This window comes from Nonomuraea sp. B12E4 (assembly GCF_039871825.1).
Taxonomy (GTDB): domain Bacteria; phylum Actinomycetota; class Actinomycetes; order Streptosporangiales; family Streptosporangiaceae; genus Nonomuraea.
Map to the genome: position 1 here is coordinate 1 of NZ_JBDPME010000031.1, position 94,496 is coordinate 94,496.

At 68.1% G+C, this 94,496-nt stretch carries 99 protein-coding genes, 2 tRNA genes and 1 pseudogene; 48 read left to right on the forward strand and 54 right to left on the reverse strand.

All coding sequences use genetic code 11. From position 1 onward, the window contains the following. Positions 1 to 272: 272 nt before the first annotated feature. Together ABGB18_RS41165 and ABGB18_RS41170 are read left to right on the forward strand one after the other, a co-directional pair. On the forward strand, positions 273 to 833 hold the full coding sequence (locus tag ABGB18_RS41165) for an NlpC/P60 family protein (protein ID WP_347701110.1): 561 nt from the start codon (positions 273 to 275) through the stop codon (positions 831 to 833). A 371-nt stretch (positions 834 to 1,204) separates the two neighbouring features. Continuing rightward, positions 1,205 to 2,107 carry a 4-(cytidine 5'-diphospho)-2-C-methyl-D-erythritol kinase gene (locus ABGB18_RS41170; protein ID WP_347701111.1) on the forward strand — a complete coding sequence of 301 codons (903 nt, stop codon included), beginning with the start codon at positions 1,205 to 1,207 and terminating at the stop codon, positions 2,105 to 2,107. Positions 2,108 to 2,235: 128 nt separating this feature from the next. On the opposite strand, the gene rsmA is transcribed toward ABGB18_RS41170, so the two are convergent. Continuing rightward, on the reverse strand, positions 2,236 to 3,096 hold the full coding sequence (rsmA, locus tag ABGB18_RS41175) for a 16S rRNA (adenine(1518)-N(6)/adenine(1519)-N(6))-dimethyltransferase RsmA (RefSeq protein ID WP_347701112.1): 861 nt from the start codon (positions 3,094 to 3,096) through the stop codon (positions 2,236 to 2,238). A 46-nt stretch (positions 3,097 to 3,142) separates the two neighbouring features. Between rsmA and ABGB18_RS41180 the strand changes: the two genes are divergently transcribed. Together ABGB18_RS41180 and ABGB18_RS41185 are read left to right on the forward strand one after the other, a co-directional pair. Beyond that, on the forward strand, positions 3,143 to 5,176 hold the full coding sequence (locus ABGB18_RS41180; protein ID WP_347701113.1) for a protein kinase: 2,034 nt from the start codon (positions 3,143 to 3,145) through the stop codon (positions 5,174 to 5,176). Further along, positions 5,173 to 6,369 carry a hypothetical protein gene (locus tag ABGB18_RS41185; protein WP_347701114.1) on the forward strand — a complete coding sequence of 399 codons (1,197 nt, stop codon included), beginning with the start codon at positions 5,173 to 5,175 and terminating at the stop codon, positions 6,367 to 6,369. The genes ABGB18_RS41180 and ABGB18_RS41185 overlap by 4 nt, the downstream gene beginning before the upstream one ends. A 135-nt stretch (positions 6,370 to 6,504) precedes the next feature. Here ABGB18_RS41185 and ABGB18_RS41190 read toward each other — a convergent pair whose 3' ends face one another. From ABGB18_RS41190 to ABGB18_RS41205, 4 genes are all read right to left on the reverse strand, one after another. After that, positions 6,505 to 7,434, reverse strand: coding sequence for a ubiquitin-like domain-containing protein (locus tag ABGB18_RS41190; protein WP_347701115.1), 930 nt, complete (start codon positions 7,432 to 7,434; stop codon positions 6,505 to 6,507). An 84-nt stretch (positions 7,435 to 7,518) separates the two neighbouring features. After that, positions 7,519 to 8,394, reverse strand: coding sequence for a TatD family hydrolase (locus ABGB18_RS41195; protein WP_347701116.1), 876 nt, complete (start codon positions 8,392 to 8,394; stop codon positions 7,519 to 7,521). A gap of 4 nt (positions 8,395 to 8,398) precedes the next feature. After that, on the reverse strand, positions 8,399 to 10,183 hold the full coding sequence (gene metG / locus ABGB18_RS41200; RefSeq protein ID WP_347701117.1) for a methionine--tRNA ligase: 1,785 nt from the start codon (positions 10,181 to 10,183) through the stop codon (positions 8,399 to 8,401). Positions 10,184 to 10,636: 453 nt separating this feature from the next. Continuing rightward, a complete protein-coding gene (locus ABGB18_RS41205) occupies positions 10,637 to 11,857 on the reverse strand; it encodes a glycosyltransferase family 2 protein (protein WP_347701118.1) in 1,221 nt (406 codons plus the stop codon). 99 nt (positions 11,858 to 11,956) lie between these two features. On the opposite strand from ABGB18_RS41205, the gene ABGB18_RS41210 reads away from it, so the two are divergent. Next, the gene (locus tag ABGB18_RS41210; RefSeq protein WP_347701119.1) at positions 11,957 to 13,510 is read left to right on the forward strand and encodes a hypothetical protein; all 1,554 of its coding nucleotides are present in this window, start codon (positions 11,957 to 11,959) and stop codon (positions 13,508 to 13,510) included. Here the strand turns inward: ABGB18_RS41210 and ABGB18_RS41215 are convergent. Both ABGB18_RS41215 and rsmI read right to left on the reverse strand, forming a co-directional pair. Further along, positions 13,440 to 14,990: a phospholipid carrier-dependent glycosyltransferase gene (locus tag ABGB18_RS41215; RefSeq protein ID WP_347701120.1), complete on the reverse strand. Its 1,551-nt coding sequence runs from the start codon at positions 14,988 to 14,990 to the stop codon at positions 13,440 to 13,442. The genes ABGB18_RS41210 and ABGB18_RS41215 overlap by 71 nt on opposite strands. Positions 14,991 to 15,042: 52 nt before the next feature. After that, on the reverse strand, positions 15,043 to 15,891 hold the full coding sequence (gene rsmI, locus ABGB18_RS41220) for a 16S rRNA (cytidine(1402)-2'-O)-methyltransferase (RefSeq protein ID WP_347701121.1): 849 nt from the start codon (positions 15,889 to 15,891) through the stop codon (positions 15,043 to 15,045). A 77-nt stretch (positions 15,892 to 15,968) separates the two neighbouring features. Here rsmI and ABGB18_RS41225 point away from each other — a divergent pair, with 77 nt between their 5' ends. The 3 genes from ABGB18_RS41225 to ABGB18_RS41235 all read left to right on the forward strand — a co-directional run bounded on the left by ABGB18_RS41225 (position 15,969) and on the right by ABGB18_RS41235 (position 19,938). Further along, positions 15,969 to 17,618 carry a phospholipid carrier-dependent glycosyltransferase gene (locus tag ABGB18_RS41225; RefSeq protein ID WP_347701122.1) on the forward strand — a complete coding sequence of 550 codons (1,650 nt, stop codon included), beginning with the start codon at positions 15,969 to 15,971 and terminating at the stop codon, positions 17,616 to 17,618. 113 nt (positions 17,619 to 17,731) lie between these two features. Continuing rightward, complete coding sequence (locus ABGB18_RS41230; protein ID WP_347701123.1) at positions 17,732 to 18,928, forward strand: hypothetical protein; 1,197 nt, start codon at positions 17,732 to 17,734, stop codon at positions 18,926 to 18,928. 77 nt (positions 18,929 to 19,005) lie between these two features. Beyond that, the gene (locus ABGB18_RS41235; protein ID WP_347701124.1) at positions 19,006 to 19,938 is read left to right on the forward strand and encodes a DUF5996 family protein; all 933 of its coding nucleotides are present in this window, start codon (positions 19,006 to 19,008) and stop codon (positions 19,936 to 19,938) included. Positions 19,939 to 19,962: 24 nt separating this feature from the next. On the opposite strand, the gene ABGB18_RS41240 is transcribed toward ABGB18_RS41235, so the two are convergent. Further along, on the reverse strand, positions 19,963 to 20,490 hold the full coding sequence (locus tag ABGB18_RS41240; protein ID WP_347701125.1) for a TetR family transcriptional regulator: 528 nt from the start codon (positions 20,488 to 20,490) through the stop codon (positions 19,963 to 19,965). A gap of 255 nt (positions 20,491 to 20,745) precedes the next feature. On the opposite strand from ABGB18_RS41240, the gene ABGB18_RS41245 reads away from it, so the two are divergent. The 3 genes from ABGB18_RS41245 to ABGB18_RS41255 all read left to right on the forward strand — a co-directional run bounded on the left by ABGB18_RS41245 (position 20,746) and on the right by ABGB18_RS41255 (position 24,150). Then, positions 20,746 to 21,531 (forward strand): alpha/beta fold hydrolase, encoded by a 786-nt coding sequence (locus tag ABGB18_RS41245; RefSeq protein ID WP_347701126.1) that lies wholly within the window; start codon positions 20,746 to 20,748, stop codon positions 21,529 to 21,531. Between the two features lie 321 nt (positions 21,532 to 21,852). Next, a complete protein-coding gene (locus ABGB18_RS41250) occupies positions 21,853 to 23,061 on the forward strand; it encodes a Cmx/CmrA family chloramphenicol efflux MFS transporter (RefSeq protein ID WP_347701127.1) in 1,209 nt (402 codons plus the stop codon). Between the two features lie 384 nt (positions 23,062 to 23,445). Beyond that, positions 23,446 to 24,150: a LysE family transporter gene (locus tag ABGB18_RS41255; protein ID WP_347701128.1), complete on the forward strand. Its 705-nt coding sequence runs from the start codon at positions 23,446 to 23,448 to the stop codon at positions 24,148 to 24,150. A 270-nt stretch (positions 24,151 to 24,420) separates the two neighbouring features. Here the strand turns inward: ABGB18_RS41255 and pip are convergent, their stop codons facing one another. Both pip and ABGB18_RS41265 read right to left on the reverse strand, forming a co-directional pair. Then, a complete protein-coding gene (gene pip, locus ABGB18_RS41260) occupies positions 24,421 to 25,380 on the reverse strand; it encodes a prolyl aminopeptidase (protein ID WP_347701129.1) in 960 nt (319 codons plus the stop codon). A gap of 120 nt (positions 25,381 to 25,500) precedes the next feature. Continuing rightward, complete coding sequence (locus tag ABGB18_RS41265; protein ID WP_347701130.1) at positions 25,501 to 25,914, reverse strand: hypothetical protein; 414 nt, start codon at positions 25,912 to 25,914, stop codon at positions 25,501 to 25,503. 3 nt (positions 25,915 to 25,917) lie between these two features. Between ABGB18_RS41265 and ABGB18_RS41270 the strand changes: the two genes are divergently transcribed. Next, positions 25,918 to 26,160 carry a LysR substrate-binding domain-containing protein gene (locus tag ABGB18_RS41270; RefSeq protein WP_347701131.1) on the forward strand — a complete coding sequence of 81 codons (243 nt, stop codon included), beginning with the start codon at positions 25,918 to 25,920 and terminating at the stop codon, positions 26,158 to 26,160. Here ABGB18_RS41270 and ABGB18_RS41275 read toward each other — a convergent pair. Beyond that, the gene (locus ABGB18_RS41275) at positions 26,123 to 27,331 is read right to left on the reverse strand and encodes a cytochrome P450 (protein WP_347701132.1); all 1,209 of its coding nucleotides are present in this window, start codon (positions 27,329 to 27,331) and stop codon (positions 26,123 to 26,125) included. The two genes, ABGB18_RS41270 and ABGB18_RS41275, sit on opposite strands and share 38 nt — an antisense overlap. 166 nt (positions 27,332 to 27,497) lie before the next feature. Then, a complete protein-coding gene (gene rplK, locus ABGB18_RS41280) occupies positions 27,498 to 27,926 on the reverse strand; it encodes a 50S ribosomal protein L11 (RefSeq protein ID WP_347701133.1) in 429 nt (142 codons plus the stop codon). 38 nt (positions 27,927 to 27,964) lie between these two features. On the opposite strand from rplK, the gene ABGB18_RS41285 reads away from it, so the two are divergent. The 3 genes from ABGB18_RS41285 (at position 27,965) to ABGB18_RS41295 (ending at position 30,144) form a co-directional block, all read left to right on the forward strand. Continuing rightward, positions 27,965 to 28,858, forward strand: a complete 894-nt coding sequence (locus ABGB18_RS41285; protein WP_347701134.1) for a MerR family transcriptional regulator — start codon at positions 27,965 to 27,967, stop codon at positions 28,856 to 28,858. Positions 28,859 to 29,131: 273 nt separating this feature from the next. After that, on the forward strand, positions 29,132 to 29,449 hold the full coding sequence (locus ABGB18_RS41290) for a hypothetical protein (protein WP_347701135.1): 318 nt from the start codon (positions 29,132 to 29,134) through the stop codon (positions 29,447 to 29,449). A gap of 11 nt (positions 29,450 to 29,460) precedes the next feature. Then, the gene (locus ABGB18_RS41295) at positions 29,461 to 30,144 is read left to right on the forward strand and encodes an SDR family oxidoreductase (protein WP_347701136.1); all 684 of its coding nucleotides are present in this window, start codon (positions 29,461 to 29,463) and stop codon (positions 30,142 to 30,144) included. On the opposite strand, the gene ABGB18_RS41300 is transcribed toward ABGB18_RS41295, so the two are convergent. Next, complete coding sequence (locus ABGB18_RS41300) at positions 30,110 to 31,291, reverse strand: serine hydrolase domain-containing protein (RefSeq protein ID WP_347701137.1); 1,182 nt, start codon at positions 31,289 to 31,291, stop codon at positions 30,110 to 30,112. The two genes, ABGB18_RS41295 and ABGB18_RS41300, sit on opposite strands and share 35 nt — an antisense overlap. 89 nt (positions 31,292 to 31,380) lie before the next feature. On the opposite strand from ABGB18_RS41300, the gene ABGB18_RS41305 reads away from it, so the two are divergent. Beyond that, positions 31,381 to 31,680: a suppressor of fused domain protein gene (locus tag ABGB18_RS41305; protein WP_347701202.1), complete on the forward strand. Its 300-nt coding sequence runs from the start codon at positions 31,381 to 31,383 to the stop codon at positions 31,678 to 31,680. Between the two features lie 84 nt (positions 31,681 to 31,764). Here ABGB18_RS41305 and ABGB18_RS41310 read toward each other — a convergent pair whose 3' ends face one another. Continuing rightward, the gene (locus ABGB18_RS41310; RefSeq protein ID WP_347701138.1) at positions 31,765 to 32,688 is read right to left on the reverse strand and encodes a zinc-binding dehydrogenase; all 924 of its coding nucleotides are present in this window, start codon (positions 32,686 to 32,688) and stop codon (positions 31,765 to 31,767) included. A gap of 78 nt (positions 32,689 to 32,766) precedes the next feature. Here ABGB18_RS41310 and ABGB18_RS41315 point away from each other — a divergent pair, with 78 nt between their 5' ends. Then, a complete protein-coding gene (locus ABGB18_RS41315; RefSeq protein ID WP_347701139.1) occupies positions 32,767 to 33,342 on the forward strand; it encodes a TetR/AcrR family transcriptional regulator in 576 nt (191 codons plus the stop codon). A 117-nt stretch (positions 33,343 to 33,459) separates the two neighbouring features. Here ABGB18_RS41315 and ABGB18_RS41320 read toward each other — a convergent pair whose 3' ends face one another. From ABGB18_RS41320 to ABGB18_RS41330, 3 genes are all read right to left on the reverse strand, one after another. Beyond that, a complete protein-coding gene (locus tag ABGB18_RS41320; RefSeq protein ID WP_347701140.1) occupies positions 33,460 to 34,419 on the reverse strand; it encodes an aminoglycoside phosphotransferase family protein in 960 nt (319 codons plus the stop codon). Between the two features lie 274 nt (positions 34,420 to 34,693). Next, a complete protein-coding gene (locus ABGB18_RS41325; protein ID WP_347701141.1) occupies positions 34,694 to 35,335 on the reverse strand; it encodes a 2'-5' RNA ligase family protein in 642 nt (213 codons plus the stop codon). A 282-nt stretch (positions 35,336 to 35,617) separates the two neighbouring features. Beyond that, complete coding sequence (locus ABGB18_RS41330; RefSeq protein WP_347701142.1) at positions 35,618 to 36,013, reverse strand: amidohydrolase family protein; 396 nt, start codon at positions 36,011 to 36,013, stop codon at positions 35,618 to 35,620. Positions 36,014 to 36,467: 454 nt separating this feature from the next. On the opposite strand from ABGB18_RS41330, the gene ABGB18_RS41335 reads away from it, so the two are divergent. Then, positions 36,468 to 36,893, forward strand: a complete 426-nt coding sequence (locus ABGB18_RS41335; RefSeq protein ID WP_347701143.1) for a MerR family transcriptional regulator — start codon at positions 36,468 to 36,470, stop codon at positions 36,891 to 36,893. A 5-nt stretch (positions 36,894 to 36,898) separates the two neighbouring features. Here ABGB18_RS41335 and ABGB18_RS41340 read toward each other — a convergent pair whose 3' ends face one another. Beyond that, positions 36,899 to 37,078 (reverse strand): hypothetical protein, encoded by a 180-nt coding sequence (locus ABGB18_RS41340; protein WP_347701144.1) that lies wholly within the window; start codon positions 37,076 to 37,078, stop codon positions 36,899 to 36,901. An 89-nt stretch (positions 37,079 to 37,167) separates the two neighbouring features. Between ABGB18_RS41340 and ABGB18_RS41345 the strand changes: the two genes are divergently transcribed. From ABGB18_RS41345 to ABGB18_RS41355, 3 genes are all read left to right on the forward strand, one after another. Beyond that, on the forward strand, positions 37,168 to 37,533 hold the full coding sequence (locus ABGB18_RS41345) for a DUF4267 domain-containing protein (protein ID WP_347701145.1): 366 nt from the start codon (positions 37,168 to 37,170) through the stop codon (positions 37,531 to 37,533). A 98-nt stretch (positions 37,534 to 37,631) separates the two neighbouring features. Continuing rightward, the gene (locus tag ABGB18_RS41350) at positions 37,632 to 38,066 is read left to right on the forward strand and encodes a GNAT family N-acetyltransferase (protein WP_347701146.1); all 435 of its coding nucleotides are present in this window, start codon (positions 37,632 to 37,634) and stop codon (positions 38,064 to 38,066) included. Between the two features lie 158 nt (positions 38,067 to 38,224). Next, positions 38,225 to 38,494, forward strand: coding sequence for a hypothetical protein (locus ABGB18_RS41355; RefSeq protein WP_347701147.1), 270 nt, complete (start codon positions 38,225 to 38,227; stop codon positions 38,492 to 38,494). A 144-nt stretch (positions 38,495 to 38,638) separates the two neighbouring features. Here the strand turns inward: ABGB18_RS41355 and ABGB18_RS41360 are convergent, their stop codons facing one another. Together ABGB18_RS41360 and ABGB18_RS41365 are read right to left on the reverse strand one after the other, a co-directional pair. After that, positions 38,639 to 39,211, reverse strand: a complete 573-nt coding sequence (locus tag ABGB18_RS41360) for an L-lactate permease (protein WP_347701148.1) — start codon at positions 39,209 to 39,211, stop codon at positions 38,639 to 38,641. A gap of 154 nt (positions 39,212 to 39,365) precedes the next feature. Continuing rightward, entirely contained in the window at positions 39,366 to 39,488 is a 123-nt protein-coding gene (locus ABGB18_RS41365) for a hypothetical protein (protein ID WP_347701149.1), read from the reverse strand. Between the two features lie 352 nt (positions 39,489 to 39,840). Between ABGB18_RS41365 and ABGB18_RS41370 the strand changes: the two genes are divergently transcribed. Continuing rightward, positions 39,841 to 40,449, forward strand: a complete 609-nt coding sequence (locus ABGB18_RS41370) for a transglutaminase domain-containing protein (protein WP_347701150.1) — start codon at positions 39,841 to 39,843, stop codon at positions 40,447 to 40,449. Positions 40,450 to 40,670: 221 nt separating this feature from the next. On the opposite strand, the gene ABGB18_RS41375 is transcribed toward ABGB18_RS41370, so the two are convergent. Together ABGB18_RS41375 and ABGB18_RS41380 are read right to left on the reverse strand one after the other, a co-directional pair. After that, the gene (locus ABGB18_RS41375) at positions 40,671 to 41,408 is read right to left on the reverse strand and encodes a VOC family protein (RefSeq protein ID WP_347701203.1); all 738 of its coding nucleotides are present in this window, start codon (positions 41,406 to 41,408) and stop codon (positions 40,671 to 40,673) included. Positions 41,409 to 41,449: 41 nt separating this feature from the next. After that, complete coding sequence (locus ABGB18_RS41380; protein WP_347701204.1) at positions 41,450 to 41,992, reverse strand: DinB family protein; 543 nt, start codon at positions 41,990 to 41,992, stop codon at positions 41,450 to 41,452. 936 nt (positions 41,993 to 42,928) lie between these two features. On the opposite strand from ABGB18_RS41380, the gene ABGB18_RS41385 reads away from it, so the two are divergent. Continuing rightward, the gene (locus ABGB18_RS41385) at positions 42,929 to 44,203 is read left to right on the forward strand and encodes an extracellular solute-binding protein (protein ID WP_347701151.1); all 1,275 of its coding nucleotides are present in this window, start codon (positions 42,929 to 42,931) and stop codon (positions 44,201 to 44,203) included. A gap of 315 nt (positions 44,204 to 44,518) precedes the next feature. Here ABGB18_RS41385 and ABGB18_RS41390 read toward each other — a convergent pair whose 3' ends face one another. The 5 genes from ABGB18_RS41390 to ABGB18_RS41410 form a co-directional block, all read right to left on the reverse strand. Further along, on the reverse strand, positions 44,519 to 44,689 hold the full coding sequence (locus ABGB18_RS41390) for a hypothetical protein (protein WP_347701152.1): 171 nt from the start codon (positions 44,687 to 44,689) through the stop codon (positions 44,519 to 44,521). A gap of 207 nt (positions 44,690 to 44,896) precedes the next feature. Next, positions 44,897 to 45,022 carry a hypothetical protein gene (locus ABGB18_RS41395; protein WP_347701153.1) on the reverse strand — a complete coding sequence of 42 codons (126 nt, stop codon included), beginning with the start codon at positions 45,020 to 45,022 and terminating at the stop codon, positions 44,897 to 44,899. After that, positions 44,992 to 45,195 (reverse strand): hypothetical protein, encoded by a 204-nt coding sequence (locus ABGB18_RS41400; protein ID WP_347701154.1) that lies wholly within the window; start codon positions 45,193 to 45,195, stop codon positions 44,992 to 44,994. Before ABGB18_RS41400 ends, ABGB18_RS41395 begins: the two co-directional genes overlap by 31 nt. A 52-nt stretch (positions 45,196 to 45,247) precedes the next feature. Beyond that, positions 45,248 to 45,709: a hypothetical protein gene (locus ABGB18_RS41405; protein ID WP_347701155.1), complete on the reverse strand. Its 462-nt coding sequence runs from the start codon at positions 45,707 to 45,709 to the stop codon at positions 45,248 to 45,250. Positions 45,710 to 46,204: 495 nt separating this feature from the next. Next, positions 46,205 to 47,287, reverse strand: a complete 1,083-nt coding sequence (locus ABGB18_RS41410) for an FAD-dependent oxidoreductase (protein WP_347701156.1) — start codon at positions 47,285 to 47,287, stop codon at positions 46,205 to 46,207. 295 nt (positions 47,288 to 47,582) lie between these two features. On the opposite strand from ABGB18_RS41410, the gene ABGB18_RS41415 reads away from it, so the two are divergent. Next, positions 47,583 to 48,866: an erythromycin esterase family protein gene (locus ABGB18_RS41415; RefSeq protein ID WP_347701157.1), complete on the forward strand. Its 1,284-nt coding sequence runs from the start codon at positions 47,583 to 47,585 to the stop codon at positions 48,864 to 48,866. A gap of 58 nt (positions 48,867 to 48,924) precedes the next feature. Here ABGB18_RS41415 and ABGB18_RS41420 read toward each other — a convergent pair whose 3' ends face one another. After that, entirely contained in the window at positions 48,925 to 49,395 is a 471-nt protein-coding gene (locus ABGB18_RS41420) for a MarR family transcriptional regulator (RefSeq protein ID WP_347701158.1), read from the reverse strand. Between the two features lie 350 nt (positions 49,396 to 49,745). Here ABGB18_RS41420 and ABGB18_RS41425 point away from each other — a divergent pair, with 350 nt between their 5' ends. Further along, positions 49,746 to 49,919, forward strand: coding sequence for a hypothetical protein (locus ABGB18_RS41425; protein WP_347701159.1), 174 nt, complete (start codon positions 49,746 to 49,748; stop codon positions 49,917 to 49,919). A 413-nt stretch (positions 49,920 to 50,332) separates the two neighbouring features. Here the strand turns inward: ABGB18_RS41425 and ABGB18_RS41430 are convergent, their stop codons facing one another. From ABGB18_RS41430 to ABGB18_RS41440, 3 genes are all read right to left on the reverse strand, one after another. Continuing rightward, a complete protein-coding gene (locus tag ABGB18_RS41430) occupies positions 50,333 to 51,631 on the reverse strand; it encodes an MFS transporter (RefSeq protein WP_347701160.1) in 1,299 nt (432 codons plus the stop codon). 899 nt (positions 51,632 to 52,530) lie between these two features. After that, positions 52,531 to 53,094: a DinB family protein gene (locus ABGB18_RS41435; RefSeq protein ID WP_347701161.1), complete on the reverse strand. Its 564-nt coding sequence runs from the start codon at positions 53,092 to 53,094 to the stop codon at positions 52,531 to 52,533. Positions 53,095 to 53,578: 484 nt separating this feature from the next. Then, positions 53,579 to 54,784 carry an MFS transporter gene (locus tag ABGB18_RS41440; RefSeq protein ID WP_347701162.1) on the reverse strand — a complete coding sequence of 402 codons (1,206 nt, stop codon included), beginning with the start codon at positions 54,782 to 54,784 and terminating at the stop codon, positions 53,579 to 53,581. 77 nt (positions 54,785 to 54,861) lie between these two features. On the opposite strand from ABGB18_RS41440, the gene ABGB18_RS41445 reads away from it, so the two are divergent. Together ABGB18_RS41445 and ABGB18_RS41450 are read left to right on the forward strand one after the other, a co-directional pair. Continuing rightward, the gene (locus tag ABGB18_RS41445) at positions 54,862 to 55,851 is read left to right on the forward strand and encodes a metalloregulator ArsR/SmtB family transcription factor (protein ID WP_347701163.1); all 990 of its coding nucleotides are present in this window, start codon (positions 54,862 to 54,864) and stop codon (positions 55,849 to 55,851) included. Between the two features lie 360 nt (positions 55,852 to 56,211). After that, positions 56,212 to 56,703 (forward strand): hypothetical protein, encoded by a 492-nt coding sequence (locus ABGB18_RS41450; protein ID WP_347701164.1) that lies wholly within the window; start codon positions 56,212 to 56,214, stop codon positions 56,701 to 56,703. Positions 56,704 to 56,984: 281 nt separating this feature from the next. Here ABGB18_RS41450 and ABGB18_RS41455 read toward each other — a convergent pair whose 3' ends face one another. After that, a complete protein-coding gene (locus tag ABGB18_RS41455; RefSeq protein ID WP_347701165.1) occupies positions 56,985 to 57,299 on the reverse strand; it encodes a helix-turn-helix transcriptional regulator in 315 nt (104 codons plus the stop codon). A 72-nt stretch (positions 57,300 to 57,371) separates the two neighbouring features. On the opposite strand from ABGB18_RS41455, the gene ABGB18_RS41460 reads away from it, so the two are divergent. Both ABGB18_RS41460 and ABGB18_RS41465 read left to right on the forward strand, forming a co-directional pair. Beyond that, positions 57,372 to 58,295, forward strand: a complete 924-nt coding sequence (locus tag ABGB18_RS41460; protein WP_347701166.1) for a hypothetical protein — start codon at positions 57,372 to 57,374, stop codon at positions 58,293 to 58,295. Then, on the forward strand, positions 58,292 to 60,079 hold the full coding sequence (locus ABGB18_RS41465; RefSeq protein ID WP_347701167.1) for a hypothetical protein: 1,788 nt from the start codon (positions 58,292 to 58,294) through the stop codon (positions 60,077 to 60,079). Before ABGB18_RS41460 ends, ABGB18_RS41465 begins: the two co-directional genes overlap by 4 nt. A gap of 247 nt (positions 60,080 to 60,326) precedes the next feature. Here ABGB18_RS41465 and ABGB18_RS41470 read toward each other — a convergent pair. From ABGB18_RS41470 to galU, 7 genes are all read right to left on the reverse strand, one after another. After that, a tRNA-Ala gene (locus ABGB18_RS41470) sits at positions 60,327 to 60,400 on the reverse strand. 49 nt (positions 60,401 to 60,449) lie between these two features. Next, positions 60,450 to 61,028 (reverse strand): hypothetical protein, encoded by a 579-nt coding sequence (locus ABGB18_RS41475; protein WP_347701168.1) that lies wholly within the window; start codon positions 61,026 to 61,028, stop codon positions 60,450 to 60,452. A gap of 124 nt (positions 61,029 to 61,152) precedes the next feature. Beyond that, positions 61,153 to 61,806, reverse strand: a complete 654-nt coding sequence (locus ABGB18_RS41480) for a GNAT family protein (RefSeq protein ID WP_347701205.1) — start codon at positions 61,804 to 61,806, stop codon at positions 61,153 to 61,155. A 47-nt stretch (positions 61,807 to 61,853) separates the two neighbouring features. After that, on the reverse strand, positions 61,854 to 62,336 hold the full coding sequence (locus tag ABGB18_RS41485; RefSeq protein WP_347701169.1) for a MogA/MoaB family molybdenum cofactor biosynthesis protein: 483 nt from the start codon (positions 62,334 to 62,336) through the stop codon (positions 61,854 to 61,856). Beyond that, entirely contained in the window at positions 62,333 to 62,809 is a 477-nt protein-coding gene (gene moaC, locus ABGB18_RS41490) for a cyclic pyranopterin monophosphate synthase MoaC (RefSeq protein WP_347701170.1), read from the reverse strand. Before moaC ends, ABGB18_RS41485 begins: the two co-directional genes overlap by 4 nt. Then, the gene (gene glp / locus ABGB18_RS41495) at positions 62,806 to 63,993 is read right to left on the reverse strand and encodes a gephyrin-like molybdotransferase Glp (protein WP_347701171.1); all 1,188 of its coding nucleotides are present in this window, start codon (positions 63,991 to 63,993) and stop codon (positions 62,806 to 62,808) included. Before glp ends, moaC begins: the two co-directional genes overlap by 4 nt. After that, the gene (gene galU, locus ABGB18_RS41500) at positions 63,980 to 64,882 is read right to left on the reverse strand and encodes a UTP--glucose-1-phosphate uridylyltransferase GalU (protein WP_347701172.1); all 903 of its coding nucleotides are present in this window, start codon (positions 64,880 to 64,882) and stop codon (positions 63,980 to 63,982) included. The genes glp and galU overlap by 14 nt, the downstream gene beginning before the upstream one ends. A gap of 23 nt (positions 64,883 to 64,905) precedes the next feature. On the opposite strand from galU, the gene ABGB18_RS41505 reads away from it, so the two are divergent. From ABGB18_RS41505 to ABGB18_RS41515, 3 genes and pseudogenes are all read left to right on the forward strand, one after another. Beyond that, a complete protein-coding gene (locus tag ABGB18_RS41505) occupies positions 64,906 to 65,475 on the forward strand; it encodes a 5-formyltetrahydrofolate cyclo-ligase (protein WP_347701173.1) in 570 nt (189 codons plus the stop codon). A 23-nt stretch (positions 65,476 to 65,498) separates the two neighbouring features. Next, positions 65,499 to 67,004, forward strand: a complete 1,506-nt coding sequence (locus ABGB18_RS41510) for a potassium/proton antiporter (RefSeq protein ID WP_347701174.1) — start codon at positions 65,499 to 65,501, stop codon at positions 67,002 to 67,004. 67 nt (positions 67,005 to 67,071) lie between these two features. After that, positions 67,072 to 67,212, forward strand: a pseudogene (locus ABGB18_RS41515) (FmdB family zinc ribbon protein); the annotation flags it as partial. A 14-nt stretch (positions 67,213 to 67,226) separates the two neighbouring features. Here ABGB18_RS41515 and ABGB18_RS41520 read toward each other — a convergent pair. Next, a complete protein-coding gene (locus tag ABGB18_RS41520) occupies positions 67,227 to 67,352 on the reverse strand; it encodes a hypothetical protein (protein ID WP_347701207.1) in 126 nt (41 codons plus the stop codon). A 326-nt stretch (positions 67,353 to 67,678) separates the two neighbouring features. On the opposite strand from ABGB18_RS41520, the gene ABGB18_RS41525 reads away from it, so the two are divergent. From ABGB18_RS41525 to ABGB18_RS41540, 4 genes are all read left to right on the forward strand, one after another. Continuing rightward, positions 67,679 to 68,485 (forward strand): S-methyl-5'-thioadenosine phosphorylase, encoded by an 807-nt coding sequence (locus ABGB18_RS41525; protein ID WP_347701175.1) that lies wholly within the window; start codon positions 67,679 to 67,681, stop codon positions 68,483 to 68,485. Then, on the forward strand, positions 68,482 to 69,066 hold the full coding sequence (locus tag ABGB18_RS41530) for a flagellar biosynthesis protein FlgA (RefSeq protein ID WP_347701176.1): 585 nt from the start codon (positions 68,482 to 68,484) through the stop codon (positions 69,064 to 69,066). Before ABGB18_RS41525 ends, ABGB18_RS41530 begins: the two co-directional genes overlap by 4 nt. 23 nt (positions 69,067 to 69,089) lie before the next feature. Beyond that, positions 69,090 to 69,488, forward strand: a complete 399-nt coding sequence (gene mscL / locus ABGB18_RS41535; protein WP_347701177.1) for a large conductance mechanosensitive channel protein MscL — start codon at positions 69,090 to 69,092, stop codon at positions 69,486 to 69,488. Between the two features lie 301 nt (positions 69,489 to 69,789). Continuing rightward, positions 69,790 to 70,188 (forward strand): hypothetical protein, encoded by a 399-nt coding sequence (locus tag ABGB18_RS41540; protein ID WP_347701178.1) that lies wholly within the window; start codon positions 69,790 to 69,792, stop codon positions 70,186 to 70,188. Positions 70,189 to 70,295: 107 nt separating this feature from the next. Here ABGB18_RS41540 and ABGB18_RS41545 read toward each other — a convergent pair whose 3' ends face one another. Continuing rightward, positions 70,296 to 71,318 (reverse strand): D-alanyl-D-alanine carboxypeptidase family protein, encoded by a 1,023-nt coding sequence (locus ABGB18_RS41545; RefSeq protein ID WP_347701179.1) that lies wholly within the window; start codon positions 71,316 to 71,318, stop codon positions 70,296 to 70,298. 1,017 nt (positions 71,319 to 72,335) lie between these two features. Between ABGB18_RS41545 and ABGB18_RS41550 the strand changes: the two genes are divergently transcribed. From ABGB18_RS41550 to ABGB18_RS41570, 5 genes are all read left to right on the forward strand, one after another. After that, a tRNA-Arg gene (locus tag ABGB18_RS41550) sits at positions 72,336 to 72,408 on the forward strand. Positions 72,409 to 72,764: 356 nt separating this feature from the next. Continuing rightward, positions 72,765 to 73,529 carry a transposase gene (locus ABGB18_RS41555; protein ID WP_347701180.1) on the forward strand — a complete coding sequence of 255 codons (765 nt, stop codon included), beginning with the start codon at positions 72,765 to 72,767 and terminating at the stop codon, positions 73,527 to 73,529. Beyond that, a complete protein-coding gene (locus tag ABGB18_RS41560; protein ID WP_347701208.1) occupies positions 73,526 to 74,020 on the forward strand; it encodes a hypothetical protein in 495 nt (164 codons plus the stop codon). The genes ABGB18_RS41555 and ABGB18_RS41560 overlap by 4 nt, the downstream gene beginning before the upstream one ends. Continuing rightward, positions 73,908 to 74,198 (forward strand): transposase, encoded by a 291-nt coding sequence (locus ABGB18_RS41565; RefSeq protein WP_347701206.1) that lies wholly within the window; start codon positions 73,908 to 73,910, stop codon positions 74,196 to 74,198. The genes ABGB18_RS41560 and ABGB18_RS41565 overlap by 113 nt, the downstream gene beginning before the upstream one ends. Before the next feature lie 290 nt (positions 74,199 to 74,488). Then, positions 74,489 to 74,977 carry a hypothetical protein gene (locus tag ABGB18_RS41570; RefSeq protein ID WP_347701181.1) on the forward strand — a complete coding sequence of 163 codons (489 nt, stop codon included), beginning with the start codon at positions 74,489 to 74,491 and terminating at the stop codon, positions 74,975 to 74,977. A 3-nt stretch (positions 74,978 to 74,980) separates the two neighbouring features. Here ABGB18_RS41570 and ABGB18_RS41575 read toward each other — a convergent pair whose 3' ends face one another. Together ABGB18_RS41575 and ABGB18_RS41580 are read right to left on the reverse strand one after the other, a co-directional pair. Continuing rightward, the gene (locus ABGB18_RS41575) at positions 74,981 to 75,274 is read right to left on the reverse strand and encodes a WXG100 family type VII secretion target (RefSeq protein ID WP_347701182.1); all 294 of its coding nucleotides are present in this window, start codon (positions 75,272 to 75,274) and stop codon (positions 74,981 to 74,983) included. Between the two features lie 2 nt (positions 75,275 to 75,276). Continuing rightward, positions 75,277 to 77,037: a hypothetical protein gene (locus tag ABGB18_RS41580; RefSeq protein ID WP_347701183.1), complete on the reverse strand. Its 1,761-nt coding sequence runs from the start codon at positions 77,035 to 77,037 to the stop codon at positions 75,277 to 75,279. 364 nt (positions 77,038 to 77,401) lie between these two features. On the opposite strand from ABGB18_RS41580, the gene ABGB18_RS41585 reads away from it, so the two are divergent. Further along, complete coding sequence (locus tag ABGB18_RS41585; RefSeq protein ID WP_347701184.1) at positions 77,402 to 80,836, forward strand: ADP-ribosylglycohydrolase family protein; 3,435 nt, start codon at positions 77,402 to 77,404, stop codon at positions 80,834 to 80,836. Continuing rightward, entirely contained in the window at positions 80,829 to 81,626 is a 798-nt protein-coding gene (locus tag ABGB18_RS41590; RefSeq protein ID WP_347701185.1) for a carbohydrate kinase family protein, read from the forward strand. The genes ABGB18_RS41585 and ABGB18_RS41590 overlap by 8 nt, the downstream gene beginning before the upstream one ends. 24 nt (positions 81,627 to 81,650) lie before the next feature. Here the strand turns inward: ABGB18_RS41590 and ABGB18_RS41595 are convergent, their stop codons facing one another. From ABGB18_RS41595 to ABGB18_RS41635, 9 genes are all read right to left on the reverse strand, one after another. Continuing rightward, complete coding sequence (locus ABGB18_RS41595; RefSeq protein WP_347701186.1) at positions 81,651 to 82,967, reverse strand: DUF2716 domain-containing protein; 1,317 nt, start codon at positions 82,965 to 82,967, stop codon at positions 81,651 to 81,653. 176 nt (positions 82,968 to 83,143) lie between these two features. Beyond that, a complete protein-coding gene (locus ABGB18_RS41600; RefSeq protein WP_347701187.1) occupies positions 83,144 to 84,508 on the reverse strand; it encodes a tyrosine-type recombinase/integrase in 1,365 nt (454 codons plus the stop codon). After that, positions 84,505 to 84,696, reverse strand: coding sequence for a helix-turn-helix domain-containing protein (locus ABGB18_RS41605; RefSeq protein WP_347701188.1), 192 nt, complete (start codon positions 84,694 to 84,696; stop codon positions 84,505 to 84,507). The genes ABGB18_RS41600 and ABGB18_RS41605 overlap by 4 nt, the downstream gene beginning before the upstream one ends. After that, positions 84,693 to 86,024, reverse strand: a complete 1,332-nt coding sequence (locus ABGB18_RS41610) for a replication initiator (RefSeq protein ID WP_347701189.1) — start codon at positions 86,022 to 86,024, stop codon at positions 84,693 to 84,695. Before ABGB18_RS41610 ends, ABGB18_RS41605 begins: the two co-directional genes overlap by 4 nt. 241 nt (positions 86,025 to 86,265) lie before the next feature. After that, positions 86,266 to 86,424, reverse strand: a complete 159-nt coding sequence (locus tag ABGB18_RS41615) for a hypothetical protein (protein WP_347701190.1) — start codon at positions 86,422 to 86,424, stop codon at positions 86,266 to 86,268. A 2-nt stretch (positions 86,425 to 86,426) separates the two neighbouring features. Next, positions 86,427 to 86,768: a hypothetical protein gene (locus tag ABGB18_RS41620; RefSeq protein ID WP_347701191.1), complete on the reverse strand. Its 342-nt coding sequence runs from the start codon at positions 86,766 to 86,768 to the stop codon at positions 86,427 to 86,429. Between the two features lie 13 nt (positions 86,769 to 86,781). Beyond that, the gene (locus ABGB18_RS41625; protein WP_347701192.1) at positions 86,782 to 87,462 is read right to left on the reverse strand and encodes a DUF2637 domain-containing protein; all 681 of its coding nucleotides are present in this window, start codon (positions 87,460 to 87,462) and stop codon (positions 86,782 to 86,784) included. A 4-nt stretch (positions 87,463 to 87,466) separates the two neighbouring features. After that, positions 87,467 to 88,840, reverse strand: a complete 1,374-nt coding sequence (locus tag ABGB18_RS41630) for an FtsK/SpoIIIE domain-containing protein (protein ID WP_347701193.1) — start codon at positions 88,838 to 88,840, stop codon at positions 87,467 to 87,469. Then, positions 88,833 to 89,165: a hypothetical protein gene (locus ABGB18_RS41635; protein ID WP_347701194.1), complete on the reverse strand. Its 333-nt coding sequence runs from the start codon at positions 89,163 to 89,165 to the stop codon at positions 88,833 to 88,835. Before ABGB18_RS41635 ends, ABGB18_RS41630 begins: the two co-directional genes overlap by 8 nt. 145 nt (positions 89,166 to 89,310) lie before the next feature. On the opposite strand from ABGB18_RS41635, the gene ABGB18_RS41640 reads away from it, so the two are divergent. Continuing rightward, on the forward strand, positions 89,311 to 89,691 hold the full coding sequence (locus ABGB18_RS41640) for a winged helix-turn-helix domain-containing protein (protein ID WP_347701195.1): 381 nt from the start codon (positions 89,311 to 89,313) through the stop codon (positions 89,689 to 89,691). 190 nt (positions 89,692 to 89,881) lie between these two features. Here the strand turns inward: ABGB18_RS41640 and ABGB18_RS41645 are convergent, their stop codons facing one another. Together ABGB18_RS41645 and ABGB18_RS41650 are read right to left on the reverse strand one after the other, a co-directional pair. After that, positions 89,882 to 91,096, reverse strand: a complete 1,215-nt coding sequence (locus tag ABGB18_RS41645) for a helix-turn-helix transcriptional regulator (RefSeq protein ID WP_347701196.1) — start codon at positions 91,094 to 91,096, stop codon at positions 89,882 to 89,884. A gap of 190 nt (positions 91,097 to 91,286) precedes the next feature. Further along, positions 91,287 to 91,535 carry a hypothetical protein gene (locus ABGB18_RS41650; protein WP_347701197.1) on the reverse strand — a complete coding sequence of 83 codons (249 nt, stop codon included), beginning with the start codon at positions 91,533 to 91,535 and terminating at the stop codon, positions 91,287 to 91,289. 344 nt (positions 91,536 to 91,879) lie between these two features. Between ABGB18_RS41650 and ABGB18_RS41655 the strand changes: the two genes are divergently transcribed. The 4 genes from ABGB18_RS41655 to ABGB18_RS41670 all read left to right on the forward strand — a co-directional run bounded on the left by ABGB18_RS41655 (position 91,880) and on the right by ABGB18_RS41670 (position 94,215). Then, complete coding sequence (locus ABGB18_RS41655; protein ID WP_347701198.1) at positions 91,880 to 92,146, forward strand: winged helix-turn-helix domain-containing protein; 267 nt, start codon at positions 91,880 to 91,882, stop codon at positions 92,144 to 92,146. Between the two features lie 56 nt (positions 92,147 to 92,202). Next, positions 92,203 to 92,676: an NUDIX domain-containing protein gene (locus ABGB18_RS41660; RefSeq protein ID WP_347701199.1), complete on the forward strand. Its 474-nt coding sequence runs from the start codon at positions 92,203 to 92,205 to the stop codon at positions 92,674 to 92,676. Between the two features lie 80 nt (positions 92,677 to 92,756). Continuing rightward, positions 92,757 to 93,515 (forward strand): AAA family ATPase, encoded by a 759-nt coding sequence (locus tag ABGB18_RS41665; RefSeq protein WP_347701200.1) that lies wholly within the window; start codon positions 92,757 to 92,759, stop codon positions 93,513 to 93,515. A 52-nt stretch (positions 93,516 to 93,567) separates the two neighbouring features. Further along, positions 93,568 to 94,215 (forward strand): class I SAM-dependent methyltransferase, encoded by a 648-nt coding sequence (locus ABGB18_RS41670; RefSeq protein ID WP_347701201.1) that lies wholly within the window; start codon positions 93,568 to 93,570, stop codon positions 94,213 to 94,215. Positions 94,216 to 94,496 lie beyond the last annotated feature (281 nt).

Sequence of the window (94,496 nt, forward strand, 5' to 3'; positions counted from 1 at the left end):
ACTTCGTCCCCTTCGTGTCTGAATGTGCAAATCGAAGGATTACGAAGTGGCCGTCACTTGTCACATGGATCTCTCCCGTCACACCAGAGGGAAGATCACCCGTACACCACTCCCGTGGACGCTAACCCCGGCGATCTCCGGTATCCACAACCTCACCTCTGACCGGCTCCACTCATCCACAGAACTGCGCTCGGCCCGATGCCGCCTCCCCCCACCGAACGATCCTGGCTTCCCCGACCCCTACGGCAACCCTCAGGGCGCAGGAGGCAACCATGATTCGCTTCACCCTACTTTGGCGCATCTTCAACGGAAGACTATTCGCAGGGCTCTTCACCGCCCTGGCAGCGGCGTTCCCCATGCCCGCCCAAGCCGTCCCGCTACCGGCCGAAACCCTGAAGCGCATCGTCAAAGGCGAGCGCCTCACGAAGGGCCACATCGCCGCCTCCGCCGCCCTCGACCAGCTAGGCGTCTCCTTCTCCTGGGGCGGCGGCTCCACGAAGGGCCCGACCATCGGCATCGGCAGGGGAGCACGCACCAGAGGCTTCGACTGCAGCGGCCTGACCCTCTATGCCTGGTCCAAAGCAGGCATCCGGCTGAGTCATTACACAGGTGCCCAATTCCGCCAGGGCCGCAGAGTCCCGCTGACCGCCCGCCGCATAGGCGACCTGCTCTTCTTCGGCGGCGGCACGGGCGACCCCACCCACGTGGCCTTGTACCTGGGCGGCAAACTCATGATCCACGCCCCCAAGACCGGTGACGTGGTGAAAAAGACCAACTTCCTCAACTCGACCTACTTCCGCGCCAACTTCCGCGGCGCCGTACGCCCTGGCTGATCACGCACACGCCGTCACTCACATCCATCCCACCAGACGTAGAACCCCCCAACTCGCCGTACGGACACGAGCACTGGCACAGGGGAGGCCGGCACGTACGGCGGGGCCAGGCGTGAGGCGGGGCCAAGCTGAGGCGGGGCCAGGCTGAGGCGGGGCCAGGCGTGAGACGACATGCCGGCCGCGAGATACCTACTCTTGATCACTCTTTGTTATCAATCAGGACGCGGACAAATGACTATTTACCTGACTCTGTGTGTTGCCGGGCAAGCGATCCCTGGGCTCATATTCCAAGAACCGCATGTCAGGGCCGCGCGCCCGGATAACATCGAGTGTCCTTGACCCCGGCAAGTGATGAGAGTGGCAGAAGATCGATGAGTTCGGTGACCGTACGTGTGCCTGCGAAGGTCAACGTGCAGCTTTCTGTCGGCCCGCTCCGGGAAGATGGCTACCACGACCTGGTCAACGTCTTCCACGCAGTGTCGATCTTCGATGAGGTGGTGGCGAAGGAGTCCGAGTCGATCACCGTGTCGGTGAACGGGAAGTGGTCCGACCAGGTGCCGGTCGACGACACCAACCTGGCCATCCGGGCCGCCCGCGCGCTCGCCAAGCATGCGGGGCGCACCTACGGCGCCGACCTGGTCATCCAGAAGGACATCCCCGTGGCGGGTGGGATGGCGGGTGGCAGTGCGGACGCTGCCGGTGCGCTGGTGGCGTGCAACGAGTTGTGGGGCTTGGGGCTGCCGTTCGAAGATCTCATGGAGATCGCGGGCGATCTCGGCAGCGATGTGCCGTTCTCACTGCTGGGCGGCACAGCGGTCGGCACCGGCCGAGGTGAGCAGTTGAGCGAGCTGCCCACCGGCGGCACCTTCCACTGGGTGTTCGCGTTGGCGAACGGCGGCCTGTCCACGGCCAGCGTGTACGCCGAGTGCGACCGGCTCAGAGAGGCCTCGGGCGCCGAGATCCCCTGGCCGCAACTGGACGACACGCTGATGGAGGCCCTGGGCACCGGCGACGCCTACTCCCTGGGCGCACACCTCAGCAACGACCTCCAGGCCGCGGCCCTCAACCTCCGCCCCGAACTCGCGCCTACCCTGGACGCGGGCCGGCAGCACGGGGCCCTGGGCGCGATCGTCTCCGGCTCCGGACCCACCTGCGCCTTCCTCGCCATCGACGCCACCCACGCCCGCGATCTGGCCCTCAGTCTGACCACCACGGGCGCCGCCCACACCGCCGTCGCCGCCCACGGCCCCGTCCAAGGCGCCACCGTCCTCTAACCCCAGCCCAACCCCCACCTCACCGGAGGGCCGTGGCCGGAGGAGGTGACGGTTGGCTTCTTGGCCTGATGAGGGAGGAGGGCTGTCGCCGGCCTGAGGGATGCGTCCGCCAGGCGTGGACGAGGTGGTCAGGGCTTGTGTTCGGCGATGCGGGCGAAGGACATGATGTCGAGCTCTTCGCCCCGGGCCGAAGGGTTCACGCCTGCCTCGCGTAGTGCGGTCTCCGCCAGGGTGGCGGTGCCCGCCCAGGATGCGAGCGCCGCCCGGAGGGTTTTGCGGCGTTGCGCGAAGGCGGCGTCCACCACGGCGAAGACCTCCGTGCGGGAGGCCGTGGTGGCGGGGGGATCGCGGCGGACCAGGGAGACCAGACCGGAGTCCACGTTGGGGACGGGCCAGAAGACGGTACGGCCCACCGGACCCGCTCGGCGTACGTCCGCGTACCAGGCGGCCTTGACCGACGGGATTCCGTAGATCTTGGAGCCGGGGGTGGCGGCGAGACGGTCGGCCACCTCGGACTGGACCATGACCAGGCCCTTGCGCAATGACGGGAGGGCCTCCAGGAGGTGGAGGAGCACCGGGACGGCCACGTTGTAGGGGAGGTTGGCGACCAGGGCCGTGGGGGTGAAACCGGACAGGTCGTCAGGGGTGATCTTCATGGCGTCGGCGTTGATCACCGTCAGGTTGTCCGCGCCGTTTCGGTCAGCGACCGTAACGGGCAATTGGGTCGCCAGCACCGGATCGATCTCGACCGCTATCACGTGTGCGGCTGACGGCAGCAGGGCCAGGGTGAGAGAGCCCAGACCAGGCCCGACCTCGATGACCACGTCGTCCGGTGACAGGTCGGCCACCCGGACGATGCGCCGGACGGTGCCGGCGTCGATCACAAAGTTCTGGCCCAGCTTTTTTGTCGGACGCAGATCCAGGTTATCCGCCAAAATACGTATTTCTGCAGGGCCCATCAGCCTCATCATCCAACCAGTCTCCCGCATCGAAGAACCTGCGATGGCGTACGGGGAGACCAAAGGAGAGGATGGCGTGGAACAGGAAGGGACGTCCCTCATGGAGCCAACGGGCGCCGCACCACTTCGCCCGACGGACTTGCGGGAGATCGGGCCGTACCGGCTGCTCGGACGGCTCGGTGAGGGCGGGATGGGGACCGTCTTTCTCGCACGGGCACCGACAGGGCGATTCGTCGCGCTCAAAGTGGTGAAGGCGGAGTTCGCCAACCAGGAGGGGTTCGCGGCCAGGTTCCATGCGGAGGTCGAGAACGCGCGCAGGGTGGCCTCGTTCTGTACGGCTCAGGTGCTGGACAACGGCAACACCGGCGACGGACGGCCATATATGGTCACCGAGTACATCGCGGGCACCCCACTGTCGGATCAGATAGGACAGTACGGGGCCCTGGAGCCCGGGCCGCTGCACGGCGTCGCGCTGGGAGTCGCGGCGGCGCTGGCGGCGATCCATGTGGCCGGGCTCGTGCACCGGGATCTCAAACCGGCGAACGTGATCCTCTCGCTGTCCGGACCTCGGGTGATCGACTTCGGGATCGCCAGGGCGCTCGACAGGGAGACCGGGTTCACGCTCTCCGGTGAATTGCTGGGGAGCCCCGGCTGGTGGGCCCCCGAGCAGGTACGCGGCCAGGCCGTCAGCCCGGCGGCCGACATCTTCGCCTGGGGTTGCCTGGTGGCGTACTCGGGCAACGGCCGTCACCCGTTCGGGCGGGGCGACCCCATCACGCTGGCCTCCCGCGTCCTGAACACCCCACCCGAGCTGGGCACCCTGCCATCCCCGCTCAACGAGCTCGTACGGCGGGCCACGGCGATGGAGCCGCACGTGCGGCCGACCGCGCAGGAGTTGCTGATCGCCCTGGTGGGGGGCAGTGCCCCGGCGGCGTCCATGCCCGCCGATCCGCCCACCCTGGTGGCAACGGAGATGCTCAGCGACTATGGCTGGCAGCCACCGCAGAACGTGGTGGACGAGCCGGACATCACGGCCGCGTTCACGACTCCCCCGCCGAGCGAGGCGACCGGACGGGCTCCGGGTTCCCCGGGTTCCGGTGGCCGGGCGCCCAGTTTGCCCGGTTCGTTCGGAAGAGCTCCCGGCTCCGCTGACCGGGCGCCCAGCTCGCCGGGGTCTACTGAACGAGGGCCCAGTTTGCCGGGGTCCGCGGAACGAGGACCAAGTTTGCCAGGGTCTGCTGGCCGGGGGCCTAGTTTGCCGGGCTCGTTCGGCAAGGCGGCCACCTCGCCGAGTTCGCCAGGTGAGGCGAGTGCCGACCCGGCCCCGCAGGGCCCCTCGGTCGAGGAGCTGGCCAGGAGGGAAGAGCAGGCGGCCAAGGAAGAGCTGGCCCGGTGGGAGGTCCAGAGTCCGCTCCAGGAGCAGGGCCGGGCGCGCGGACTGTTGCGGCGCGCCCGTGCCCCCGAGGAGGCCCGCCCCGGGGAGCAACCCGCCCGATTCCGGCAAGGACCCTTGTCAGGTGCGAACACCCAGCCGGGTGAGCAGACCGGCCAGTCCGCTCCACCCGGCAACGAGTCCGACACCATCGGCGGTACGCGAACCGCGGGCACCCGGTGGCTGCTGGCCGCCGTGGCCGCCGTTCTGGCCATTGTCGTGACGTCGGCCGTGCTGATCGTCACCTCCGCCCGCGAGACGGCCACCACCCGGGCCAACGCCACCCAGGCCGCCGCCACCGCCGGGCCCAACGACGTGGGCCGCAGGTTCGCGCTGGGCGCGAACTTCGACGATCCGATCGCGATCGTGGCGACGACGCCCGAGTGCGGGCTCAGGGAGTACGAGGGCAAGACCGCGACCCGGGGACAGCTCTGCGTGATCCGGTGGACCATGATCAATCCGGGTGGCGAGCGGGCACTGCTGATCCAGCCCGTGGTGACCATGGTCGACGACCAGGGCGGCGAACACGACCCGGCCCCCGTCACCCTGCCCCCGGCCATCCTGCCGGGTGGGCGGGTGGACAGCGCGTTCGTGTTCGACCTGGCCATGTACCGCAGGCCCGTGAAGCTGACGGCGACCATGCTCGAGAACGGGCAGCAGATCGAGGTGACGCTGTGATCATCCGATCCGCTCTCATGGCGCTCCTGATCGCTACGGGCGCCCCGCTGATGTCCACCACGGCCTCCGCAGCGGTCTGCGGTGGAACGTCCGACTTCGACGGCGACGGCGTGGACGACGTGGCCGTGGGCGACCCGTACGCGGACGACCGGAAGGGGTCGGTGAGCGTGGTGTCCGGCGACAAGGTCATCGCCGTCACCGTTCCCGGCCTGGCCGGTGGTGATGGCTTCGGCTGGTCCGTACGGCTGGCCAAGGTCGACGGCGACGCCTGCGCCGACCTCGTGATCGGTGCCCCGTACGCAGACGTGAACGAGGCCGAGGACGCCGGGGCCGCCTACGTGGTCTACGGCGGCGGGGCCACGCCTCCCCAGCGCCTGACCGCCGCCCAGCCGCAACGATTCGCGCATTTCGGCTGGTCGATCGCGGCACGGGGTGACCTGGTGGCGATCGGCGCGCCGTACGAGGACGAGGGATCGCTGCTGGACGTGGGCGCCATGTACGTGCGCAAGGGCACCGCCCCGTTACGCCGGATCAGCCAGGAGACCGTCGAGATACGGGGCAACAGCGAGGCGGGCGACCAGTTCGGCTGGTCGATGGCCTTCGGCCCGGGGAACGGGATGGTCGCCGGCGTGCCGTACGAGAACGACGACGGCGCGGGCCGCCAGGTCGAGGCCGGCAAGATCAACTCGGGCTCGGTGGTCTTCATCGACGACGTGCTGGCACCTGAGCTCACGTCCTTGAAACTGGACTCGCCGACCAACGCCGGCGGCGACCGGTACGGCTACGCGGTGGCGTACGCCGAGGGCTCCGGATACGCGGTGAGTGCGCCTGGCCCCGGATACGTGCAGCTCCTCAACTCCGCCAGGAAACCCGTCAGGACGGTGACACAGGCGGGCAAGGACGCGTTCGGGTTCTCGATGGCCGCCTCGGCGGACGGCAGGCTGGCCATCGGCGCGCCCTACGGCGGCGGTGTCCGGATCGTCTCCTGGAAGAACGCCGAGGAGGATCGCCGGTTGGCCGCGGCCGACGGGCTGCTCGGGTGGTCGGTGGCCTTCAGTGGCAGCAAGCTCTTCGTGGGGCAGCCGGACGCGCGCCCGTACGGGCGGGTCGCGGTCGTGGCCCGCAACTCCGACGCCCTCCAGCCGCTACAACCGGCCCAGGGCGCCGACTTCGGGGCGGCGGTGTCGGGCTGACGCCCGGCGGTGTCCCGCCAAGGCCCGTTTCGGGCGGGCGCGCGTGCACGGGCCGTTCCGGACGGGCGCACAGGGGCCGCTCCGAGCGGGCGCGCGTGCACGGGCCGTTCCGAGGTGGCGGATGGGTGGGATGGTTCAGGAGGCGGCCAGGGCGGTTCGGTCGAACAGGTGGTGGCCGCAGTTCGGCCACTGTCCCTGCCACCTCCCCTCCACCGTCTGGTACAGGAGTTGGGCCCGGTAGGTCTGCTCCCCCTCCGGCCAGGCGCTCGGCAGCCCCATGCCGCCCACGACCTCCCACATGGGCAGGCTGAACTGGTACATGCCGTAGTACGGACCGTCCGGGTTGTAGGCCTGCGGGTCGCCGTGCGACTCGCACTCCGCCAGCGCCCGCCAGTTGAGGCGCGTGATCTCCGGCTCGACCGGCATCGTGTGCGGCGGCGTGATCGTGATGACCGTGCCGTCCTCCGGGAAGCTGGTCAGCGGCGGGGACACCTGGTAGCCGCGGTCCAGCGGGATGCGCTTCTGCCTGAGCACCTGCCGTACCGTGCGGGCGGTCGTACGCGAGGTGAACCGAGTCGTCCCGGCGACGACGTGCACCTCCCGCCGCGTGTGGACCGTCAGCGACATGCCCTCCAGCGGCACCGCGTCGCCGGGCAGGGCGGACAGCTTGCCCGGCGCCGGGACGACCTCGAGCTCGGCCAGGGCGTCGGCGACGTTCGTGGCGGTGACCAGGTGCCGGGAAGTACGGCCGTCCAGGGTCAGGATGAGCGGGCGCGCCCGGCGCACCTCGATCGTGGCGCCGTCGGCGACGGCCACCTGCGCGCTCGGGCGTACGATGTCGCCGGCCCTCAGCGACACCCCGGCGTCGCCGAGCACCCCGCGTACGGTGCCCGCGAAGCTGCGCACCGTACGCGGCTCGCCGTCGACGACCACCACAACCTGTTTGATCAGGAACGACACCGCCGCGACCGTGCCGAGGGCCACCACCCCCGCCAAGCACACCACGGGGGTCCATCGGGACCGCCAGGGGATCGGCGGCCGCGGCGCACGTCTCTTGCCTCGCACGAAACCACCTCCGGTAACGGGCTGCGACCGCCCGAACGCTAGCGGCGACGAGAGCGCCGCAGCCACCGGTTCACCAAAAGATGGTCACCACGCGCCGAAGACCGTGACTCCGTTGGCGCTGATCGCCTCGCACAACTCGTCCGGCTGCAAATTCTTGACCTCGGCCAGGCAGCGCAGGGTGAGCGGGATCAGGTAGGGGGCGTTGGGCTTGCCTCGGTGCGGGACCGGCGGCAGGTAGGGCGCGTCGGTCTCGACCAGCATCAACTCCTTGGGCGCGACCTCGGCGGCGGCGCGGAGATAGGCGGCGTTCTTGTACGTGACGGGACCGGAGAAGGACATGAAATATCCGGCATCGACGCACTTTTTCGCCATCTCGGCGTCGCCGGAGAAGCTGTGGAAGACCACCTTCTCCGGCGCACCTACCTCGGCCAGCACCTTCAGCACGTCGTCGTGGGCCTCGCGGTCGTGGATGACCAGCGCCTTGCCGGTGCGCTTGGCGATCTCGATGTGCGCGCGGAAGCTCGCGTGCTGGTCGTCCTTGCTCGCCCAGTCGCGGTAGTAGTCGAGCCCCGTCTCCCCCACGGCCCGCACTTCCGGCCGCCCCGCCAGCGCCTCGATCTCGGCCAGCACCTCGGAGGTGGACTCGTGGGCCTCGTTGGGATGGATGGCCACCCCGGCGTAGACGCCCTCCTGCTCGGCCGCCACGTCCGCGTTCCACCGGGAGGACGCCAGGTCGTAGCCGATCGTGACCAGCCTGGTCACGCCGACGGCGCGGGCATCCTCCAGGATGCCGCGCACGCTGGCCGCCGCCGCCTGCGCGGCCTGCGCCACCGGATCGCCTGAGGAGGCCTGCCGGTTGCCGACCATGATGTCGAGGTGGCAGTGACTGTCGAACACGGGCCGGGACAGCGGCTCCGGCGCGGCGGGCAGCGCGTTACCGCCGGCTGCGGACTTGCTCACGCCGTCACCCGCCCAGCCGGGCCAGTTCCTCGTCCACGACCTTGGGATCGAGCTTCTTGAACAGCGGCACGGGCGGCGCGAGCGGCGTGCCCGGCTGGATCGGCCGGTGCTCCCACCGGGCCGCCCCGCTCTCGTAGTCGCCGGTGATCACCGGGTAGGGGTTGCCGCCGTCCTCGTCGACCTCGCTGATCGCCGGCATGCCCGACCACACGCCCTCGCCGCCCAGCATGGCGTGGACCTTGTTGGCGGAGCTGGGCAGGAACGGGGTGAGCATCGTCTTGGCGTCGTCGACCACCTGCAGCGCGACGTGCAGGATCGACTTCTGCCGGGCCGGGTCGTCCTTGAGCTTCCACGGCTCCTGCTCGGCCAGGTATTTGTTGGCCTCGCGGACCACGTCGAACGCCTCGGTGATCGCGTTTTTGAACCGCGACCTGCCGAGCTCCGCACCCACCGGCGCGAACGCCTTGCGCGAGCGCTCCAGCAGGGCCCGGTCGGCGTCGGTCAGGTCGCCGGGCTCGGGCACCGCCCCGAAGTTCTTCGCCGCCATCGAGATCGACCGGTTGACCAGGTTGCCCCAGGCCGCGACCAGCTCGCCGTTGTTGCGGTTGACGAACTCCTGCCAGGTGAAGTCGGTGTCCTGGTTTTCCGGACCGGCCACGGCGATGTGGTAGCGCAGTGCGTCGGCGTCGTAGCGCTCGAGGAAGTCACGCACGTAGATGACGACCTGGCGGGAGGAGGAGAACTTCCGGCCCTCCATCGTCAGGAACTCGCTCGAGACCACCTCCGAGGGCACCTGCAGCGCGCCCAGCGAGCCCGGCGTGCCGCCGCGGTCACCCTGGCCGTTGTAGCCGAACAGCATCGCGGGCCAGATCTCGGCGTGGAAGACGATGTTGTCCTTGCCCATGAAGTAGTAGCCGCGGGCGTCGGGATTCTGCCACCACTGCCGCCACGCGTCCGGGTCGCCCGAGCGCCTGGCCCACTCCACCGAGGCCGACAGGTAGCCGATCACCGCGTCGAACCAGACGTAGAGCCGCTTGTTGGGCTGGTCGCGCCAGCCGTCGAGCGGGATCGGCACGCCCCAGTCGAGGTCACGGCTGATCGCCCGCGGCTGCAGGTCGCCGAGCAGGTTGAGCGCGAACTTCAGCACGTTGGGCCGCCACTCGCCCTGCTTGGACTGCAGGTAGGAGCCCAGCACGCCGGCGAAGGCGGGCAGGTCGAGCATGAAGTGCTCGGTCTCGACGAACGTCGGCTTCTCGCCGTTGATGCGGCTCTTCGGGTTGATGAGCTGGATCGGGTCGAGCTGGTTGCCACAGTTGTCACACTGGTCGCCGCGGGCGCCGTCGTAGCCGCAGATGGGGCAGGTGCCCTCGATGTAGCGGTCGGGCAGTGTCCGGCCGGTGGAGGGCGAGATCGCGCCCATCGTGGTCTTGGGGAAGATGTAGCCGTTGGCGTGGAGGCCCTTGAAGATCTCCTGCGTGACGGCGTAGTGGTTTTTCGTCGTGGTCCTGGTGAACAGGTCGTAGGAGAGGCCCAGCCCGGTGAGGTCCTCGGCGATCACCCGGTTGTAACGGTCGGCCAACTCCCTGGCGGTCACGCCCTCCTTGTCGGCCTGCACCTGGATCGGAGTGCCGTGCTCGTCGGTGCCGGAGACCATCAGCACCTTGTTGCCCGCCATCCGCTGGTAGCGGCTGAAGACGTCGGACGGCACGCCGAATCCAGAGACGTGCCCGATGTGGCGGGGGCCGTTAGCGTACGGCCACGCGACGGCGGTCAAGATGTGCTGGGACATGCACCCAAGCCTATCCGCGCCCCCCGCCGCAAAAGCCCGCCCCCGATTTTTTACCGCACGAACAGGACCCCAACCCACACACGGGGTGGCGAACACACGGGCACGGTAAACACGCGGGTGCGGTACCTCGCGGGTGCGGTACCTCGCGGGGTGGCAGACACACCCGGGGTGGCGGACACGCGCGGCGTGGTCACGGCGACGGGTGGTCATCTCGCCGGGGCGGTCGCGACGGCGGAGCGCCGCCGCGCGGCGCCCCGCCAACTGGGCGCCGCGTCGGCGGGGCGTTGTGCGGTGGGACCCGGCGCAGGCGGACGGCGCCCAGGACGGGCCACGGAGCCCGGTCCAGGATGCGCCGTAACGGTGGCGCGCCACTGAAGGGTCAGAAAGCGTTTCCTGGAGGGCCATCAGCCAAGGTGCGGCGGGTGGCAGACCATGGCAACGCGTACCAGAAAATCAGCGCTTGGACTCTTCCAGAGAAACTGCCACTGCTGCCTCTTCGGCCGCCTTGGCGGCGACGTCGATGGAGCTTTCGCGGGTGCGGCGGATGCCGAGGATGCTGATGAACAAGGAGGCGAAGATCGTCTGGAAGCTCATCACCAGCGCCGTGGCCGACGGGACGACGATGCGCAGGGACTCACGCGGGTTGAGCTCACCGAAGCTGCGCACCTGCCAGTGGACCAGCGACATCACCAGGCCGACCACACCGGCCAGGGCCAGCAGGCCGCCGACCACCAGGCCCTTCTCCAGGGTCACGATGTCGATGATGCGGCGGATGCGTGGCGACTCCGGTAGGAAGCCCTCCTCGGCCGCATAGACCTTGGTGAAGAGTGCGAACAAGGCCGCCTGGAAGCCGATCACCATCAGCGCCGACGACCCGACCAGGGTGTCGACGTCGAAGGCCAGCTCGCCGATCTCCACCGGCCCGAACGTCAGCGCGGTGCCCGCGATCAGCCCCAGCGCCATCATCAGCACGCCGGGGTAGAAGAACAGCCACTTCGGGCTGTAGAGGAGCAGGAAGCGCAGGTGGCGCCAGCCGTCGCGCCAGGAGCGCAGGTGCGGCGGGCGGGAGCGGCCATCGGGCGAGAGGGTGGTGGGGACCTCGCGCACGTCGAGGCCCGACAGCGTGGAGCGGACCACCATCTCCGAGGCGAACTCCATGCCGCCCGTCTGCAGTTGCAGCCGCAGGATCGAGTCGCGCCGGAAGCCGCGCAGCCCGCAGTGGAAGTCGCCGATCGCCGAGGGGAAGAACAGCCGCCCGATGAACGACAGCACCGGGTTGCCCAGATAGCGGTGCAGCGGCGGCATGGCGCCCGGGGCGATGCCGCCCTTGAAGCGGTTGCCCATCACCAGGTCGGCACCGTCGCGAAGCTGCTCGACGAAGGGCAGCAGCGCGGTGAAGTCGTAGGAGTCGTCGGCGTCGCCCATCATGACGTATTTGCCGCGCGCAGCCCGGATCCCGCCCATGAGGGCGTTGCCGTATCCCTTTTCGTCCACGTGGACCACGCGAGCTCCGGCATCGCGGGCCAGCTGCTGCGAGCCGTCCGTGCTGCCGTTGTCGGCGATCAGGACCTCGCCCTCGATGCCGTGCTCCTCCATGCACGCCAGTGCCTTGCGCACACAGACTTCCACGGTCTCCGCCTCGTTGAGGCAGGGCATGACCACCGTCAGTTCCACGTGTCTACCCTTCAGTTAAGGCTCTTCCAGTGCACCATCATGCCCTGTGCCCGAGTGTGCTCGGGTCAAGACCGAAAAACGACTGGCATTCTTTACAGCATGGTGAGCGTCGCGGAGATTACCCCTGTGGACCACTCCGCCCCTGGCTGGGCAGCCCGTGCGCTGTCCATGTTGCGCAGGCATCGGGTGTTCGCCGCGGCCTTCGGCGTCGGCGCCGTGCTGCGGCTCATCACCATGCTCGGCTACGGCCCGGCCATGTGGTTCAACGACTCCTACGAGTACGTCTCGGTGGCGCTGCACCCGCGGCCGCACCCGATCCGGCCGGACGGCTACAGCGCCTGGCTGATGTTGCTCAAGCCGTTCCACAGCTTCGCCCTGGTGACCTTGACACAGCACCTGATGGGCCTGGCCACGGCCGCCCTGATCTACGCGCTGCTGCGGATCAAGTTCCGGCTGCCCAAGTGGGGCGCCACGCTGGCGGCGGCGCCGGTGCTGTTCGACGCCTACCAGATCCAGCTCGAACAGCTCGTGATGTCCGACACCCAGTTCATGCTGCTCGTGGTGGGCTCGATCAGCCTGGTGTTGTGGAAGCGGCGGCTGTCATGGAAGTCGGGCGCGGTCATCGGCCTGCTGCTGGCGCTGACCTGGCTGACCCGCTCGATCGGCCTGCCGATCCTCGCCCTCGTGGTGCTCTACCTGCTGGTCAAGCGCACGGGCTGGCGCCCGGTCACGGCCGTCATCACCGCCTGCGCGATCCCCGTCATGGCCTACATGGGGTGGTTCGCCGCCGCCAACGGGAAGTTCGCGATGACCAACAGCGACGGCCTCATCCTGTACATGCGCACGGCCATCTTCGCCGACTGCAACAAGATGGACATCGACAAGTACAAGGAGGTCCAGCTCCTCCTGCTGTGCATCAACGACCCGGTCAACCAGCGCAAGGACTACGCGCAGTGGTATCTGTGGGGCCAGGGCAACGGCGACGGCACGGGCACCGGCGAGGTGCTGCACCGGTGGGGCACCAACAAGAAGTGGAGCGAGATCACCAACGACGCGGCCAGCGCGTTCGCCACCCGGGCGATCCTGTCGCAGCCCGGCGACTACCTGGCGGTGGTGGCTCGCGACTTCCTCCGCTCGTTCCACTGGGCCCGGCCCCGCTTCCCGGACGAGTCCACCTACAACATGTACCAGTTCAAGCCGTACGTCGAGATGGACGAGAACGGCCAGCCCAAGCGGCTGCCGAAGTGGGCCTCCTACGCGGGCGGCCGGACCGACACCGACGCGTTCAGCTACGAGCAGGGCCCGCCGGAGACCCGGATCGTGCACCCGTGGGCCGACATCATGAGCGGCTACCAGAAGGTGTTCTACCTGCGCGGCATCATGCTCGGCGGCATCCTGCTGATCGGCCTGTACGGCGTCGCGGTCCGCTGGCGCAAGTTCGGCGGCCCGGTGGTGCTGCCGTGGCTGGGCGCGGTCGGGCTGCTGCTGGCCCCGGCGGCGACGGCCGAGTTCGACTACCGCTACGTGTTGCCGGCCGTGCCGCTGGCCTGCATCGCGGCGGCGATCACGCTGCGCCGCGGGGTCAGGAGGGGCTCGGGACGGCGGTCACCCAGGCGCGGAGCAAAACCCGCGCCCACCACTCTGCCTGTGTGATCGTCTCGGCGGACAGCACCGGATAGAGCCACCAGAAGTTGATCAGCACGATGAGCGCGTACGCCCCCACGCCCGCCGCCCCGACCGCCCGCCGGCCCGGGGGCGCGTCCTGCCTGCCCAGGATCTGCCCCGCCACCAGCACGGTCGCCAGCACCATGAACGGCACCACGGGGATCATGTAGAACAGGTACATCGTGCGGTCGTCGGCCAGGGCGTAGTAGAACCAGGGCAGCCAGCCCGCCGCGAACGCCAGCAGGGTCGCCCCGGCCCGCCAGTCGCGGGAGCTCACGTACCAGGCGATGAGCCCGATCAGGGCGAGCACGGCGCCGTACCAGAGTGCCGGGGTGCCGACCCCGAGCACCGCCTGCGCGCACTGGTCGGCCCCGCACGCCGACGGCGGCAGGTCCGCCTTGTGGTGGAAGGGGATCGCCCGCAGCAGCAGCGGCCAGTGCCAGGGCTCGGACATGTACTGGTGATATTCGTGCAGGTTGCTGTGATAGCCGAGGACCTGTGTCTGGTAGTCCACCCACGACCGCACCGAGTCGGCCACGAAGAACCACGGCCCCGACGAGGTCGCCTGGTCCCAGTCGCGCCCCCACCCGCCGGCGCCGGCGAACCAGCCGGTCCACGTCGCCGCGAACGTCACCGCCGGCGTCAGCGCCATCTCGACCAGCCCTCGGGGCACGTCGTACGCCCACGCCCCCCGGTAGGGCTCGCGTAAGCCCAGGGCGCGCCGGGCTCCCATGTCCCACATGACGCTCAGGACCGCGAACGCGATCAGGAAGAAGATCCCCGACCACTTCACCGCGCACGCGGCCCCCAGGCAGACCCCCGCGGCGAGCCGCCACGGCCTGGCGCCGAGCCCCGGGCCGCGCGGGGTGAGCGGCGAGCTCTCGTACCAGTCCACGAGCCGCCGCCGTGCCCAGTCCCGGTCGGCCACGAGGCACGCGAACCCGGCCAGCACCCAGAACATCAGGAAGATGTCCAGCAGCGCCGTCCGCGACAACACCAGGTGCAGCCCGTCCAGCGCCAGCAGCAGCCCGCCCAGGCAGCCGAGCAGCGTGGAGCGGGTCATCCGGCGCGCCACCCTGGCCATGATCAGGATGGACAGCGTGCCCACCAGGGCAGCGGCGAAGCGCCAGCCGAACGGGTTCATCCCGAACAGCCACTCGCCCACCGCGATCATCCACTTGCCCAGCGGCGGGTGGGCGACGAAGGAGGCGCAGTCGGCGGGCTGCGGGCAGTCCCGGAAGATGTCCAGGTTGCCGGCCATGAGGCGCTGGTCGGCGACGGGGTTCGAGGCGTCGCCGAGCATGGTCCGCTCGACGCCGTGTTTCAGCAGCGAGTAGGCGTCCTTGACGTAGTACGTCTCGTCGAAGACGACGGCCCGGGGCTCTCCTAATCGGACGAAGCGCAGGATGCCGCCGAACAGCGCCACCAGCAGCGGCCAGAGCCAGCCCCACAGCGGACCCTCCTGCATGGGTGGCACAAGCCCTCGCGCTGAAACCCCCCAGTTCCTCACCATGCGCACCCTATGGGGTCGCGGATCTCCTGTGAAACAGGTCATAGAGCTCGCGCTTGGGCACCCCGGCCCGCTTGGCCACGTCGGCGATGGCGAGCTTGCGCTGCTCGCCCTCGGCGACCCGGCGGTCCACCTCCGCGACGAGCGCGTCGAGGTCCTGCCCGGCCGCATCGGCCACGTGGCCGGCCACCACGATCGTGATCTCGCCCTTGACGCCGGCGGCGGCCCACTCGGTCAGCTCGCCCAGGCCGCCCCGGCGCACCTCCTCGTATGTCTTGGTCAGCTCGCGGCACACGGCGGCCGGCCGGTCGGGCCCGAAGGCCGCCGCCATCGCCGCCAGGGAGCTCTCCAGCCGGTGCGGGGCCTCGAAGAAGACCATGGTTCGCTCCTCCCCCGCCAGGGCGGCCAGGCGGCGGGCCCGGTCGCCGGGCTTGCGCGGCGGGAACCCCTCGAAGCAGAACCGGTCACTGGCCAGGCCCGACACGGCCAGGGCGGTGGTGACGGCGCTCGGCCCGGGCAGCGCGGTGACCGTGACGCCCTCCTCGACCGCGAGCCGTGTCAGGCGGTAGCCGGGGTCGGAGACGCCCGGCATGCCCGCATCCGTGATCACCACGACCGTGCGGCCGTCCTTGAGCGCCTCGATCAGTTCCTGGGCGCGGCCCGCCTCGTTCTGGTCGTAGTAGGACACCACCCGGCCGGCGATCTCCACACCCAGCTCGCCGGCGAGCCTGCGCAGCCGCCTGGTGTCCTCCGCGGCCACGACGTCGGCGCTCCCGAGCACCTCGCGCAGCCGTGGTGAGACGTCGCCTGCCTGGCCGATGGGGGCCCCTGCCAGCACCAACTTGCCGTACCCAGTCACCTGACCATTGTGGCAGGGCATCCCAAATAGGCCGTGTTTCTGCGTTCGTCGCGGCTTGGGGCCCGTACGATGTCCGAATGGCGGTGACCGATTCCCCGTACCAGGGCCACGAGACCCTGGAGGCCGGCGACGACCGGCCTCCGACCGAGCCTCGCACCCGGTCCGTGCGCGAACGGGTCGTCCCTCCCATGCGCGGCAGCGTGCTGTGGGGGTGGATCGGCCCGCTGCTGGTCACCGTCTTCGGCGGCGTCCTGCGGTTCATCAACCTCGGTCATCCCAAGGCCGTGGTGTTCGACGAGACCTACTACGTCAAGGACGCCTACTCGCTGCTGCGATACGGCGTCGAGCGGATCATGCTCGGCGACGCCAAGAATCCCGTCGCCGACCAGCGTCTGATCGCCGGAAACCTGGACATCTTCAAGCACTGCCCGCAATCGTCCGACTGCGCCTCCTATGTGGTGCACCCGCCGCTGGGCAAGTGGATGATCGCGGCGGGCGAGTGGCTGTTCGGGATGACCCCGTTCGGCTGGCGCTTCGCCGCGGCGCTCATCGGCACGCTGTCGATCCTCATCCTGGCCAGGGTGGCGCGCCGGATGACCCGCTCGACGCTGCTCGGCTGCTTCGCGGGCCTGCTGCTGGCCCTCGACGGGCTGCACTACGTGCTGTCGCGCACGGCGCTGCTGGACATCTTCCTGATGTTCTGGGTGCTGGCCGCGTTCGCGTGCCTGGTGGTCGATCGTGACCAGGCCAGGGAGCGGCTGGTGAGCTGGTACGAGAGCTCGCCGGTGTCCTCCTTCGGGCCGTCGCTGGGGATCAGGTGGTGGCGCATCGGCGCCGGGGTCTGCCTGGCCATGGCGATGGCGGTCAAGTGGTCGGGACTGGCGTTCGCGGTCGCGTTCGCCGTCATGTCGCTGCTGTGGGACTTCGGCGCCCGGCGGGCGGTGGGGTTGCGGCGCCCGTACGTGGGGGCGTTCAACAAGGACGTGCCGCAGGGGTTCGTGGCGTTCGCGATCGTGCCGTTCTTCGCGTACATGGCCACCTGGACGGGCTGGTTCGTCACCGCCGCCGGCTATGGGCGCAACTGGGACCAGGCCACCTCGTCCATACCGTTCTTCATCTTCGACTCGATGCGGTCGTGGATCAAATACCAGTGGCAGGTCTACAGCTTCCACAGCGATCTGACCGCCTCCCATCCCTACATGTCCGAGCCCTGGCAGTGGCCGCTGCTGTTGCGCCCGGTCGCCTTCTACTACGAGGGCAGACAGAACACCTGCGGCGTCAAGGACTGCTCGGAGGCCGTGCTGGGGGTGGGCACGCCGGTGATCTGGTTCGGCGCGGTGGCGGCGCTGGTGGCCCTGATCACGTGGTACTTCTCCACCCGCGACTGGCGGGCCGCGGCCGTGGTGGTCGCCTACGCCATGGGCTGGCTGCCGTGGTTCTACTTCGCCATCGCCGACAACCGTACGATGTTCCTGTTCTACGCCATTCCGATGGTGCCGTTCATGGTGCTGGCCATCACGCTGTGCGCCGGGATGCTGATCGGACCGGCCACGCCGACGGCATCTGGCACCGTGCCGGTACGACGTACCATCGGAGCCGCCGTCGTCGGGGCCTTCGCCCTGCTGGCGCTGATCAACTTCTGGTGGCTGCACCCGATCTTGTCCGCCGACCTCATCCCCTACACCGAGTGGAAGGCCCGCATGCTCTTCGAGAAACGGTGGATATGACCCCGTTATCGCCCCCGCAATAGTGCTCTCTTAGGGTAGTCGCAGTGCAAGACCCAATACGCACCGGATTCGGTCATCGTCAGGCCCGGGGTCGATACGGCAAACTTCGTGGCATGAGTGCACCGGATGTCACCGCCCTACTCGCCGAGTTGGAGCGATCTCACCCGGACCTGGTCGAGGAGGCCCGGACCGCCGTCGAATGGTTGACGGGTGGGGAACCCCTGGAGACGGTGACACAGCTCGACGTCTGCGAGTTCCTCTGGTACACGTTGCCGATCAAGGTCGGGCCGCTCAAGCCGGGCGGCGACCACGAGCGCCTCGCGCGGGCGCTCGGCAGGCTGTTGCAGCTCGGCGGGATGGAACGATACGCCGCGCTGTGCGTCTCGCCGACGACCATGCACATCCTGCGCACGTACGCCCGCGAGGGCGAGGACGCCGGCACCGCCGCCTACCAGCAGGCGCTGGAGGCCACCGGCGTGCTCCCGCCCGACGTGCGCGAGCTGCAGTGGAGCATGATCATGGGGCCGGAGGAGCTGGGCGCGCACCTGGCCTGCTCCGCGGCGCTGGAGCTGGCGATCGTCGCCGGCGAGAACATCGACCGCATCGCCCTGACCCGCCGCTGGCTGACCGAGCCGCGGGCCGACCTGGGCGGCGACAGCTGGCTCAACCGGGTGCACGGCGAGCGCCTCAACCGGTGGGTGCTGGGCCGCGGCCCGGCCAGGCGGGAGCTGGCGCAGCCGTTCGAGGTGCGGCTGCACGCGCCCATCAAGCCGCAGCCGCTGCCGGTCCTGCACCGGCTGCTCTCCCTGGCCGCCTCGGAGGGCCTGCCGCTGCGGCTGGCGCCGTCGCCGGAGGCGCTCAGGCTGCGCGAGCTGGCCGAGCGGGAGCTGGGCGCGATCAGCCGCGACGGCGCACGGCTGGCCATCACCGAATACGGCCGGCGGCTGCTGAAGTCCCCCTCGGCCACGTGGTCGGCGGTCACCCGGCTGCTGCTGGCCAGGGGCGAACGCGAGTTCGAGGTGTCGGCGCGGGAGGCCGCGCTGCTGCTGCTCGCCGACGGCACGCTGATGTCGCCCGCCCAGTTGCGCGAGCGGGTGGCGGAGGTGGTCGGCGGTGAGGGCTGGCACCCGTCCGCCGGCCTGGAGGACGTCTCCGGCCCGGTGACCGACCTGATCGCCCAGCTCACGGCGCTGGGGCTGGCCTACAGCGACGAGCTGGCGGTGCGGGTGGACCGGCCGGGCCAGCTCGCGGCCCTGGCCGCCCTGCGCGCCCACGCTCTGCGGCCCCGCAAATACGTCAGCTCGGGCTGAACACGACTGTCAGGAGTTCATCGGACACGGAGGGTAGTTACCTGGCGGGAGTGCTCAATCGCCGGAGGGGGGCCGTCATGGAGGTGTTCCCGGCCATGCCGCTCGCTGAGTGGGTCGAGGCCAAGGAGACCTTTCACAGGTTCGCGCAGATCGTCGGCAAGATCCGGCTGGCGTCGAGCAACCGCCGCAACCACTGGTGGCAGGTGCCCTTCCACCCGACCGGGCGCGGGCTGACCACCCGGCCGATGGGCGGGCTCGGCGAGCAGCCGCTGTTCTGCATCGACTTCGATCTCGTCCGCCACCGGCTGGTGGTGGACGTGCTCGACGGGCGCGGCGCCGAGTTCAGCCTGATCGGCAGGTCGGTGGCGGGGTTCCACGACCGGCTGTTCGAGACGCTGGCGGGCCTCGGCATCCGGCCGGAGATCTGGGCGGTGCCGTTCGACCTGGGCGACGACACGCCGTTCGCCGAGGACACGCTGCACGCGCGCTACGACCCGGCGCTGATCAACCGCTACTGGCGGATCCTGGCGCAGGTGGTGCAGCTCCTGGACCGGTTCGCCGCCGACTTCGCCGGCAAGACGAGCCCGGTGCACCACTTCTGGCACACGTTCGACGTCGCGGTCACCCGGTTCACCGGGCGGGTGGTCCGGGTCTCGCCGGATGCCGACTCCGTCACGCGGGAGGCCTACAGCTGGGAGGTCATCAGCTCGGGCTTCTGGTTCGGGGACAGGGAGCGGCCCTGGCCGGCGTTCTACTCCTACACCGCGCCCGAGCCGGAGGGGCTGTCGCGGGAGCCGTTGTGGCCGTCGCAGGCCGAGTGGCTGCCCGCCCGGGGCAGCCACCTGGCGGTGCTGCGTTACGACGACGCCCGGGCCATGGAGGATCCCGTACGGGGCGTGCTGGAGTTCCTGGACAGCGCCTACCGCGCGGGAGCCAAGCTCACCGGGCTGGACGCGGAGGCGCTGAGCAGCCCCGGCGGGGTCACGGACCCGTACCACGCCAAGCGATGATCACGGAGCCGCTGCAGAGCTCCCTCACCCTGCCGCGCCGTCCCTCATCGCGCCGTGCAGGAACAGGTCCACCAGCTCGGCCGCGGTCAGCGGGGCCGGCCCCCGGCCCGCCGCCTGCACCAGGAGCTGGAAGGCATCGGCGAGCCGCTCGGGAGGGAGCCTGAGCCTGTCACGATCGGGCTCGAACAGCCCGGTCAGCACCTCGCGGGCGGTGTCCATCGCCGCCTCCCGCCCGGACACCGACGGCCTGCCCTTTTCGCCGGCCTCCCCGGGGTTTTCGGTGGAGGTGTCGTCCCGGGGCGTGCCGCGCGGGGGGGCGCCGCGTTGCAGGTGTCCGGAGACGGCCATGGCGCCCGCCACCGCGCCCATCCTGGCCACGTGACCGCGCATCACCTCGACCGCCTCGATCAGCCGCTCGGCCAGCGGCAGGGTCCGTGAGATCGCGGCCACGTGGGCGAGCATGTCGTCCGGCCGCAGCGCCTCCGCCATGCACTCCGTCACGCGTAGCCAGGCCGCCCCGGCGTGCAGGTAGCGCTGCTGCGGGAGACTCATCGCGCGGGCGGCCGCCTCCTCGTAGGCGAGCCGGGCGGCCGCGTGGTCACCGGCCCGCTCCAGGAGGTGCGCCCGGACCGCGTACAGCCGGTGGTAGGCCGGCCAGGACGTCGTGGTCCTGCTGCGAGCCGTAGGTGAGGATCATGTACTTCATGGGTCGCGCCTCTCTCCTGGTGTGCCTGTCACCGGATACGTCGGAGCCGAACCCGCCCCGCGGACATCCTGCCGGAAAATTCTTGCGGCACCATCGATGCTGTGCCTTACGCAACCACACCGGGCGGCGTCAAGCTGTCCTACCAGGTCCGCGGCGACGGACCGCCTCTCGTGCTCCTGCCGGGGCAGGCCAACGACCACCGCTGGTGGGACCCGGTACGCGCGGACTTCGACGCGGCCTACCGGACGATCACCTTCGACTACCGGGGCACCGGCGAAAGCGACAAACCCGACGAGCCGTACACCACTCGCGGCTTCGCCACCGACGTGCTGGTCGTGCTGGACGAGCTGGGGATCGACCGGGCCCGCGTCTACGGGACCTCGATGGGCGGCCGGGTGGCCCAGTGGCTCGCGGCCGACCATCCCGGGCGGGTGACGGCGCTGGTGCTCGGCTGCAGCTCGCCGGGCGGTGCCCACGGCATCGAGCGTGACAACGGCGTACGCCGGTCGCTGGCCCAGCCGGACCGGGCGGCGGCCGAACGGGCGCTGCTGGAGCTCATGTACACGCCCGGCTGGCTCGCCACCCATCCCGGCCCGTACCACACGATCGGCGACCCCGGCATGCCCGCGCACGCCCGCCGCCGGCACCTGGCCGCCAGCGCCGGGCACGACGCCTGGGACGCGCTGCCGTCCATCGCCGCGCCGACGCTGGTCGTGCACGGGACCGACGACGTGTTCAACCCGGCCGCCAACGCACCGCTGCTGGCCGGACGCGTCCCCGGGGCGGAGCTGCGGCTGATCGAGGGGGCGCGGCACGCGTACTTCGAGGAGTTCCGCGAGGTCGCGAGCCCGCTGGTGCTGGACTTCCTGGCCGGCGCCGCTCTCTGACATGAATGGGCTGGACAGCGCGCGATCAGGGTTGCTAGGTTGCCGCGTATGTCCAGCCCTGAGGCGTCAAGACGCTAGCCACCGGTCATCCGGTGGCCGTCCAGCGTCGCCGCCCTGTGCTCACAGGCTGGTCTTCGTCGCGCGGGCCCATACCCTGTGCTTTCTCCTGATCTGCGACCGCTCGCCATTCGGATCACCGTGATGCGGACTGTTTCCCCCCGAACCGGGCGTCAGGCTCTCTGACATCCCGGGCGGTTTCCCGGCGCGGCAGGCGGTTCGGCCTGCCCGCCCCGATCCACGATGTGGTCGCGGAGCTTTCTCATGCCTTTCGCTGTTTACCTGCTCGGACTGGCGGTCTTCGCCCAGGGCACGTCCGAGTTCATGCTGTCCGGCCTGATACCGGGCATCGCGCGGGACCTGCAAGTGTCCATCCCCGCCGCCGGGCTGCTGACCTCGGCGTTCGCCGTCGGGATGGTGGCCGGGGCGCCGCTGATGGCGGTCCTGTCGTTGCGCTGGCCGCGGCGGCACGCGCTGCTGGCGTTCCTGCTCACCTTCCTGCTCGTGCACGTCGTCGGCGCCGTCACCACCAGCTACGAGGTGCTGGTCGCCACCCGCGTCGTGGCCGCGCTGGCCAACGCCGGTTTCCTGGCCGTGGCGCTGGCCACCGCCATCGCCCTGGCGCCGCCGAACGCCAAGGCCCGCGCCACCTCCGTCCTGCTCGGCGGCGTCACCATCGCCTGCGTGGCGGGCGTGCCGGGCGGGGCGCTGCTGGGCGAGGTGTGGGGGTGGCGGTCGGCGTTCTGGGCGGTGGCCGCCGCCCTGGTCCCGGCCGTCCTCGCGGTGCTGAGGTCGGTCCCGGGCGACTCCGGTACGCCGGCGCGGGGCGGCTCCCCAGGCCCGGCCCGTGCGACCGTGCGTGGGGAACTGCGCTCGCTCCGGCAGGTCCGGCTGCTGGTGCTCCTGCTGCTGGGAGCCCTGGTGAACGGCGCCACCTTCTGCGCCTTCACGTACCTCGTGCCGCTGCTGACCGGCGACACCGGCATCGAAGCGGGCTGGATGCCGGTCCTGCTGGCGCTGTTCGGGCTGGGCTCGTTCGCCGGGGTGACGATCAGCGGGCGGGTGGCCGACGCGCGGCCCATGCGGCTCCTCGTGGGCGGCGGAGTGGCGTTGGCGGCCGGGTGGATCGTCTTCGCGGCGACGGCCGGGGCCGTAATCCCGGCGATCGTGCTGGTCTTCGTCCAGGGGACGCTGTCGTTCGCCGTCGGCTCCACCCTCATCTCGCAGGTGCTGTACACGGCGGCCGGCGCGCCGACGCTGGGCGGCGCCTCCGCCACGGCCGCCTTCAACGTGGGCGCCGCCGTCGGGCCGTGGCTCGGGGGGATGGCCATCGGGGCGGGGCTCGGGTTCCGGTCGCCGCTGTGGCTGAGCGCGCTGCTGGTGACCGTCGCGCTGGCCTTGGGAGCGGCCGCCCGGGCGGGCCGGTCACGGGCGAACCAGGTGGAGGAGCGGCAGAAGCATGGGGCACAGTGAAGGCATGGATCTCGCCTCTCATTTCGAGCGGGAAGTACGCGCGTTCCACGCCGCCGCCCAGCAGGCGGCCGGCACCGGCGGCGCTCCCCTGGTGCCGTCCTGCCCCGGCTGGTCGGTGTGAGGTGCCCCTGATCTTCCGGACACGGTGCCAAGTAGGGTGCTGACTGGTCTGGAAGGAAGGGTTCGTGGCGGGGAAGAACTATTCAGAGGAGTTCAAGCTGATGTTGTTTCCTCTGGCAGCGCGTCCCGGCCGGCGACCTCGACGTGCGTGGCGACCGCGACATGCTCGACCGCTACTTCGTCCTGGTGCCGCCGATATGATCCGTTCCCGGCTTTCGGGGGCGGGCCTTTGAGTCGCGGGCGACCCCCGGCACAGTGACCGGTATGTTCGAGATCTTCCTGTTGGCCCTGTGGGTGGGGTTGTTGTTCAACGCGGCGCCCGGCGCGGTGTTCAGCGAGTCGTTGCGGCGCGGGATGCGCGGCGGGTTCGGCCCGGCGTTCGCGGTGCAGGTCGGCTCGCTGGCGGGCGACGCCGTGTGGGCGCTGCTGGGGCTGGCCGGGGTCGGGGCGCTGTTCACCGTCCCGGCCCTGCGGGTGCCGCTGACCGTCGGCGGCTGCCTGCTGCTCGCCTGGCTCGGCCTTACGGCCCTGCGCACGGCCGCCTTCCCGGGCCGCGGGTCGCCACCGAACCCGCCCGGCCCGCACCCGGACGGGTCACCGAGCCCGCCAGGCCCCGGGTCTCACCCGGACGGGTCACCGAACCCGGCCGGTCGTGAGACCCGGACGGTGGAGCGTGGGGCGCTCGCGGTCGGGATCGCGATGTCGATCGGAAATCCCTGGAACATCATCTACTGGTCGGGGGCGGCCAGTGCGGTCGGTGCGGTGCTGGGGCGGGAGCCGGGGGTGGCGAGCCTGGCCACCTTCTTCACCGGGTTCATGACCTCGTCCCTGCTCTGGTGCTTCGTCTGCGCGGGGCTCATCGCCCTGCTGCGCCGGGCCCTGCCGCCCGCGGCCGTACGCCTGCTGGAGGCGGCCTGCGGGATCTCGTTGCTCGTCTTCGCGGCTCTCCTGCTGGCCCGGCTCTTCTGACCCTTCGCGGGAACGCCCGGTTCTCCCGGGCGTCTCGGCGCCGTCTCCCTGCCGATGGTCGGCCGTAAGGATAAATAGGTGGTGGCCGAATGAGGGCCACGGCTACCGTGACTGCCAGGTAAGCGAGCGGGCGGGGCCTGGACACCCCGTCCTCCTGCCAGCCGTGCGAACCCGCGGCTCACCGTACGGAATCGACCGACGGCGAGGCGATGGTCACCTCGGGCACCGTCCTACCAGCCCGGAGCCGCGGGATCCCACTTCCTGCCGTCGTCACCGGTCGGCGAAGGCGTCGATGGCCGCCCGCAGTTCCTTCCTGAACGTGTCGCTGCCGGTGTGCCCGGAGTCCTCCACGATGACCAGCTTGGCGTCGGGCCAGGCGCGGGCCAGCTCCCAGGCCGTGTCGAGCGGCCCGCCCAGATCCAGGCGGCCGTGGACGAGCACGCCGGGGATCCCGGCCAGCCGGCCGGCCTCGCGCAGCAGCACGCCCTCCTCCAGCCAGGCGCCGTTGGAGAAGTAGTGGGCGCAGATCCGTACGAACGCGTGCAGGGCCTCGGTGGGCCGGTCGCTGTAGGCGTTCGGATTGCCGTTGGGCTCCATGGAGATCACCGTGTCCTCCCAGGCGGTCCAGTCGCGGGCCGCCTTGTCCCGGACGGCGAAGTCGGGGTCGGTCATCAGCCGCCCGTACGCCGCGAGCAGCGACGGCAGGTCACCGTCCCGGTCGGCCTCCGGGAGCCCCAGCCTGAACCGCTCGAATCCCTCGGGGAAGAACCTCCCCACGCCGCGGTAGAGCCAGTCGATCTCGGAGCGGCGGGTGGTGGTGACCGCCGGGATGACGATCTCCGTCACCCTCTCGGGATGGGTCTCGGCGTAGGCCAGGATCAGCGTCGAACCCCACGACCCGCCGTACAGCAGCCACTTGTCGATGCCGAGGTGCTCGCGCAACTGCTCCATGTCGGCGATCAGGTGGTGGGTGGTGTTGTTGCTCAGGTCGGTGGCCGGGTCACTGGCGTGTGGCCGGCTCCTGCCGCAGTTGCGCTGGTCGAACAGCACGATCCGGTATTTCTCGGGGTCGAAGGCGCGGCGCGAGCCGGGCGTGCACCCCGAGCCGGGGCCGCCGTGGACGACGAGGGCGGGCTTGCCCTCCGGGTTGCCGCAGACCTCCCAGTAGACGAGGTTGCCGTCACCGGTGTCGAGCATGCCGTGGTCGTAAGGCTCAATCGGGGGTCTCAAAGGTCAACTCCTCCAGAGATATAACAGTGCTTTTATATTACCGCCTTCCCCTCTCTCTTCAGCGACAAGCCAGTGGTCCGCGGGGCAAAGAGCGTCGGGGGACCTCGACGTCGAGCTCACCTACACGCGCTGGGCGACGCGCCGGGCGTACACCTCGATCTCGATCTTCATGCGGGGGTCGGCCAGGCCGCACACGAGCATCGTGGCGGCCGGCCGCACCGCGCCGAAGCACTCGCGCAGGACGGGCCAGCAGGGCTCGAAGTCCGCGCGGTCGGGCAGCAGGGTATGGATCGCCCTGAATTGCCGGTGGCTCAGTTGCACGCCTTCCTCGTCCTGGCCGATGAGCCGCACTTCGGCCACGCCGCCGAGCGCCTCGGTCAGTGGCCGGACCGGGCGGCTCCGGCTGGGCTTCGCCGCCTCGCTCGCCTTCACAGTGCTGCCCAGGTTGCTGCACGCCCACCGGGAGCGGTTCCCGGACGTCCGCCTGGAGATCCGCGAGATGACCACGGGTTCGTCCCCCGGGTGGCGCAGCACGCGGTGGAATGGCAGACGGTGTGCGCGCTGGTGGGGGCCGGGCTCGGCGTCTCGCTGGCGCCCGCGAGCATCCGCCGGATCCGCCTCAAGGGGGTGGCCTTCCGCGCGATCGAGCCCGGCGCCCGCACGCGGGTGGCCGTCGCCTGGCGCGCCGACGACACGAATCCGCCGGTCGCCGGGCTACTGGCGACCATGCGCGAAGCGGGCCCTACAGCAGCACGGGCAGCTCGACCGGCCCCTCGGTGATGATCGACTCCGTGTAGACGACCTCCTCCGGTTTCACCGCCAGCCGCAGATCAGGAAATCTGCCGAACAACGATGACAGGGCGATCCGCGTTTCGAGCCTGGCCAGCGGTGCCCCGAGGCAGAAGTGCGGGCCACGGCCGAACCCCACATGCGGCTGCGGGCCGCGCGAGATGTCGAACCGCGCGGCGTCCTCGCCGAAGCGGGCCGGGTCCGTCCCGGAACCGCCGATCCCGACCATGATCGGCTCTCCGGCCCGGATCGTCACCCCGCCCACCGTCACGTCCCGCAACGGGTAACGGAAGAAGACGGTGATCACGGAGCTACGGCTGCGCAGTGCCTCCTCGACCACGTCCTCCCAGGCGTCGCGCTCGCGCGCCCGGGCCAGTTGCTCGGGGTCCGAGCACAGGGCGATGACCGTGTTGGCGATCAGGTGCACGGTGGTCTCGTGCCCGGCGACGAGCATCAGCCACAGGAGCCACAGCATCTCGTCGGCCGACAGCCGGTCGCCGTCGTCCTCCTGCACCTTGATGAGCCCGGTGGTGAGGTCGTCGCCGGGATCGCCCCGCTTGCGCTCGATGAAGTCGGCCAGGTAGGCCAGCAGCGCCCCGCCCGCCCCGGCGATCTCCTCCGCGGTGGCGGAGTGCGACAGCATCACCGCACTCCAGTCCCGGATCTGGCGGCGCTCCTGCTCGGGAACGCCGAACAGCTCGCAGATCACGGTCACCGGCAGCGGCTCGCTGAAACTCCGTACGAGGTCGACCGGGCCTTCCTGGCCCGCCATCTGGTCGAGCAACTCGTCCGTCAGTGACTGGATCCTCGGCTCCAGCGCCTGCACCCGCGCGGGGGTGAACGCCCGGTTGACGAAGCTGCGCAGCCGCCGGTGGTCCGCGCCGTCCTTGATCAGCAGGTGCTCGCCCACGATGACCTGCCGCAGCGGCCAGTCGGCGGGGATGCTGCCGTCGTGCAGGGCGGGGAAGTTCGCCGGGTCCTTGCTGTAGAGGGTGCCGTCGTTGGCCAGGACCTCGTTGACCAGATCGTACGAGGTCACGAGCCAGGCCTTCACCTTGCCGGGCAACTCGATGGAGATGATCGGTCCGTGCTCGTCCCGGTAGCGGGTGTACGTCTCGGATGTCCGCTCACCGGGGACCGGAACTTGGGGAAGCGTACTCATTGGAGGTCTCCAACGTAAGGGTCCGCTCCTACTCTCCGCTACGCGTGTGAGCGGGCCAAGGCGCTTCGTTGTCACCGCCTGGCGGCCAAGTCCTGCCCGCCGTGCTACTTCCCCTGTCCCCGTCGAGGGCTTTCGGCCTGACCGGCCGGTCTGCCGTCCGACCGGGTCAGAAGTCCGTGATCGTCAGCCCCATCGACCGCGCCGTACCCGCCACGACCTTGACCGCCTGGTCCAGGTCGGTGGTGTTCAGGTCGGGCAGCTTGGCCGCGGCCACCTCCCTGAGCTGCGCGACGCTGACGGTCCCGCCGCTCTGGTGTCCGGGCCGGGGGCTCCCGCCGTCCAGCCCGGCCACCCGGCGGATCAGTGACGCCGTCGTCGGCTGCTTGACCGCCACGTCGAACGTCCGGTCGTCGTAGACCGTGACCACCGCCGGCACGACGTGCCCGCGCATGCCCGCCGACAGCGCGTTGTACTGCTTGCAGAACTCCATGAGGTTGATGCCGAGCGGCCCGAGGTCCTTGCCGACGCTCGCGGGCCCCGCCTCACCAGCCTGAATGTGCAGGGTGACGACTTTGGTCACCTTGTTCTTGGCCATGCGCGGTACGCTAAAGTCTCCTGTTACTGGAGATTCAAATGGATTATTCGATCGGCACCCTGGCCGCGCTCACCGGCGTGTCCGTCAAGACGATCCGCTTCTACTCCGACGAGGGCATCCTGTCCGCGCCCGAGCGCACCGCGGCCGGCTACCGCCGTTTCACCGACGACCACCGCGCTCACCTGGAGTTGGTGCGCACCCTGCGGGAGATCGGCGTCGACCTGGCGACCATCCGCTCGCTGGGCCGCCGCCCGCTCAAGGATGTCCTCGCCCTCCATCTGCGCTCCGTCGAGACGCAGCTCACCGCGCTCCAGCGCACCAGGACCGTGCTGCGGGCCACGCTCGAAAAGGACGACCCCACCGACGCGGATCTGCGCAGGCTGCACGCGCTGGGCCGGTTGGGCCAGGCCGAGCAGGCCATGCTGCTGGACTCGTTCGTCGACCAGGTGGGCGGCGGCATCCACGCCCGGCACCAGTGGCTGGCGAGCATGCGGGAGTGCATGCTGCCCGACCTGCCGGAAGAGCCGACGACCGCGCAACTCGACGCCTGGCTGGAGCTCACCGCACTGCTCGCCGACGACGACTTCCGCGACAGCCTGCGCAGATCGACCGACGATTTCTGGTCGGAGCCGGACAACCTCGACGCGTGGCGGCAGACCGTCACCGTCATGGTCGACGAGATCGGCAAGGCCGGCGTCGCCCCCGACTCCCCCGAGGCCGCCCCCGTGCTGGCGCGGATCCTGGAGCTGACCGGCCAGACCCGCGAGGAGTGGCTGCGCGTCTTCGACGAGCACGACCCGCGCGCGGAGCGGCTGTGGAGGCTCGTCGCGATCATCAGGGGCGTGGAATACCGGCCGCCGCCCACCGCGCTGGCCTACTCCTGGCTGGAGCGGGCGCTGCGCCACTCCGCCGGCGAGCCCGAGCGCGGCTGACCCGCCGGCCGCGCCCGGCGGCCGGCGGTCACCTCGTGCCCAGCAGGGCTCCGAAGGCGGTGGCGAAGAAGGCGTCGAAGGCCATCGGCACACCTCCGCCTATCAATATGACCAGTCGTCTAAAGAGTGTGAAATTTACGTTCAGCCACTTGCGCCACTCTGAGACGACCGGTCATATTGGAGTGGGTTCGATTCGTTCGGAGGAGGAACATGTCAACGTACCGAGCGTGCGAAGTGACTGGTTCACGCCAGTTTCGCCTGGTCGATCGCGAGGTGACAGATCCGGCGCCTGGTGACGTACGCGTGCGGGTGCACAGTTGCGGGGTGTGCCACACCGACGCGATGGCGGTGGAGGGGCTGCGTGCCGACCCGATCAGCGTCGCGACGGGTGAGCTGATCTTCGGCACCCGGTCCATCAACGGCAGCCTGACCGGCAGCTCGATCGAGAACGAGGACAATCTCGCCTTCAGCCTCCGGCACGGCATCCGCCCCATGACCGAGGTGCTGCCGCTGTCCGGGGCACGCAAGGCGTACGAGCACATGTTGTCCGGCGACGCGCGGTTCCGCGTCGTGCTGGACATGGCAACCTGAGGAGTTCCCCCATGCACATCGACACTGCCGTCGCCGTCGTGACCGGCGGCAACCGCGGCTTCGGCCGGCACCTCGTCGCGCAGCTCATCGAGCGCGGCGCCAGGGTCTACGCGGCGGCCCGCGACCCCGAGACCGTGGACGTGCCCGGCGCGCTGCCGCTGCGGATCGACCTCAACGACCCCGGCTCGGTGTCGGCCGCCGCCCGGGTCGCGGCCGACGCCACCCTCCTGATCAACAACGCCGGCATCTCCACCCGGACGAACCTGCTGGACGGCGACCCCGGCAAGACCCGGCTGGAGATGGAGACCAACTTCTTCGGCCCGCTGGGCGTGACCCGCGCCTTCGCCCCCGTCATCGAAGGCAACGGCGGCGGAGCGATCCTGAACGTCCTGTCCATCCTGGCCTGGCACCACCTGCCGCCCTTCGGCGCCTACAGTGCGGCCAAGGCGGCCTCGTGGGCGATGACGAACGCCGTCCGGCGGCAGCTCGAACCCCGGGGCATCCAGGTCACCGGCCTGTACGTGGCCTTCATGGACACCGACATGGCCGCGGACGTGCCGCCGGAGCAGAAGTCCGACCCGGCGGTGATCGCCCGCAGGGCCCTGGACGAGCTCGCCGCCGGCGCGACGGAGATCGTCGCCGACGACCTCACCCGCTCGGTCAAGGCCGGTCTGTCCGCCCCGCCGATTCCTTGACCTGCGGGCTCACGCTGTACGGCTCCCCGCAGAAATAGCGGTTGAGCGCGTCGATACCGGCCAGCAGCATCGGCGCGACCGCCGGATCGTTGCGCTGTACGTTGATCGACAACGTCATCCGCCGCCTGCCCGCGGCGTCGGCGAAGCTGAAGGTCTCGTAGCCGGGGATGGAGCCGGTCGCCCCCCACGTCTCGCCGCAGGTGAGGCCCACCGACTCCAGCCCGAGACCGTAATGAGGGAAGACCGGGGCCTGCGGTGTGGTGACGCCGGTGCGCATCTGGGCGAGCGACTCCGGGCCGACCAGCTTGCCGCTGAAGAGGGCCTGGTAGAAGCGGTTCAGGTCGCGGGCGTCCGACACCACGCCGTACGCGGCCCAGGCGAAGGACGGGTTGAGCCGGGTGATGGGCCGCAGATCGGCCAGGTCGGCGCCGTCCGGCAGGTAGTAGCCGGTGGCGTGCGGGCCGCGAATGTCCTGGCTGGTCACGGGCAGGTACGAGCGGGTCATGCGGGCCGGGCGGAAGATCCGCCGTGCCAGCTCGTCGCCCAGGTCGTGCCCCGTCACCTTCTCGACCAGCAGCCCGAGCAGGATGTAACCGGTGTTGGAGTAGGCGAAGCCGCCCTTCGGCGGGCGGGGCAGCCGCTCGGCCTCGGCGATGAGCCGATCGGGGGTGTAGGTGCGGCGGCCGTACTGCTCCGGGTCGTCGAACTCGGCGGCCTTCGGGTAGTCGGCCAGGCCGCCCGTGTGGTTGAGCAGCTCCCGCACCGTGATCTGGTCGTCGTGCGCCACCAGCCCGGGGAGCCGCCTGCCGATCGGCTCGTCCAGGCTGATCCTGCCCTCCTGGACGAGCTGCAGCACCAGCGTGGCCACCATGCTCTTGGTGACGCTGGCGACGCGGAACCTGGCCTGGCGAGGCACCGGCGTCCCGGTGTCCAGGTCGGCGGTCCCGCTGGTGGCGATCCAGGTGCCGTGGTCGTCGTCGATCCGGGCCAGGACACCGGGCGCGCCGGCGGCCACCATGGCGTCGAGCGCCTGCCGTACCCCGGCGGGCTCGGCGTGCCGCGCCCGCGCGTGGGCCGGTTGGGGGGACAGCAGTCCCGCGGTGAGGAGCAGGGCGGCCACCAGGCGGCGGCCGTTGACGAGAGGCATTCGTGCCTTCCTTCTGAGGGTCCTTCGGGACGATCTCCATCCTCGGAAGGCCGGCGGCCGATCTCGTCCCCATCCGGGACGAACTCGCCCTGCGACGACGGTCGCACCACGGGTACGACTGCGGGCGCAGGCCGCCCGGCTTCGCCCACGGACACCGGATGGGCGTCGCCGGGCGGCTCGGCCCGGAGGGCAGCCGCCTCAACGCCCTGGCCTTCGTCACCGACCCGGAGCTCGGCGCGATCGACACCCCGAACGGGCGGGTCGAGTTCGTCACGGCCGTCGGGGTCACCCGCGAGGAACTCGCCGAGGCCAAGGCCACCAGCAACGACCTGGTCCTGGGCCGCATCGCCGGTGTGGACGGCATCCCGATCACCGACGTCACCCGCTGACCACGTCCTCGGCGGCCGGCACCGCCAGGTCCTCCGCCGCCCGCCTGGCGTCCGCTTCGGCGGGGGCGCCCATCGGTCCGGGGCTCAGTGCCCCGGGATCAGATCGAGGACGGCCTTGCCCGGAACGCGGCGGCCGAGGAGGGCGTCGATGGCCTCACCCACCTGGTCCCAGGGGCCGCGCCAGCCGATCTGCGGATCGAGCCGGCCCCGCTCCAACAGCCCGATCAGGTAGCCGAGGTCCGCCCCGAAGGGAGCGGTCACGGTGAAGGGCTCGAGCCGCTTGCGAACCCCTCGCATGCGCTCCTCCTCGAAGTCGATGACCGTCGGCTCGCGGGACGCCCATCCCACGGACAGGGCGACCCCGCCCTCCTCCAGCCGCCCGAACGCCTCGGCCAGCAGCTTGCCGCCCACGTTGTCGACGACGCCGAACACGGGATCGGCGGGCCGCGCCGACCCGACCAGGATCTCGGCGGCGCCCAGCGATGTCAGCCCCTCGGCGCGTTCGGGACGCCCCACCGAGGCGACGACATGCGCTCCCGCCTGCGCGGCGAGCTGCACGACGAACCGTCCCACACCGCCCGACGCTCCGGTCACCAGCACCCGGCGGCCGAGCACCGGGCCCAGCCGGCGCACCACTTGCAGGGCGGTGACGCCCGCCGCCGGAAGCGCACCGGCCACGCCGGGGTCGATCGCGGCAGGCACGGCGGCCAGGTTCGCCGTGTCGACGGCCCGCCGTTCGGCCCATCCGCCCGTCCCCGCGAACGAGGCGACCCGCGTGCCCTCCGGCGGGCCCGAGCCGTCGGCGGCGGCCCGCACCACGACGCCCGCGGCGTCCTTGCCGAAGATCTCACCCGGAAGGAGCTGCCGGGCGGCGAAGGCGAGCTCACCGAAGTTCAGGGATGCCGCCTCCACCTCGATCAGCGCCTCTGACGCTCGTGGCTCGGGCTCCTCGACCTCGGCGAAGCGTACGCCGTGGGCGGCCTCGGGATCGTAGACCAGCGCTCGCATCTTTACTCCTCAACTGAACTAACTGACTAGTAAGCTTTTGGAGCATAACAGACCGAACTAACCGGTTAGGATGGCTCCATGCCGCGCCACACACCCGCTCGCGAGCGGTTGCTGAAAGCCGCACGCGAGCTGTTCTACGCCGAGGGTTACGGGGTTTCGATCGACGCCGTCACCGAGCGCGCCAAGGTCGCCAAGCCGACCGTCTACGCGCACTTCAAGTCCAAGGACGACCTCATCGGCACCATGCTCACCCTGGCGTGCGACGACTGGTTCACCGAACTGGACGCCGAGCTCGAACGGCGCGACGGCGACCCGCCGGCACAACTGCTGGCACCGTTCGACCTGCTGGTGGCGGATCTTCCCGACCCGGCCTACCACGGCTGCATCCTGGTCAACAGCGCCGCGGCCTTCCTGTCCCCGCAGCACCCCGCCAATCACGCGCTCGCCACCCATCACGCGCGCATGCTCGCGCTCTTCGAACGCCTGGCCACCGAGGCCGGAGCCGCCCAACCGGCCGGCCTGGCCAGGCAACTCCTGCTGCTCTACGACGGGGTCAAGACCCGCGGCCTGGTCGACCACACCGGCGCCGCGGCCCACGACGCCCGCACGGCGGCCACGGCACTCCTCGCCGACGCGACCAAAAGATCTTCGTAGGCGTACGGACGGCGCCCAGGACCTACCTGCACGCCGTCCGGAGATTGGCATTCGTGGTGCTCTACGACGCGAACGTGCTGTACGGCACAACTCTGCGCGACCTGCCGCTGTGGCTTCCTACACGCCGCGCCGCCGTTGAAGCCGCGGCTGTCGGCCTTCGGTGAGCAGTCCCGCCAGGCGGTCCGCGAGCTCGACGAGCCAGTCCAGCTGCGATCCGCCGCGGGCGGTGCGAAACCCGTGGCGCCGGCCCCAGAAGGCGGCCTGGACGGCGTGGAACTGCGCCCAGCGCTGGGCGCGCTCACGGTCGACCTCCGCGGCCTCGGCGAAGATGTCCAGCGTACGGTGGAGCGCCCTGCGCAGGTCGTCCGCTTCGACCAGCCTCAGCGCATGGGTCTTGAGCAGCGTGCCGCCGTCGTAGGCGGGGTCCCCCGCGTGCCCCTTGGGATCGACGGCCAGCCAGGGCTCACGATCGGCGCGCAGGATGTTCCTGGCGTGGAGGTCGCCGTGCATGAGGGTGTCCGGCTGGACGCGGCCCAGCTCGCGTACGGTCGCCACGGCGGCGTCCAGCACGTACTGCGGCAGTGTGTGCGCCAGTTCCTTGGCGTCCGCGCGTAGCTGCGCCTCCCACGTGCCGGCCTGGTCGCTCAGCCGGGGCAGGCCGGGCGGCGCGGGGACGGCCAGGCGGTGCAGGATCCGGCCCGCGATCGTCACGGCCTCGTCGCCGTCCTCGATCTCCGCCAGCGATGTGGTCCGGACACGTTCGAGCAGCATGGCGAAGCGCTCGTCGTCGCGCTCGTACAGCAGAACGGCTCCGCGCCCGCCCCAGACCGCGAACGCGTCCGGCTCGTGCACGTTGCCGGGATGCGGGAACGACACCTTCAGCACAGCGGTGCCCTCCCGCCGGCGTACCGGGATGATGACCCCGACACCGCCGTGGACGACCTCGCCGTCCGGTACGCACTCCCAGCGCCGCAGCAGGCGGTCCACGATCCCGGGCAGCTCGGCCAGCCAGGCCGCTCCGGGATCTCCTTCACGCTGGACCGTGTTGCGGGCGAACGCCTCCGGTACCTCGATCACCCGGGGCACCCTAGCGCCACCAGCCCCGACCCCACGAGAGGGGGCCTGCTTTCCGAGCCTGCTCCGGACGTCGAGGCAGGGGGTCAGGCCCAGGCCCCTGGCGCCCGCTGCTGCTGACCACCGGACGACTGCGCCGGGCGATGTCCCTCCCGCCCGGCCAGGCCGGCCCCGAGGCAGCGGCTCACGCACCTGCGACGGGCCGGGCCGGCGCCGGCCGGCCTTGGGGGCAGGGACCACGTTCTGCCAGGCGGTCAGCGACGCCCCCCATCGCCTCCTACCGAACCGGGATCGCGAGTGGGGCCGTTGTGTGCAGATTCCAGCGGTACACCCACTCGGGTTCCAGGACCCTCTCCTGCACGATCAGGGCCACCTGCTCGACGTTGACGCCGACCGGCTCGGCTTCGACCGCGTCCAACGCCTCCACGTACGGCCCGGCCGGCCCCGGCGCGTTGAAGTAGGTCAGGCTCACGTGCGGGTGAAAGTCCTTGGCCTGCTGTGCCGATGCGCCGCCGTCGGACACCTCGGCGATCCCGGCCCTGATCTCCCGCCAGATCTGACGCACGGGCTCGGCAGGAGCCGGCACCAGGACCACGGCCTCGCCGACGACCGTCGGGCGATGGAAAGTGAGCTCGACCGGCTTGAGCTCTCCCAGACGCGCGCTGACGGCCTCGATCACCCGTGCGAGCCGCTCGCCGGACACCTCGTCGACGAACCCCACCGACTGCACGGTCAGGTGCAACCAGCTCACCGGAATCGGGTTGTGGCCCTCGGTCGCCGCCAGGGCGCTCTGGTATCGCTCCGCCAGCCGGTGCAGTCGCGGCGCGTGTTCGAAGGTCAGGTGCCAGGTGTAGACCAGGCGACCCGGCCGCCAGCCCGTACGGGGCCACCAGTGCGAGCGAACCTCGTGGATGGTCATCGGCCTGCCTCAGCTCTGGGAGGGCGTTCGCCTCCGGGGTCAACCACATACCCATCAATGGTCCACGGCCCGACCCACCGGCGTCACCGGGCCCCGCGTCCGCGCCTGGTATGTGCCTCTGTTGCGCCTGCTGTTTCCCGACGCCGGGCTGACGCCTGGGCTCGCCCCTCATCGCTTGTCGTTCTCCCCGAACGGATGGGTCGGCGATCACGGTGTCCGCCCGCTGACCGACCAGGGCCAGAGGAACTCGCCGCCGGGGACGGATTCCGCCGGCCGGTGGGGTCAGATCAGGCCGAACAGGGAGGCGGCGGTCGCGCCGAGGACTCGTTCGCGGACCTCGCCGGAGGTGGTGACGCGTTCGACGGTCGCCCTGGCCAGCACGGGGTCGCCGTAGGGGGCGTCGGAGCCGAACAGGGTGCGGTCGGGGATCTCGGCGATGGCCAGACGGACGGCTAGGATGATGCCGGCGGTGGACAACTCCAGGTACATGTTGGGCGTGTCACGCACCAACTCGACGGCGTCCATCCAGTTGAGCCCGCCGAGCTGGCTCACGACCAACGGCACGCGCGGGTGCCTTCGGGCCAGTGCGGCCAGGGTGCGCAGGTCGTCGGCCGTCGTGGGCGCGTAACCGTGGACGATCACCGGCAGCCCGCCCTGATCGCCGGACGCCCGGAGCACGGGTTCGACGAGGGCCGCCTGGCCGGGGGGGCGGAGTCAGCTCTCCGATGCCGCGCAGCCCTCGCCCCACGACCTCCCGTTCCACCATGTCCGCGATCTGCTCGTCCGGCAGCCCGAGTGGCACCGAGCCGCAGCCGAGGAACCGGTCGGGCCAGGCCGCCAGGGCGGCGTCCAGTTCCGTCCAGGCGGCCTCGTAGGTGCCGGCGTGGTTGTCGTGTCCGTGCAGGCGGTCGTGCAGGATCGCCATCTCCCGGCGCACCGATGCCAGGCCGGTCGCGCGCTCGGGATGGGGACGGGTCATGAACAGCACCGCGCGGTCCACCCCGGCCTCGTTCAGCAGCGCGATGTGCTCTGCCACCGGATCGTGTACGTGGCTGTGCGCGTCGATGATCAACTTTTCTCCTTCGTATGCCGGCCGGGCCGGAATGCGCCCGGTGGGAGTCACTGTTGCCCCTTGACACAGTGGGAAGGTCAAGCCGGGGAGGACGGGGTGCTGATCGGGGAGCTGGCGCGGCGTACCGGGGTGAGCGAACGCCTGCTGCGCTACTACGAGCGCCGAGGGCTCATCGCCGCCGAACGGCTGGCCAACGGCTACCGCGACTACGGCGAGTCGGCGGAGCAGGCGGTCGTCCAGGTCCGGGCCCTGCTGGCCGCCGGGTTGCCCACCCGTACCATCCGGCAGATCCTGCCCTGCGCCGTCGAGAGGTCACGCCTGCGGCCGTGCCCCGGCGTCCTGGACGCCCTGCGCGAGCACCTGGCCACCCTCGACCGCCGCGCGGACGAGCTTGCCAGGGCGCGCGAGATCCTCACGCACACCATCGACAGCACCGCCGCGCAGTCCGATCCCGCCCCGCAAGCCCCGCGGACCGCCCACGCCTGAAACGGTCAGGCGACCCCGGGTTCGAGCTCGTGCCGGATGGCCTGCCCCACCGCGCGGCGCTCGGCGGCCCAGGGGGTCTCGGGCAGCAGGCCCGGGTCGTCAACCTCGGCCGGCTCGCGGGCCGCCGTGACGATGGGTTTCTCCCGCTGGGCGCATTCGCGTTCCTTGCGTGCCTGAATCGCCATACCCCTGGAATCTAGCGCCGCTAGAACTAATGCCAACGACATGCTAGTGTCGCTTCTGTTCCTAGCGGCGCTAGAAATCGGAGCCAAGCATGCTCACCACCCTTGCCTATGCCCTCGCCATCGTGATCAACCTCATGTGCCTGCTCATCGGGGCCCGCTTCCTTCTCGCGCCACTCGCCGCGGCGACGGGCTACGGCGTCCCCGCCAAGGAGGATCGCGCCTACCTGACGATCAAGGGCCTGCGTGACGGCACGTACGGCCTGCTCGGCCTGGCCCTGCTGATCTTTGTCGGCGCCCGTGCCGAGGCGTGGTTCATGCTCGTCGTCGCCCTGCTGCCGCTGGGCGACACCTTGATCGTGCTGCGCAACGGCGGCACCAGGGCGGTCGCGTTCGGCGTCCATTTCGCGACCGCCGTGATCATCCTGATCAGCGCCGCCCTGCTTTTCGCCATCTGACCGGCAGACGGCAGGCGGGTCCGGATACCGCGAAAGCCGGCCCTCTGGCCCGCAGAGGAGTACGAACAGGGCGATAAACGTCCAATACGCTTGCCCGTGTGACAATCCGCCTCAGAACCACAGAAGACCTACCCGCTTGCGTCGAGGCACTCGCCCAGGTCCAGGCCGCCGACCGCTACCCCGTGGACTGGCCGGACGACCCCGACGGCTGGCTGACGCCAGCCGGTCTGACCTCGGCCTGGGTCGCCGTCGAGGCGGACGCCGTACTCGGCCACGTGGGTCTTGCCGGTGACGGGGAGATCGTCCGGCTCTTCGTGGCACCGGCAGCGCGCGGACGAGGGCTGGCGGGCGAGCTCCTGGACGCGGTTCGCGCCGCCGTACAGAGTCCTCTCAAGCTGGAGGTGTCCTCCGAGGGCACGGCGGCCATCGCGTTCTACGAGCGATCGGGGTGGCGCCGGGTCGGCAGCAGCCGCGCCCAGTGGATCAACGCGGCCGGCGAGGCCGCACTGATGCACCACTACGTGAGCCCTTGACGGCCGCCGCCCGGAAAGCCGGGCGGCCGACGTGATGACGTGGGACAAATCGGGGCGTAACGTCAGCATATGCGTGAGCACCACGAGACGACCGAGCAGCGTCCCCGAATGGCGGCCGGAGTGGCCCTCCCCGGGCGCGGGCCGGCAGGCTGATCGTCGTGGGACGCCATCTCGAAGGCCCGGACGGCATCAGAGTCCAGCCCGTGGACGTCCGCCCCGGCAACGCGCACTGGCTCTTCGTACAGATGCGCGCCCCCGATGTGCGGCCGGGAGAGGTCTGGTACCGCGTGACCCGGCGAGGCGCCGCCGTGGGACGGGTGCCCGGCTACTACCAGTTGCACGAGCTGACGGAGCTGCTGGAGGAGCTCGGCCTTGAGCTGGCGGACCTCCACGAACCCGGCGCCGACGCGGACAGCGGGACCGCCTGAGGGCTGGAACAGCTCTCCTGCCGGTCCGTGGACCTCCCAGCCAGCTCTTCCCACAGGCTGCGCTGCACGTAGGCCATCGCCTCCTGGGCGGCCGGGTCGGTCCTAGGGTGAGGGGCATGCCACGCGCTCAGGTGCTGCGGGACCTCATGGCCGAGGGACGGCACTACCGGTCACCTTGCCGAGCGTGAGGATCGGGGTGGCCATGGCCCCGAACGCCACCGGAGCGGTGTTCGCCGCCAGTGCCAGCACGGCGGCCTTGAGCGGCTTGAATCCCAGGGCGATCAGCATCACCGAGGTGACCGCCACAGGGGTACCGAATCCGGCGAGGGCCTCCATGAGCGCCCCGAACGAGAACGCGATGATGATCGCCTGGACGCGCCGGTCGTCGCTCACCCGGGCGAACGAGCGCCGTAGCACGTCGAAGTGCCCGGTCTCGACGGTCATCTGGAAGACCCAGATCGCGTTGATGACGATCCACAGGATCGGGAAGAAGCCGAACATCGCCCCTTCAGAACCGGCCAGCAGCACCTGCCCGAACGGCATGCCGTACACGGCCGCGGCTGTCACGACGGCCGCGGCGAGGGAGACCAGCGAGGCCACCCAGGCGGTCACGCGCATGATGCCCAGCATCACGAACAGCACGATCAGCGGCAGCGCCGCGACCAGGGAACTCCACGCGAGAGAGGCGGCTACGGGGTCGAGGGCCTGTTGATACACGGTAACCACCTCACGTACGCGGCTTTCCTAGTGGTCACTCCGGTTTACCCCTGGTTGTAATGTCCGTAAAGACCGAAATTACAACAACGCCCGTTGGGAGACGTTCGCGGCCGCTTCCCCGGACATCGACCGGTTGCCCGCGGCAGGTACGTTTCTATGGTCGGCGAGCCGTCTGGGAGCCGGTGTCGGCCGCCCAGCGAAGCCGGCCGGTCAAGGCGAGGAACGTGACGAACACGCCCATGACGATCCAGCCGGTCCAGCCGGTCCAGCCGTTCAAGCCCACCCGGGCGGTCGGCGTCGGAGAACAGCCAGACGAGCGGCGGCACCGCGCTCGACGCGGAGGTCGTCGCGGCCCACACACCAAGGCCCCACCCTGCCACTCCGGAGCGCGCTTCGTACCTGCAGGCCGAAAGCCCCCTGGTCGCGGGCCTGGTGGGCATGTGCGTTACGGGCCTGGTGGTCGAGTGATCGAGAGTCGCCATCGCAGGCCGGGGCCGGTCGCAAGTTATGATCAACGAGTGGATCCGGCGCGCTTACGATCGCAGTGCGGCGGTGAGGCCGTGTCTCGGCGAACATCAACCGCAGGAAGTTCGGCGCCCACGCCGATTCTCGACTGGCGGCATCCTGGAGTGCTGGAGTTGCTGGCCGAGATCCAGAGCCTCAGTCCTGGGACGGAGCGATCATTCCTGATCACTGCCCACCAGCTCATCGCAGCCCGAGTGCGCCCGGTATACGCGATGAACGAAAGGCAGTCCGTCTCAACCACCTTGCGGTTGAGCCGCGGTTCGTGCAGCCAGAGGCTGGCGCTCCTGGAGGCCGTGGCACGAGGCCGCGGGATCGCCACCCGTGTCAGAGGACTGCTGCTCGATGGGCGTTTCTGGCATGCACGGTTCCCGCGATTGCGTGCGCCGATTCCCCGACACGTGGTGCTGGCGTGGCCGGAATTCCTCCTTGAAGGTCAGTGGGTGACTGCGTCCGAGCTCTATGGTGACCTGAACGCGCTACGAGCGGGCGGCCGATTCACCAACACGGGTGGGGAGACACTCTTCGACGCGATCGCGCACACTGCCGTGGATTGGGACGGCACCACCTGCTCCTCATGTGATCTGTCCGGTCAGGTCCGGGCCGATCTGGGCTATTGCGCCTCCCGTGACGACCTCTTCCAGCAGCACGGTCAAACCTTGCCACTGCCGGTGCGCATCCCTGCTGACCTCATCATGAGTCGCCAGACGGCTTGAGCTGGCTTCACGCGTGAGAAGTTGCCTGCCTCCACCGGGTTCTGGCCCCACTTGTGGATCTGCAACGCTCCGTGGCCACCGGTGGGAATCGGCCCGCTTCGCTGCCGAGCGATGGCCGCCGCCAGGCCGCAGGTCAACGTCAGGGCAGCGCAGCCCGTACGACGATGGCCTCGCCGTAGGGGAAGAAGCCGCCGAGGAGCCGTTGTGCAAGGAGCAGTGTGTCAGCCCCGTCCGAGGACGCAGAACTCGTTGCCCTCCGGGTCGGCCAGGACCTTCCACGGAACATCGCCCTGGCCGACGTCGGCATCGGTGGCGCCCAGAGCCCGTAGCCGGGCTACCTCCGCCTTCTGATCTTCCATGGGGAAGGGCAGCAGGTCCAGATGGACGCGGTTCCACATGGGCTTCGCGCCGGACGTGCGTAGGAACTCCAGATACGGGCCGACACCCTTGGCGGAGCGCAGCCGCGCATGATCGTCGGTGACCTCGTGCAGGGTCCAGTCCAGCGCCTCGTCCCAGAACCGGGCCATGGCCCGCGGATCGGCGCAGTCGACCACCACCGCCGCGATCGGCCCGGTGCCCTGGTAGATCTCCCGAGGCTCCAGCACACAGAACACGTTGCCCTCCGGGTCGGCCAGGACTGCCCACGGGACGTCGCCCTGGCCCACGTCGGCGGGCGTTGCACCGAGTTCCTTCAGACGCGCGACCAACTCCGCCTGATGGGCGGCAGAGGTGGTGGCGAGGTCGAGGTGCACGCGGTACTTCACCGTTTCGGGGTCCGGGACGGTGACGAAATCGACGTAGAACGCGTCGGTGTCCGGCCAGGTGAAACCCTCGGGTTGGAGGTTGGTCACGCCGGGCCCCTCGCTGGAAACACCCCAGCCGAGCGCCTCCGCCCAGAACCGGCCGAGCGCCGAGTCATCCCGAGCCTTGAAATTCACCTGAACAAGTTGCAACGCCATGCCGCTGATCATATGACCAGGTAGATGCGCAAGCGGTCCGCTCAGTGATGATATGGCGGCAGCCGGCGCCGGCCACCGCCATGGGAAGCGGGACAGGAGAGGGCCTCGGGGTAAGAGAAACCCCCCATGAATCCGGCCGCTATACGCCGGCTCTCCTCACACACCGTGTCGTACTCCGCGATAAGACTGTCGAGAGTGTCGTCGGGGCCCAATTCCCAGCTCTGATCATCTCCGCGCGAGTTGCCGGGGATGTCAGCAGGGTCGCGCTGGGCCAGCTGACGTTGAAACCAGTTCCTTTCGACTGCGGCCAGATGCTTGATCAGCCCTGCCAGGGTCGTCATGGACGGCACGATCCGTCGTCGCGCGTCCGCTTCGGAGACCCCAGCGATTTTTGCCTTGATCTGCCGGCGTTGGCAGTCGAGGAACGCCTCCAGAACCTCACGTTCGGTGCCGGTGCTGACAAGTTCTTCGGGCCACAATGGTGTCGACACGACCGCTCCTCCGTATTGCATCGAACGGTGCTGCGCGCGCCACTGCGGCAAAGCCGACTTGGGTTGGGGATTCACATCGCGCTGGGCTGGCATGGACACGCGCGTTGCGATCGTAGTGGGTCCGCACCCCGCGCCCTGGCCCGTCTCGCCGCCCAGCAGGAGGGGACCATTCGACCCCGTGGAAGCCGCCGCCGGCACTCAGGACGGGCTCCTTGACGTACACACCCTCCGCCAACTCTGCGGCGGCGCGCGACTCGCCGGCACGGCGGAGGAACTCTGCCGCATCCGTGCCGGCCTCGGTGGCTCTCCGAGCGATGTATTGAGCGCACGCCAGATCCTCATCGGCGTGCCCATCCTCGCCAGTGATCACGAACGTGACACTGTCACACTCGAGTGTCCGCAAGAGCCGAGCCGTTGCCTCCGCAACCACCGGTGACGCGGATCTGATCGCCGCGGCGAGTGAGCGCGACCGGCCGTCCCCGCTCGCAGAGCACCTTCCGTCGCATCTGGCGACGACGAGCGTGTCACCCGCCGGCACCGGGGAGACCACGACCGGTGCACCCGTCCGCGGCGACCCATGCCACCTTGCCTGATCCGGCAGACCGGTGGCCCGGCAGAGCCGCTGCGCGCCTCGTCGCCGAAGTGCGGCGTGACGGCGAACTCCGCCATCCTCGCCTTCCCTGGTATCGATCACCCGATCAACAAAGGCCGCACAAAGGGCGCAGGGCAGCATAGATCAGGCGAAACGAGCCATCAGAACCGGGCTCGGAGACGACTTCTTCACACACGAAGGACTTCCCAGGCAGTTCCTTTCCTCAATGGCTTTCGGCAACTTCACCCGCGCCGGTAACCTTGCGGGATTCTTCGACTCCGGTGGAGAGTCGTCGTGGGGTCCCGACGTTCGCCATGCCGATCAGCGCGCTCGGGCTGATCTTCGACTTCTTCCTGGCCGGACTCAAGTAAGTGATCCGTGGTGTGCCCCCCAGGACCGAAGCAGGTCCCGCACCCGACCCCCCAGGAGGTGGAGCCGTGGGCTCCGGCAAGAAGATGCGGACGGCGGCGTTGCTACCCATTGCCGTGCTGGCGATCACTGCGGCGTGCGGCGGCGAAAGCGCCGACAGTGAGATCACGTTGCGTTTCTCCTACTGGGGCAGTGAGGCGCGGCAGAAGATGACCCAAGAGGCGATCAAGAAGTTCGAAGCGAAGAACCCGAACATCGACATCGAGGAAGAGTTTTCCGACTTCGGCCAATACTACGAGACGCTGGCCACGAAGGTCGCGAGCGACCAAGCGCCTGACGTGATCACGCTCGAGATCCGCGGCCTGCGGGAATACGCCGACCGTGGCACGCTCGCCGATCTCTCCAGCCAGGTCAACACGGCCTTCATCGACGGCAAGGTGCTGGCCACCGGTGCCATCGATGGCAAGCAGTTCGCCATCCCCACCGGCGTCAACGCTTGGTCCCTGGTCGTGGACCCGAAGGCGGTCAAGGACTCGGGGCAGAAATTACCCGACGACACCATGTGGACGTGGGAACAGTACATCGACCTGGCGGCGAAGATCACTGCAAGGTCCGGCGGGAAGATCTATGGCACGCAGCAGGCTTTCAACCCGGCTTTCCTGCAGATCTTCGCCGCCCAGCGGGGCGAGTCCTTCTACAAGGGCAACAAGATCGGCATCTCGCGCGACACGATCAAGGCGTGGTGGGCCGTCCACCGGAAACTGATCCAGACCAAGGGTTCTCCTGATGCCGCCAAGAGCATTACGCTCGCCACCCTGAGCGAGGACCGGTCGCTGTTCGCCACCGGCAACGGCGCGATGGGGATGTGGTGGAGCAACCAGCTCGGCTCGATCAACAAGGCGTCGGGCGGCAGGGAAGTGGACCTGCTACGGATGCCGAAGGCACGGGGCGCGGTCGCTGGCGGCATGTTCCTGCAACCGGCCATGTTCTACGCCGCCTCGGCAAAGTCCGATCACCAGGCCGCGGCGGCCAAGTTCATCGATTTCATGATCAACGATCCGGATGCGGGCGCGATCATCCTCAGCGACCGCGGCCTGCCGGCCAGTTTCAGGGTGCTGGCGACGGTCAAGAACAAGCTTCCGGAGACCGACAGAAAGACGCTGGCCTTCCTCGACGAGATCAAGGACGAGCTCACGGACTCACCGACCGCCCCGCCGAAGGGCGCCAGCGCCATCGAGGCGATCCTCACCCGGTATACGAACGAGGTTTTGTTCAGCCGGATGACACCTGACGATGCCGCACAGAAGTTCATCAGTGAGGTCAACGCCCTCATCGCAGGCTAGAGCCGGAAGGGAGACGTACAGTGCTCTTGCGCTCGGGAGGACGGCTTCGACGACGGCGAGGTGGCCGCTCGAGTTAGGGGCGGGAAGAATCACCACGTCAGGTAGCCTGCGGTGACAGCCCGATGAAACAGCCGGGGTCCGATCGACAAGGCTGATATGCGCGGCTCACCCGCCATGTCTGTCTGACCTGCTCAAGCCGCTCACGCAAATGGTCGATCCATCCATCAGGCATGCTCAGAGGCACCGTCACCGACACCCCGGACGCTGCTGGGTCCAATACCGTCGGACGGTTGCCCGGATGCCTCAGAAGGCGTTCTAGGCGAGACGTTCGGACGTGGCCGCGCGATCGATGCCGAGCCGCGCCATCAGCTCCGCCGCGGGGTCGGGCCGTTCCAGTTTCAGCAGGGCGCGCAGCAGATGTCGCGTGTCGATGTCGCGTGCGGCCTTGACGGCCCGGGTCAGTACGGCCTGGGCGGTCGAGGTCATCGGCGGATACTTCGCGGGAGCCCCCGGGACCACGTTCTGGGCGTGGACAGCCCCCACCGGCGGCTGGCAGGCTGCGTGAGGTGACGGCGGACCGGGAAGGGTACGCGCCGGGGTGGGACGCGAGTGCCCTCGACATGCTCGTCCGGCGGACGGCCGCGGGCTGGACGCGGATGCCGTCAGAGCCTTCGAGGTAGCGGGCCATGGTGGTCAGCTGGGAGGGGCGAAGCGGGGCAGGTGGGTGCCGAAGCCGAGCATGAAGGCCACCGCGGGGACGGTGAGGTGAGCCAGCAGGGCGAAGCCGGTCAGAAGATCAGGTTCAGTGCCGGCCCCCATACCTGGACGCTGATGGTGGGCCGGTCTGTCAGGCGGCCGACGATGGTGTTGCCGGTCACGGTTGCGGCGCCGTCGACGATGAGCAGCAGCGGCACCGTGCCCTCGCCGACCCCGGTGACCTGAGTGACGAACGTGCCGTGGTTGCGGCGTTGTTCGTCGATCAGGAACGCCACCCGTCCCGCCCCTCCCCTTCGTTTCTCCTGCGGTGACGGCGCTCACCATAAGTCACATGATCGGCAGAGGTAGAACCCGGGTCAGCGCGGGGCTGACGGCGGTCAGCGGCCCACGTGAGGGGCGGCGTTGCCCACCGGGGGCGCGTTCAGTCGGTGATGAAGTGGCTACTGTAATCGCTTGCCAGGTGCCGGCGGGGTTTTCTTCCGGGAGGTAGTGGACGGAGTCGGGGACGAGGGCGGCGGTGACGGCCTGGTTGCCGGCGGCGGCGAGTCCGTCACGGTAGGTGCTGAGGTTTGTGGTTGCCTTCCCGATGCCGTAGGCGCCACGGAGGTAGAGCAGCGGTGTCGTGCAAGCCTTGAGCTTTCGGTTGTGCTCGCTGTCAGCAGGCAACGCCCGATAGAGGTCGAAGCCTGCGGTCAAGGCGGTGGGGGTCGCATAGGCGGCGGCGTAGTCCTTCTGCCGTGCCTCGGGGATGAGGTGGTCGGGGTGGGTGAGCGGGTCGCTACGTGGCACCAGGCTGGCGCATTCTCACCATGACTGCGATCGGCATGGCAGACACGGGCGATACCCCCGTGCGACACCGCCGCAGCATCGCTGACCTCCGCACGGCAGGACTCGCACATGCTGCTGCGGGCGCTGCTGGTGCTGACCCACAGCGAAATCATCCGGTGACAGACGATCACCGCCATGATCAGGCGCCGCCCACCTCCCCGAACACTCCCAACCCAGCTCAGGCAAGGGGCGCGACCTGCGATTTCAGGAATGGGCTTAGAGGTTATAACAGAATGAGATGGCCCGCATCCTCACGGTGATGATCGTCGTGGGCAGGCGCGAGGAAGGGCGAACAGCTGCCGTGGATCGTCCCTAATGCAGAGGGTCTCCGGCTGATGAGCCAGCCCTGAGCCTTGCCTACCAATGCAGGCTGGAGGCATATCTGTTGAATCACGGCCATGGCGCCTGGTTTGTCTGCCCGAGGTGAGGACCTGGTACGGTGCCGTCGGCGTTCGATCATCGAAGTCCCAATAGCGTCAGATAAGAGTCCATCCGCAGATGGGTTCCTTTGAGGGCAGCGGTCTGCGCGGCGCCGAGGACTCCGACCTCGGCCGCATAGGATGCGCCGCCTGCCGGCCCCAGTGGAAGTGAGATTCCTGGGGCGGCAGGCTGGTACATGGTGAGCTCGCTACCGCCACCGATCAGCGTACGAATATTGGCCGCGACGACTTCCGCGTGCCGACCGGCTGCTTTTGCCATTTTTGCCTCTGGCAGCGCGGTGAGATCCCCGATCGCGAATACACGTTCCTGGTCCGGGAGGCGAAGTTCCGGCGTGATAGCCAGGTGGCCGGTGGCCAGTCGAGTCTCAGTGAGCGGAGCGGCCAGGTAGCCGGTGTTGGGCGTGGCACCGTAGCAGCGGAACCACACATCGGCAGTGATCTTCTTGCCGGACTGCGTGGTCACCGAAAAGGTCTTCGCATCGCCCGGTTCGGACGGAGGCTGCTCGTCCAAGGCCGCACCGAGCACCAGCCGCACGCCGAGCTCATCGAGCTGACCCCGAAGCACGGCTCGAAACTCGTCCGGAAAGCGACCGGAGAGGATGTCGGGCGCCGAATCAACCACCGTGACGGCCTTGTCCGGCCATGCGGCCTTGATCTCACCCGCCAGTTCGAGACCGACAGGACCCGCACCGAGCAGGAGAACGCGTTCGGCTTCGCCGAGCACTGCTCGCGTGTGATGGAGCCGCGCCATGACCTGCGCACTGTCGTCGGTCTCGGGCTTGGCGGGGAAGGGGTAGGTCGAGCCGGTGGCCAGCACGAGGTAACCGGGCCGGATCAGCTCACCCGAGCCGAGTGTGACCGACGTGCCGTCCACGCGTACCGCGCGATCCCGGATCACGCGACCGCGTTCGAGCAGTCTGTCGTAAGACAGGAAGATCCGGTCCGTCCACGTGGGGTCGACAAGAGCACGCAGCATGGCGACGTTGTGGACGAACCTGTCCCGCGGATCGACCAGTACGACCTCGGCCACGTCGTCCAGAGCCTTGGCAACAGCGATTCCTGCGTATCCACCACCGACAACAAGCACGGTCTCAGGCACACCCGCTCCTAGTTCGTAGTATTAATAGTATGCAATACGAACAAATTAGGGCCGGGCGGGAGACGTCGTCAAGTGGACTTGCTGCGAGGGCGTGGGCGTACAACGCCCTCCAGGCGCGGGAGGGCCTTCGAGGCTCTGGCTCGGCGCCATCCATCCAGCACAAACCCACACTCGCAATGCACCCGATACGGACAAGGTCGTAAGCCGCATCTCAGGACGGCAGGGCTCCTTGACCTCAACCGTGATGCAGGCCTGAGACTGTGGCCGACCATTCACCGGCGCCACGAAAGGCATCATGACTGTCACGTCCCCCATTGACTACGCCGCGGTGCACCAATGGCTGCGCGCCGCGGCACGTCCCGTCCTGGCCACCGACCCCCGCCACTCTGGAACCGATCTTGAAGCCTTGATCGAGCGGCTCGCTGCCGCGACCGTCATAGGCCTCGGCGAGTCGACCCGGTTCTCCCGACAGACCTATGGCGTGCGGGACCGAATCTTTCGCACCTTGGTGACCAAGCACGGGTTCCGTGCGTTGGCAATCCAGGACTCCGTGTCTTCGGGGGAGCGTCTCGACGCCTATGTCCGTACCGGTCTGGGCGATTCCAGGTCGGTGCTGGCCGAGGCATGGCGGCCGTGGCGCACCGCGGAGGCCGTGGCGACGCTCGACTGGATCCGCGCCTACAACCAAGCTCGTCCTGACGATCCGGTCCGCGTGCTGGGCATCGAACCTGTCTCGGCCCAACTTGATGATTACGATGTGGCGCTTGATTACGTCAGGCGGACCGCGCCCGAGCGATTCGCCGAGCTGGAAGCACAGCTGTCAGTTATCCGCACAGCCCACCGGGTCGACGAGCACGTGCAGCGGCACCAGGGCCTACATCCGGGTCGGCCATTCGCCGACCACGCCCGCGACGCGCTGACCCTACTGGAATCGCTACCCCACCCAACCGGCCTTGACGCGGCGACCGCACATGACGAGGCCCTCGTCCGGATCCGCCGTATCGTCGACTTCCACGAGAACAGCGTTGCCGGACTCGGTGGCTTCGGCCGAGACGAGCGCCGGGCGGCGCAGATCATCATCGACCGGCACAACGCCACCGGCGCCCGGATCGTCTACTGGGATGGCATCTCACACACGGCGGGTCTGTCATTGGACATCGGCGGAGAGACCACGGAGCGCTTCATCGGCGAGGGTAGCCACCTGCGTACGCATTTCGGCTCACGCTACCTGTCGGTCGCCGTCGGCTTTCACCACGGTGATCTCGGCGTCGCCGCAGCGCCCGACCCAGCACCGGACCTGATCGACGCCACTCTGGCCGCCGTCGACCTGCCCGCCTTCTACGTCGACCTGAACAGCGACGCGCCCGCAGAGGTAGACCGGTGGCGGCACGGGCCTGTGCAGGCACGGGTGATCAGCGGGGTCTACGACCCCGCCCGTGACGCCGAAGCCCGAATCCGGCTCTCGTCGCTGGCCGGGGCATTCGATGTTCTGATCCATGTGCACGAGACCTCGCCGGTGCGGTGGCTGCCAGAATTCGACGCCCCCTGGCCTTCACACACCGATCAGCCGCGTCCATAAACGCCCAGGAGGAGCACCTTCGCGCCTGCCCCCCGTTGACTGAACGACGGGGCAGACGTCAGCTTTCGCGGGGCAGGTCGCCCGGGCGTCGCGTAAAGACGCCGTGCCGGTCCAGCACCGACACGACGGCCGACGCCACCCGCGCCTTCTCTGCGTCCGACAGGTCCTTAGCCAGGGCGTCCAGCCGCCTGATCACATCCTCGTGAGCTTCGACGGCGAGCCGTGTGCCCTCACCGGTCAACGCGATCTGGTAGACACGCCGATCCCGGCCGTCGCGGACCCGGGTGACCAACCCGCGTCGCTCCACCCGATCCACAAGTCCGGTGATGCTCGACTTCTCCAGGTGGAAGAGTTGGCTGAGCTCTGTCATGCCGATCGGGCCGTCGATCAGCATGCAGAGCAACTGGACCTGCTGCGGGGTGACCTCATGGTCGTGGCTCACATCGGCGAACACGTGCTGCACGAGATGCGACATCCGTACCAGCGCGGCGGTGAATCCGAGCTCGGTGGTCGCCTCGGTCGTGGTCATGCCTCGAGATTAGTCGATGATGATTTGCATTACGAACCAACCTCGCCTGGCTGCGATGACGCCGAGGATCCGGTTGCCGGCGCCGCCTCCACCATCAGCCTGGTCTGGGCGCGATGGGGACCCCCCGACACCAAATCCCCTGCCAGCAGGCTCTGAGGCCCCCGGAGCTTCGACCAAATTCGACAGATATGCCTCCAGCCTGCATTGGTAGGCAAGGGGTGTTCACGAGTGCATTCGACCTGGACGGATGTACCGCCTTGGAAGATCGCTTCCCAGCAGGAAGGTGATCGTTTCGTTCCGGGCTGTCCTCAAAGGCCGGCCCCAACTCGAAGGACTGGACTCCTCGCGAGATGCGGCACAGCTTCGTCTCGCTGCTCTCCGACTCCGGCATGCCCATCGAAGCCATCTCACGCCTGGTCGGCCGCCGCAACACGAGCGTGACGGAGACGGTCTACCGCAAGCAGCTCCGCCCCGTACTCCTGGAGGGCGCCGAGGCAATGGACCAGATCTTTCCCGATCTCTGATCGCTCGTCCTGATCTCAATGTCCACGCCACACATACACACCCGGCGAGGTCTGCTCCACCTCGCCGGGCCATGTCCGTCTGACCTGCTCGAGCCCCTCACGCAAATGGTCGATCCATCCATCAGGCATGCTCAGAGGCACCGTCACCGACACCCCGGACGCTGCCGGGTCCAATACGGTCACGCCGATGGACGACGCCTCCTGATCCACTTCGATGCGAAGCTCCGGAGCACGGTCACCCAGCCAGGAGACATCTCGTCCTGCGACAAGCACCTCAACAGCCGTAGCCCACCTGTTCAGATCCTCGGGAAGCAGACAAGTCTCCAGTGGGGCGTTCACGAGTACGGCTGGGCTGCACAGATCCGACGGCTCGATGATCGCTTCCCGGACACACAATGATCGTTTCCCGACGCTTACGATTCGGGTGCGGCTGAGCGTCCGCCCGCGTCGACCTGAAAGGGTTCAGCTGGCCGTGGTTGCGCATCCTCACGTGGGCTGTCTCGGATCTGCCACACCGATGGAACGAGCAGGGTGGCCACGGTGATGAGGATGGCCATGACGGCGCTGGCGGCGAGGACCGTGCCGCTGCCGAACGTCTGGGCCGCGGGTCCGGCGACAGCCATGCCCAAGGGCGCCGCCACGAGTGCGCCCAGCGTGACGACGGAGCTGGTCCGGCCGACGAGGTGGTCGGGGACATGGCGCTGGATGGCGGTGGTCTGCAACACGTTGTAGACCACCACCTCCAGGCCGGCCAGGAATGCGGCCGGCATCAGCAGCCAGAGGCCGACTGGTGCCGCCAAGAGGGCCGGCAGCGGTGTCATCAGCAGAAACACCACCAGTGTCGCGCCTACCGGGCGGGAGGGCTTCCACCTGGCCGCGACGGCGCCGCCGGCGAGTCCTCCGACGGCGTAGGCGATGCCGATCGCGGACCAGGCCGGGGCTCCGCCGAGGTGCTTGTCTGCCACATACGGGCCGAGAACCAGGAACGGCGCGACCACGATCAGGTTGGTCAAGGCCACGTGGGTGATCGACATCAAGAGCCAGGATCGTCTGGTGACTTCCGCGAGGCCGTCTTTGATGCTGGTCAGCAGTCCTGCGCTCGTGGCCGGGGGCTGCGTGGCGACGGCGCGGGGAAGGCGAGTGAGAAAGGCCGCGCTCACCAGGAACGTGGCCGCGTCGATCAGGATCGCCCACCCCGGCCCTACGGTTGCCACCAGCACTCCGGCCGTGCTCAGCGCCAGGATCGAGGTGATGCTGCGCGACATCGACAGCAGCGAGTTGGCTTCCTGCACCCGTCCCTTGCCGGCGAGCGAGGCCACGAGGCCGACCGAGGCGGGGGTGAAGAGGGCAGATCCCATGCCCGCGATGAGTTGCAGGACGACGATCATCCAGATGCGGGCCGTTCCGCTGAGGAGAAGGGCCGCAGTGGCTGCCTGGGCGAACAAGCGCATCAGGTCGGCGACCAGCATGACGTTGCGTCGAGAGAAGCGGTCGCCGAGGGCGCCGCCGAAAAGGCTCAGCGCGATGACGGGGATCCTGGTGCTCAGGATGACGATGCCGAGATCGGCGGGCGATCCGGTGAGGTGCAGGACGGCGAAAGCGATCGCCAAGGGGGTAAGGGCGTCTCCGAACGTCGAAGCGGTGTGCCCGAAGAAGTAGCGGCGGAAGTCCCGGACGGTGAGGGGAGCGATCGCCTCGCGGATGGGTTTCACGCACCACCATCGCTGTTCGTGGCGCAACCGCAGGGACGGGAGGCGACGTCCGCCATCAGATCCTCGGGATATGGGTGGTCGTGAAGCGATGGGTCAAGGTCACGCATGAGGGCACCTCTTTCGATGGAGCCTGCTGATCCGAGACAGGACCGAACCCGTCAGGCCGCAGGTGCCCGAGCGTGATCGACTGTGGTGATCAGGTCACCTTGACATAGGCGGCTGACATTTCCGGGGCCAGGTGCTCGCCGCGGGCGGGCACCTGGCCCCGGGATTGCGCTCGGCTCGGTAAACGTCGACGTTGACTGGCACGGACAGATCTTGAGAAAGCGGTAGTGACTGGCAGTGCTTCGCCGTTTACAGCGTGGAGTTGTTGGGCTGCACCGATCACGCCCGCTGACACCCCGCAGACTCCAGTCGAGCTCTTCGACGGCACGCCACCAGCAGGCCAGAGCAGGCCGTCAGCCGCCCCATAAGCCGCCAAACCCGCCACCCTGTCGCAGCGCCTCGCTCACCGTCGGCTTCGCCATGCCCAACGGCCGGATCTCGGTCCTCCACCAGCGGCCTGACACCACCCGCGCCTTCCCGGACACCCGCTCCGCGGTCCCCAAACCAGGACGAACCCGATTCGGAAACCCCTGAAACTGTCCTGTCTCATCGAAGGTTGGGCAATCTCACCGAAGGTTGAGCGCGGTGGGAGGCGGCCATGGTGATGTTCATAGAAGCTTCGCCAACTTCGAACATGCAGCTAGAAGGCCCTGGCGTGGCGCTCGCCCGGGATACCAGGGCCTTCTAGCTGCGCAGAACCGCGGTTAAAGATCGTGATGCCTCTCGGCGGCAGCAGCCACGGAGCGTCACGGAGTCCACGTAAGTTTCGAAGCTCGATCGCCGGTTACCGAAAGTCATATTCGGCGCGGTACGGCTCCGTCCTGCCAGCGGTAGAGGTCGCGCAGCAGGGAAATCTCGGCGCCGTGATGGATCAGCTCCCGGTTGACGTGCAGGACGATTCCCTCCATGGGAAACCGCTCGGGACCCACCGTGGGCGGATTCTCCAGGTCAGCGTCCGAGAGCTCGCGGACCCCCGCGTTCCATCTCCCATACATCTCATCGAGCTGCTTTAGCGCCTCGTCAGCGGTCCCCGCGTAGGCGAATGTCTGGGAGTCGACGTCCTGGCCGCCGAAGTGCCATCCGACCCGATAGCCCAGGCAGGAGACGATGATGTGCGCCAGCCGCCAGGCAATCGTGGTCACCGGTGCCGGCACCGGGTCAGGGGACGCGGAGTCCACCGTCCACTCCCCCGAACCTGCCGACATCGGTGCGGCCGACGTGCCACGTGGGCGGATGCTCCAGCAGCCGCGCACCGGCTCCCAGAAGTACTCCTCATCGGTAAGACCGTCCAGCCGCGGCCGCAGGTTCTTACACCAGTGCCGGTCCAGCTGCTCCGCGAGCCGCTCGCTTCTTGTCATCGCCGCACACTACCGACCCGTCGAGCAGAGCGTGCCGACCTGGTGACCGCAGGACGACTCCGGCTACGCCGTCCGGCAGCGCGACCTGGATTTACTGGGCATAACGCCACTCCGGCCGGGTAAAGTCCCGCTCGTAGCCACTAAGAGCTGGGTCCGTGTACGCGCTCGCGAACTCCCCCACCGCCACCCGTGACACCGCAGTGACACCCGTCACTAAAGTTCGGTGAGACGAACCCTGCGGTCATCAATCTTCGCTGACAATGACCAGCCTTCGATGAGACAGGACATGAAACAGCAAGATCCCGCCTGATCTCGATGATCAGACGGGATCCCGTCAACCTCAGTCCAGCCGTTTCAAGAACGGCCCTGGGTGGGGTGTTCACGAATAGGTCTGGCCAGCGGCGGAGACTGGGGCTGGAAGATCGCTTCCCGCGAGTACGTTGATCGTTTCCCGCCACCGCCGCCCCACGAGGCCCGCGGAGGTTCAGTGACGCATGGCACGGATCAGTACAGGCATCGCGATGAGCAAGGCGATTCCTCTCAGCGCCCCCGCGACCGGGTACGGCGCGCGCAGCCCGAACGCGTGCGCCACCAGCCCCCCGGCCAGTGCCCCGAGCGGGATCAGTCCCCAGCCGAGCATCCTGTAGACGCTGTTGACCCGGCCCAGCATCTCGGACGGTACGATCCGTTGCCGGAGGCTGACGGTCACGATGCTCCAGAGCGTGGTCACGAAGCCGTTGACGGCTAACAGGGCGCCGAGCACGATCACGTTGGGGCTCAGCCCGATCCCGACGAAGATGACGACGTTCGTGATGAGCGCGGCAAGGAGCGCGGAGAGCTCGCCCATCCTCTTGACGAGGCGCGCGCTGACCAGCCCGCCGAGCAGACTGCCGATCGCGGCGCCGGCGAGCAGCAGCCCGTATCCGGGCGCGTCAAGGTGCAGCGTCTGGGTCGCCAGGAGGACCAGGGAGACGTTGCCGAGCTGAAAGCAGAAGGTGTTGACGCCGAGCAAGATGGCGAGGGTGCGCAGAAGCCGATGACGAGCCAGCCAGCGCAGGCCGGCCGCGATCGCCATCCGCATCGGTGGATGCTCAATTCGCTCGCGCCTGCGCCTGGGTAACGTCGCCAGCAGTGCAGCGGACAGGACGAACGAGGCGGCGTCCACGCCGAATGGCAACGCCACGGCGACCGCGAACAGCAGGCTGCCGACCGGTGGCCCCGCGAACTGCAGGCCGACCGTGGTGATTGCCTGCTGATGGCCGTTCGCCTTGTGCAGCAGCGGCTCAGCAACGATATCCGGCAGCACCGCCTGGGCCGCGTTGGCGAAAACGACCGTGCACGCTCCCAGTCCGAAGGCAATGATGGCGAGCATCGGGATGCCGATCTGGCCGAACGCGGCAAGAACCGCGATGACAGCGACGATCAACGCCTGGATCGCCTGAGCGCGCCACATGAGGGCGACGCGGTCATGCCGGTCGACGAGCGCGCCGGCGGGCAGGGACAGCAGCAGCCAGGGAAGGTATGTCGCCGCGGACACGATCGAAAGGAGTCGGGGGTCGCGCGTGACCGTGACGGCCAGCAGTGGAATAGCCGCAGCGAACGCCCCGTCACCGACGCTGTTGATACCCGTCGCCCACCACAACCGCCAGTAGCCCCCAGACAAGCGTGGCTCAGCCTTACTCCGCGTCATGTTCCGCATCATCTGGTGATCTTCAGGTATCAGGCGTCGCCACGACAGTATTTAGACGAGCGCTACATAATCGATCTGTGGCTCTGACGATCGATGTCGGTGTGACCGAGTTGGCGGCGACCCGGTTCGCGATCTCGCCGCTGTCGGAGACCGTGTCCGGCCTGCAGCAATTGGGAGATATTGATCGGAACCCGCTCCACCTGCGGTGGCTGCGGTGGGCGGCGGATGAGCTTGCCAGAAATCCTTTGGATCTCTCGCATACATGGCCGCTGATCATCAGCGACCGGCCGAATTGGCCGGAGTTCCTCGTTCCTGCCCCGCTCGGCTCGGGGGCATCCATCGACGAGGACCTTGCCGCGTTGCGCAGGACACCCGCATCTCAAGTGCGGATCAGCCTCCGGCGCGTGTTCGGCGAAGACCTCCCCGCCCCGGCCGCCGCGCTCGCTGAGCAGCCGGCGGCAGGACTGCGTGCGATCGCCGCGGAACTGCGCGCGGCACACGATCGGCTCATCGCGCCACACTGGTCACGGATCCGGGCCGTACTCGATGCGGATGTCATCCATAGGGCCAAGCAAATGGCCGCGGGCGGTGCCGAGAGGTTGTTCGCTGACCTGCATCCGGATCTGAGCTGGCGCGATGGCCAGCTGAAGCTGGGGGGAGCACGCTGGCGGGTCGAGCGTGTTGTGGAGCGCGGTCCGGGTGGGCTGGTGCTCATGCCGGTTGTTCTCGGCTCACCCTACGTGCTGATCAAGAAAAGGACGTCCTCGCAGACCACAGTGCGCTATCCGGCACGAGGTGTCGGGGCGCTGTGGACCGCCGGGACGCAGGCACCCGCCGGCAGCATGGTCCGGCTGCTCGGTCGGGCGCGAGCCGAACTGCTCGAGGCGCTGCGGTCCCCCGCAACGACGACGGACTTGGCTCGAGCGCTTGGGATCACGCCCAGCGCCGTCTCACAACACCTTCGCGTACTGCGCGAGAGCGGGCTGGTCGCCCGCGAGCGATCCGGGCGCAGCGTCTTGTACATGACGACTACTCTCGGGGCGTCCTTGAGCAGGACGGTTACCTAGGCCGCCGATGCTGCAGCGCCGTCCCTTCGACGTGGCTGTCTGTCGCTACCGGCTCGGCATCTGAGCTCAATCTCCCGCCTTGGTGTGTTCACGAATGGGCCGTGCAGACTGCGCTCTCCAAGATTCTGCAGCGAGGGATCGCCTCAGGGCAGCGCACAGTGCGTGGGTTGTCGAGCCATCCGGCGGGTCTGTAGTCGCACAGGGACAGTTGTGCTCGGTGGTGGAGGGACCGATTGCAGAGGTGTCTCTTCACGTGAGCCGCAAAGCCATCTACAGTTACGGTCTGCAGACACTGCGTGACTCTGTGCAGTCGCACATTCTCTGCGGGTTACGCACGGCGCCAGTACGTGGAGGTCGGGCATGACGTTGGGCGAAGCATCGCTGCTGGAGCAACTGGCCGCGGACGAGGAGTCCGTTCGCGGCCAGCTTGAGTCGTTGCGTGAGCAGGTGGCGGCTCTGGAAGAGCAACTGAGGGACCTGGCCACCGCTCGGAGGATAGTCGCGCCGATGCTGGCCAGGCATTCCCAGCCCGAGCAGGCGCCCTCTGGCGGCACGCCTGATGCCCCGGCGCACGCCTCGCCGGCGGAAGCCGCGCCGGCGCCGAAACCGGTCACCGGGCTCGACCAGCAGGTCGTTGTGATCATGGCGAGTTCCGGACGGACGATGCGCGCCAAGGAAGTGGCTCAAGCGCTGGGCGAGCCCGACGTGCGGGGACGGGTGGAGACCACCCGGGCACGGCTCAAGCGACTGACGGCGCTGGGCTGGCTGACCCAGCACGAGCCGGGCCTGTTCTCCATCGCTGCGGGCATCAATGGTCACGCGCTGGGGGGAGTCGCCAACGACAAGGCATAGAGCATGAGATATATCGCAGGTCAGGCGCACAAACGACGGTCGTGCGGGCGCCGGGCCGGACAAGCAGGGTGCCGCCGAGATTAGGCCCTCGGCGGCACCCGAGGTTGCGTGAGCACCCTCCAGGTTCTAACTGATAGTGCCTCGCGCACTCCCGAGAGTAACTCGAATGGGGTCTCTTGGGGAGGCGTCGAGCCTGGATTTCGCCTGCCCTGCGATCGGCAGGGCCGGGGCGGGAAGGATCGACGATGCCCTCACCAGGGCGAGAAGGGGTCCGGCGCGGGTCAGCTTCCACCGGTCCCGGTGGGCGAAGCAGGCCACAGCCGGACGGACAGGCCGGCCTCCAGTTGGGCGATGGTGGCCACATCCGGCCAGCAACGCCCGACGACCACGTCATTGACGGTCTGCCGGTTCACCCCACCGACCTCGGCCAGCCGGCGGAAACTCAGCCCTCGCTCGGCCATCACTCCTTGCAGAGCCGCAGCGATGGCCTGAACGACGGCGGCGGCCGGATGGCCGGACAGGTCCGCGTAGGGCCAGTTCTCCGGGTCCTCGGCCAAATCCCGGGGAGAGCGGGAACGCCCGCGTCCTCCGACCATGACAAAGCGCTCCTTTCGGTGGATGTCGTCGCGCTACGTAACGGCAGGTTGTCTTGCCGCTATGGATGGGGTGTGACCCTCGATGCGGAGACCTCGGCCACGATCACCGGCTACCGGCCGCAGAAACCCCAGCCGGAATGGGACCTTGTCGCAGGGCACGTGCGGATGCTGGTCGCCGCCAGCGCCGACCGCTCCCCCTACCGGGTGGAACGGCTGCTCACCGCGACCACCCGACTGGCCGTGTGGTGTCACCGCTCTGGCCTGCCGGATGACCCGGAAGTGTGGTTGCGGCACGAGACGATCGACGCGTTCGTCCTGAGCGGCTGCACCGACCTGGCCCCGAGTTCGGCGCAGACCTACCGCAGCTGGCTGCGGCACATGCGCGCCACGCTGGCCTGGCTGGAACGCGGCGAACAGGCCCCGCCGCCGATGACAGCGCCCAAAAGGGTCAGCCCGCCCTACTCGCCGATCCAGCTCGGCCGCCTGCGCGGCTGGGCCGAACGCCTGCCCGGCCAGGCCAGGGGCGACGCTCTGGCGTTGATAGCGCTCGCCTCCGGTTGCGGCCTGACCTCCGGAGAGGTCGCCGCCGTCCAGACGGGACATCTGCGCCGCCTGGATTCCGGCGCGATCGTGGTCGCCGTCCCCGGCGCCGAGCGGCTGATCGTCTGCCGCGCCACCTGGGAAGACGTCCTGGCCCGCGCCGCCGACCAGCCAGGCGACCGGTTCGTATTCCGGCCCGGGCGCACCACCCGGCACGCCAAGAACCTGTTCAGCTCCTGGACCGCCCGCCACACCCCGACCGGCGGCCTGCCCGCCCTGTCGGTGCGCCGACTGCGCTCCTCCTGGATCGTCGAACTGCTGAGCGCCCGCATCGACCTGGGAGTAGTGGCCGCCGCGGCCGGGATGAGCGTCTCCGCGCTGGCCCGCTACCAGCATTTCGTCCCAGCTTTGGACGAGCCCGCCGCGGTCGCGCTACTGCGCGGCCGCACCAGGTGAGTACGGCGCAGCCACGCGCCTGGCCGCCGCGCACCACCCGAGCCCGAGCTACCCGACCCCGGCCACCTGCCAAGCAGACGGCGCAGATCCCCGACGCCGTCGTCAGTCACTACGCCCGGCTGCTGGACGACTCCGGCATCCTGCCGCTGATCGACGACGAGCTCGGCTCCAGGCCCGGCCCGCCCGGGCTGCCCATCGCCGCGGTGCTGACCTGCCTGCTGCTGTCCATCAACCACACCGGCAAGGCCACTCTCGTCGAGGCCTGGCGGATCGCCGCGTTCTGCCTGACCGCCGCCGCACGCCACCGGCTCGGCCTGCCCGACATCAACCCCGAAGATGTCCATCAGGTGCTCGCCTCTTCCCGCCGCTTCTACCGGGCCTTCGACCGGCTGACCACCGTGCTGGATCCAGCCCGCCACGATCGGCGCGCCCGCCTGCCCCAGCATCAGGCCGACGCGCTGGCCGCCGCCTGGGAGGACGATGACCCAGCACACTCGCGCAAGCGGGACCTGCTGCAGGACATCGTCACCGCGCTGGTGCTCACCCCAGTGCGCTGGGCCAAAGGCCGGGGCTACCTCCGTCACTTCCGCGGCGATGTCGGCATCGACACCACCGTCGCCCCGGTCTTCGCCCGCCCACCCCGGGCCCGCCGCTCCACCGGCGAACTCCTCGCCTCCACCGAGATCACCGCAGGATGGCACCACTCCGCCGGCAACGGCCCACCCGAGTACGGCTACAGCGCCACCCTCACCGTCGCCGCCCGCACCCGCTCGACTCCTGGCTCTTTCCCGCAACTGGCGCTCGGTCTGGTCCTCGACACCCCGCACAAACGCATCGGCGCCGATGCCATCACCACTCTGCGCCCACTGGCCGAGCTCGGCTTGCCCGCCGCCTTCGCCGTCGTCGACCGCGCCTACACCGATCAGGCCGCCGATCATTTCGCCCGGCCTGCACGCGAACTCGGCTACAAACTCGCCCTCGATTACAAAGTGGATCAGCGGGGAGTGCAGGGCAGTGCCCACGGCGCCCTGCTTATCGACGGCTCCCCGGCCTGCCCGCTGATGCCCGACAGGCTCGCCCGCGCCACCTCCGGCCTGGACGACGCCGCCATCCGCGCCCCGTCGGAGGAACTCACCGCGCTGATCGCCGCGCGAGAGCCGTACTTGCTGCGCCTCAAGCAGAACGCGAATCCAAGCGGCGCCCTCCGCTTCCAATGCCCGGCAGCAGGCACCTCCCCGTCGGTCACCTGCCCCCGCTTCGACCGCCTCCACCAGCGCGGGCCTATCCGCGCCACTGCCGTCGACCTGACCGACGCCCGGCAGAGAGCCGCCCACGTCGCAGCCAAACCCCGCGTGCTGACCCCGGCACCCGACCATAAAACCCGCGATCTGCCGAAGATCTGCCACCAGCAGACCATCACCCTGCACCCCGACGACCTCGGCCACCTCGACAAGTTCCGCCAGGACCTGGCCTACCTCAGCCCATCGTGGCGGGGAACGTACTCCACCGTCAGGGCGATGGCGGAGGGACTGAACGGCCGTCTCAAGGGCCACGACCTCGACCTGAGTGACCCCAAGAGCCGGCTCGCCCACGGCCGCGTCGCCCAGACCATCCTGGTCGCGCTGCTCGTCACCGTGGCCAACGACCACTTCCTCGACCAGTGGCGCCACATCCACCAGCCTCAAGGCGAGCCCGTCACACTCGCCGACACTCCACAGACTCCAGCCGGACCCTTCGACGGCACGCCACCCGCCGCCCAGAGCAGGCCACCACCCGCACCATAAGCCGCAAAACCCGCCACCCCACCGCAACGCCCAGCCCACCGTCGGCTTCGCCATGCCCAACGGCCGAATGTCGGTCCTCCACCAGCGGCCTGACACCACCCGGGCCTTCCCGGACACCTACTCCGCGGTTCCCAAACCAGGACGAACTCGATTCGGAAACTCCTGAAACGACAAGATCCCGCCCGATCACCAAGATCGGACGGGATCCCGTCAACTTCAGTCCGGCCGTTTCGAGAACGGCCCTGGGTGGAGATGAGGGGATTCGAACCCCTGACCCCTTCGATGCGAACGAAGTGCGCTACCGGACTGCGCTACATCCCCAAGGACTTGATTAGATTAGCAAACTCCCAGGGGTCCTCGCGCCACCCATTCAGTCCCCCACCGCCCGCTTGGGCGGCTCGGCGTACTGATCGAAGAGGACGTCCACGTGCAGGGACGCGAGATCGATGATCTCGGCCTGTGCCTCTTCCGCCACGCGCTGCTGCTCGCGGGTCCGCCGTCGCCGCTCCGCGCGCGCCAGGCGGGCGCGTTCGCGGCGTTCCCTGTCCACCTGTACGGCGATGCGCAAGAACGCCGCGTACACCAGCATGATGACCCCAGAGGGCGCCACGCCCCACCACGGGATCATCTTGACCGCGGCCGTCACCACGGAGGCCAGCACCAGCAGGGCGGTGAAGAACAGCAGGCGGCGCCGGCGGGCCACGATGATGGCGCGGCGGCGCAACCGGAACTGGCGGACGTCGACCTTCTCGACCTCGGCGGTCCCGTCGTCCTCGTCACCGTCTGAAGGGGCGAGGTTGTCGAGGTCGGGCAGGGCGTGTTCGCCGGTGTAGTGCTCTTCGAGCTCGGCCAGTTCGGCAAGGTTCGTCTTGTCTCTGCGCAACCACATCGGAATGAGGACGCAGAGCCACATAACGACGATGGCCAAATAGAGGAGGACGCTGCTCACGGCCACCTCCGGACAGCACAAAGACGCGAGTGTGCTCGTCGCGCCATCAATGTGCTCACGTCACGCACCGTAAGACCGCGTGTCACTGATTGACGAGCATTCGGTGCGGTGTGTCGCGAGATCGTCAAACCTCTTCGACGGGAGACCCCCCGTGAGCGGCTGACTCACGAGCGCGACGCCACTGCACGAGCAGCCCGCCAGGAACGTCCTCGACGGTCAGCGCGTAGCAAATGTGGTCGCGCCAGGCTCCGTCGATGTGGAGTTGGCGACGCCGAATGCCTTCTTCCCGGAAACCGAGCTTCTCAACCACCCTACGGCTGGCTTGATTCTCGGGACGGATGTTCGCTTCCAGCCGATGCAACCCGGTGGTGAAAAAGCAGTGGTCAACGGCCATGGCGAGGGCGGTGGGCGTGATGCCGCGGCCGGCCAGGCCGCCGTCGACCCAGTAGCCGACCTGGGCAGAACGGGCAGATCCCCACACGACGGCCCCCACGGTCAACTGCCCCGCGAACCGGCCACCGTATGTGATCACCCAGGGCAACGCCAGCCCCTGCCGCGCCTCGCGCCGCAGGGTGCCGACCATGGAGATGTAGGGGCCGAGCCCGGTCCTGAACAGGGGTGTCTCAGGATTGCTCGGCTCCCAGGGACGTAGCCAGTCGGCGTTACGCAACCGAGTTTCACGCCACACGCGTACGTCACCCAGCCGTAGCGGCCGAAGGCCTACCGGACCTTCGTTGAGGATTGCCGGCCAGCCACGAAGTCGATCCACACCTCTCATCATCCCCCCATCGCGGACGATGTCGCCACGGATCACCGAATCCAAGGTCAGCGGGGGTGATCACCACCTCGGATCTGATCAACCGCGTGCCGCAGAATCGGCGCGAGCACGGCGACGCCATCACGCACCCCACCGGACGATCCGGGCAAATTTACGATCAAGGTGTCGCCCGCCTGTCCCGCCAGTCCTCTGGACAAGACCGAAGTAGGCACTTTTTCGCGATTTGACAGTCTGATGGCCTCGGCTATACCGGGAATTTCCCGAGAAATGACCCTGGCCGTCATCTCCGGAGTCAGATCCATGGGCGTCAGCCCGGTCCCCCCGGTGGTCACGATGACGTCGTAGCCGCCCGCCAGCCCGTCACGCAACGCCCTTTCCACGGGCTCGCCGTCGGGCACCACCACGGGCCCTGCCACCTCGTCGCACCCCGCGTCGCCCCGCAGCAGCTCGGCGAGCAGCGGTCCGGATTTGTCCTCATAAACTCCGGCCGACGCCCGGTTCGACACGGTGATCACCAGCGCCCGGATCATGCCGGCTCCCTGGTCCAGCGACCGGTCTTGCCGCCCAGCTTCTCCTCCACCCGTACGTCAGTGATCACCGCGCCCGGATCTACCGCCTTGACCATGTCGATCAGCGCCAGCGCGGCCACCGAAACCGCCGTCAACGCCTCCATCTCCACCCCGGTGCGATCGGCCGTCTTCACCCGGCACGTGATCCCCACGCCCCAGTCCTCCACGTCCAGGGTGACCTTCACCCCGTGCAGGGCGATCGGATGGCAGAGCGGAATGAGATCGGGCGTCCGCTTCGCCCCCATGATCCCCGCGATCCGCGCCACCCCCAGCGCGTCACCCTTGGGCACCTCCCCCGACCGCAGCAGCTCCACCACCTCGGCCGACAGCAGCACCCGCCCGGTGGCCGTGGCCGAACGAGCCGACACGTCCTTGGCGGAGACGTCCACCATGCGGGCGGCACCGGTCTCGTCGATATGGGTGAACTCGCTCAAATCCGGATCACCTCCACCGAAGTCCCCTCGGCCACCTCGGTCACGTCTTCGGGCACCACGATCAGCGCGTTCGCCAGCGCCAGAGAGGCGAGCTGGTGGGAGCCCTGCCCGTGCACCGGCGACACCGTGCCGTCGGAGGCCAGCACGCCACGCAGGAACGACCGCCGCCCGGCAGGCGAGCGCAGCTTGCCCGTGAGCCGCGCGGTCACCGTCTCCAGCACCTCGCCGGACAGTCCGCGCATCTTGTTCAGAGCGGGGCGTACGAAGAGCTGGAAGGACACGAAGGACGACACCGGATTGCCGGGAAGGGCGAAGATCGGCACCCGGTCCTCCCCCAGGACACCGAACCCCTGCGGCATCCCCGGCTGCATCGCCACCTTCTCGAACCGGACCGTGCCGAGCGGGGACAGAGCCTCCTTGACCGGCTCGTACGCTCCCATGGACACGCCGCCGCTGGTGATGATGGCGTCGGCGCGTACGAGATGGGTGTCGAGCTGATCGAGCAGCACGGCCGGATCGTCCTCCACGGACCCCGCGCGGAAGCCCTCCCCACCCGCTTCGCGCACGGCGGCGGCCAGGGTGTAGCTGTTGGAGTCCCAGATCTGTCCGGGCAGCAGCGACGTGCCCGGCTCGATGAGCTCGGCACCGGTGGAGATGACGACGACCCGGGGCCGCGGCCGAGCCCAGACCCGCCGCCGCCCCACCCCGGCGATGATGCCAAGTTGCGCGGGGCCGATCACGATGCCCGGTTTGAGGACGATCTCACCGGCCTGCACGTCCTCGCCCGCCCGCCGGATCGCGTTGCCGGCCTCGACCGGGCGATCGATCAGCACGGAGGCGGTCCCGCCGTCCGTCCACTCCACCGGCACCACGGCATCGGCCCCGGCGGGCAGCGGCGCCCCGGTCATGATGCGTACGGCATGGCCCGGCCCGACGGCCCGCAACTCCACGGACCCGGCCGCCACGTCGTCGATCACCGGCAGCCTGACCGGCGCCCCGGCCACGTCCGCGGCCCGCACGGCATAGCCGTCCATGGCCGAATTGTCGAACGGCGGCAGAGGCACCGGCGACGTGACCTCCTCGGCCAGCGTCGTCCCGAGCGTCTGCTCCAGCTCCAGCTCCAGCGGCGCCAGCGGACGAATCGTGGCCAGGATCTCGGCCAGATGCGTCTCAACCGATTTCATCGAGGAACTCCCGCAGCCACGGCACGAAATCCGGTGCAAGATCCTCCCGATCCGCGGCGAACTTCACCACCGTCCGCAAATAGTCGAGCTTGTCACCGGTGTCATAGCGGCGGCCTCTGAACAGCACCCCGTGGACGGGCCCGCCCTCGTCGTGGCCACGGGTCGCGAGCGTGCGCAGCGCGTCGGTGAGCTGGATCTCGCCCCCGCGCCCCGGCGGTGTGTTCTCCAGCACCTCGAACACCGCCGGATCGATCACATAGCGCCCAATGATCGCCCAATTGGACGGCGCCTCGTCGGCCGGCGGCTTCTCCACCAGGTCGGTCACGCGGACGACGTCATCCTCGGCGGTCGCCTCGATGGTCGCGACGCCGTAGAGCGAGACCTGCTCCCTCGGCACCTCCATCAGCGCGATCACGCTCCCCCCGAACGTGTCACGCACCTCGATCATGCGCTTGAGCAGCGCGTCGCGGTTGTCGATCAGATCGTCGCCGAGCAGACACGCGAACGGGTGATCACCCACGTGGTGCTTCGCGCACAGCACGGCGTGACCGAGCCCCTTCGGCTCGCCCTGGCGCACATAGTGGAGGGTCGCGAGCGAGGCGGGCTCCCGGACCTGGGACAGCCGGTGCTCGTCGCCCTTGGCCTCAAGGGCCTCCTCCAGCTCGAACGCACGGTCGAAATGGTCCTCGATAGACCGCTTGTTTTTGCCCGTGACCATGAGCACGTCGAGGAGCCCGGCGGAGGCCGCCTCCTCAACGACATACTGGATCGCGGGCTTGTCGACGATGGGCAACATCTCCTTGGGTGTCGCCTTGGTCGCCGGGAGGAACCGGGTGCCCAGACCCGCGGCGGGCACAACGGCTTTCGTCACAGGTTCGAAGTCAGCCATGAGTAGACCCTAGTGGAGTGCCTGTGGACAAGCTGAAACTGCGCCGCGAGATCAACGCCGCGCGTACCTCGCTCTCCCCAGAACAACTGCGTACAAACGCCATCAAGGTCCGCGAAACACTGCTCGACCAACCCTGGGTTCAGATGGCCGGCCTGGTGGCCTGCTACTGGTCAACGGGGTCGGAGCCGGATACGCACGGGTTGGTGTTCGCTCTCTGGAAACACGGCGCGACGGTGATCCTTCCCGTGCTTCGTGCGGATAATGATCTGGATTGGGCTGTGTACGACGGGCCGGACACCCTTGCCCCGGGTCGTTACGGGATTATGGAGCCGGTCGACACGCGCCGCGGCGTGGACGCCATCCGTACCGCCGCGCTCGTGATCGTGCCCGCGCTGGCCGTGGACAGGCGCACGGGGGTGCGCCTCGGCCGTGGCGGCGGCTCGTACGACCGGGCCCTGGCCAGGGTCGGCCCGAACGTACCCACTGTGGCGTTGCTGCACGACGGGGAGTTGGTCGAAGGTGTTCCGACGGAGCCGCACGATTGTCATGTTCGTTTTGCGATGACACCGGACGGACTCACTAGTCTTATGTGAACACAGTGACAGGAGGGAGCCAGATGACCGTTGATGTCTGGCTTCTTCTTGGCGGCGCAATTGTCATCGCGGCCATCGGCTTCGTACGCATCGCGCATCGCACCGGTCTTCCCAGCCTTCTGGTGTTCCTGGGCTTCGGCCTGCTTCTTGGCGAATCCGGATTCGGAATCCCTTTTGACAATCCACAACTCGCCCAGCACATCGGCCTGACGGCTCTGGCCGTAATCCTGGCTGAAGGTGGTCTCACCACCAATTGGTCGCATGTGCGGCGGTCTGTCCCCATGGCCGTGGTGCTGGCGACCGCAGGCGTGGCGGTCAGCATCATCGTGGTGGCGCTGGTCGTGGAGACCCTGCTGGGGATCGACCGGACGACCGCGCTCATTCTGGGCGTGGTGCTGGCCTCCACCGACGCCGCGGCGGTCTTCTCCGTGCTGCGCCGGTTGCCGTTGCCGCCGCGGCTGGCGGGCGTGCTGGAGGCGGAGTCCGGCTTCAACGACGCGCCCACCGTCATCGCCGTCGTACTGCTCAGCGGGGCCTCGCAGACCCCTGCGACCGTGGGACAGTTCCTGCTGGAGACCGCGGTCGAGCTGGTCATCGGTGCCGCGGTCGGCCTGGCCATCGGCCCCGCGGGCGCATACGCGCTGCGCCGCGTCGCCCTGCCCGCCTCCGGCCTCTATCCCATCGCCGTGCTGGCGCTCACCTTCGTCTCGTACGGCGGCGCGGTGCTGCTGCACGGCTCCGGTTTCCTGGCCGTCTACCTGACGGCGCTGATCCTGGGCAACTCGCGGCTGCCGCACCGGGCGGCGACCAGGGGGTTCGCCGAGGGAGCGGCGTGGCTGGCGCAGATCGGGCTGTTCGTCATGCTGGGCCTGCTGGCCAGTCCGGAGGAGATGCCGACCGCCATCGTGCCCGGCCTGATCGCCGGGAGCGTCCTGGTGCTCCTGGCCCGGCCGCTGTCCGTACTGGTGAGTTCCCTGCTGGCGTGGGTGCTGCGACTGGGGCTGGTGAGCTGGCGGGACCAGGCGTTCCTGTCGTGGGCCGGGCTGCGCGGCGCGATCCCGATCGTGCTCGCGACCATTCCGTGGGCCTCCGGCGTCGAGGGCTCCAAGGAGATCTTCAACGAGGTCTTCGTGATCGTCATCGTGTTCACGCTGCTCCAGGGGCCGACGCTGCCGTTCGCGGCCCGGCTGCTCGGGGTGAGCGCGCCCGGCGAGGCGCACGACCTGTCCGTGGAGTCCGCTCCGCTGGAAGAGCTCAAGGCGGACCTGCTGCAGATCAAGGTCCCGACCGGCTCGCTCCTGCACGGCGTGGAGATCTTCGAGCTCCGCCTCCCCGCCGGCGCCGCGGTGACCCTGGTGGTACGCGACGGCAAATCGTTCGTACCAGCCACCACCACCAGAATCCGGGCGAACGACCAGCTCCTGCTCGTCACCACCGCCGTCTGCCGCGACCAGGTCGAGCGCCGCCTGCGCGCCGTGAGCCGCCGCGGCAAGCTGGCGGGATGGTACGGGGAACGGGGGTTGGAATAGGTGTTTGGCCCAATCGGTTAGCATTAGCAGTCGCATCGCTCGAGTGCCAGATCTGAAGGAGGAGCGCGTGCCGACATACCAGTACGCCTGCAACGACTGTGGGCAGCAGCTCGAGGTCGTTCAGAAGTTCACCGACGATGCGCTGAAGGTTTGCCCGAACTGTCAGGGAAACCTGCGGAAGGTGTTCTCCGCCGTCGGCATCGTGTTCAAGGGGTCCGGCTTCTACAAGACGGACAACCGCTCCTCGTCGTCCTCGTCCTCCGCGTCTTCTTCCTCGTCGAAGACCTCCGAGACCAAGTCGGGCGACTCCGGTTCGAGCTCCGGGTCCACCTCGTCGACCCCGGCCACCGCCCCAGCCGCGGCCTCGAGCTGACCTCTCGCTCACCTGAGGCCGTCTTGACCGGCGCCCGAGGCAGAGCTCGGCCCCTGTTCGCAGCGGCCTGAAGCTCGCCTCGGCTCGCACCCCACCGTCCAGAAGCCGGCCTCGGCCACTCCCTCGCGCTCCGAAGCCGGCCCGGGGCTGCCGCCAAACCACACCACATCACCGAAGTAGGGTGGAGGGCGCAGGGCGCACCGCCTGGGTGCTCACAGCTCAGCGCCCCGGCAACAGCGTTATCCACAGAACGCGATTCCGCCGACCCTGGCCCTCCCCCACTCCGACTAATCTCAGCGCCATGGTCACTCGCGCAGACATCGGCGTCATCGGCGGCTCGGGTTTCTATTCGCTTCTCGACGACGCGGAGCAGATCGAGGTCGCCACCCCCTACGGCACCCCAAGCGATGTCGTCACAGTAGGACGCATCGGCGCCCGTTCCGTGGCATTCATCCCACGGCACGGCCGCGATCACCGTTTCCCACCGCACCGCATCCCCTATCGCGCCAACCTCTGGGCGCTGCGCTCACTCGGCGTCCGCCAGGTGCTCGCCCCCAGCGCCGTAGGCTCGCTGAGAGCCGAATACGGCCCGGGGGCCTTGGTCATCCCCGACCAACTCGTAGACCGCACCTCAGGCCGCGTCCAGACCTATTACGACACAGACGGCGCAGTCCACGTGTCCTTCGCCGACCCATACTGCCCGTCGGGCCGAGCCGCGGCCGTGGAGACCGCGAGATCCGGCGGCTGGGAAACCGTCGACGGCGGCACTCTGGTGGTGATCGAGGGTCCGCGCTTCTCCACGCGGGCCGAGTCGCAGTGGTTCGCGGGCAACGGCTGGTCGATCGTGGGCATGACCGGTTTCCCCGAGGCGGTGCTGGCCCGCGAGCTGGCCCTCTGCTACACCACGCTGTCCCTGGTGACCGACCACGACGCCGGGGTGGAGGCCGGCCAGGGCGTCACCCATGACGAGGTCCTGGAGTTCTTCGCCCAAAACGTCACCCGCATGCGCACATTGGTGGCCCAGACCGTGCAAGCCCTTCCCGAAGAGCGCACCTGCCCCTGCGGTTCCGCCCTCGACGGCATCAAGCTGCCCTTCGAGCTACCGTGATCCAGACCTGGATGCAGCGCTTCGGCCGTCGCCGCCGCCTCATCGCGGCGGTGCTGGCCGCCCTGGCCGTGATTTCCGCCTTCCTCGCCACCCGACCGGCCCCACCACCCGCCACGGTCCTGGTGGCCGCCCGCGATCTCTCCCCCGGCCGCCTGAGTCCGGGCGACCTCCACCCGACCCCGCTCAACCACCCTCCGGCAGGCGCAGTCCGCACGTCGGCCGCCGGCCAGATGCTGGCAGCCCCCATGCGCAAAGGCGAGCCGCTGACAGACGTCCGCCTCCTCCGCTCATACCCTCTTCCTCCGGGCATGGTCGCGACCCCTGTGCGCATCGCGGACCCGTCAGCCGCGAAGCTCCTCTCCCCCGGCTCCACGATCGGCATCCTGGCGGCCTGGGAGGAAGGCCAACCGGCCCACACGATCGCCGAAGACATCACCGTCATCACGATCCCCGCAGCAGACGGCGACGACAGCCACGGCACGTTACTCGTACTGGCGACGACCCCGACCCAAGCGGCCGACCTGGCCTCCGCCCAGACCGGCGGCCACCTCTCGATAACGATCAACCCTGACCCACAGTAATGTCTCGGATACGATCCTTCGTCATGAACGGATTCAAGAAGTTCCTCATGCAAGGAAACGTCATCGACCTGGCCGTGGCGGTTGTCATCGGAGCGGCGTTCAACGCGATCGTCCAGTCCTTGGTGGCCGACCTTCTCACCCCGCTGATCTCGGCGTTCGGCGGCCTGCCCGACTTCTCCTCGCTCAAGGTCACAGTCGGCCAGTCCAACTTCATGTACGGCAACTTCATCAACGCGGTCATCTCGTTCCTGATGGTCGCGGCGGTGATTTATTTCCTGGTGGTGAAGCCGTTCACACATCTCAAGGACCGCAGAGCCGCCAAGGTCGAGTCGAAAACCCGTGAGTGCCCGGAATGCCTGTCCGAGATCCCGAAAGCCGCCTCCCGCTGCGCCTTCTGCAGCTCCGCGATCATCGCGGCCTAGCGCATACCGCCACCAGGCGGTCGGCGAACTCCGCCCACCCTCTCCGTAGGTGAGGCATATGCAATGCCATCCCCGCAGTTGGCAGGTAGATGACCGATCACCCCCTTCGGTCGCCACCCACTGATCAAAGACTTGATCCGTCGTCGATCTCCGCTACACCGCAGGGAGAGGAAAACACACCCCCAGTCGCCACTACCGATCGCCAGGATCTTGAACTAGCTGCGACGATGGGCTCACAGAAAGTGGGACCCGGCCGCCAAGGGCGTGGGATCCCTTCCAGCTACCGTAAGGGTAAGGGTAAGTGGACGTAGAAGCGGAGATTCTGGATCTGAAGCTCCGTATGGAAGCCCTCGAAGCGACCGCACGTTCCGGTGAGGCAGGATCCGGCGACGTCGAGTCGCAACGTCGGCACTCGAACATTCCGGCGGCACGCAACACGGGCCCGGAATGCATACAAACCGACATCACCGCGAGATCAATCGCCGTCACTGAGGTGAAGGCCCACATAGCGAAGTTCCAAACCGAGATGAGCCAGGACATCGCAGCCCTCAATGTCGAGGTCACCGGCCTCCGATGGCACGCGTACGACCTTTTGACCGCCACCCGCTCCGACATAGAGCAGAAGTTCGACTCGCTGCGCTGCGAAATGATCGAGCTGGGCCTCAGACTCGATCGCCTGCTGGAAAAACATGGCGCATAGCCCGGTGGGGGCCCCTGGCCGCTGGAGCGCCAGGGGCTCCCACCGACCACGCAGGAACCACATCACCCCGACGCACCCCAAACCCCGGAGAGCCCAAGCGGAAGATCCTAGAGAAGCTTGTCGATCTTGGGATCGTACTCCCAATGCCATGGCTCGAACGGGTTGCTGTAGGCCCACGAGGGATGAAACCACCCGTACCTCTTCGAGTTCTTCTCCATCCACACGAACTCAGTGGACCCGGACCTCTCCACCCCGCCACACAGATCCACCGCCAGCCCCAGCCCGTGGTTGCTCCGCCCGGGCACAGCCGCGAACCCCGGCCGCCGATAGTAGATGGACTGCTGCTCGGCAAGGCTGCGATAAGCATCGGTCACGCACATGGGCTTGCCGAACCTCCGCCGAAAAGCCTCGTTCAGACTCACGAACGCGATCGTCGCGTCAGCCCTCAGACTGAACCCCTTCTGCTGCAACGGACAGAGCATGCCCTGAGGGATCAACCCGTTGGGATATTGGTCGGCCGTCGCCGCCCGTAGCGGATTGCACCCCAGCGCCGCCCGCCCCACCTTGTCAACCTTGATCCCCAGCTTCACCAGCGCGGCGGTCAACGACTTCACGATCTTGTCCGAACGCTGCCGAAGCGTATCCACCTCGGCCGCGAGCTGCGCCTCGGCCAGCAAGTTCCCCGCCCGCAGCTCTTGAGCCTCGCCCGCCAGCCGCTCAGCCTCCTTGGTGAGCAAGCTGGTCCGCTCAACGGCCTTCTGCCGCACGGTCACGATCTGAGTCGCATCACTGAGCGCCCGCAAGGTGTGCTCATCGGCGCCCCCGGTCAGGAAGGGAAAGACCCCGTTGGCCACGATCGGCTGCTCGTACAGCAACTCGACCATCTGCGCCACGGGCTGCCGCATGGTCGCGAGCTTCTGCTCCATGTCCTGCAACGTCGTGAGCTTGCTCTTGAGCTCCTTCTCGGAGGAGGCGATAGTCGCCCGCCGCTGCTCAAGGGCCTTGGTAGCGTCCTCAAGCTCCTTCGCCGACCGCTCGGCCTCTTTACGCAGCTCGGTCAGGTTCGACGGATCTTTCCGCTCCTGCACCTGTGCCCGAGCCTCGACAGTCGGCACGAAGAGAGAAGCCATGGCCATGACGACCGCGATCAGACCCGCTGATCGAGGGGCTGGCACGTTCGACTCCTCCGTTTGCAAACTCGTTACCCGGGTCAGGCACGCACGTTACTACAGCCCCCCGAGTGCCCGGACCGAACTCCGGAGAGCTGATATGAGACAAAAGGCCCACTTTGTACCCCCATACCCACCAACCAGCCACAACTCCGACCACCCACCTGGAGTCCCACCCCTTCAACCCCACGGCTCACACAAGAGCCCCAGCCCCCATCACTCACACCGACCGACCCCCACCCCGAAGCGATAAAGGGGCTGCGCAGGCTCTCCGGCAGCCGACCGGCGCCCTTGCCGGCCTCATCGTGCAGGGCGACATCACCACCCTCCACTTCACATACCAGTCGCCCACGCATCACCGACCCCGCCTTCCAACTCCTCCCCCTCCTGCCGACACAATTCCCACAACCAGGTGTCCACCCACTCCCCCGGACACCCACCGCGCGTCTGCGCAGGCGCAGGCGCAGGCACAGGCACCCGCGCCTGCGCCTGCGCTGAAGGGGGCACCGGCGGAGCTGTGAACGGCTCCCCACCCAAACCCTCACGCCCCCCAGCAACAGCAGAAGCCCGCGACTCGCGCACCACCCAACCAGGCACCGGCAAACTGGCTTCATACCGCCGATCAGGATGAGGCGGCTCAGGCAAGAGGACCGGCTCAAACGCCAACCCCTCACGGCCACCCCCCACCACCGAGGAGCCCTCGACCCTCGCCTCAAGCCCCCGCATCTCCCCAGCCAACAACCCCCCAGCAAGGATCGCCGGCGCCAACAAGGCCCCGAACAACACCACGGGCCGCCGACGGGCTTGCCTACATCGCCTCCTGGTCACAGGCGAACGCTATCCACGCGCCTCGCGCAAGAATCTGATCACTTGTCATGCCTTTACCGCAGCTCAGAGCACACATAACCAACTCAGCCAAACTCATCTCGATCCCACGTCCCACGCACTGCCATACTTTCGCTAGGCTTACAGCAGTCCGCCTCCGTAGCTCAGGGGATAGAGCACCGCTCTCCTAAAGCGGGTGCCGCAGGTTCGAATCCTGCCGGGGGCACGCATCTCCACCAGGTATTTTGGCCTCTGACCTGCGGTTTCTCTGCCGCAGGTCTTTTACGTTCCAGACCCTTGATAGGTCACCCAGAGCACCCGTATGCAGCCGTAGGACGTTGATCACGGGAGATATGCGGGATGATCTTGAGGGCGTTGCCGCACGTCGGGACTCCGTTTGCGGCTCGTGAACCATCCAGGACGGCTCAACGGATCCACAGCCGTGGGCACCGCGTCCGCACACCGACGAACCATCGTGCCTTCCCTCATAGGCTGGCCTCGGCTATTCAGCCGGTATTTCGTTCTGAAGATCGATAACTAAAGAAGGTGCCTTCGACCTGCGATGATCTGACTGCTGAGATCATGAACATCGCACAGAACGGACGCACCTTCCGGGTGAACGCTACGGCATGGGACCGCCGCTTGTCTGTACGAGGGGACAGCAAGGGGCTCGTTGGACACGCGGGAGCCGTGCTCCTGCGCAAATGCGCTGATCAGACGGGGTTAACAGGGGCGTTGGGCGGTGTGTTCGCCCGGCTGGGCGGATCTCCGGTGTGGGACCGGGGCGTGGTGCTGGTCCAGCTCGCGGTGGCGATCGCACTGGGAGCCAACAGCATGCGGCAGATCGCCCTGCTGGCCCATCAGGAGCTGCTCTTCGGCAAGCCGCCCTCGGACTCCACTGTGCGGCGAGTGCTGGAGCCCGTCGGGACGTCGGACCAGCTGCAGGTCTGGATCGCCCGGGCTCGGGCTCGGGTGCGGCGGCACGTGTGGCATCTGGTCGCCGCGACCGAGACGGGTTTCCCGTGGCTGGAGGTGGCGGGAAAGGTCCTGACCGGCTGGATCGTGATCGACCTGGACGCCACGCTGATCAGCGCACACTCGGACAAACAGGGTGCTTCGGCGACGTTCAAGAAGGGCTATGGGTTTCACCCGCTGGCCGCCTGGTGCGCCAACACGCACGAATCGCTGGTGATGTTGCTGCGCACCGGATCGGCCGGCTCCAACACCGTGGTCGATCACGTGCGGGTTCTGACCGAGGCCACAGGCAGATCCCCGACGGCTTCCGGGCCAAGATCTGGATCCGGATCGACGGCGCGGGAGCCACACACGACCTGGTCGAGCACATGAAGGGGTTGAACACCACCCGGCGCACGGTCCGCTTCACCGTCGGCTGGAAGATCACCGACACCGATGAGACAGCGATCGCCAAACTGCCCGAGACCGCCTGGCAGGCCGCCGTCCGCCAGGACGGCGAGGTGCACGAGCACGCGCAGGTGGCCGAGCTCACCGGCCTGGACGAACGCGCCACGCTGTGGGGCGTCAGGTTGCTGGTCCGCCGCGTGCGACCCTCGGCCCGCGACGCGGCGCAGCTCACCGGCCTGGAGAAGAAGACCGGCTGGAAGTACGCGATCATCGCCACCAACCGCGGCCCTCGCGGCCTGCGCGGCATCCCCGGCAGCCACCAGCTCGCGGTCCTCGACTTCGCGGGTGCGCACCAACAAGGCCATGGGGCTGCGCAACCTGCCTTCCAAGACCTGGAACGTCAACGTCGGCTGGGTGCTGACCTGCAACCTCGCGGCCGACCTCGACGCCTGGACCCGGCTGCTTGGCCTGCATGACGATGCGGAACTGGCCCGCGCCGAACCTCAGACCCTCCGCTACTGCCTGTGGCACCTGCCCGCCCGGCTGGTGTGTCACGCCCGCCGGCGCATCCTGAACATCAGCGCCACCTGGCCATGGAAGAACGCGTTCCTGATCTGCTGGCAGCGCCTGTGCACCCTGCCAGTGCCCACCTGACCAGCTCAAATGTGTCCACCGAGAAGAGAGGGGAGCGACCAGCAGCCGCGCGGGCCCGTGGAAACCGCCGCCCACCGAGCGCCTCGGGCGGCCACCCACACCCCGGCACACGAGAGAAACAGACGATCAGGCGCAAACCTCCGCCTGCCCGCACAGCTCAGCCGGGACGACCGTCCCCTGAGCCATCGAGGCTGGGTCAGCCGTTGAAGGCTCCATCGCTTTATCGCAGTTCGCTATGGCTGGGACGAATCGGATGTACGAGTGGAGTCCGCTCAGATATGGTCCGATGCGTGCGCCTTAGAGCCTCCTGGAAAGTAGTGGCCGCGTTACTTCCCTGCCTCGCGGTCCTGACCGCATGCTCGGGAGAACAGGAGCGACCAACGCTGACGGAGGCGGCCCGACAACTTGTGAGCGATGGGGACGCACTGGCATCGGGCATTGCATCAGGCCTGACAGGGCTGGCGCAGGATCGAGCGGGCCAGGATCTGAACACGAACTGCCTGAAAGGCGAGGCACAACGTTACTTTCGGGCGAAGGGGAACTTCGTGAACCCCTCTGCGGAGAACCCGCCCAGCCTGGTCGGGTTACTCAAAGGCGATCTAGAAGGCAAGGGCTATACCGAGATCGTGGACAGTCTCGATCTCTGGGAAGACAACGTGAGTGTCGCCGTCATGACCCACCCCGAGGCCAAATTGACCTTCGTCCTCATGGCGCAGAAGGGCACGACACCCAACGTCATGATCATTGGTAAGACGGAATGCTATCCCAGCAGCGGATGAAGGTCACATCGGATCAGGCACCTGTGCAGCCTCCTTGCGAAGCTGCTCGGCACGGCGGCGAAGGTTCTCGGCAGTAGCCAGGCAGGAATTTTCCAGTTCGCTCATCTCCCGTCTGAGCTGAACCCCGTGCGCGAGATATCGCTCCGCCGCCGGCCCCTTCCAGGACGTTTCGGCCTCGGCTTGGCTGGACGGGATGCCTGCAAACGTGTCAGCAAGTTGCTTCGCATACCTGCTGAAGGTCGTCGCGAGCGCTTCCTTCTCGCCCGCCTCACGCAGCAGCTGGTGCTTGACCGGCATAGTCAGCCACCCCTTCTTTTCAGTGCGTCCAGCAGGGCGCTTTGTACGCGGCCCTCCATCGCATCTCTCATGAGAGCCTGCTGGGATGTCGTCATCGCGGGCAAGCCGTGTTCTCTGAGCGAGCGGTCCAGCCAGGCGATCTGCTCGTCAATGAGCTTGCCGACCACCGTCTCCGCCGTGTCCGGTGTCTTCTTGTCGAGGTAATCCGTGATCATGCCCTTCAGGAGGTCTTTGACCTCGTCCAGCCCCTTGGCCTTGCCCGTGGATACGATCTTGCTGGCAATCGGGAAGTACTCGTCGAGGTAATCCACAGGCATGAGCATGTATCCGGCGATGCGTTCGGCGTATTCGTCGTCGCTCCACTCTGCGTATGTGGAGCCGGCCAGTAACAGGTTCGCCAACGCGCCTGTTCGCTCAGCAAGGTTGATATGCGCTTCCTGCTTGTAGTTGTCCGGGTCGAAAGGATGGAACCGGCCCATGTCCAGTTCCTTGGTGTACTCTTTCGCCGCCTTCATTAGGGTGTCGGCCGCAGCGAAATCCTGCATCAACGCTCCCATGAAGCGAGCGCTCACGGCAGGGTCGAGCTTGTCCCACGGAGGCCGCGGAGCCAGGTGGGGCATCTTCGGCGAGTTCCGCGTCGCTTGCCCTCGTGCGAGGTGATCGAGGATGGGCTTGATGTCCTGGGCGAGCATCCGGCTGACAGGCGAGTTGGCAAAAGTGCCGAGGCTGCCACCGACCCATAGCGTGTTCTCAGCACCGATGCTGTTGATGACGTTCAGCCAGGCCCGTTCCCGCGCCTCGGCCGTACCCGAGTCAGGCTTCAAAGCGCCGTGCAAGGCATCTGCCAGCATTTGCTCATAGGCAGGGACGCCGGTCGACCTGATGGTGTAGGCGTCGAGCATGGTCCCCGCCTCTTTCGGGTGCTCGGCCAGGAACCGCTGGAACGCCTCGGGATTGGCCGCGAAAGCCTTGGTCAGGTTGTAAAGGTTCCAGTTGGGGTCCGTGGGGAAGGCGTCGGAGTTCGGTGGGCGGTTCAGGAGGTTGGTCGCCACCTTGGTGAGGAACGCGCTGGACTGCGGAGCCAAGGTGACGAGGGCGGTCAGGATGTCCGAGGGCGCGGTCTCGACCATCTTCTGCCATTCGGGCCCGAGCCGCCCCGAGCTCTCCGCGCCGGCGAAGGCTCTGGCGAGCAGGCCCGGCAGACCGTCGCTGGCTCGTTTGGCCGACTCCGGGGTCAGGCCTCGGCGATCTCCGGCGGCTCGGTTGTTCATCCAGTCGCGGAACAGCTTCTGGAAGGTCGTGGGGCCGAGTGCCGCCAGCAGTGCCGCAGCGTAGGCGGGATCGTCGATTCGTCCCTTAAGCGCTGCTGCGGCCTTCTCCACCTCGGCCCAGCTCTGCCCGGACAGGTGCTCATCATGGTGCTTGAGTGCCTCGGTGATCGCTGCCGCGTCCTTCTTGGCCGCCTGTGCCGCCTCGGTCTGATTGCTGAACGGCACGGTGGCGGTCAACATGCCCTTCTGCTGAGTCGGCACCATCCGTTTGAGGGTGTCCACGCGCCACTTCAGGTCCTGCTGCGACTCGTGGAAGAACCACCAGGTCCGGTGCATCGCGGTGACGCCCGACTGGCCCGTCCAATCCGCACCAGCCTCGGCGATCGCCGCTTCGAGTCCCGGCCGTGCTCTGCCGAGGACGTCCTTCCCCGTCTCCATCTGACGGATCAGCTTGTCCGCCCCGAGGGGATCGATCCCGACGAACTCCCCCATGAACCCTCCCAGAGGGTGTGGCTACACGGCGGAAGTCAAGCACGTCCTGATACGCGAGGTAAACACGTTATGCATTCTCATTAACCATTTGAACCATCGATATATGGACAGGCGCAAAAGCCTTGACGCGACCGGATATCGACCTGATGTCCACCTGTTCGACTGCTGCAGCAGCCGAACTCGGCGTTATTCATGACAGCGACCAGGCGCACTTATCCACCGGTCCTGCGCTTCTCGGCTGAGAAGGTGGAGGGATACGTTGCCTCGGTGTAGAACCAAGTACGGCTGTAAGCCACCTCTTGCTGTCTCAATTCCTGTCTTCGCTGGAGAACCACATGCGATTCGCGTCTGTGCAGGGCTGACTGTGCCGATCTTCGAGGAAGGCCCAGCCAAGTCCGTCGTGGCTCCCGACCGTTCGCTCGATCTGTTCGCGAATCGCTTCGAGCTGACCCGGCACGTCGTCACGCTCATCAACGAGGACCCGTCCGCAGAACGGATCCTCTACCTGCACGGGCTCGGCGGGAACGGCAAGTCGTTGCTGCTACGGCACCTGGAACAGCGCTGCTGCCTGCGTACAGACCAGTGGACGACCGTTCAAGGAGCCTCAGACGTCGAGCTGCTGGAGCGGCTGACCGAGCACGGCCGGCAGGTACCGGTAGCGCGGATCGACTTCGGAGCGCGGCCGGCGGGTGAGAACCGACCGCAAGAGGCGTTCTCCGGGTTGTTCATGCTCAAACGGCAACTCGCCCGTTACGGCATCGCCACCCCTCGCTTCAACTTCGCCGCGATCACCTACCTCCACAAGCTCGGCTTCGACATCGCCCACCGGGTGCCCGAGTTGTTCCCGCGAGGGGAAGCCGGCATCGCACTGGACATCGCCGACGCCATCATGACGCTGCCGGTTCTGCGTGTGGGGCAGCAACTGTTCCAGATGATCAACGTGCGCATGGACAGGGTTTTCACCCGCGGGCGGATGCAGCGCCGTGTCCCACAGGAGGATGCCGAGCAGATTCTCACCCTCGTCCCCGAGCCAGATCTCCTGCACGAGCTCCCCCGCCTGTTCGCCAAGGACCTTAACGAGGCTGTCAGCGGGCATCCCCGGATCGTGCTGCTCTTCGACACCCACGAGGCATTCTTCGGCGAGGCGATCGGGGACCCGGACAGCTTGATCCACGCTGACAAGCTGATGCGGGACGAGTGGCTACGCTGCCTCGTGGGTCACCTCGACTTGGGCGCCGGAATCGTCGCCATCGTGGCGGGCCGTACGCGCCCACTGTGGTCGACGGCCCCTGTCTTTCCTATCCCTGACCGGTATCTGGATCTCCGCGTGGTCGGCCATCTGACGAGCGCCGACGCCCACCACTATCTAAATATGGCCGGCATCACCGACCCGTCCATGCGCAAGGCCCTGGTCGAGTACGCCTCCACCGCCCCCGACGAAGTGCATCCCTACTTCTTGGGCCTGTGCGCAGACGTCGCTCTCGCCGCCGGCTCCCGCCTCAGCCCTGCCGACTTCACCGGACTGGTGGACAAGGAACGCGACCTCGCCCACCGGCTGTTGCAGTGGACGCCCGCAGAAGCCGAGTATGGAATCCTCGCTGTCAGCGCATGCCGAGCCTTCACCGCCGAGACCTTCCGCCACCTCGGGCAAGCACTGGACTTCCCTTGCGACCGGAGCGCGTTCAGCAGACTGACGGCCTTCTCCTTCATCGCCCCGTTGCGCGGAGGCACGGCCAGCGGATCCGACGCCTTCACTATGCACAACATCCTGCGCCGATCGCTGCAGAACGTCCGCCCGGCCGAGCTACGCCGCGCACATGAGGTCCTGGCCCGGCACTACGGCGAGCGCGAGGAGTTCACCGCCGAGATGGAGACGGCTTACCACGTGAGCCATCTCGACCCGGCGCAGGGTGTGGCGGCCTGGGTGGCGCTCATGGATCGCGGGCTCGCCACCGGCCGTTTCGACCAGTGCCGCGCTATGGCGGGCCTACTCAGCGAACTGCGCATCGACCGTGACGAGGACCGGGGACGTTGCCTGTATCGAGTCGCCCGCGCCTACCTCGGTCTGGGGCACTGGAACCAAGCCGAAGCTCTGCTGAACGAACTGCCTCAGAGATCAGCGCATGCCGAGTTCGTCCGCGCCGAAGTGGCCTTCTGCCGGGGCGACTTCGATCGGGCCGAGCACCTCGCGCAGACGGCCTTGGCCCTCGCGGAGGGAGAGACACGGCACGGGTTCCTGTTCCGGTTGGCCGAGATCGAGCTGTATCAGGGACGCTTCTCGGACGGACGCCGGCATGCCACCGAAGGCATGAACAGCACTGCCGACCCAGCGCCGTGGCTCAAGCTCCTCGGCGAGATCGAATACTTCTCCGGCAACGTCGACCAGGCGGACACGCTCATCAACCGGGCACTCCAGGAGGTCGCGGCTCGTCCTGTCCATCTGAGGGATCAGGCGCTGTACGCCGGCCTGCTGCAGGACGCCGCTCTGGTCGCCGAAGCCACCGGCGCTTGGCGCATCGCGTTGGACAGTCAAAACAAGGCGCTCGCGATCCGCAAAGCGTCGGAGGACGCCCGCGGAGTCGCCCAATCCCTGCATGGGCTGGGCAAGGCCCAGTGCGGCCTGGGCCTGCTGAAAGAGGCCGCTCACAGCCTGGCGGAAGCAGGTCGTATGGCCCGGGATCTCGGTGACGGTCTGCTGGCGGCGAAGATCACGCATAGCGAAGCCGATGTCCGCCTGGCCAACGGCGACCACTCAGGCGCACGGCAGCTGACGGAGCAGGCATTGATGGAGTTCAAGCACCATGGCACTCCCTACGACATAGCGGCCGGCCGCCTGTCACTAGCACGCCTCATGCAGGGCCGCGAGCGCGTCCGCCATGCCGACATGGGACGGCGTCTTGTCGTTCAGGGAGGGTTCGACGCGCTGGATCAGTTGTTCCCTGACCAGGCGATCCCCTCCGCGGAGCAGATCCTGAACGGGCTCATCGGGTTCTGCTGTGGCGATGCTCTCGGCGTGCCGTGGGAGGGAAAGCCTCCCCGAGACATCGCGCTCACGGACACCCTGTCCGCCCGCGGGGATTGGCCACCCGGCAGCACCTCGGACGACACCGAACAGCTCATCCTGCTCGCCGAGAACCTGATCAGCACCGGCGGCTCAGAGCTTGCTTTCCTGACCGCCCTCGCCGCGGCACTGCCCACCATGCACGGCGCCGGGCCGACCACGCGACGAGCGGTCGCACGCTTCGAAGCGACTGGATCCCTCACGGCAGACGGCGGGGGAACCAACGGCGCGATGATGCGCGTCCTGCCCATCGGCTGGGCCACACCCGCCACCGAGGCCCAGCACCGCCGCGAACTGGTCGAGCGCATGACCAAGACCACCCACGCTGACGCGCGAGCCATCGCCACCGCCAGCGCGATCGCCACCATGGGATCTTGGGCGCTCGAAGCCTGTACCGCCCAGGAGCTGATCACGGTCGCCAGGGAGGAACTTGATCACTTCGGCATCGCCGGCGTCGAGGAGTGGGAACTGAGCCCGAGTGGAGTGTCGCTGGACGTCAAGGACACGCTTGGAGCAGTCCTGCATGTGCTCAGCCGCCACGAGGACCCGATTGACGCCATGCGGTACGCGGTCAGCCTCGGCGGGGACACTGACACCGTGGCCGCAATCGTCGGAGGCATCCTGAGCTGCCGCCAAGACACGGTGGACATCCCCTGGGCATCGCAAGTCGTTCTCCCGACGTCGTTGGAGACGCTTGCGCAAGGACTGCGGGCAACGCGACGGTCTATGTATGCCTGACTTCTGGATCATCGGACCGATCGCCTGGGACCTCGCCCTGTACGTGAACCACTTCCCCGAAAGCGGCCACTTCGTCCAAGCGACCGAGAGCGAGGAGCGTCCCGGGGGCACCGGCGCGAATGTCGCCACTGCGCTGAGCCAGGCCGGGGCCCGCGTGCACATGGTGGGATACGTGGGGGCAGATCCGGCTGGCCAGAGGATGACGAAGGCGCTGACCGCAGCCGGGGTAGACGTCGATCCCGTCCAGGTCCTGGACGGGCACACATCCTCCGTCATCCTGCTCATCGAACCCAACGGCGAGCGCACGATCATCGGCATCTACCCTGATCTGCTGCACGGGATCACCATCCCTGCCGCTGCGGTGGCACCAGGTGACATCGTCTACTTCGCCGCCTGGCACGACGCCTTCGCCCCCGCAGCCCAAGCCATGGCCGCCGCTGGGGCCATGGTCACAAGTGTCCCGCCGGGCACACTCCCGGCCATGCAGTACCTGATCGGCTCTCGCAATGACTTCGCCACCATCCCCAAGGACACCACTGCGATCGTGACCGAAGGCGCCGACGGCGTCACCGTGCATTCAGCAGACGGCACCGATCATTTCCCAGCCATCCCCACCGATGTCGTGGACGCGACCGGCGCCGGAGATGCCTTCGCCGCCGGCCTACTCTGGGCGATCGGCGGCAAGAGGCCCCTGGTCGATGGAGTGCAGCTTGGACTTGCCTGGGCCACCGCCACCGTGCAGGCGAAGTCGTCCATACCCATCGTGGAGAGCACGACCATGGATGGATGAGCCGTCGGCATGACCTGCTCACCGTCAGGGACCAAAGCTCCACACGTTGCCGACCGGGCGCCCGCCGCGCCGCAGCACAGTGCCGAGAAGACCAGTGAGGTCATCGTCCACATGGGCGAGAAGTTCCTCCCCGAATACGCATAAAGAGGCTTCCCGCCAGTTACCGAACGTGCCCATCCGGAGGTCTTCAGTGACTTGAATGACATGTTCATCGATGAGGTAGGCGTAGCCCATCCAACGATGCTGTCCTGGTCCGCCGACACGGGTTGGGTAGGTGCGAGAGCCGCTGATGTACCACTTGAGGCGGTAGAGCCGGTCGCCGGGCCGAGCGCTGGCACGCAATCCACGCGCGACGATCGTCTCCACCTCGGCGAGCAACGGGTCATCTGGGCGATCGACGGCTTCGAGATGCCAGACGGCCGAAGCCGGAGGTTCGGCGATTCCCCGATCGGCGGTCTCGTAGGTCACCTCGAACCGAGTCTCGAACCGCTTCCAGATCTCGTAATGCTCAGGATCTCCCAGGAGTTGCTTGGCCGGACGATCCTGGGCCGGCTCACCGGCGGGTGCCCAGCGGTAGGTGTTCACCCGGCTGATCTCATGGAAGCCCGCCTCAAGGTAGGCGGGAACCAAGGCACCGGGCGCTTCAGCGACAAAGTGACGTGGCGTTCGAGACCGAAACACGTTCGGGGTATGGCGCCATTCCGCCCAGGCGGCCGAGGCACGGAGCAGTTCGGGGCGTGGGCCGGTGATTCCACCGATGGCCGCGAAGTCGGTTCCGGCCACTCGTTCGAGCCAGAGCACATCCAGCATTCGCCCGTCGTACTCCAGCACGAAGATCTGCATCTCCGATCCTGTCGGACGACCTGTCCCGTCGGCCTCCAACTCCGTCAGCGGCCTTCGCTGCTCTGGCGCAGCCGCGACCTTGCGACGTAGCCGTTCCCGGTTTCGTTCCGAATAGAGAGCGGGCCTAACGCGCATACCGGGTCGCAGAGTTTCGGACGACGGGATGTCAGCAATATCGGCCGCCAGGAGAGTACGCTCCTGTCCGGTGACGAACCCTGCGTCTCGCAGCGATTCGGCGCACAGTGGTGAGTCGTGGGAGTAGACCTTCCACTCAATCGGTTCGCAGCGTGCGGCGAAGATCTCCTGTTGCCGACGAACCAGCACCGCCAGATCATCGCTGATGAGGTTGGCGTGGTCGACAGTCCCGTGAGTGCCGTAGTGGATTCTCACCAGTGGCCCATCTTGCTCGACAACGGCTCCCCACGGGGGATCCTGCGGCACCCAGGCTCGCAACTGGTTGTCGTACGCGCTCAGCAGCGCCTCAGCCGCTCCATTCACGCAGTCCACTCCTGGTCAGTCTCGGCGGCACCCTGTACCCCGGATTGATCATCCCACTGAGCTCTGAGGCCGCACTCTATTGAATGCCTCACTAGGCCGCAGGCGATGCGGCCTGCCAAGCTGCCCGACATTGAAATGGCCCCGGTAGACCGGGGCCGAAACGTGTATATCTGGGCTTACTCATCAAGAGCATCGTTGATCTTGTTATTAATCTGCTCCTGTTGGCCGTCCATGCACTTGGCGTAGACCCGCAGTAGGACGTCCACGCTGTGCCCGGCGCGCTTGGCGACTTCGACCGCCGGGACGCCGGCGTTCAGCCAGAGCGAGACCGCCGCGTGGCGCAGGTCGTACGGGCGGGCGGCGAGCGACGAGGCGATCTGGGCAGGTGTGAAAGCGAGTTTGCGGGCTTCCTGCCAGACGTAGGAGTGCGCCGAGCTGGAGTAAGTGCCGCCCGTCCTCGTGGTGAAGATCCTGCCGTCGTGAGCGGTGCCGTACGTGGCGATGTGCTCTCGGAGTATGGCGACCAGGACCGGCGGGATGGGGATCTCTCGCGTCTCCTTGTCCGCACGGTGCTTCAGGCTGCGTGACTCGTGGGTCTCGCCGGAGTTGGTCCAGCGCTTCGTTCCTTGGGGGCGTGCCTTCTCCAGGACGATCAGGCCCCAGCCGGATTCCGGCAGGGTGCAGTTCCTCAGCCGGAGGTCGGCCGCCTCTTCGGGCCGGAGCGCGGCGTAGTAGATGCAGGCGAACAGGGCCTTGAGCCGAGGACCGCGCTTGCGTCCGACCTTGGGAATGGCGTCGAGGAGCAGCTTGGCTTGGGCCGGATTGACCACCGTACGAGGATCGACAGCCGTCACGGCTTTGGGCGCGGTCCACTTGATCTCGTCCAGCGGGTTACTGCTGAAGATCTTCTGCTCTACTGCATGCTCCAGGAGGTGATGCAGGATGGCGCGCTTACGCCGCACCGTGTTGGCCCCGGCGGGCTTGCCGGCGAAGGTGACCGAGATGGAGGCGAGGGCCGAGCGGAGGACGTGCGCCTCCCCCAAGGCTGACAGCGGAAGAGATGCCCTCTCCAGCCAGCTCAGGGCTGCTGTTTGCGTCGGGGTCAGGTCCGTCCGCCGCTTCTCCGGCAGCAATGCGTGAACTCGTAGCACCTCCCGCAGGTCTTCCGCCGAGGGACGACGCGGCGCGTCGGCGACCAGAGCGGGGATCAGCGACAGGAGCGCGTATGCGTCAGTCTCCCGGGTGCGTGCCGCCGACAGGTCCCAGCGGCGGAGGACGTACGCCTGGGCGAATTCCAGGAAGGACGGTCCGGTCGCTCTGGACGCCAGCATCGACACCGGCAGACCGGTGGCGACGTCGAACTCCTCCCCCGCTTTGGCCGCCTGCCGCAGGTCGGAGACGAAGGCGTTGGCCAGGCCCTTGGTCCGGAAGCTCTTGGACTTCTCCTTGCCCGCGACCCTCCAGCGGGCGACGTAGACCGGCGTGCCACTGTTCGAGCGCTGCTGGATTTGGCTGAACTTCACGTTGTAGGTGGTGTTCACGCGGCCTCCCGTCGAGAGTCGAGCCAGGCTGTGAGGTCGCTCCGCCAGACGCGGAGTTCGAGGTTGGGCAGTTGAACGCAGACCGGCGCGCGGCCGAGTTCGCGCCAGCGGTAGAAGGTGCGGCGGGAGACTCCGCCCAGTTCGGCGAGGACTTGAGGAACGGTCAGTAGCTCGTCGCTTCTGCTCATTGAGGATCACCGCCGATCTGTGGCAGGCGGACGCCAGTAAGGGCTGCGGCGAGGAGCTGTTCACCCAGGGAGAGGCCTTGTCCGGCGTACTCCCAGTGGGCGATGACCAGGACGGTGTCCTCCTCGAACAGAGGAAGCCGACCGGTGGTGATCTCTTCTGTGCGCATGTGTTCTTCGCGGGCGGCGCGCAGGGCGCCGAGGGTGGTGGAGTAGTGGCGGCTCTTGGTGGAGAAGTGACCGCGGAAGCCGAGCATGTGGGCCCAGTGGATGAGCCGGAGGTCGACCAGGGCGGGCTCGTTGCCGAGGCGCATACAGGCGGCGATCAGGCGGCGGGCGTGGTCTCGGATGGGCAGGGCGTCAAGGTTGTCGAGTGGTTGGATGCGGCGGTCCAGGGTGCCGACGCATTCGGCGGCCTTGGTGGCGTACTTGGCAATGTAGGCGGCTACGGCCTGGTCGGTGAGGTCGCCGTCCATGGTGATGGGGCGGGTGTCGATCTGGGTTCCCCAGCGAAAGACGCGGCGTAGTGGCTTGACCTCTGCCGTCACGGCGGCAGCCGCGTGGTGGACGGCTTGGGCGAGTGTGTCAGCCGTGGCCCACGTCGGCGGTGGCGTGTCCGGGCCGGTCGGGCCGTCGAGGCGGATGACGGCGTGGAAGTGGACGACGCCGCGGCGCTGGTATTCGGCGACCTTGGCGAACGCGATGCTGACGTGCCCGCGCAGGGCTTTGACGGTCAGGCCGTTGAGTCTGGCGAAGCGGCGGCGCAGGGCGAGGGTGAAGCGGCGCCATAGCTCGGGGCTGATGGCGTTGAACAGGACGGAGCCGTCGTAGTCGTAGCAGTCGGGGCACAGCGGTTCGCCGAGGCGCGGGTCGTCGGCGCGGTGCCGGTTGGTGCAGGACATCGTCTGCCCGTGCGGGCAGGTCTCGGCGTTGCGGCGGGCGTGGCAGGGCAGGACTTTGCCGTTCTTCTCGCGCCTCGTGTGCACGGTCCCGAAGGACGGGGCGGTGAGGGTGACGAACAGGCACGGGTGGCTGCTGACGGCCTCGGGAACTCCCTTGCCGCCGACGAGGCCGGCGCGGACGAGTTGGTAGGTGTCGGCGCGGTAGACCTCCGCGCAGGCCGGGCAGAGGGAGGCGCGGCGGGTCTTGCAAGCGACTCGCAGGACGCCGTTGGGTTCGTTGTTGGTGCTGTAGCGGTGGAGTAGGTGGCCAGTGGCCTGGTCGTAGTGTTCGACCTTGCCGCGCAGGTGGATGGGCTGACGACAGCCGCCGGTGCGCTTGATCTGGCAGGCCCAGCGGTTGTAGTCGGGGTCGTGAAGTCGGGAGATCATCCCGGCTATGGCGTGTGGGTGGTGCAAGATGGATCCGTCCTGTCCGGATGAGATTCGGTGGGATGGCCCCTCACCTGGCGCGGAACTTGGCGGTTGTGTGGCCAGGTGAGGGGGTCTCGGCTATGCGCCGTGGTTGTCGATGCCGGTGCCGTGGCAGTCGGCGCAGTTCTGGTCGTCGGTGATGCCCGTGCCGCTGCAGGTGCAGCAGCTGTAGTGGCCGATGGACGGCTCCATCTGGGGCTCAGCGCTCCTTCGGGCTGATGCGTAGGAAGAGGCGGTATCGGCCGGGGTGGGAGCGGTCGGGGTAGGCGCGGGACATGGACGTGATGGCGAAGGCCTCGCGTAGGTGGATCAGGCCGAGGGTGAGTTCGGCGCGGCTGCCTTCGAGACGGATGCGCATGGTCATACCTCGTGGGTGTCGTCGGTCTGGATGCAGTCGCGGTAGCTGTCCTCGGCGGCGTGACGGGCGCGGGCGGCGGCGAGGATGGCGACGAACTCGTAGCGGATCAGGCCGAAGTCGAGCCCGGTCACGTAGTGGTCGTGGGCTTCGAAGTCGGGGTCGATGCCAGTCCCGAGCAGGGCGGCGACCTTGTCAACCTCGGCCCGCATCTCCTCGTCGGTGCCCTTGGCCGGGAAGGCGTGCACGGCCACCCGAGCGGTCGGGACCGGCACGTCGGGGTGGGTCTCCAGGAAGATGGCCAGGTTGAGGAGGCCGTTGATGAAGCTTCTGCGGTGATCTTGCATGGTGATCTGCCTTTCAGGCGTTTTCTGGAACGATCCAAACGATCAGGTCGGAAGCGAGCTGGTCGGATACGCCCAGGCGGGCGCGGAGGACCTCGCGGGTGATGGGCTTGCCGTGCTTGGCCTGGTGTTCGTCGGCGACGCGGCGGGCGTAGTCGATCAGTGCCGGTGAAGGTCCAGGCCGGTCATCTTGAGCCGGGACGAGTGCGGGACGTTCGGCCGCCGGTACGGTGGGCGGTTCGTCGGGACGGGGACGGGACGCTGAGACCTGTTCCGGGGACGTCTCGCGGACGTCCGGGGACGCGGCGGGACATGGGCCGGACGTCCGGCGTTCGAGCATCGAGACGGCGACGAGGAACGCGGCGGCCGGGGTGGCGGCGGTGATCCAGCCCCAGACGGTCGGGTCGGCTTGTTGCAGGTTGGCGGCCAGGGACAGGACGATGCCTCCGGTCAGGACGAGCACAGGCCACGAGGTCGGGCCGCGCCGGGTGCGGCCGGTCTTCTTGTCACGCTGGCGTTCGCGGGCGGCCATGACACAGGTCAGGTCGATGCAGACGGCGATCGCCCAGGCCATCCAGCCGGACTGTCCGTGTTCGCTGGCGGTGTCGCGGATGTGGGTGAAAGACCCGGCTCCGGCGATGAGGGCCAGGACGAGGACGGGGCCGGTGTCGAGCAGCCAGCAGGCGAGGCGGTGCATCGGCTCAGGCCTTCCGCGGGTCCGGGATGGAGTCGAGGAACTCGGCGAGGTCGGCGTCGCTCGGTGGTGTCGTGGTGTGGCCGGAGACGATGTCCGCCCAGGTGGGTGTTTGGTCGGTGTAGGTGGTGGCGGCGTGTTCGGCGGCCTGCTCGCTGACGTAGAAGGAGCGGGCCCGGTACCACTGGCCGTCCTGAGAGGCCACGATCGCCACCCCCGGGGTCTCGGCCGGGATGGCGCGGGCCGAGGCCAGCGCGGCGGGGTCGAGGTCGCCGAGGGTCATGGTGGCGGTCTCGGGATCGTTGACGCGGTGGCAGATCCGTCCCGAGCATTGAGAACGGAGAGCGGTGACGCCGGGGCCGAGGTCGGAGCCGATCCTTTGGCCGCAGCAGAACAGGTAGATGCCGAACGCCCGCCCGAGCTGGGCCACCCGCAGGAGGTTCGTCGAGGTCTTGGCAACCTCCTCCTTCTCGCTCTTGTCGGCCATCAGGTACAGCTCGGCCAGCTCATCGACCAGGACGACGATGGGCACCGGCCGCTGCTCGTCCGGCAGCTGCCAGATGTTGCGGGCGCCGGCCTCGCGGCACAGGGCCATGCGGCCGGTCATCAGGTTGACGAGGTCATCGAGCAGGGCGATGCATTCGGCGCGGGTGGTGCCCAGCGCCGACAGCCGCGGGCTGTACGGGGTGAACTCCACGCCGCCCTTGAGGTCGAAGCCGACCAGCGCGACCGGTTGCGGAGCCAGCCCCTGGACCAGGGCGTTGGCGAGGTTGGACTTGCCCGACTGTGTCGCCCCGGCGTTGAGGTAGTGCGGGACGGTCTTGAAGTCGATGATCCACGGGCCGCCGGTCTCCAGACGGCCCACGATCACCTTGAGCAGTTCGGGCGAGGCGGGCAGGGTCTCGACCCGGACGAGGGGATCGCGGACGGTGGCCGACAAGACGACCCGTCCGGGGCGAGGAGAGGAGACGCGGACCGCGTGCACGCCCCAGGAGTGCGCCAGTCGTTCGGCGGCGTCGGAGTAGTCGGCGGGGATCTGCCCTTCCAGGGTGTGCAGGGTGACCCGCCACCCGTATGCGGTGGGCTTGGGCAGCCACATGAACGGCTTGGTGTCCACGGCGATGCGCTGCCACTTGCGCCGGACGCGGACGACGCCGGTCGAGGCGACCAGGCCCGGGACGGTGGTGAACCAGAAGCGCTGCCGCTTCTTGGTCAGGTGGCAGCCGAGCGCGACCTTGCGCCAGGACGCCCGTACGCTGATCGCGACCAGCGGGAACGCGACCACGAGCCAAAACGACGGGGAATGCCAGCGGTGCCAGGCCCAGAGCCCGGCCGCCGAAGCGGCCAGGACTCCGAGCACCAGGAGCGTCGTGTCAGACACGGGACGGCTCCGCATCGACCGGCAGGAGCGTGGCGGCGCGGTAGGAGATGCCCCACCGGCCGGAGATCTCCCAGACGTAGCCGACCAGGCCGGTCGGGTTGATCTGCTGACCGGCGGTGATCGGAGGCTCCCCCGAGGTGCCGATCTTGACGAGTTCGATCCGGCCGAACTCGTCCTCGACCGAGACGGTGACCTCGTAGATGGTGTTGCCGTGCTTGTCGGTCTTGATCTCTCCGGTGTCCTTGTTGAGCAGGCGCGGCTTGGGCGCCTTGACGCAGGTGATCGTGAGCTTGGAAGTGTCGACAGGGATCGGGATAGTACGCATGAGAGCTAGTCTCCTTGTGAGGTGGTGTTGCTAGATACAAAGATACCTAGGTATCTAGCTCTGTAAACCGAGATAGCTAAATTGGCTTGAGATTCCTTACAGGATGCCCAGAGACCTAGGCATCTAGAAACGCTAAAGTTGAGTCATGGCATCCACCGACCGACGCCGGCCGTACCTGCGAATCGCCGAGGACATCCGGCGCGACATCGCATCGGGCCGGTACGCGGTCGGCGAGCGCCTCCCCGTGGCCCGCGAACTGGCCGAACGGTACGGCGTTGCCATGATGACCATCGGCAACGCCCTAGCCGTCCTCCGCGATGAGGGACTCATCGAGACCCGCCAGGGAGCCGGCAGCTTCGTCAGCCGGACACCCGACGACGAGACCGCCAGCCCCGCTCCTGGCGAGCACAGCGAAGAGTTCCGCATCATCTCCGAGCAGCTGAGCGAGATCCGTCAGCACGTACAGAAGCTGACAGTCAGGCTGGACGAGCTAGACGCTCGGACTCGTCCTGATCAAGCCGAGTAGCGATCCTGACGGTACGCCGTTGGAGCTCGGCCAGGTCAGCCGTGATCTCCGCCAGCTCGCGTAGCAGGATCTGTCGTTCCATGTCACTTAGACCCACGTACCACCCCATTGTGTAGGCAGGACGCCGAAGCGTCCCCGGATTACCTCACGAGTGGGGAGCCATTGCGCGGATAGCCCTCCGTTGTCGTGCTCACAGCAGCCTCATCACCTTTGCGAGGTTGAGAATCTCGCGCTGACGATGCAGCTTGCCGCTGTCCCTCAGGTCGCGCACGATGTTGCGGACCAGCGGACGGTTCCGGACGTGCTGAGGCGCGATCCGGTCGGCACGAAGCAGGGCGTCTGCCGCCTCGTTGTCCTTCCTGTTCATGTGGTAGCCGGCGGCGGTACAGGTCCAGTAGTGAGCCTGACGTTCGGACGAAGCGATCTGGGCGACTTCGACGTGTTCAGCCCGGGAGATGACCTCGCGAGGACGGCCGAGTTCCATGCTCACCTCAACCGCGTGGATCGTCGTGTTCACCCGGTTGAACTGCGTTTGGAAGACGTTGCCGTCCCGGGGGAGCGCTTCGGCGACTCGGCGCGCCTCCTCAAGGTGACTTTCGGCCTCTCGTTGGTCCCACAGCCGGGAGTACGCCACGGCGGCTCGCAGGTGCAGAGCACCCCACATCGCCTTGGTCGTGTCGCTCCCGCCTACGTGGGATTCAATCTGATCGATCGCCAACAGGGCAGCGTCCTTGGCGGGGTCGAGCTGCGCTTCGTGCAGCCACACCCCGCACAGGTCCCAACTCGCCGCGGCGACCAGGTCCGGGGCGCCGACCCGTTGCGCGGCGACGAGCTCGCGCTGCACGGCGGTCCAGCCCAGGTCATGATGTCCGAGGAGGTTGGACGACACCCGCGCCATGTGACAGGCGCGCAGTATCAGCGCTTCGGCCCGGTCGCGGTCGGCCGACGAGTCGTTCGTGACGGCGATGAGATCGGTGAGGATGCCAGGCAGCACCTCGCCCAGGGCGGTGAACTTGGCGTCCTGGCGGAGTTGCTCGGCCAGGCGCACGTTCGCCTCAAGCTCCTGCAGCGGCCGCGGTTCTCTGGTCGATCGGAGCAGAACCCCGCTGGGCAGCGAAGCCTGCTGGAGCGCGAGCCGTAGAGCCGGAACCGCCGTATGGCCGGAGTCGAGTTCCGTCGTCTCGTGCCGGTACGGCTGACCGGTGAGTTCGGCGACCTCCACCCCAAGAACCTCGGCGAGTTGCCCGACCACACTCATGCGGTCCAGCGGCATCCGCCCGTTCTCGACCTTCGACAGCCAGGAAACGGACCGACCGACCTTCCCTGCGAGAGTGGCCTGATCCCAACCCTTGCGGTGACGGGCCCGTGCGATCCGCTGGCCCTGCGACACGTACTCTGTTGCCACGTCCGAGCCCCTCCTTCTCGCCGTCGCTTGCTTCGACGATAAGACGAGTGACCTGCGGGACTGGCAGAAAAACTGCCAGTCGGCGGACATGCGAAACCGCAGGTCGGCCTTCGACCTGCGGAAACGCCCGTCACAGATCAGTTTCAGATTGTGACGCTACGTGTGCGAGGAGTGGGGGTTCAGCGTGGCATCACCTCGCTTCCCCGTTCATGAGCCGTCGCCATAGCGACTCGGCTTCGCTGACCTTCACCCGCGGAGTCTCCGCGACGACCCAGGGGACGACGGTCCGATCGTGCCGCCGGATGAACCCCTGCCCGCCGGCCTGGCAGTTCTCGAAGACCACCGGCAGGCATTCACAGGTGTAGCCCCGGACGCGGGCGGGACCTGGATACCGCTCAACGGGCGTCCAGCTCACCAGCACCGCGTCCGGAAGAGGCATAGCGGGATGTGTACCGTGGAAGTCGTGGTCATCTGCCACAGGGCTCACCGTCCTTCGCGACGAGCGATCACCAACGACGCGATGGCGGCGCGCCAGCGGAGACCGCAATCGATGAACGGGCATTGGTGAGCGAGGAGCCATCTCCAGTCGCAGCGTGCGCTCTCACGGGGGCGGCAGGCCGGAGCGCAGCTACAAGCCCCCAGCCGGAGGGGCCCTGGACCATCACTCACCAACGCCATACCTCCACGCTAGCAAGCCTGTAAGCCCCTGTCTATTCCATGTAATTCCATGAAGCTTCACGATCCGGTGTGAAGGGCCATGAAACGCCCTCCTACTCTCATGCTGTGGCCAGATATGTTGAGCACACGCGTACCTGGGAGTTCGACGAGGACCGCTCCCGGTGGGAGCAGATCCTCGAAGTGCTGAACGGGCGCATCGACTCGGGCGAGTGGGGCCCCAAGTTCAAGATCTCCGAAGTCAAGCTCATGGAAGAGTTCGGAGTCGCCCGGCCCACGATACGCAAGGCCATGGAACGCCTCCGGAACGCCGGCAAGGTCTACACCGTCCCCAACCTGGGCAGCTTCGTCAAAACCGGCAGCGAAGCCGAGTAGACCAAGAACGCCAAGGTCCTCAAGGAGAGCGCCTCCGCGGAGTAGGCTCCGGGGACGTGAGCCAGCGGATCGACTACTACAACGACCCGAGAGCGCCAGCCGCCAACAGCCTCGTCCCTTCCGTGAATGTCGTCGTCACCAACAAGGCCGGCGAGCTGCTGCTCATCCGCCGCTCCGACAACGACAACTGGGCCCTGCCCGGCGGCGCCATCGACCTCGGCGAGTCCATCCCTCAGGCAGCCATCAGAGAGACCTTGGAAGAGACCGGGATCGCCTGTGAGATCACGGGCCTGGTCGGCACCTACAGCGACCCCGGCCACGTCATCCACTACACCGGCAACGACGAGGTCCGCCAGGAGTTCTCCCTCGTCCTCACGGCCCGGCCCGTGAGCGGCGAGCCGACTCCGAGCTCGGAATCCCGAGAGGTGTGCTGGGTGACGCGGGACGAACTCGACAACTACGGCATGCACCCCTCCATGAGGATGCGAATCAGCCACTACCTGCAAGGCAACAGTCCCCACATCGGGTGAACCAGGCGTAGTCCATGGCATGCAGTTCCAATTGCGACGACGAGCCCGCCCGTGGCCCCCGTCTATCGCTTTCAGGTGACATGACCGCATCGGAAGAACGCGTCCCAGCTCTGCCGGCGCCCGCCGCCCTTTCGGGCGACAACGCGCCCCGCCGGCTGATCGAACAAACCCTGCTCGAAGTCACAGGCCGCCCCGCCAATGCCGAGGCGAACACCCTCCTCAACGGCGTCATTGGCGCGTGGCGCCGCCACCAAGGCCGCAGCAGCTCGAAGCCCAGCCTCACACTCGTCGCCGGTTACGCCGGATCGGGCAAGACCGAGTTCTCCCGGTTCCTTTCCGAGATCACCGGCTGGGCCCTCATCGACAAGGACACCTTGACTCGCCCTCTGGTCGAGCGGCTACTTGTCTCTCTCGGCGGAGACCCTGACGACCGGCACACCGAGCTATACCTGAGCGAGGTTCGACCGTTGGAGTACCGCTGTCTGATGGAGACCGCCTTCGACAACCTCAACGCAGGGACCTCGGCGATCCTGTCGGCTCCGTTCGTCGCTGAGTTGGCCGACCCCGACTGGATGTCTCACCTGACCAATCGCTGCGCTGCCGGGGGCATTGAGGTGGCGGTGGTGTGGGTGCGGTGCGACGCCGCATCCATGCGCAAGCACATCGAGCTCCGCGGCGACCCGCGGGATGCCTGGAAGCTCGAGAACTGGGATGCGTACGCGAGCGCCCTCAACACCGAGACCGCCCCCTCCACGGTGCACATCGTCGTCGACAATCGCCTCGGCACCGCGATCAATCTCGTCAACGAAGCCAGCGGGACGCTGAAGCGGCACACCTAGAGCTCGCCCGGCACCCTCATGCATCTGCCCTCCCTGAGCTATCTTGTCCGGCATGCTCACTGAGGGTTGGCTGACTGACACCCAGGCGTCCTATGACACCGTTGCCGCAAGCTATGCGGACCAGGTGCGCGATCTGCTCGATCAAACGCCCTACGAACGCGCGTTCCTGGGGTTGTTCGCCGACATGGTGCAGGCCGCCGGTGGCGGGCCAGTTGCCGACGTGGGATGCGGGTCCGGGAGAATCACGGCCTATCTGCGGAAGCTGGGCGTGGACACGTTCGGGATCGACTTGTCACCCGCGATGATCGAGGCGGCTCGGCGTGATCACCCCGGACTGCGGTTCGAGGTCGGTTCAATGACTGACCTCAAACTGGCCGACGTCTCGATAGCTGGCCTGGTTGCTTGGTACTCAGTGATCCACATTCCCGACGACGAGATCGGTGAAGTCTTCGCGCAGTTCCGGCGAGTACTGCGGCCCGGCCGCCCGCTGCTGCTCGGTTTCCACGTAGGTGACGAGCCTCGCTTGATCACCGAAGGCTACGGCGGCCATCCAATGAAGGTCTACGTCCACCGCCGCCAGCCTGACCAGATGGTTGGCTGGCTCAATGACGCCGGCTTCACGGTCGAGGCACAGCTGACTCTGAGCTCGGCTGAGAGCACGCTCGGAGGAGTTCTCATGGCACGTCGGCGGGCCCGATAACGCGCAGGACAGGCACACGGGACCAGATGGATGAGACTTTTCTCCACGTCTTCAAGGGCGGCTCGCCTGCGGCGATCCGCCACGCGTCGGACGTTCGCGGGCCGCGCTGCGGCTCTTCGGCCGGTCGCGGCCCGCGACGCCCGTGCGTCGACAATGAGGTTTTCTCTGCGACTTTCACATGATCCGTCCGTGCTCGAAGTGGGTGAGAACCAGCGCTGCTCGGGCCACATCGCCAATTCGTGAGGGGCTGAGCGTCAAATGCTGAAGGGTGCGCCAGCGCT

Bases quoted from the DNA above. Each gene is read 5' to 3' on its own strand.
- ABGB18_RS41165 (WP_347701110.1), top strand. From the start codon at position 273: ATGATTCGCTTCACCCTACTTTGGCGCATCTTCAACGGAAGACTATTC.
- ABGB18_RS41170 (WP_347701111.1), top strand. From the start codon at position 1,205: ATGAGTTCGGTGACCGTACGTGTGCCTGCGAAGGTCAACGTGCAGCTT.
- rsmA (WP_347701112.1), bottom strand. From the start codon at position 3,096: ATGCGGGAGACTGGTTGGATGATGAGGCTGATGGGCCCTGCAGAAATA.
- metG (WP_347701117.1), bottom strand. From the start codon at position 10,183: ATGTCCCAGCACATCTTGACCGCCGTCGCGTGGCCGTACGCTAACGGC.
- ABGB18_RS41210 (WP_347701119.1), top strand. From the start codon at position 11,957: ATGGTGAGCGTCGCGGAGATTACCCCTGTGGACCACTCCGCCCCTGGC.
- ABGB18_RS41215 (WP_347701120.1), bottom strand. From the start codon at position 14,990: ATGCAGGAGGGTCCGCTGTGGGGCTGGCTCTGGCCGCTGCTGGTGGCG.
- ABGB18_RS41225 (WP_347701122.1), top strand. From the start codon at position 15,969: ATGGCGGTGACCGATTCCCCGTACCAGGGCCACGAGACCCTGGAGGCC.
- ABGB18_RS41230 (WP_347701123.1), top strand. From the start codon at position 17,732: ATGAGTGCACCGGATGTCACCGCCCTACTCGCCGAGTTGGAGCGATCT.
- ABGB18_RS41235 (WP_347701124.1), top strand. From the start codon at position 19,006: ATGGAGGTGTTCCCGGCCATGCCGCTCGCTGAGTGGGTCGAGGCCAAG.
- ABGB18_RS41240 (WP_347701125.1), bottom strand. From the start codon at position 20,490: ATGAGTCTCCCGCAGCAGCGCTACCTGCACGCCGGGGCGGCCTGGCTA.
- ABGB18_RS41250 (WP_347701127.1), top strand. From the start codon at position 21,853: ATGCCTTTCGCTGTTTACCTGCTCGGACTGGCGGTCTTCGCCCAGGGC.
- ABGB18_RS41255 (WP_347701128.1), top strand. From the start codon at position 23,446: ATGTTCGAGATCTTCCTGTTGGCCCTGTGGGTGGGGTTGTTGTTCAAC.
- ABGB18_RS41275 (WP_347701132.1), bottom strand. From the start codon at position 27,331: ATGAGTACGCTTCCCCAAGTTCCGGTCCCCGGTGAGCGGACATCCGAG.
- rplK (WP_347701133.1), bottom strand. From the start codon at position 27,926: ATGGCCAAGAACAAGGTGACCAAAGTCGTCACCCTGCACATTCAGGCT.
- ABGB18_RS41285 (WP_347701134.1), top strand. From the start codon at position 27,965: ATGGATTATTCGATCGGCACCCTGGCCGCGCTCACCGGCGTGTCCGTC.
- ABGB18_RS41295 (WP_347701136.1), top strand. From the start codon at position 29,461: ATGCACATCGACACTGCCGTCGCCGTCGTGACCGGCGGCAACCGCGGC.
- ABGB18_RS41300 (WP_347701137.1), bottom strand. From the start codon at position 31,291: ATGCCTCTCGTCAACGGCCGCCGCCTGGTGGCCGCCCTGCTCCTCACC.
- ABGB18_RS41310 (WP_347701138.1), bottom strand. From the start codon at position 32,688: ATGCGAGCGCTGGTCTACGATCCCGAGGCCGCCCACGGCGTACGCTTC.
- ABGB18_RS41315 (WP_347701139.1), top strand. From the start codon at position 32,767: ATGCCGCGCCACACACCCGCTCGCGAGCGGTTGCTGAAAGCCGCACGC.
- ABGB18_RS41325 (WP_347701141.1), bottom strand. From the start codon at position 35,335: ATGACCATCCACGAGGTTCGCTCGCACTGGTGGCCCCGTACGGGCTGG.
- ABGB18_RS41340 (WP_347701144.1), bottom strand. From the start codon at position 37,078: ATGGCGATTCAGGCACGCAAGGAACGCGAATGCGCCCAGCGGGAGAAA.
- ABGB18_RS41345 (WP_347701145.1), top strand. From the start codon at position 37,168: ATGCTCACCACCCTTGCCTATGCCCTCGCCATCGTGATCAACCTCATG.
- ABGB18_RS41375 (WP_347701203.1), bottom strand. From the start codon at position 41,408: ATGGCGTTGCAACTTGTTCAGGTGAATTTCAAGGCTCGGGATGACTCG.
- ABGB18_RS41380 (WP_347701204.1), bottom strand. From the start codon at position 41,992: ATGCCAGCCCAGCGCGATGTGAATCCCCAACCCAAGTCGGCTTTGCCG.
- ABGB18_RS41390 (WP_347701152.1), bottom strand. From the start codon at position 44,689: ATGACCTCGACCGCCCAGGCCGTACTGACCCGGGCCGTCAAGGCCGCA.
- ABGB18_RS41395 (WP_347701153.1), bottom strand. From the start codon at position 45,022: ATGGGGGCCGGCACTGAACCTGATCTTCTGACCGGCTTCGCCCTGCTG.
- ABGB18_RS41415 (WP_347701157.1), top strand. From the start codon at position 47,583: ATGACTGTCACGTCCCCCATTGACTACGCCGCGGTGCACCAATGGCTG.
- ABGB18_RS41420 (WP_347701158.1), bottom strand. From the start codon at position 49,395: ATGACCACGACCGAGGCGACCACCGAGCTCGGATTCACCGCCGCGCTG.
- ABGB18_RS41425 (WP_347701159.1), top strand. From the start codon at position 49,746: ATGCGGCACAGCTTCGTCTCGCTGCTCTCCGACTCCGGCATGCCCATC.
- ABGB18_RS41435 (WP_347701161.1), bottom strand. From the start codon at position 53,094: ATGACAAGAAGCGAGCGGCTCGCGGAGCAGCTGGACCGGCACTGGTGT.
- ABGB18_RS41440 (WP_347701162.1), bottom strand. From the start codon at position 54,784: ATGACGCGGAGTAAGGCTGAGCCACGCTTGTCTGGGGGCTACTGGCGG.
- ABGB18_RS41450 (WP_347701164.1), top strand. From the start codon at position 56,212: ATGACGTTGGGCGAAGCATCGCTGCTGGAGCAACTGGCCGCGGACGAG.
- ABGB18_RS41455 (WP_347701165.1), bottom strand. From the start codon at position 57,299: ATGGTCGGAGGACGCGGGCGTTCCCGCTCTCCCCGGGATTTGGCCGAG.
- ABGB18_RS41480 (WP_347701205.1), bottom strand. From the start codon at position 61,806: ATGAGAGGTGTGGATCGACTTCGTGGCTGGCCGGCAATCCTCAACGAA.
- ABGB18_RS41485 (WP_347701169.1), bottom strand. From the start codon at position 62,336: ATGATCCGGGCGCTGGTGATCACCGTGTCGAACCGGGCGTCGGCCGGA.
- glp (WP_347701171.1), bottom strand. From the start codon at position 63,993: ATGAAATCGGTTGAGACGCATCTGGCCGAGATCCTGGCCACGATTCGT.
- galU (WP_347701172.1), bottom strand. From the start codon at position 64,882: ATGGCTGACTTCGAACCTGTGACGAAAGCCGTTGTGCCCGCCGCGGGT.
- ABGB18_RS41510 (WP_347701174.1), top strand. From the start codon at position 65,499: ATGACCGTTGATGTCTGGCTTCTTCTTGGCGGCGCAATTGTCATCGCG.
- ABGB18_RS41525 (WP_347701175.1), top strand. From the start codon at position 67,679: ATGGTCACTCGCGCAGACATCGGCGTCATCGGCGGCTCGGGTTTCTAT.
- mscL (WP_347701177.1), top strand. From the start codon at position 69,090: ATGAACGGATTCAAGAAGTTCCTCATGCAAGGAAACGTCATCGACCTG.
- ABGB18_RS41545 (WP_347701179.1), bottom strand. From the start codon at position 71,318: ATGGCTTCTCTCTTCGTGCCGACTGTCGAGGCTCGGGCACAGGTGCAG.
- ABGB18_RS41555 (WP_347701180.1), top strand. From the start codon at position 72,765: ATGAACATCGCACAGAACGGACGCACCTTCCGGGTGAACGCTACGGCA.
- ABGB18_RS41560 (WP_347701208.1), top strand. From the start codon at position 73,526: ATGAAGGGGTTGAACACCACCCGGCGCACGGTCCGCTTCACCGTCGGC.
- ABGB18_RS41565 (WP_347701206.1), top strand. From the start codon at position 73,908: ATGGGGCTGCGCAACCTGCCTTCCAAGACCTGGAACGTCAACGTCGGC.
- ABGB18_RS41575 (WP_347701182.1), bottom strand. From the start codon at position 75,274: ATGCCGGTCAAGCACCAGCTGCTGCGTGAGGCGGGCGAGAAGGAAGCG.
- ABGB18_RS41580 (WP_347701183.1), bottom strand. From the start codon at position 77,037: ATGGGGGAGTTCGTCGGGATCGATCCCCTCGGGGCGGACAAGCTGATC.
- ABGB18_RS41590 (WP_347701185.1), top strand. From the start codon at position 80,829: ATGCCTGACTTCTGGATCATCGGACCGATCGCCTGGGACCTCGCCCTG.
- ABGB18_RS41605 (WP_347701188.1), bottom strand. From the start codon at position 84,696: ATGAGCAGAAGCGACGAGCTACTGACCGTTCCTCAAGTCCTCGCCGAA.
- ABGB18_RS41610 (WP_347701189.1), bottom strand. From the start codon at position 86,024: ATGATCTCCCGACTTCACGACCCCGACTACAACCGCTGGGCCTGCCAG.
- ABGB18_RS41615 (WP_347701190.1), bottom strand. From the start codon at position 86,424: ATGCGCATCCGTCTCGAAGGCAGCCGCGCCGAACTCACCCTCGGCCTG.
- ABGB18_RS41620 (WP_347701191.1), bottom strand. From the start codon at position 86,768: ATGCAAGATCACCGCAGAAGCTTCATCAACGGCCTCCTCAACCTGGCC.
- ABGB18_RS41625 (WP_347701192.1), bottom strand. From the start codon at position 87,462: ATGCACCGCCTCGCCTGCTGGCTGCTCGACACCGGCCCCGTCCTCGTC.
- ABGB18_RS41635 (WP_347701194.1), bottom strand. From the start codon at position 89,165: ATGCGTACTATCCCGATCCCTGTCGACACTTCCAAGCTCACGATCACC.
- ABGB18_RS41640 (WP_347701195.1), top strand. From the start codon at position 89,311: ATGGCATCCACCGACCGACGCCGGCCGTACCTGCGAATCGCCGAGGAC.
- ABGB18_RS41650 (WP_347701197.1), bottom strand. From the start codon at position 91,535: ATGCCTCTTCCGGACGCGGTGCTGGTGAGCTGGACGCCCGTTGAGCGG.
- ABGB18_RS41665 (WP_347701200.1), top strand. From the start codon at position 92,757: ATGACCGCATCGGAAGAACGCGTCCCAGCTCTGCCGGCGCCCGCCGCC.
- ABGB18_RS41670 (WP_347701201.1), top strand. From the start codon at position 93,568: ATGCTCACTGAGGGTTGGCTGACTGACACCCAGGCGTCCTATGACACC.